The sequence below is a fragment of the Mycobacterium sp. Root265 genome, assembly GCF_001428895.1.
GTDB lineage: Bacteria > Actinomycetota > Actinomycetes > Mycobacteriales > Mycobacteriaceae > Mycobacterium.
Window position 1 is genome coordinate 286,354 of sequence record NZ_LMJA01000030.1, and the last position, 115,343, is coordinate 401,696.

Below are 115,343 nucleotides of genomic sequence, written 5' to 3' on the forward strand. Positions count from 1 at the left end.
TGAGAACGGTTGGCCGACATCGAAGCATTGGCTGCGATCTTGGTGCCATCGATGGCGATCGAGGCGACATCAACCATCCCTGCCCGATCGCAGAGCCGCAGCACCTGCGCGAACACCCCGACGAAAGCATCGTCATGATCAGCACGAAACCGAGCAATTGTGCAATGGTCTGGGGCGTCCTGGGCGCACAAGACCCGGTAGGGGACATGATCGGCGCACAACTGCTCGATGCGTCGCGAAGACCGCACCCCGGTGGCGTAGGCGTAGATCAACAAAGCCAACAACATGTCGGGGTCATACCCAGCCCGCCCGACCCCACCAGTGCGTCGACGCCGGTGAAATGCCGAGGTGTCCAACTGCTCGACCGCGTCCAGAACAAACCAGACCAGATGACCCTCGGCCAGCCAATCAGCCATATTCGGCGCCAACAAGAACTGTTGATCACGATCCACCGGGCGATAACCCCTAGCCATCACCCCATTCTCGAGGACACCAACCGCCAAGTCACCCCGACACACTCACCAATTCGCAACAGCCACTGANACGATCCACCGGGCGATAACCCCTAGCCATCACCCCATTCTCGAGGACACCAACCGCCAAGTCACCCCGACACACTCACCAATTCGCAACAGCCACTGAGTCCGACAAAAACTCCACAAATCACCGGGGTTTGGTGCAGACGCCGGGATGGACCTGCACCCGGTGCAGGTCGTCGCCGAGTTCGATCTGGCGGTCGAACACCTCGGCCGCCAGGGCGCGCCACTCCTCGTACTGACCGCGGGCGGGGCTCGGTACGTAGTGGGTGAGGATCAGGATGCCCACCCCGGCGCGGGCGGCGGTATCGGCGGCCTGTTCGACCGATGAGTGGTAGTCGCAGATATCGCGGATCCGCTGCAGCGGCATCGCGTCGACCAGGTCGTGACGGATCGCGGTGTGCACCAAAGCCCCTGCGCCCGCGGCCAGTTCGTCCAGGCTTTCGCACGGCACGGTGTCGCCGGCCAGCACCACCGACGCACCGTCGTGTTCGATGCGAAAGCCGACGGTCGGTGCGACCGGGCGATGGTCGGTCGGCGCGGCCAGAATCCGGACGCCGTCGACATCCCACACCACGCCCTCGGGGTACTCGTGCACCTCGATGGCCGGTGGTGCGGTGAGATCGGCGTGATGGGCGATGCGGTAGCCGATGTCGTGACCGAACGCCGCCAGCGTCGCATCCACGACCTCGGCGGTGCCCGATGGGCCGATGATCTGCAGCGGTGCGGGATTCGGGGCGAACGTGCTGATCCAGCGGGTGATGATCACGTCGCCGAGATCGGCGATGTGATCGCTGTGCAGATGGGTCAGCAGCAGCGCCGTCAGCGTGTTGGCGGCGGATCCGGCGGCGGCCAGCCGCAGCTGGACCCCGCGTCCGCAGTCCACCAGGAAGGTCTGCCCGCCCGCGCGGATCAGCGTCGACGGGCCGGCCCGATCGGGGTCGGGGATGGGGCTGCCGGTGCCCAGGAGCGTCACCTCGATCATGGGCTCAGATATACGCGGGTATCGGCGCGGGTTCCGCACAATCGGCCAAACGGCCACCGATCCGACGTAGCCTGGAATGTGTTCGGGATCACATTCACCGATGGGGAGGGTGCCATGCGTATCGCCGACGTGCTGAAGGCCAAGGGAGCCGCCGTCGCGACGATCACCCCGGAGACACCGGTGGCCGTCCTGCTCACCGGCCTGGTCGACCGCAATATCGGAGCGATGGTGGTCGTCGGCCCGGACGGGCCGGTCGGCATCGTGTCCGAACGCGATGTGGTGCACAAGCTGCACGATCTCGGCGCAGACCTGCTGGGCAGGCCGGTCAGCGACATCATGACCAAACACCTGGTGTTCTGCTCGCCCGAGGACTCGGTGGACAGTCTCAGCGTCGTGATGACCCACAAACGGGTGCGGCACATCCCGGTGCTGGTGGACGGGAAACTGGCCGGCATCGTCAGCATCGGCGACGTGGTCAAGACCCGGATGCAGGAGCTGGAGTCCAGCAAGGAGCAGTTGCAGGCTTACATCACGCAAGGCTGAATGGAGCGCGTGAGCAACACCGACGACGTTGTGGTCCGCCCAGCGGCGCGCGCCGATATCCCTGCGCTGTCCCACGCCCTGGGCCGCGCGTTCTTCGACGACCCGGTGATGGCGTGGCTGCTGCCCGACGCCCGTGCCCGGCGGCGCAAGTTGCCCAAGTTGTTCGCCGCCCTGACCCGTCATCACCACCTGGCCCGCGGTGGGGTGGAGGTCGCGTCGGTCGGGCCGGCCATCGGCGCGGCGGCACTGTGGGATCCGCCGGGTCAGTGGCAGCACACCACCGTCGAGGAGTTGCGTGCCGCGCCGGGCATGCTGCTGACCTTCGGGACCGCGGTGCGTCGCGGTATCCGCGTCACCGAATTGATGAAACGCGAGCATCCCGAAGAACCGCACTGGTATCTGGGCGTGATCGGCAGCGACCCGCAGGTGCGCGGAGCCGGACTCGGGCACGCCCTGATGCGGTCACGGCTGGATCGTTGCGATGCCGAGTTCGCGCCGGCCTATCTGGAGTCGAGCAACCCCGACAACATCGGCTACTACCAGCGGTTCGGTTTCGAGGTGACCGGCGAGATCGGGCTGCCCGACGGCGGGCCCGTCCTGTACCCCATGTGGCGGCATCCACGCTGACCCGATCGCGGTAGAGTGCGGGTGCTGACCTGCAGGGGAATCCGGTGAGAATCCGGAGCTGACGCGCAACGGTATGAGGCCCGACCTCTGAGTCCGAATGCCTGCGGTCGCCGAACCGTCGACGGCCCCGCGCTTGGGCCCTGCACCGAAGGAAGTCACCGCCGTGCGTGTGTTCATCACGCTTGTATCCCTTTCACTCCTCGTCACCGCGTGCAGCCGCACCGAAACGCCCGCCCCGGCACCCGCGGAAGGCGGCACCACCGGTGCCACCAGTTATCCGCTGACACTGCAGAACTGCGGTGTGGAGGTCACCTTCGCGCAGGCGCCGCAGCGCGCGGTGTCGTTGTATCAGGCCTCTACCGAGATCCTGCTCTCGCTCGGTCTGGCCGACCGCATGGTCGGCACCTCCACCTGGTTCGATCCGGTGCTTCCCGAGTTGGCGGCCGACAACGACCGGGTGCCCCGGCTCGCGGACAACGACCCAGGTCTGGAAGCCGTGCTCGATCTGGAACCCGACATCATCACCTCGGCGAGCGCACACACCTTCACCCCGGCGGTCGTCGGGGAACGCGCCCGCCTGGCCGAACTCGGGATACCCACCTACCAGTCGCCGTCGGTGTGCACCGACGCGGTGGTGGAGGGCGAGACGGTGACCCGCACCGCGCCGCTGGAAATGGACACCCTGTTCCGTGAGATCACGGAACTGGCACAGATTTTCGATGTACAGGACCGCGGTGCGCAGCTGGTGGGCGATTTGCGGAAGCGGCTGGGCGACGCGCCGGCGGTCCCGCAGCAGGATGCCACCGTCGCGTTCTGGTTCTCCGGGCTGCGCACGCCCTATCTGGCCGGATGCTGTTCGGCACCCGGCCTCTACGCCCGCGAGGTCGGCGCCACCAACGTGTTCGCCGACGCCAGGGAGGACTGGCCGGAGATCAGCTGGGAGGCACTGGCCGACCGCGACCCCGACGTGCTGGTGCTGGCGGATCTGAGCCGCAAGCGCATCGACGGCGACGCGCTGGACACCAAAATTGCGTTCCTGGAGTCCAATCCGGTGACCCGCACCATGACGGCGGTGCAGCAGGAACGCTATGTCGTGCTGACCGGTTCGGAGCTCGATCCCGGTATCCGGCAGGTCGCCGCCGTCGAGAAGCTCGCCGCGGGCTTCACGACCGCCGGGCAGCCCGGATGATCGGCCGCCGGATCCTCGTCGCGGCCTCGGTGGCGGTGCTGACCGCCTGCGGCCAGCCCGAGGCCCCCGCCGAACGCAGCAATGCAACAGCCGGTTTCCCGATCACGGTGCAGAACTGCGGCCGTGACGTGGTGATCGACGCGCCACCGCAGCGCGCGGTGTCGCTGAACCAGGGCTCCACCGAGATCCTGCTGTCCCTCGGCCTGGCCGACCGTATGGTCGGCACCGCGACGTGGACGGATCCGGTGCGCGAGAACCTCGCCCAGGACAACGCCGGGGTGCCGCAGTTGGCGGTCAACAAACCCTCGCTGGAGACCGTGCTGGACGCCGAACCGGACTTCGTGTCGGCATCGTTCGCCGGGACCCTGGGACCCGGTGGCGTCGCCGACCGCGACCAGTTCGAATCGCTGGGCGTGCCCAGCTATCTGGCGCCCAGTGACTGCGTGGGCAAGGTGTCGGTCAACGCCGACGGTGCCCGCACCGAGCCGTTCACGATGGACGCGATCTACGGCGAGATCCGGGATCTGGCGCGCATCTTCGACGTCACCGAGCGCGGTGAGGAACTGATCGCCGGTCTGGAGCAGCGGATCCAGGACAGCCGGCTCGGCGCCGATGCCGACCTGGCGTACTGGTTCTCCGATATCCGGGCCCCGTACTTCGGCGGCTGCTGCGGTTCACCCGGGGTGATCACCGACACCGTCGGTGCGCGCAACATCTTCGTCGACACCACCGAGGAGTGGCCGCAGGTGAGCTGGGAGGTGATCGCCGACCGCGACCCGGATGTGCTGGTGCTCGCCGACCTGAGCCGGCGCACCATCGACGGCGACGCACTGGCGGCCAAAATCGCATTCCTGGAATCGAATCCGGTGACCTCGCGGCTGACCGCCGTCCAGCAGAAGCGTTACATCGTCGTCAACGGGGCCGATCTGAATCCCTCGATACGGACCGTGGACGGCACCGAGAAGGTGGCCGACGGCCTGCGTCGACTCGGATTCGCCTCCGGCCGTTGACCGTGCGTACGCGATCGCTGCCAGTGCTGTGGGTGCTGGGACTCGCGCTGCTCGTCGTCTCGGCGGCGGTGGCCATCACGATCGGTCCGGCCGCCCTGTCGGTCCGCGACGTGTACGGGATCGTCGCCGAGCATCTGGGCGCCGGTCCGTCGGGCGCCACCCGGATCCAGGACGGCATCGTCTGGCAACTGCGGCTGCCCCGGGTACTGCTGGCCGCGGTGTGCGGTGCGGGCCTGGCGCTGTGCGGGGCGATCCTGCAGTCGTTGCTGCGCAACCCCCTTGCCGATCCGTTCGTGCTCGGGGTTTCCTCGGGCGCCTCGACGGGGGCCGTGCTGATCGCGGTGCTCGGCGTGGGCGCCGGCACGCTCACCCTGTCGAGTGGTGCGTTCGTCGGGGCGGTGCTGTCCTTCGGGGTGGTGCTGCTGCTGGCGTACGCCGCGGGTGGCGGCACCGACCGGGTGGTGCTCGCCGGCGTGGCGGCCACCCAACTGTTCTCGGCACTGACCTCGTTCATCGTGCTGTCCTCGGCCGACGCCGAGCAGACCCGCGGGGTGCTGTTCTGGCTGCTCGGGTCGCTGGCCGGGGTGTCCTGGAACGACGTCGCGGTGTGCAGCGCGGTCGTCGGCGCCGGACTGGTGTGCTGCCTTGCCTACGCACGGACCCTGGACGCCTTCGCCTTCGGCGACGACGCGGCCGCCACGCTCGGAGTGTCGGTGCGGCAGGCGCGGATCGTGCTGCTGGTGATGACCGCGCTGATCACCGCGGCACTGGTCAGCGCCGCAGGCGCGATCGGCTTCGTCGGCCTGGTGCTGCCGCACGCGGCGCGCTTCGTGGTCGGGCCCGCACACCGGCGTCTGCTGCCGACGGTGGCCATCTTCGGCGCGGTGTTCATGGTGTGGGTGGACACGCTGGCCCGCACCGTGTTCGCGCCGCAGGAGCTGCCCACGGGCGTGGTGACGGCACTGCTGGGCGTCCCGGCGTTCGCGCTGATCCTGCTGCGCCGCCGTGGGATACCGGCATGAGCTTGCTCGCGGCCGAGGTCAGCTGGACGCGGTCCGGCCGACTGGTGCTCGACGGTGTCACGGTGGAACCGGCGCCCGGTGCCACGGTGGGACTGCTGGGACCCAACGGCTCCGGCAAATCGTCACTGCTGAAACTGCTGGCCGGGGTGGACCGGCCGAGTCGCGGCACAGTGCACCTCGACGGTGAGCCGCTGGCCCGGATGCCCCGGCGCGCACTGGCCCGCCGGGTGGCGATGGTCGCCCAGCATGCCGAGACCGAACTGCACGTCACGGTGCGCGATGTGGTGCGGCTGGGCCGCATCCCGTACACCGGGATGATCGGCGCGGACCCCGGGGGCGCGGCCGTGGTCGAGGCCGCGCTGGCCGCCACCGGGCTGCGGGACATGACCGACCGGTACTGGCACATGCTCTCGGGCGGGGAGCGCCAGCGGGTCCAGATCGCCAGGGCCCTGGCCCAGGATCCCGATCACCTGCTGCTGGACGAGCCGACCAACCATCTCGACATCGCCCACCAGCTGGAGATCCTGGCACTGGTGCGGAAATTGAACGTCACCACCGTGGTGGCGCTGCACGACCTAAATCTGGCCGCCATGTTCTGCGACCACATCGTGGTGCTTTCCGGTGGCCGGATCGTGGCCACCGGCACGCCCGTCCAGGTGCTCACCGAACGTCTCATCGGCACGGTCTACGGCGTGCGGTGCCGCGTCAGCATCGAGGACGGCCTGCCGCACGTGCGGTTCGCGCGGGAGTGATCAGGCGCTGGTGCTGAGACCCTGTCGCTGGTGCGGTGCGGGCTCCGGCACCTGATCGGCCAGCGAGTTGTCGGTGAACGCCCCGCGGTACCTGGCCGCCGGATGACTCGCCGGCAGGCGGTCGCCGCGTCCGAGTAGCTTCTGGCGCAACGTGCCCGACTTGTCGGTACCGATCAGCCCACGCTCGCGCAGTGTCGGGAACAACCGGTCGGCCACCTCGCGGAACGACTGGGGCACGGTCGCGTGATAGACGTTGATGCCGTCGACGCCGGCCTCGCGCCACTCCTCCAGCCGATCCGCGATCTCCTCGGGAGTGCCGACGACGCGGTTGGCGCCCTCCATCACCCAGGCCATGTCACGGATGGTGGGCTCCTCGTTGCCGGACACCTCGGCGGCCCAGCGCTTGAAGCTCTGGATACCGGTGAATTCGCCGAGCTCACTGATCGGGGTGTCCAGCGGAAGGCCGCCTGCATCGATACCGGCATCGCCGAGCGCGTGCAGGGCGATGCCCTCCAGGTCGAGATACCGTTTGAGTTCGTCATTGCGGCGGATCGCATCGGCATGGCTGTCACCGATGACGAACGACAGCCCCTGGGCGAAGGTGATGTCCTGCGGGTCGCGGCCGTGTTCGGCTGCCAGCGCGCGGGTTTCGCTGGTCAACTTGTAGGCATCGGCCGGTGTCGGGCTGCCGATGTAGACACCCTCGGCGTTACGGGCGGAGAACAGCTGTCCTGCCGGCGACGACCCGGCCTGGAACAGCACCGGTGTGCGCTGCGGGGACGGGGAGGTGAAATGCGGCCCCTCGACGCTGTAGCGCTGTCCGACGTGGTTGATCTTGTGGATCTTCGCCGGATCGGAGTGCACGCTGCGCTCCTTGTCCTGCACCAGCGCGTCCTCATCCCAGGAGCCCTCCCACAGCTTGTAGGCGACATCCAGGTATTCGTAGGCCCACTCGTAGCGCTGGTCGTGGGCCAGGGTGCCTTCGTATCCGAAGCTGCGAAACATGTTGGCGTTGAAGCTGGTGACGATGTTCCAGCCGAGCCGCCCCTCGGTGTAGTGGTCCAGCGAGGACATTTTCCTGGCGAAGTTGAACGGGTGGTCCTGGATGATCGAGCTGGTGAACACGATGCCCAGGTTCTCCGTCGCGGCCGCCAGCGCCGACGCCAGCACCGAGGGATCGTTGACCGGGATCTGGATCCCGGCCTCGACCGACTTGCGCCAGTTGCCGTTCCACGGTGCCCGCAGGCCGAACACGTCGGCGAAGAACAGCAGGTCGTAGCCGGCCTTGTCGACCTCGGCGGCCAGCGACGTCCAGTGCCGCAGCGAGTTGAACTTGTGGTTCTGCGCCTCCGGGGCCCGCCAAAGACCGTGTAGCACATGGGAGGCGGTGTTCATGACGAACGCCGAGTAGTACAGCGGCTTCTTGGTGGTCACGACGTGGATTCCGCGCTCTCGGTACCGGACGCACCGATCGGGCCCAGGGTGTCGCGGATGAGGGCGTTGTCGGTGGTCTCCAGGAACTCGGCGATCTTCGGATCCTGGAAGGTGGCGATCAACTTCTGCACGTTGGGATCGTCGAGGTGCTTGTTGCTGACCACCAGGCCGCCCTCGCTACCTTCCGGCGCGGGGTGCCGGTCCAGGATCTGATCTTCACGCAGTCCCGCGGCGTACACATCGGAGATGTGCACGACGACGGCATCGACATCGGGCAGGCTGCGGGCCAACTGGCCGATGGGTACCTGGACGAACTCGTAATTTTTGGGGTTCGTGGCGACATCACCGAGCTGGGGCAGGCCCGCGACAGTGTCCTTGCCCGGCTTCAGCGTGATCTGGCCGGCCTCGGCCAGGTCGAGCAGCGCGATGGCCTGCCCGGCCGGATCGTCACGCAGCGCGACCTTGGCCCCGCGGGGCAGCTCGTCCCAGCTGTTGTACTTGTCCGAGTAGGTGGCCTGATCCCAGGTGAATGTCGGTGCGGCCAAGGTGAGTTCGAATCCGTTGGCGGCGATGGCATCGTTGAGGAAGGGCTGATGCTCGAAGAAGTTCCCCGCCACGGTGCCCGCGTCGACGGCCCGGTTGATCTCGATCAGATTGTCGATCTGGACCGGCTTGATGGTGATGCCGTGATCGGGGGCAACGTTCTCGGAGATGTAGGCCAGCAGGTTCTCCGCGGCGATATCGGTGCTCCACGTCGCCACCTCGAGTTCGGTGCCGAACGGCTTGTCGCGGTTGGAGAGTTGGCCGTAGGCCACCCCGCCGGCGATGGCGACCACCGCCACCACCGCACCCGCCGCCCAGGGCCAGCGCTTACGTTTCTTGATCTCGATGTCGAGGCCGGGAGTGCCGCTCTGATCTGCCACAGTCGTTCCTTCTGTATATGGGTGTAAGGGGTTCAGCGGGTGAGGGCTTTGACGGCGCGATCCCCGGTGAACTGCACCAGCTGGATGGTGAGGATCAGCGCGATCACCGTGGCGATCATGATGTTGTCGTCGAAGCGGTTGTAGCCGTAGGTGATTGCCAGATGCCCGACACCGCCTGCGCCGATGGACCCGGCGATTGCCGAATACTCGATCATGGCGATGGTGTTCACGGTCAGCGCTCCGGCAAGGGCGGGCAGCGCCTCGGACAACTGCACCGAGCGGATGACCTGAACGTGGGATCCGCCCGACACCAGACCCATGTCGGTGACATCGGAACGGACCTCGCGCAGCGCGTTCTGGACGAGGCGGGCGAAGAACGGCACACCGGCCACTGTCATCGGGACGATGGCCGCCGCCACACCAATGGTGGTGCCGACGATGAACCGCGTGACCGGGATGATGGCCGCCATCAGGATGAGGAAGGGCAGCGACCGGCCGACGTTGACGATGGTGTTGAGCGCGTTGAACACCCGAGGATCCGGGAACAGCCCGAGTGTCGAGGTGTTGTGCAGGATGATGCCGACCGGGGTGCCGATCAGGACGACCAGTGCCATCGTGATGCCCACCATCAGCCAGGTCTGGCCGTAGGCGGGCAGCAGCAGATCGGGAACCCTCGACCACGGCGTGCTGAAGTCCTCCTGGGCCAGATAGTTCACGCGGCTTCCTCATCGGCGACGGCGCTCACGGGGCGCACGTGCAAGCCGCGGTCACGCAGCTGACGCTCGAAACCGGCTGGGGTGCCCGGGGACAGGGCCAGCACCGCGCGGCCCACGGCCACGCCACGGATGGCCTCCACGCTGGCGCTGAGCACGCTGACCTGGGTGCCGGCCAGGCCCGGGATGGACTGAATGGAGGTCAGCCAGTCCAGCGGGACATCGCGGGAGGCATAGGACACCTCCCAGATGTCTCCGGCCCCGCGCAGCGCCACGCTGGGCCGGTCCGGCAGCAGTTCGTGGGCCAGTGGTGATGCCGGATCAAGGATGATGTCCTCGACCGAGCCACTTTCGATGATGCGGCCGTCCTCGATCCGTGCCACCGAGTCGGCGACCTCTCGGACCACCTCCATCTCGTGGGTGATCAGGATGATCGACAGGCCGAACTCGTCGCGAAGATGGCTCAGCAGCTTGAGGATCGACTTCGTGGTGGCCGGGTCCAGACCCGAGGTCGCCTCGTCGGACAGCAGGTTCGACGGACCCAGCGCGAGCGCGCGGGCGATGCCGACACGCTGCTTCTGCCCACCGGAGAGCTGTGCCGGAAAGTAGTCGCGGCGGTCGCCGAGACCGACCCGGTCCAGCAGCTCGGACACCCGCTTGTCCACCGAGCCGTCGGTGGCGTGCAGATACTGCAACGGCAGCGCGATGTTCTGCGCCACGGTGCGGCGCCGCAGCAGCGGCGCGGTCTGGAAGATCACCCCGACACTGCGGCGTGCGGCTACCAGCGCGTCACCGTCGAGGCGGGAGAAGTCCTTTCCGTCCACCCGCACGGTGCCGCTGGTGGGGCGCTCCAGAAAACTGACACAGCGCGACAAAGTGCTCTTACCGGCGCCACTGGGCCCGACCACGGCCAGGATTTCCCCGCTACCGACGGACAACGAGATGTCGTCCAGGACGGTGCGGTCGCCGAACCTCTTGGTCAGGTTCTCGATCTCGATCACAGGAATGCTCTCTTGCTCGAACGGTTTTCGGCCACGCTGCGCTGCACCGCACTGTGAGGCAACGCACATGGGCCCGACCGCAATGGCCCGGCTTGCGGGAAAGGTGGGGTTCGCAAGCGGGCGACGGTCAGGGAACGGAATCAAGCTACGCATGCCGGGGGGCGGGCGGAAGAGTAGAGATCTGGCTGATCCGAACTAGGTCCGGTTTTCTCAAAGTGCTTGGTGGTGAGTACTTTTGTGGCGTGGCAGTCTCGCGCGAACACGATCGTCCCAGGTTCGGGGTGTGGGCCAATGTGCACGGCACGATGGCCGCCCTCGCGCATCCGCAGGATCCCATCGATGCCTCCTGGGCGCGGGTGCGCGACCAGGTGCTGCTGGCAGAACGGCTGGGATTCGATTCGACCCTGATCGCCCAGCACACGATGAATCCGCTGGGCGAACACCTCGACCAGCTGGATGCCTGGAGTGCCGCGGCCGCGCTGGCGGCGCTCACCGACACGATCGAGATCATCGCCGCGGTGAAGCCGTCGATCATCCACCCGACGATCCTGGCCAAGCAGGCCCAGGGCATCCAGGAGATCAGCGGCGGCCGGTTCGCCGTGAACGTGGTCAATGCCTGGTGGATCCCGGATCTGGAACGCTCCGGGATCGGCATGCTGGAGCACGGCGAACGCTACGTGTACGGCACCGAATGGTTGCACGCCGTGCGCTCGCTGCTGTCCGGAGAACGAACGACATTGCGGGGAAAGTACTTTCAGATCGACGATTTCGTCATCCATCCCGCGGGTGTGCGACCGCGTATCTATCTGGGCGGGGAGTCCGAGCAGGCCCGCACCCTGGCCGCCGCAGAAGCCGATGTGCTGTTCCTGAACGGCCAGTCGCCGCAGGACGCCCGCACACTGCTCGACGATGTGCGGCGCCGACCGCGCACCGGGGCGCCGTTGCGATTCGGGATGGCGGGGTTCGTGGTGACCGCGCCGACGGCACACGAGGCGGCCGAAATCATGGATTACCACTGGGAGTTGCAACGCGCCGATCAGGCTCGCCCGGATGACGTCACCGCCAAGTTCGGGCGCGACACCGATCCGGCGTCACCGATGTGGCAGCGGCTCAGTGCCCTTCCGCATGTCGGCCCCAACGGGGGCACCGCCGCCGGGCTCGTCGGCGACTACGACACCGTGGCACGGCGCATCGTGGACTGGTTCGGCGACGGTATCGAGACATTCATGTTGGCGTTCCAGCCTTTCGAGGCGGAGATGGAACGCTTTGCGGCCGAAGTGATGCCGCGCGTGGACGATCTACTGGAGAACGCGAGGGTCGCTTGATGAAGTTCCACTGGTATCTGCCGACGCACGGGGACACCACCACCATCGCGGACAACCGGGGCAGCTCCTCGCAGCGGGTGCAGTCGCATCTGCAGCCGACGCTGGAGAACCTGACCGCGTTGGTGCGCAGCGCCGAGGACCTCGGCTTCGAGGCGGCACTCACACCGACCGGCTCGCACTGCGAGGACTCCTGGCTGGCCACCGCCGCGCTGGCGCAGCACAGCCGCCGGCTCAAGTTCCTGGTGGCGTTCCGGCCGGGGGTGCTGTCGCCGACGCTGGCCGCCCAGCAGGTCAGCACCTACCAGCGTTTCACCGGAAATCGGTTGGCGCTCAACATCGTCACCGGCGGTGACGACCTGGAGATGCGCCGCTACGGCGACGGCGTCGACAAGGCCGCCCGGTACCGGCGCACCGGTGAGTTCCTCGCGGTGGTGCGCGGGGCCTGGAGCAACCCCGAGTTCACCTTCCACGGCGAGTTCTACGATGTGGAGGCGGCCAGGATAGCCTACCCGGTGGTCACCCTGCCGACCATCTACTTCGGTGGGTCCTCCCCGGAGGCCATCGAGGTCGCCGCCGAGCACGCCGACGTCTACCTCACCTGGGGTGAGCCCCCCGAGCAGGTCGCCGAGAAGATCGAGCGGGTGCGTGCCGCGGCCGCGAAACGCGGCCGGGAGCTGAAGTTCGGTCTGCGCCTGCACACCGTCGCGCGCGCAGACGAGGAGCAGGCGTGGCAGCGCGCCGACGAACTGATCGCCGGACTGTCCGCCGAGGAGGTGCGTCGCGCCCACGAGCGCTACCTGGCCAGCGGATCGGAGGGGCAGCGCCGGATGGCGGCACTGACCACCGGCGAATTGGTGGATGCGCGCAGCCTTGAGGTGCATCCCGGTCTGTGGGCCGGGCCGAGTCTGCTGCGCGACGGCGCGGGGACCGCGGCGATCGGGAGCTATCAGCAGGTGGCCGACGTGTTCGCCGAGTACGCCGGCCTCGGCATCAGCGAGTTCGTGTTGTCGGGATACCCGCAGGCCGACGAGATCCGCCACGTTGGCGAGGGCGTACTGCCGCTGGTGCGCGAACTCAGCTCCAGGAGAACTCGGCCCGCAGCCGCGTCGCGATGATCTCGAAGCGATCCTTGTCGAGGACGGCGCCCTCACGCCGGATACCGTCCTCGGGCACGTCGAGCACCCGGTCCAGGCGCACCCAGGAGGGCCGGCCGTCGTAGTCCCAGTTGCCCGCCCCGATCCCGACCCACTGGTCGTCGTGGGCGTGGTGGTCCTGGCTGGACAGCATGAGCCCCAGCAGGGTGCGCTGGTCACGGCCCACCACCAGCACCGGGCGGTCCTTGCCGCGGGTCGGATCGTCCTCGTAGACCACCCAGGTCCAGACGATCTCGCCCGGATCGGCCCGGCCGTCCAGGTCGGGGGAGTAGGCGATGCGCCGGGCCCGCTGCGCGGTGGGCACGCTGGCGCTGGTCACCGGCCGTCCGCTGGTGAGAGCGACCGGCGACGGGTTGGCCTGGGCCGCGAGTGCCTCCATACCGATCTTGAGGCCCTGCTGGAGGACGCGCTCGGGGTTGGGCAGCTGGCGGATGAGTTTCGGGGCCTCGTTGAACACGAGGTTCTCCGCGAACCTCTGGAAGGCCTTCCACTGGGACGCCATAGCCGCCAAGCATAGCGAGGCCAGGCACGCCCGATTGTGTCCAAGGGGCTCGCTGTCGATACCCTGGGATAACACGATCGCGCCAGGACCAGGAGATTCCCATCAGCAGTTTCGCCGACAAGACGTTCACCGCGCCGGCGCAGATACGGAACTTCTGCATCATCGCCCATATCGACCACGGCAAGTCGACGCTGGCCGACCGCATGCTCGGAATCACCGGGGTCGTCGCCGACCGCGATATGCGGGCCCAGTACCTGGACCGGATGGATATCGAGCGCGAACGCGGCATCACCATCAAGGCGCAGAACGTCCGGCTGCCGTGGCAGGTCAACGGCGAAGACTTCGTTTTGCACCTGATCGACACCCCTGGCCACGTCGACTTCACCTACGAGGTGTCGCGCGCGCTGGAGGCCTGCGAGGGCGCGGTGCTGCTGGTCGACGCCGCTCAGGGCATCGAGGCGCAGACGCTGGCCAACCTGTACCTGGCCCTGGACCGGGATTTGACCATCATCCCGGTGCTCAACAAGATCGACCTGCCCGCCGCCGACCCGGACCGCTACGCCGGCGAGATCGCCCACATCATCGGCTGCGAACCCAGCGATGTGCTGCGGGTGTCCGGTAAGACCGGGGTGGGCGTGCGGGAGCTGCTCGACGAGGTGGTGCGCCTGATCCCGGCCCCGGTCGGCAAGGACGACGCGCCCGCGCGGGCGATGATCTTCGACTCGGTCTATGACATCTACCGCGGTGTGGTGACCTACGTCCGGGTGGTGGACGGCAAGCTCAATCCCCGCGAGAAGATCAAGATGATGTCGACCGGAGCGACACACGAGCTGCTCGAGGTCGGCATCGTCTCGCCGGATCCCAAGGCCTCGGACGGGCTCGGCGTCGGCGAGGTGGGTTACCTCATCACGGGTGTGAAGGACGTCCGGCAGTCCAAGGTCGGCGACACCGTCACCACGGCGCGCCACGGCGCCACCGAAGCGCTGGTCGGCTACCGCGAACCGCGGCCGATGGTCTACTCGGGCCTGTACCCGGTGGACGGCTCGGACTATCCCGTACTGCGCGAGGCCCTGGACAAGCTGCAGCTCAACGACGCGGCGCTGACCTACGAACCGGAGACCTCGGTGGCGCTCGGGTTCGGGTTCCGCTGCGGGTTCCTGGGTCTGCTGCACATGGAGATCACCCGGGAGCGGCTGGAGCGCGAGTTCAATCTCGACCTGATCTCCACGGCACCCAACGTCGTCTACCGCGTGGTCAAAGAGGACAACACGGAGATGATCGTCACCAACCCGTCGGACTGGCCCGAGGGCAAGGTCCGTGCCGTCTACGAGCCGGTGGTGAAGACGACGGTGATCGCGCCCAGCGAGTTCATCGGCACCATCATGGAGCTCTGCCAGGCCCGCCGCGGTGAACTGGGCGGGATGGACTACCTGTCGCCGGAGCGCGTGGAACTGCGCTACACGATGCCGCTCGGCGAGATCATCTTCGATTTCTTCGACTCGCTGAAATCGCGCACCCGCGGCTACGCCAGCCTGGATTACGAGGAGGCCGGCGAGCAGGAGGCCGAACTGGTGAAGGTCGACATCCTGCTGCAGGGTGAGGCCGTCGACGCGTTCAGCGCGATCGTGCACAAGGACGGCGCCGCTGCCTATGGCAACAAGATGACCACCAAGCTCAAGGAGCTCATCCCACGCCAGCAGTTCGAGGTGCCCATCCAGGCGGCCATCGGATCGAGAATCATTGCCCGCGAGAACATCCGGGCCATCCGCAAGGACGTGCTGTCCAAGTGCTACGGCGGTGACATCACCCGTAAGCGCAAGCTGCTGGAGAAGCAGAAAGAGGGCAAGAAGCGGATGAAGACGATCGGCCGGGTCGAGGTGCCCCAGGAGGCCTTCGTCGCGGCGCTGTCGACCGACGCGGCCGGAGACAAAGCGAAGAAGTGACTCCGGGCGCGCCATCGGTCACAATGACGCGGTGAACAGTGCCGCAGGATCGCCGCGCGTGCGGTATGCCCGTCATGCCCTCGTCGCCGTGTCGATCGGATGCGCGCTGCTGACCGGGTGTTCGAGCACCGTCACCGGTCAGGCCGTCCGGGATGAGAACGCGGCGCCCGTGGACGCGCCGCCACTGAAGGAGAGCCAGCTCGACGACGTGCTGCTGTCCATCGGGGACATCAACGACATCATGGGCTCGGACAGCATGGAGATCACCGGCGAGCTCGACCAGATGGTGGATCACTCCGGCGACGTGTCCGAACCGGATTGCCTCGGTTCGATCTTCGGCGCCGAGCAGCCGGTCTACGGGGACAGCGGGTACACCGCGGTCCGCGACCAGGTGTCCCGCGAACCCGATGAGGACAACGCGCACTGGGTGGAACAGACCGCGGTGCTCTACCCGTCGGCGGACAAGGCGCAGCGGTTCTTCGACAACGCCCGGTCCGGCTGGGACGCGTGCGCCGGCACGTCGATCGCCATCGACGACGGAACGGACAGCTACACCTGGCAGATCGAGGATCTGACCGCCACCGACGCTGTGCTCACCCAGATCACCACCCAGGACGACGCCGACGGCTGGGAGTGCCAGCATGCGCTGTCGGCGGTCACCAATGTGATCGTGGAAGCCTGGGCGTGCAGCTACGGCGCGGGCGACGAGGCCGCCGATATCGCGGCGAAGATGGTCGAGAACGCCGTCACCTAGCCGCCTGCAGCCCGTTGATCACCACGCGCAGCAGCCGGGCGCGCTGATCCGCGTCGCGATGGGGCTGTTCGCCGACCCAGGCGATGGCCGCGGCCATGTCGAGCACATCGTCGATGTGGGTATCCCGGTGCACCAGACCGGCTTTGGCGGCACGGGCGATGAGCGCGCCACCGGCGTCGCGGGCCATCCGGCAGGTACTCGATTCGCCGGCCGGCGGGCTGGCCAGGGTGCGGGCCAGCCCTTCGAAGACACCGCCCTGTTCCACATAGGCGGTCAGCCACCGGTGCAGCGCCTCCAGCGGGTCATCGGATTCGAGCAGTTCGGCGCCGAGGTCGCGGATGCCGATCAGGCCGTCGTCGATCACGGCCAACACCAGTTGATCGCGGGTGGGGAAGTGCCGGTAGAGGGTTCCCGGGCCGACCCCGGCGGCGCGGGCCACCTCGTCGAGGGAGGCCGTCACGCCGTGCGCGCCGAAGGCCTCGCGGGCGGCGTCCAGCAGCAGTTGACGGTTGCGGGCGGCGTCGGCGCGTAACGGGCGGGCCGTCATCGGTTCTCGCTTCCTCTGGACAAGCGGAGACTGTCTCCATATATTGATCGGAGGCAGTCTCCGAATCATATCGAGGTGTTCCCGCCATGAAAATCAGTCTCACCGTTCTACCCGATCCCACCGGGTTCCCCGGCGTCCTGGAGGCTGTGCGCCACGCCGCCGGCGCCGGATTTCCGCGGGTGTGGTTCCCGCAGTTGCCGCCGTCCCCGGACATGGCCGGCTGGGACGCGCTGACCACGCTGGGCCTGGCGGGCGCGGCGGTGCCGCAGGTCGAATTGGGCTCCGCGGTGGTGGTGGCCCAGACCCAGCATCCATTGGCACTGGCACGACAGGCGCTGACGGTCTCGGCCGCCACCGGCGGCCGGCTGATCCTGGGGATCGGTGTCAGCCACCGCGTCCTGGTGACCGACGTGTTCGGCTATGACTACGACGCGCCGGCCGCTTATCTGCGCGAGTACCTGCAGGTGCTGGGACCGGCGCTGCGCGGCGAACCGGTGGATCACCACGGTGCGCGGATCACCGCGGTCGGCCAGTTCGGGCTGCCCGGCGCACCCGCGCCGCCGGTCCTCGCCGCGGCGCTGGGACCACGGATGCTGGATCTGGCCGGCGAACTCACCGAGGGCACCGTGACCGCCTGGACTGGGCTGAAAGTCGTTGACAGTCACATCGTTCCGCGAATCGGCGCGGCGGCCGAGCGGTTCGGCAGACCCTCCCCGCAGGTGGTGGTCGGCCTGCCGGTCAGCGTCACGTCGGATGTGGCGGCCGCGCGCGCCGAGATCGCGGGCATGTTCAATCCGGGTGACCTGCCCGCATACCGGGCGATGCTGGACCGCGAAGGCGTCGACGACGTCGCCGACATCTGCGTGTTCGGCGACGAGGAGTCGGTGCTGGCCCAGCTGCGCCGGTTCGCGGCTGCCGGCGCCACCGAGTTCAGCGGGTTCACGATCGGGGATCCGCAGACCCAGGCCCGCACCGTCGAAGTGCTGGCCGCGTACCGGGATTGAGTTCTCGACGCGTTTAACCCGTTTCACCTCGTGGCAACGTCGGTACCGTCGCCGCAGTGACTCGTGAAGTGCATCTGTTGGCCTTCGGCAACACCCGGTCGGCGGGGCCGTGGCGGCACCCCGACGTCGACAACAGCACCGCAGGTGTGCGCCGACGTCTGATCCGCCACGCCCAGACCGCCGAGGCCGGCACCTTCGACGCGCTGTTCTTCGCCGACGGCCTCAACTACGGTCCGCCGGCCACCTGGGCCTACAAGACCACCGAGGATTTCGAACCGCTGACGGCCACGGCGGCGCTGTCCTCGGTCACCGAGCGGATCGGCCTGGTGGTCACCGGGTCGGCGACCCTGCAACACCCATACCACCTTGCCCGTCAGCTTCTTTCGCTGGATCACCTGAGCCTGGGCCGGGCGGGCTGGAACCTGGTCACCAGCTTCGCAGCAGCGGCCGCCGACAACTTCAGCGCCCGCGGTGTCGTCGATCACGATGAGCGGTATCGGGTGGCCGAGGAAGCCATCGAGGTGGTGAAGAAGCTCTGGGCTTCCTGGTCCGAGGACACCATCGTGGAGGACCGGGCCGCCGGAGTCTTCAACGATGTCAGCAAGATCGAAGTACCGGAGCACCACGGCCGGTACTTCGATGTGAAGGGCCCGATCGGGGCCGCGCGCTCGACGCAGGGCCGGCCGGTCATCTTCCAGGCCGGATCATCGAACACCGGAAGGACATTCGCGGCCACCCACGCCGAGGTGATCTTCACCAGCCACGGAAACAAGGCCCGCGGCCAGGAGTTCTACCGGCAGATCCACGCCGAAGCCCGTGCCCTGGGCCGCTCCACGCCGCCGCTGATCACCCCCTCGCTGCGGTATGTCATCGGGTCCACCGAGGACGAGGCGCAGCGCGCCGAACGCGAGGAGTACCAGTACTTCAGCCCCGAGTATCAGGCGGGCTGGCTGCTGGAGGTGGACGTCGATGTCACTGGAGCCGACCTGGACGGCCCGGTGCCCGCCTCGGCATTCCCGGACAGCACCGAAACCCACCAGACCGCGCTCGCCGGCTATCGGGCGCTCGCCGCGGACGGTAACCCGACGGTGCGGGAGTTCCTGTACAAGACCGTGAACGGTTGGGGCGCCTCGGTTGTCGGCACCCCCGAGCGGATCGCCGACCAGATCGAGGACTGGTTCACCGATGGCGCCGCCGACGGTTTCGTGCTGCGCGACAGCGGACTGCCCGGCCAGGAGGAACTGTTCGTCGAACAGGTGGTGCCGGTGCTGCGCAAGCGCGGGCTGTTCCGTCACGAGTACACGGGCACCACCCTGCGCTCGCACCTCGGCCTGGACGTGCCGGCGTGACCGATCCGTTCGTGCTCGCCGCCTTCACCATGTCCACGGTGTCGCACGGCAACTTCGGGCTGTGGCGCCACCCCGAGGACCAGACCTCCCGGTACACCGACATCCGCTACTGGGTGGCGCTGGCCGAACTGCTCGACGCGGGTGGCTTCGACGCGCTGTTCATCGCCGACGCCGTCGGACAGCTCGATGTGTTCGGCGGTGACGCCGATGCCGCCCTGACCCGTGGTGTGCAGACACCGGTCACCGATCCGCTGCTCGCGGTGTCGGCGATGGCGGCCGCGACAACCCATCTGGGCTTCGGCGTGACGGTGTCGACGACCTACGAGAGCCCCTACCTGCTGGCCCGCAAGTTCAGCACGCTGGACCATCTGACCGGCGGCCGGGTCGGCTGGAACATCGTCACCTCGCTGCTGGACAGCGCGGCCCGCAACATCATCGGGCGCGACCGGCAGATCCCGCACGACGAGCGCTACGCGATGGCCCAGGAATTCCTCGAGGTCACCTACAAGCTGTGGGAGGACTCCTGGGAGGCGGACGCGGTGCTCCGCGACCGCGACCGCGGCATCTACACCGACGCCGCCAAAGTCCACGCCATCGGTCACGAGGGCACGTACTTCCAGGTGCCCGGAGCACATCTGGTGGAACCTTCGCCGCAACGCACCCCGGTGCTCTTCCAGGCCGGCACCTCCCCGGCAGGGCGCGAATTCGCGGCGCGCAACGCCGAACTGGTCTTCGCCAGCGACCCGCGCCCACAGGTGTTGCGGGCCAATATCGAGGACATCCGCCGGCGAGCGGTGGCCCACGGGCGCCGGCCCGACTCGATCAAGTTCCTGACCTCCGTCGAGATCGTCACCGACAGCACGGATTCCGCCGCCCGCGCCAAGGCCGCCGACCTGGCGAAGTATCACGACCTGGAAGCGGGCCTGGTGCTGCTGTCGGCGCTCAGCGGCGTGGACTGGTCGGAGTACGGGGTGGACCGCCCGATCGAACAGTTCGACACCGACGCCAGTCGATCCATTCTGGCCGCAGTGGACGGGGCCGGGGACCGGCACCGGATCACCCTGCGCGACTACGTCGGTGAGCTCGGCGGTTTCGGCGGGCAACTGTTCGTCGGATCCGCTGGCACGGTGGCCGACGAACTGGAGGCCTACGCCGAGAGCACCGGTATCGACGGTTTCAACATCACCTATCACGTCACGCCCGGCAGCTTCGCCGATGTCGCCGATCACCTGATCCCCGAACTGCGTCGCCGTGGGCGCGCCCGCGAGGCCGGCGAGGCGACCACGCTGCGGGAGCGGCTGTTCGGAGGGGCGGCGCTGCTGCCCGATGACCACCCTGGCGCGGGTTTCCGGTTGGTAAAAGAATCGCGTCGATCCGATAGCTGATGTCTGAGAGCATTCTCAGGCATCGTCATCGTGACATCAATATCTCTTTAAACAACTGCGCGTCAGAAGATTTCATGATGCACAGGGCAGGAAGGCGGCATCATGGCCACACCGAATCGGGTCGAACTGGGGGGTCGACCGCTGTCCCAGATCGAAGACCACGGCCTCGAACGCGACGCACTCGGCTTCTGGGGTGTCTTCGCCCAGGGCCTGGCCGCTGCGGCGCCCAGCGTGGCCGTGGCCTCCGTGCCGTTCATGCTGTTCCTGGCCGCAGGCAAGGGCGCGGCGTGGGCGGTGATCATCGGCCTGGTCATCGTCATCCTGATCGCGACCACGATCAGCTTTCAGGCCAAACGCACGGTGTCCTCCGGCTCGCTGGGCACCTACACCGGCAATGGTCTCGGCCCGGGATTCGCCTATGCCGCCGGCTTCAGTCTGCTGGTCGGCTACATCGGTTTCGCCGTCACCGGCACCCTCGGCGGCGTCCTCTATCTGGATTCGTTCCTGCAATCCTTCGGACTGGGGTCGGAGGCCACCTGGTTCAAGCTGATTCTCGTGGTGCTCATCGTCGGGGTCGGGGTGTACCTGCCGTACCGCGGGGCCTCGCTGGCCGCGCGGTATGAACTGATCTTCGAGATCATCGCGGTGGCCACCATTCTCGTCATCGTGGTGGCGTCCTATGCCACCTACGGCTGGCGGATCGACTGGGAGCAGTGGGATCTCGGGCACCTCAGCACCAGCGCCACCTTCATCGCCGCAGTGTCGGCCGTCGGCTCCTACGCGGGATTCGAGAGTGTGGCATCCCTGGGCGCGGAAGCCAAGGACGCACACCGCACCATCGCCCGCTCACTGCTGCGGGTGGTGATCCTGCTCGGTGTGCTCTACATCGTCGCCACCTACCCGCAGGTGCTGTTCTTCGAGGGCATCAACGGTGACGAGGCGGTGCTGCCACAACTGGCCGACGCCACCAACGTGTCGTGGATCAATCACGTGATGAGCGGCGCCGTCGCGATCGCCTTCATCGTGTTCGTCACCGCGGTGACCACCGCTGCGGCCCGCTCGCTGTTCACCTTCGCCCACGAGGGCGCGCTGCCCAGCGCGTTCGCGAAAGTGCATCCCGCACACCGCACCCCGTGGGTCGGCATCGTGTTCATCGGGATATTGGCGTTCCTGTTCTCGGCGGTGGCCACCATCAGCTCGGCGGGCCGGCTGGTCTTCGAGGTCTACGGGGGCTACGTCGCCACCTGGGGCTTCTTGATCAGCTACCTGCTCGTGGTGATCGCCACCCCGATCTGGCTGCACAAGATACGGGCCCTGACCCCGCTGCGGCTGCTCGTGTCCGTGGCCGCGACCCTGGCCCTGGGTTACGTGATCTTCAGCAACTTCTACCCGGTGCCCGAGTTCCCGTTCAACATCCTGCCGTTCATCTTCGGCGGCATCCTGCTGGTCGGTCTGCTCTGGTACTGGTACCTGAAGTTCACCAACCCCGAGGTGGCCAAGCGGGTCGGCACCATCCAGACCCTGTCGGATGCCGAGCAGCAGCGTCTGGTCGATGAGGGCATCGTCGACGTGCTGGAGCATCGCGACGATACCCCCGACCCCGACGGTGACCCGGAGGCACGGCAGGACAAGGAACCGGTCGCGCCATGAGCGTGTCGGTCTCGGAGAAGACCTGGACGGTCCGGGCCGCCACCGCGGTCGACCACCCGCACATCGCGGACTTCCTGGCCACCACCGCGGGTATCGCGGGCCGCAAGTTCGCCGCGGACTCCCGCGATATCGCCGAACAACTCGACGGCGTGTTCCCCGGTGCGGTGCCGGTGGTCCGCGACGAGACGGGGCGCGTCCGCGGCTACGCGGTGCTGCACCAGCCGTACGGCCTGGAACCCGAGATCGGGGCCGAGTTCGTCTTCGCCCCGGCCACCCCCACGCCGCTGGTCGACAGGGTCGTCGCCGCCACCGTGGACCGGTTCCTGGCCGAATCCGCCGACATCCCGGGGGCGTACCTGCGGAGCTTCATCGGCACGGACCAGCAGCCGGCGATCGATGCGCTCGTGGCGCGCGGAGCCCGGCAGGAAGGACAGTTCATCCGGACCCGCAAGGATCTCGCCGGGGAGGACACCGATGCGCTGGATCGTGCCGAGATCGACGGGCTCACCCTGTTGAGCTGGCCGGAGGTGATCGAGCGGGACCTGCTCGAACAGGTGCGCCAACTGCAGTACGCCACCTTCCTCGAGCATTTCGGCAACATGTCCAAGACGCCGGAGATCTTCGCTCACCACATCGAAAGCCGGTCTTTCACCGCAGATTTCAGCAACGCCGCGGTGAACGATGACGGCCAGGTGGTGGGTTACGTGCTGGGCTCCACCTACACCCATCTCGACGGTGACCGCGAGGAACGCAGCGCCCACACCGACTACATCGGGGTGCGCAGGGACCAGCGCAAGCGCGGGATCGCGGAGTTCCTGCTGCGCAAGATCTGGCTGGCCGCGCTGCGTCGTGGCCTGAGCCTGGCGTCGCTGGGCACCGACATCCACAACCGCAGCAACGCCCACATCCTCTACGAACGGCTCGGCTACCAGGCCGTCGAGCACCAGTTCGCCTACCGCATCGATGCACCGACAGGAATCAGATGAGCACCGCCACAACCTATCTGAGCGCGCCCACCGCGGACCTCGAAGAACTGCGGGCGCACTTCGCGCCGGTGTTCGCCAAGATCGCCGAGGGCAACCTGGAACGCGAACGTGACCGCGTCTTCCCGCACGAGCAGGTGAAGTTGCTCAACGAGGCCGGCTTCGGCACCCTGCGGATCGCCACCGACCGCGGTGGCTGGGGCGCGTCGCTGCAACAGGTGTTCCTGCTGCTGGCCGATCTCGGCACCGCCGACGCGAACGTCGCCCACATCTGGCGCAACCACCTCGCTTTTGTCGAGGACCGGCTCAACGCCACGGTCTCGGAGGCCAACGACGCCTGGATCGCACGCTTCCTCGGCGGCCAGTTCGTCGGTGGAGGATGGACCGAGGCGAACAATGTCACGCTGGCCAACCTGGTCACCACCGTGCAGACCGACGGTGATCACTTCGCCGTCACCGGCGCCAAGTTCTACGCCACCGGCAGTCTCTACGCCGACTGGCTCGATGTGCTCGGCCGAGGCGATGACGGTGAGCTGCTGACCGCGCTGGTGCGCGCCGATGATCCCGGCGTCACGCTGCTGGACGACTGGGATGGCTTCGGGCAGCGCACGACCGCCAGCGGCACGGCCCGCTATGAGAACGCGCGCGCCGAACGCGGTGACGTGTTCCCGGCCGCCGAACGTTTTGCCTACCAGGGCCACTTCTATCAGACCGCGATGCTGTCGGTGCTGACCGGCATCACCCGGGCCGCGCTGCGCGACGGGTCGACGGCGCTGACCGGACGCAAGCGCAACTACCCGCAGGGGCTGGCCCAGGTGCCATCCGACGACGCCCAACTGCTCGCCGTCATCGGCGAGGTGTCCGCCGACGCGTTCGCCGCCGAGGCTGCACTGGCACAGGCCGGCGCGGCACTGGACCGGATCCACGGGGACGAGCAGAACGCGAAGCGGCGTCTGGTCGAGGCCGAGGTGGCCGTCACCCAGGCGCAGCTGGTCATCATCGCTGCCGCGCTGCGCGCCACCACCGCGGTCTTCGATGCGCTCGGCGCCTCCGGGGTGTCGGTGGAGCGCGGCCTGGACCGGCACTGGCGCAACGCGCGCACCCTGGCCTCGCACAACCCGCGGGTCTACAAGGCGCGCATCCTCGGCGACTACCTCATCAACGGCAAGGACCCGGTGTCCAACCTCGCCGCACTCGGCCGCGGCGGACAGGGCAACTAGTCCTAGGGTGGGTCCTGTGAGCGAGCAGGACCGCACCCGCTGGGACGCGGCGTACACCGACCGCGACGCCGCGCCCACACCGGGTCTGCCTGCGGTGTTCAGGGACCACGCGCATCTGTTCCCGCGCACCGGCACCGCACTGGAGATCGCCTGCGGCTCAGGCGCGGCAGCGGTGTGGCTGGCCCAGCGCGGCCTCGACGTGCAGGGCGTGGACGTCTCCACCGTCGCCATCGACCGGGCGCGTGCTCTGGCAGAACAGGCCGGTGTCACGGCGCGTTTCGAGGCCGTCGACCTCGACGATGGTCTGCCTCCCGGTGACCCGGTGAGTCTGCTGCTGTGCCACAAGTTTCGCGACGCTCGACTCGACGGGCAGATCATCGAGCGGCTCGCGCCCGGCGGGCTGCTGGCCATCTGTGTGCTCAGCGAGGTCGGCGCCGCACCTGGGCGGTTCCGTGCCACCCCCGGGGAACTGCGCACCGCGTTTTCGACGCTCGACGAGACCGCGGCTGGGGAGGGCGACGGCCAGGCCTGGTTGCTCGCCCGGCGTCGCTGACCGCGGGCGCCGGGCGGTCGACACAAAATAATGTGTCGGACCCGCCTGGCATAGTCGAACACATGTTCGAGATCCTGTGTGTCGCCTCCCACCTTGATGCCACCCGCGATCAACTACGGGCCGAACGTCAGGCCGTTGCGCTCAAGGTGATCGAGGCCGGCAAGTTTGCACAGGCCAGGATGGCCGAGCTGGGCCACAGCTTCGAGGATCTCATCGTCGATGACTGGGAGTTGGTCGCCGCCGAGCTGGGTGCCGAACTCGGGATCAGCCGCGGCCGGGCCTGCACGCTGATCACCCAGGGCCGCGACCTGCTCACCCGGCTGCCGGCCTTCGCCGCGGTCTTCGCCACCGGCGCGGTGGATCTGCGGGTGTTGCGGGTCATCCTGCATCGCACGGCGCTGATCACCGATGACGACGTCATGTCGGTCATCGATGCGCAATTGGCCGAGGCGGCGCCCTCGTGGAATGCGTTGTCCGATGAGCGGATCGCTGAGCTGGTCGACTGGATGGTCGTCGACGTGGACCCCGAGGCCGTACGGCGGGCACGGCAGGCGCGGCAGCAGCGTGGGATCACTGTCGAACCGGTCGGCGACGGCATGGTCGAGATTCACGGCCGCGTCGATGCCGCCAAGGGTACGGTCTTCGACCAGGGCTTGGATGCCTTGGCGCGCACGGTGTGCCCGGATGACCCGCGGTCGTTTCAGGAGCGCCGCGCCGATGCCGTCGAGCCGCTGAGCCTCGGCGCGAAGAGCATCCCGTGCCTCTGCGGACGCGAGGATTGCCCGGCCGCAGACAACGAGGTGTCCAAGGGACACATCGTGATCCATGTGCTCGCCGAACAGGCAACGGTGACCGGCGCATCGCCGAAGGCGGCGCTGATCCCCGGGTACGGCGTCGTGCACGCCGAGCAGATCCAGGAGATGGTCCCGCACGCCGAGGTGCGGCCCGTGCCCATCGCGGCCGATCTCGGCATCGAGGGCGGCTACCAACCCTCGCGCAAGCTCGCCGACTTCATCGGGTGCCGTGATCTGACGTGTCGCTGGCCCGGTTGCAACGTCCCCGTCGGACGATGCGATATCGACCACACCGTGCCGTGGCCCTACGGGCCGACGCATCCGTCAAACACGAAGCTGTATTGCCGAATTCACCACCTGATCAAGACTTTCCACTGTGGTCCTGGCGGCTGGACCGATCAGCAGCATCCCGACGGGACCATCACGATCACCGCTCCCAATGGTCGTGTGTACACCACCATGCCCGACGGCGCCCTGTTCTTCCCGCAGTTCGCGGTGCGCACGGCGGAACTGGGGCCGACCACCATGCCGAGGCCGGGCCCGCATCGCGAACTCGCCGCACCGAAACGCTCCCGCACCCGAGCGCAGAACCGCGCCTACCGAATAGCCCACGAGAGGGCGCTCAACCGTGCGTACCAGGAGGCCGACCCCCCGCCTTTCTAGGTGGCGCGGGATCGGCTCGACGGAGCGGAGCTACCCGGTGACCGCGATATTGGTGATATCGCCGCTGTTGCCGAGTGACTGCCAGGTCCAGTTGACCACCCGATCGGAGGTGGGCACCGATTTCACCCGCTCGATCAGCGGGAACCAGGCCAGGTCTTCGGTGGCGATCCGGTTGGCCTGCTGCCAATCCGCCTTCGGGTCTTCGGCGGCGAACGCCCGCGTCACTGCGGCATTGAGTTCGGGGTTGTCGTAGGTCACCCCGTTCCAGGTGCCACCCGGCGCGAACTCCGAATCCAGCCAGCCGCCCAACGTCATCCGGGCGCTATTGCCCTGCCAGTCCGGGGTCCAGTTGGTGATCGCCAGATCCCACTGATCCAGTTTGGACTTGTCGGCAAGGAATGAGCTGAACGCGCCCCAGCCGTCACCCGGGATGGGTGTCAGTTTGACGTCGATACCTGCCCGCTTCGCCGCGGCCTGCACCGACGTGGCGATCTTCTCGAACTCGGGGGTCGTCCGGTAGGCCACGTTCACGGTCAGATTCGGCTTCCCGGCCTCGGCGAGCAAGGCCTTCGCCTTTTCCGGATCACCCTTGTCTTCGGGTGTGGGATAAAGGTTCTCGTCGTTGTAGCCCACGATCGTGGAGGTCAGGATCTCGTTGCTGGGAATCGCGGCGTCGGGGCCACCCAACCCGCGCACCACGTCGGCACGGTTCAGCGCGTAGTTGAAAGCCTGGCGCACCTTGAGATCCTTGAACGCCTCCTGGGCGGGCGTCTTGGGTTCGGCCGGGTTGTTCCAGCTGACGAAGATCGCCGAGCCGCTGGCCGATTTGTGCAGGTGATCGGGATCGGTCTGCTTGTACTGTGCGATCACATTGGCCGGGTAGGCGCGGACGTACAGCGCGATGTCGGCAGTGCCGGTCTGCAGCTGCTGGGAGGCGGCGTCGGGGGAGGCCACCGTGGTGTCGAAGACGATCTTGTCGGCGTACGCCTTTCGAGGATCACCCTCGGCGTTGTAGCCGGGAACCTTGGCCAGCGTCAGTTGCTTGCCCGGGTCGTAGGACTCGATGAAGTAGGGGCCGCTGGAGACGTAGTTCTTGCGGAACTCCAGGCTGTCGGCGTAGTACTTCGACACCACCTCCTCGGGCAGTGGGGTGACGAAGTTCAGCGTCAGGATGTCCAGGATGTCGCTGGCCGGCTGGGTGAGGGTGAGCTGTAACGTCTTGGCGTCCAGTGCCTTCAGCCCACTGATCTCGTGGGTGTCGATGAAGTTCTTGACCGCCCCGAGATCCCCGGTGGGCACCTTGGCGAACTCGTCGGAGTATTCGGTGAAGCCGTCGAACAGCGCGTTGTAATAGGTGATGGCGCTCACCTGTGCGTTGGGGTCCGGGAAACGCTTCACCGCGTAGACGAAGTCCTGTGCGGTGATGGGCCGGGTGCTGGCCCCGGAGAAGTTGATGTCGTCACGCAGGTGGAAGGTGTAGGTCTTGCGGTCCGGGCTGATATCCCAGCTCTCGGCGAGGTCGGGCACCACCTCGGTGTCGGCGCCGATGCTCTCCTTGTTGCCGGCGTAGGTGACCAGCTGGCGGGTGGTGGCCCGGATCACCTGCCAGGATTCCGCGGAGTACGCGATCAGCGGATCGAGTGCGTCGACATCGCCCACCGAGGCGACCTTCAGTGTCCCGCCGGTCAATTGGGCCGGGTCGGTCGGGGTCTGCTGTTCGGCGCCGGTGCCGCAGCCGGCGACCGCCAGCATGGCGGCCGCCGCTACGGCGACGATGGACCGTTTGGACATTCTCACGGTGACGCTCCTCTACTTGCCGCTGCGGGCGTGGGTGATGATGTCGACGACCGAGGTGGCGACGACGAAGATGACCGCGCCCAGCAGGGTGCAGCCGATGACCACGGGGGCGTCGCCGCTGTTGGCGGCACTGACGGCCAGCCGTCCGACACCGTCAAGGCCGAAGATCTGTTCGGTGATGATCGCACCGCCGAGGATCGAGGCGAATTCGATGGCCCCGAGGGTGAGAATCGGATTCAGCGCCGCCGACAGCGCATGATCGAAGTACACCCCTTGTGGGCCGACCCCTTTCGCGCGTGCCGTGCGGATGTAGTCCTTGCCGGCGACCTCCAGGACCGAGGCGCGTACCACGCGCTGGAACAGGCCGACCTGGGCGATCACCAGCGTCAGCCACGGCAGCAGGAGGTGGCGCGCCCATTCCGTCGGCGATGTCGTGAGTGCCACGTAGCCGCCGCTGGGGAAGAACTTCACCCCGGCCAGGGACAGCTGGTAGTAGCAGACGAACAGCAGGATGACGCCGGTGACGAAGGTCGGCACCGACAGGAACAGATAGGAGATCCCGGAGGTGACGGTGTCGAACCAGCCGCCGGGGCGTCGCGCGGCGTACACGCCGAACAGCACCGACAACGCGACCCAGGCCACCAGTGCGCCGACCGCCAGGCTGACCGTGACGGGCAGCTTCTCCAGGATCAGCCCGGTGACCGGACGCTGCTCGCGGTACGAATAGCCCAGGCTCGGCGGCCAATTCAACAGACCGCTCGCGGTGCCTTTGATGTCCGGGCCGCGCACGACGTAGTGCCACAGCTGTATATACCAGGGGTCGTCGAGGTGCAGGCTGCGGGTGATCGCGTCGACGGTCTCCTGGGTGGCGTTCTCGGGCGCCAGCATGCGGCCCGGATTCTGGTAGGCGATCTTGGTGAGCCCGAAGGTGATCAGCACGACCGCGAACACGGTCAGGCTCATCCGGGACAGCCGCCAGGCGATGAAGCGGGTCTGGGTCATGTCAGCCGACCGACCCCGGATCGAAGCGGCTGCGCAGCCGGGTGCTCAGCACGTTGAAGCCGAGGACGGTGATGAACAGCGCGGTGGCGGGGGCAATGAGCATCAGTGGCTGCGGCTGGTACAGCGCGGAATCCTGCGCGTTGGCAATCATCGTGCCCCAGCTGGGTGTCGGCGCCTTGATGCCGACCCCGAGATAGGACAGCGACGCCTCGGCGATGATGTTGATCGGCAGTTGCACGGCCCAGTAGATGATGACCGTCGGCGCGATATTGGGCAGGATCTCCCGGACGATCACCCTGGTGTGCGAGCTGCCGGCCCCGACGGCCGCCAGCACAAAGGGTTTGGACTTGATCTCGATCACCGAATTGCGCACCAGGCGGGCGAAATACGTCCAGGAGAACAGTGCCACGACGCCGATCACCACGAAGACGGGATCGATCAGCGTGCTGCCCGCGGTGCCCCGGTTCAGGGTGACCACGCTCAGCGCGGTCACCAGGAACGGGAACGCCAGGGCGATATTGGTGACCTCCGAGAGCACGGCGTCGATGCGGCCGCCGAAGTAGCCGCCGATCAGACCGACGAGGACGCCGACCAGCATGGCGATGGTGGTCGCCGGGATCCCGATACCCAGTGAGACCCGGGCACCGTAGAGGGTCCGGATGAAGACATCGCGGCCGCTGCCGTCGGCGCCCAGCAGGAAACCGTTCCCCCCGGTGATGGGCAGCCCTGCCGCGTCGAGGGTTTCGTCGGGGAACTGGTCGTTGGGTCCGTGCCCGACCAGGGCGGCGATCACCGGTGCGGCCAGCGCGGCCAGCACCACGAAGGCGACCAGCGCCGAACCGGCGACCAGGCCGGGATCGGCGAAGAAGGATCGCAGCCGGCCACGGGCGGGCGGGGGCGGCCCGGCGGCGGGCCGCATCAACAGCTGACTCATGAGGCGTGCGCCTGCACCCGGGGTACCGCGTCCAGCAGCGTGCGGGTGTATGCCGATTGTGGTGCGGTGAAAACGTCTGCGGTGTCACCGGTTTCCTCGACACCGTCGGGGCCCAGCACGATGACGCGCTCGGCGATCGAGGACACCACCCCCAGGTCGTGGGTGATGAACAGGAACGCGGTCTGGTGCTCGCCGACGAGGCGACCGATGAGTTCGATGATCTCGGCCTGGGTGGTGACATCCAGGGAAGACAGCGCCTCGTCGGCCACGATCAATTGCGGGGACAGCACCAGCGCGCGGGCGATGGCCACCCGTTGGCGTTGTCCGCCGGAGAGTTCGGCGGGATGACGGTCCATCAGGATGCCGGGCAGCCGGGCGGCATCGGCCGCTTCGGCGACCTTCGGGCCGATCTGTGCACGGTCCACCCCCTGGGCGAGCAGCGGCTCGGCCAGCGATCGCGCCACGGTACGGCGGGGGTTGAGGCTGGAGTACGGGTCCTGGAACACCAGTTGCACCGCGCGGCGGGTGGCCCTGTCCAGTGGCGGTACCCCGTCGTGTACCCCGGTGGGGTAGCGGGCACCGGCCAGCGTGATGTCGCCGGCGTCGGCGTACTGCAGGCCGGCCACGATCCGGCCCACCGTCGACTTGCCGGAGCCGGATTCGCCGACCAGACCGACGATCTCGCCGCGGCCGATGGTGAAGTCCAACTGGTCGATGACGGTCCGGCGCTCTGCGCGCGTGCGGTCCCGGTAGGACTTGCGCAGCCCGGTCACCTGTAACAACGGCGCGCGCTCCACGGTCGACCGTCGCGCGACCGTGGTGACGTCATGCAACCGGGACGCCGCCAACAGTTCGCGGGTGTAGTCCTCCCGCGGGGAGTGAAAGATCCGGTCCCGTGGGCCCTGCTCGACGACCCTGCCGTCGCGCACCACGGCGACAGTGTCCGCGATCTGGTGCACGACACCGAGATCGTGGCTGACGAACACGATGGCGGTGCCATGATCGCGCTGCAGACGGCTGAGCAGACGCAGGATGCCGGCCTGCACACTGACATCGAGTGCGGTGGTGGGCTCATCGGCGATGATCAGCGCGGGGTTGAGCGCGATCGCGATGGCGATCATCACCCGCTGGCGCATCCCGCCGGAGAATTCGGCCGGGTAGCTGCCGTGCGCGGCCTCTGGGTCGGCGATGCCGACTTCGTCGAGCAACTCGATGACCCGGCGGCGACGGGCCCGCCGGTCACCGTAGCGGTGGATGCGCAGCACTTCGTCGATCTGTGCGCCGATGGTCTTGAACGGATGCAGATTGCTCTGCGGATCCTGGAAGACGAAACCGATGTCCTTGCCCAGTGTGCGTCGCAGATCCCGCGGGCTCAACGCCAGCAGGTCGCGGTCCCGGAAGCGCACCGCGCCCGAAACATCGGCATCCGGGCCGAGCAACCGGGTGGCCGCGAGCAGCGAGACGCTCTTGCCGGAGCCGGATTCCCCGACGATGGCCAGTGTCTGCCCGTCCTCGACGGTGAAGCTGAAGGACTCGACGGCCCGCACGGCTCGCCGGCCGGTGGCCCGGTTTCCGGTGTGCAGGGTGACGGCGAGTTCAGTGATCTCAAACAGAGCCATCGCGCACCATCATGGGAACCATGATCGGCCAACCAGCCTGCGCGGCCACCGGTTTGGCTCAGCCGGAAGTTATTCTCCGACTCAGAAATAAATGCCGGAATGCGGTGCCTGCGCCACCGCGAACAGCTCATCGGCGGCCGCGAGCGCCGCCGCGTTGCGCACCCGCACCAGGCCGGCCAACGCCAGATCCCTCCAGCGGGTGCCGCCCAGCAGTGCAGCCCCCAGCGCCGCGACATCCGCCTCCAGATCGGCGGGGGCAGTGGTGATCTCGGCCCCCTCCGCAGAGATCAGGTAGGTCGCGGTGTTCCGGGTCAGCACCGGGTCCTCGATGCGCACGGTGACGGTGCCGGTCCCGGCGTAGCTGCGATTGCCCAGGGCGGCGGCCACATCGATCACCCGCAGCCAGGTCTCGTCCCGCAGGCCGGTGACCTGAGCCGCCCGGCGGTCGTGCAGCAGCCACGGCAGCGGGTCGTCGACCGGGGCGAGGCTGAACACCAGGCGGTCCACCAGATCGAGATCGAGCAGGAAACGCAACAGTCCCAGGTAGGCCTCTTCGGAGGGGGCGAAGAGATCATCGACGACGACGGTGCGCTGGTCGCTGACGAACCAGGCGTCCGTGTCGACCGGGTGGTAGCGCACGAATCCGGTCTCGTCCCCGGCAGGTCCGTGCACCGCAACGTATCTGGCGGCCGGGCTCGCCTCGGCCCGCAGCTGCTGGTTCAGCCACCAGGCGGCATTGCGGTCGATCGTGCCGGCGCGATTGCCACGGTTGGCCGCATAGATCCGCGGTAGCACATCCCATTCCCGACCCGGGTCGATGAGCCGCACCGGGCCACCCGGCGCAACACCGGGACGCAGGCCCGCCCGGTCGGTGCGGACCTCGATGGTGGCCGTGCTACTGGCCACCGCGTAGCCGAATCGCTCGTAGATGGTGGCTTCGGACGCCCGAAGTGAGGCCACCACCTCACCGCGGTCGGCGATATCGCGCAGCTGGTGGCGCAGCAGTTCGCGGGCGATCCCGCGGCGGGTGTAGGAGGGCAGCACCCCGACGTGGGTGACCGCGGCATGACTGACCTTCGCCCCGCCGGGCAGGGTGAGGGTGCTGGTGGTGGAATCGGAGGTGGCGGCCAGCCGGCCGTCGACGAAGACGCCGAGGGTGCGGCCGGGCTCCAGGAGCTTGCCGATCAGGCCACGCTGCTGTTCGTTCAGCGGCGGGAAGCCGATCATCGCGGTGCGGAAGATATTGCCCGCCTCGATGAGTTCGTCATCGGTGGTCAGTACCCGGATGTCAGGTGTCTCGCCGCTCACCGGCGCGACCGTACCTCGAGTGCGTCGCGGTACCGGGCGGCCGGGTGGTCGTCGCGCACCCGGGTGTGCCCGTACAGGCGTTCGCGCAGAGTGGCATGCCCGGTCGGTCTGGGTCGCAACCGGCCGCGCCGGTCCAACTCGGGGACAACGAGTTCGGCGAAGTCCCGGTAGCTGTCCGGGTTGACGATGTGGATGAGATTGATGCCGTCGGTACCGGTGTCGGCGAGCCAGGTCTCGAGCTCGTCGGTCACGGCGCCCGGGGTGCCCACCAGCGTGTGGGACCGGCCGAAGCCGGTTTCGGGCGCCAGGGCCTGGCGCAGTGTCCAGTTCCGGTCGGCGCCGGCGAACATGCTCAGCAGCGAGCGGTTCGAGTCGGTGTGATGGTGGCCGATCGGGCTATCCAGGTCCTGGCCGGAGAAATCCACCCCGGTGCTGGCCGAGTAGTGGGCCAGCGCACCCTCGACGCTGAAATAGCGCTGATAGTCGGCGAGTTTGGCCCGCGCGCCGGCCTCGGTGTCGTCCACCACCACCGACAGCGCGCTGACGAATTTCAGTGAACCGGGGTCGCGGCCCTGCTCGGCGGCCAGCGATCTGATGGTGTCCACGTTGCGTCGAATGCCGGGTGCATCGGCCCCGGCGACGAACACCGTCTCGGCGTGCCGGGCGGCGAACAGCTGCCCGCGCGGGGAACCGCCGGCCTGGAAGAGCACCGGGGTGCGCTGCGGACTCGGCTCGGACAGATGGGCGTCGGGGACAGTGAAAAACCGTCCGTGATGCCCTATTCCGTGCACCTTGGCCGGGTCGGTGTAGACGTCGCGGGCGTGGTCCCGCACGACGGCGTCGTCCTCCCAGGAGCCCTCCCACAGCTTGTAGGTGACATCGAGGAACTCGTCGGCGCGCTCGTAGCGTTCGTCGTGCGGGATCTGGCGGTCCAAGCCCAGGTTTCGCGCGGCGCTCTCCAGCTGCGAGGTCACCACGTTCCACGCGACCCGGCCCCGGGTCAGGTGATCCAGCGTGCTGAACTTGCGGGCCAGCAGATAGGGATGCTCGTAGGTGGTGGACACGGTGATCCCGAATCCCAGGTGCGATGTGCTCGCCGCCATGGCCGACACCAGCAGCAGCGGGTCGCTCACCGGCGACTGGGTGCCGGTGCGCAGCGAGGCGTCGGCGTTGCCGCCGTGGGTGTCCAGCAGCACGAGGGCATCGGCGATGAACAGGGTGTCGAACCGGCCGTCGTCGAGGATGCGGGCGAGTTCGGTCCAGTATTCGATGGTGTTGTAGCGATGCGTCTGATCCCGGGGGTGCCGCCACAGTCCGTAGTTCACGTGCGAGACGGCATCCATCGAGAATGCGTTGAGCACGACCGGTTCGGGTGCCGCCATCAGGATGCGGCGGGGACGGACACCGCGCGACGGCGGCCGATCAGGTCTCCCCATGCGGCGAAAGCCTCGTCATGGCCGCCCGAGGACGCGCCGCGGGCCAGCGCCGCCAGTCCGGTGGCGATCCCGCCGATGCCGATTCCGGTGTGGTTGACCACCTCGACGAGTTCCTCGAACGCCGCCTGCTCCGAGCAGCCACGCAACCCGACCAGAATGCCGACGGCGACGTCGATCTCCCGACGCGATGTGTGTTCTCCGGCGCGATAACTCATGCCGCCAATGGTGCGCGCCACCGGTCTGCCCGCCGATACTTTGGCGCGAGCAGACGCAAATGGCCAGCGGTCAGGCAGAGCCCTCCGCGATGCGGCGGACCGCGTCGATGAACACGTCGATCTCGTCGAACGTGTTGTAGAACGCGAACGACGGCCGCACCGTGGCCTCCAAGCCCAGACGGCGCAGGATCGGCTGGGCGCAGTGATGCCCGGCCCGCACCGCGATGCCCTCGGCGTTGAGTGCCTTGCCGACCTCCAGGGGTTCGTGGCCGGCCAGCACGAAGGACAGCACGCTGGCCTTCTCCTCGGCGGTCCCGACGAGCCGGACCCCGGGAATGGCGGCCAACCGCGGCGTGGCGTACTCCAGCAGGGCGTGCTCGTGGGCGGCGATGCGTTCGATCCCGATCTTCTCCACGTACCGAATCGCCTCACCCAGCCCGACGGCGTCGGCGATGTTGCCGGTGCCGGCCTCGAACTTGTTCGGGATGCCTTGGTAGATGGCACGATCCAGCGTGACGTCGGCGATCATGTTGCCGCCGCCCTGCCATGGTGGGGTCTCCTCGAGTGCGTCCTCGGTGCCGTAGAGCACGCCGATCCCGGTGGGCCCGAAGATCTTGTGCCCGGAGAACACGAAGAAGTCCGCCCCGAGCGACTGCACATCGATCGGGATGTGCGGTATCGACTGGGCGCCGTCGATGAGCACCCGGGCGCCGTAGCGGTGCCCGAGTTCGACGATCTTCTCCACCGGTGTGACCGTGCCCAGCGCATTGGAGACCTGCGTGGCGGCGACCAGCTTCGTCCTGGGCCCGAGCAGTTTCTCGAACTCGCCCAGCAGCAGGTTGCCGGCGTCGTCGACCGGGGCCACCTTCAGCACCGCTCCGGTGCGCTGCGAAAGCAGTTGCCAGGGAACGATGTTGGCGTGGTGCTCCAGGTGAGTGATGACGATCTCGTCGCCGGGGCCCAGATGCTTGCCACCCCACGAGTACGCCACCAGGTTGATCGCCTCGGTGGTGCCGCGCACGAAGATGATCTGCTCGGTCTTCGGTGCGCCGATGAACCGGCGCACCGCTTCGCGGGCGTCCTCGTACGCGTCGGTGGCCCGCGCCGCCAGCTCGTGCGCCGCCCGATGGATGTTCGAATTCTCGTGCGCATAGAAGTACGCCAGCCGGTCGATGACGGCCTGCGGTTTCTGGGTGGTCGCCGCGTTGTCGAACCAGATCAGCGGTTTGCCATTGACGGTTTCGCGCAGGATCGGGAAGTCGGCGCGGATGGCGTCGACATCGAAGATCTCGTGGTCATCGCGCAGCTTCGGCACGGGCGGGGAAGCATTCTCCGGGCCGGACAGGAAGTAGTAACTGTCGGCGTCCTGCGACGCGGGCGCGGCACCCGTCCACCCCAGATGCGGCACATCGGGCACGGTTCCCGGCCAGGTGGGTGCCGACCCATGCGGCGACGGGGGAGCGGACGGCGGAGCCGCCAACACACCCGGTGCTGTCGGCACGAGCCCCTTCGGGACCGCGAACGCCTCCAGGCCACCGAACGGCGACACCGGACTCGCGGCGTTCCCGCGCGGCGCGACGGGAGCGACGCCCGGCGGAATGCCCTCGGGCCCAGGCGAAGTCGGTGCCGGAATGTTGACCTCCGGTACCGACACGAATTGGGCCGGGGTGCCCGGATGGGCGGCGCCCGCGGCGGTGGAACCCGCGGAGGTCGCCGTGGTGACGTCCGGGGCCACGCCGCGCGGGGCCACCTGGGTGGTCGCCGGCGGGCTGTCCGGACCGGGCCGGATGCTCGTCGCGAACAGCTGGGAGGCCAGCGCCGACAGTTCGGCTTCGCTTATCGGCAGGTCACTTTCGGCATCCAGCGAGCGGTACTCGTGCTCACTTGTACTCATGGAAGTGGTCCACTCCGACGTCCTCGAGGACCGCCAGCGCATCGTCGGTCAGCACGGCCAGCGACGAATACAGCGTGACCAGGTAGGACGCGATGGCCGACCGGTTGATGCCGGTGAACCGCACCGACAGACCCGGCGCCTGCTCGCCGACCAGGCCGGGCTGGAACAGGCCGACCACGCCCTGGCGCTCCTCGCCGGTACGGACCAGGATGAACTTCGTCTTGCCGTCGACCACCGGCACCTTGTCCGAGGGCACGATCGGGATGCCACGCCAGGTGATGAACTGGGCGCCGAACAGGCTGACCACTGGCGGCGGCACACCGCGCCGGGTCGCTTCCCGGCCGAACGCGGCCACCCCGAGCGGGTTGGTCAGAAAGAAGGCCGGCGTCTTCCACACCTTGGTGATCAGCGAATCGAGATCGTCGGGGGTGGGGGTGCCGCCGAGGGTCTGGATGGTCTGCTCCGGGGTGACCTGCGAGAGCAGGCCGTACTCCGGGTTGTTCACCAGCTCGGATTCCTGGCGTTCCTTGATCGTTTCGATGGTCAGCCGCAGCTGCTGGGCAACCTGGTCGTGCGGGCTGGAGTAGAGGTCCGAGACCCGGGTGTGCACATCGAGCAGGGTGGAGATGGACCGCAGCGTGTACTCGCGCGGGCTCGTCTCGTAGTCGACGTAGGTCTCGGGCAGCGGGTCGTCGGTGCCTGCGCCCTCATCCGCATGGATCGCCACCCGGTCGGGGTTGACGACCCGGTTCACCCGGTAGATACCGGCCTCGACGGGCACCCAGCTGAGCAGGTGCAGGAGGAAGCGCGGGGTGATGGTGGAGAGCTGGGGAACGGTCTTCGTGGCGTTGGCGAGTTGCCGTGCAGCGGCATCGCCAAGCGCCTGAGATTCGTTCTGGGCAGACGTCATGGTGCTACCTCCGACGGGTTTCTGTTGTGTGGTGCGGCGGCCACGATACGGCCTGAAAACGATCGGCACAGCCTTAGCGCGCACCGCGAACCGAAAGCGCTCGGGCTGGTGTTTCGGCGGACTTGACGTATGGTGGCCGCATGGCTCACGACGGATCTCAGCGCGCCGCATTCGCGCGCTGCCTCGTGATGCATTGTTGTTGTTGTTGATTTTCTGACGCCGGCCCTCTGCGTTTCTGCCCGCCCTTCTCTGGCGGTGTGCGGAATACGCGCTGCTCACAGCCTTCAGAAAGCCAATTGCAATGCCTGCTCTTGCTCTGCACACCCCCGCCCGCACCCCGGTCACGGTTCGCCGCTCGGTGCGCCGCACTGCCGACATCCCCCGGATGACGAGGTACCGCGGCGGTACCTACTCGTCGACGGTGGACACCGTGGTGTTCGCCGATGGCAGCACCGCCCGCACCGATCTCATCCGCCTCAACCCGAATATCGACGCATATTCGCTGGACTTCGCGGGCGTGGCGCCGACCCGGCCGTCGCGGTACCGGCCGGCCAACTGGTCCGCGGTGCCCAATGCGTCGGCCCGTGCGTACGAGGCGGAGGTGGACTGGATCATCCGTAATTCGTTCCCGACGCTGGGCACCGCCGAGTTGAGCCGCCGGGTGCGCGCCGCCGGGCATCTGAGCGGGCAGGCGCACCTTGCCGACCATGAGGCGATCGCCGCCACCCAGGCCGCCATCTGGCATTTCACCAACGGTCTGGAGTTGGACAACCGCCCACTCGACGTTCCGGTGTCCACCGTCGCAGCGCCGGGCAGCATCACCTTCGAATTCGACGGTGAGCCCCAAATAGCCAGCTATACAGTGCAATTGGGTGCCGAGACGGCCGTCTCGCTGGTGTTACAGAAGTCGGTGGACGGCGTGCGGTGGCGCGATGTCGCGGCCTCGGGTCTCAATGTGCCCGCCGGTCGGGGTCGCCACCGGCGCAGCCTCGGCTACGGCACCACCACGTCGGAGGCCCGGCCCGGCCGGGCGCAGCGCGGCTACCGTTTCTATCGCCTGCAGTTGGGTTCCGAGGCGTGCCTCGGAACGGGCGTCGACATCGACGAGGTGACGTTCACGCTGCACGGGGCTCGTCGCTACCGCAACGCCGAGCGGGTCGTCGCGTTGTATGACCACCTGGTCGCCGGCGCGCGCGCGGCGCGCCGGCTGACCGTGGTGCCACGGCTGACCGCCGACCGCGCCGTCGTCGACACCGCGGGCATCGCCGGTCCGTTCGGATTCCACGCCACCGATGCCGCCGTGCTGACCGCATCCGCCGGAACGATCGTCGACGCCGACGGTGCGCCGATCACCGGGCCGGTGACTCCCGGCAGCGACATCTATCTGCGCGGGCAGCTGCCGGGCACGCCCATGACGATCACCGCGAGCATTCCCGCCGCCGGTGACGGCTTCGGCGGGCGGGTCATCACCGGCGTGGCCCATGACGATGAGCGGCTGACGCCGGTCGCACTGGCCACGCCCGCACCGACCGTCATCGACTTCGAGATCACGCTCGCGGCGCGCTGATCCGACCTGTCAGGCCGGCGCGTTCGCGGGCTGGAAGACGCCGGTGCTGTCGGCCTCTTCCTCGGCGCGAATGACGTGCACCACCGCGTTGATCAGCGCCAGGTGGGTGAACGCCTGCGGGAAGTTGCCCAGGTGGCGTCCGGTGCGGGGCTCGATCTCCTCGGCGTAGAGGTGCAGCGGGCTGGCGAACGACAGCAGCCGCTCGCACAACCGTTTGGCCCGGCTGACCTCACCGATCTCGACCAGCGCGGACACCAGCCAGAACGAACAGATGGTGAAGGTGCCCTCCTCGCCGGACAGGCCGTCATCGGTCTCGTCGGTCCGGTAGCGCAGCACCAGCCCGTCCTCGGTGAGTTCCTCGGCGATGGCCAGCACGGTGGCCCGGATGCGCGGATCGTCCGACGGCAGGAACCGGGTGAGCACCGCGAGCAGCAGGGACGCATCGAGTGCGTCGTCGCCGTAGCGCTGGGTCAACACGCCGCGGGCGTCCACGCCGTGGGCCAGGATGTCGGCCTGGATCTCCTCGGCGATCTTGCCCCACTGCTGGGCGTAGCTCTTCTCACCCTGCAGCTCGGCCAGTTTGGCCCCGCGGTCCAGCGCCACCCAGCACATGATCTTGCTGGAGGTGAAGTGCTGCGGTTCGCCGCGCACCTCCCAGATGCCGCGGTCGGGTTCGCGCCAGTGCTTGATGGCCTCCTCGACCTGGTTCTTCAGGATCGGCCACAACGCCTCGGGCATCTGCTCACGCGACTTGGCATGCAGGTACACCGAATCCAGCATGGTGCCCCAGATGTCGTGCTGCATCTGGTTGTACGCGCCGTTGCCGATCCGTACCGGCCGGGCGTTGTCATAGCCGGACAGGTGGTGCAGTTCCTCTTCGACCAGGCTGCGTTCCCCACCCACGCCGTACATCACCTGCAGCGGGTGCCGATCGCCGTTGGTGGCCCCGGACACGTCGGCGATGAACGAGAAGAAATCGTCGGCCTCACGGTCCAGCCCGAGCGTGTACAGACCCCACAGCGCGAAGGTGGAATCCCGTATCCACGAATAGCGGTAGTCCCAGTTGCGTTCTCCCTGAGGGGTTTCCGGCAGCGACGTGCTGCTGGCCGCCAGCAGGGCGCCGGTCGGGGAGTACACCAGGCCCTTCAGCGTCAGCGCGCTGCGCTGCAGGTAGGCCCGCCACGGATGGTCGGGGAAGTCGCCGATGTTGATCCACTGCCGCCACGACTCACTGGTTTTCCACATCTTGTCCGCGGCCTCTTCGAAGTTCTGCGGCGCAGGGTGTTTGGACCAGCTGAGAGCGACGAATACCTTGTCGCCCTCGGTGAGCCGGGTGCGGGCGCGGGCCTCGTGGCCCTCCAGGCCGATGCGCAGGTTGGTGGTCAGCCGCAGCGTCGGATTGGCCTCGGGATCCTTCCTGGCGCGCGCGATCGCCTCCCCGTAGGCCGAGGAGGAGTACTCCCAGGTGGCCGGACTGCGGCCGTAGTCGAAGTTCGGCTCGCAGCTCATCACCAACTCGACGGTGCCGCTGACGCAGCGCACGGTGCGCAGCAGGATGTGTTCGGCATCCCAGTCGGTGGGGGTGCGGCGGTGGGTGCGTGAGCGCGTCTCGGTGTCGTGCCAGGGACCCATCACCAGCGCGTCCCGCACGATCATCCAGCCGGTATGGGTCTGCCAGGTGGTCTCCATGATGAGGCTGCCGGGCAGGTAACGCCGCGCCGAGGGCACCGAGACGCCGTACGGGCTCAACTTGAAGTGACCGGCGCCACGGTCCAAGATGGCGCCGAAGACGCTGGGCGAATCGGGGCGCGGCACGCACATCCATTCCACTGCTCCCGCCGACGAGACCAGGCAGGTGTTCTCGCAGTCGGACAGGAACGCGTAATCCGCAATGGGCGGGAACGGGTTTCGCAGGGCTCCGGACGGGGCGTAGGCGATGGGAGCCGATGCCGTGAACGGCGTCGGCGTCGGATCGTGCTTGGTGTGTTCCAGAACCATGTCGCCCATCATGGGTGCAGAATCCGCCGCCGTCTAGTCGCCGGGACCCCGGTGTCAGCGCCGGGCGAACGCCGGTATGTGCTCCGGTAACGGGCCGATCGCCACGCCGTAGCCGATGATCCTGCGCAGCAGCGGAACCCGGCCGACCACACGCACGGCGGCCGGTGCCTGCACCGGGGCGCCCTCGGTGACTGCGACGGCGATCACCCGGTTGTGCACGGTCTTCTGCGCGGCCTGCACCAGCGCGGTGGGCAGCCACCTGCGGATCTGCACGCGCCGCAGCTGGCCCGTCGTCACCGCACCGGAACGCAACGGGGCGGCGAGCAGGCGAGCGGCCGCCACGGCGTCGGCGACCGCCAGATTGATGCCCACCCCACCGACCGGTGACATCGCGTGTGCGGCGTCACCGATGAACAACAACCCGTCGGCGTACCAGCGCCTCAACCGATTCAACTGCACATCAAGCAGTTTCACGTCATCGAAGGAGGTGACCGAGTCGATCCGGTCGGCGATCCAGGGCACCACCGCGGTGACCCGCCGGTGCAGTGACTCGATACCCTCGGAGCGCAGCCGCTGATCGGATCCCTTCGGGATGACGAACGCGCACTGGTAATAGTCGCCGCGGTCGATCATGGCCACCACGTGGCCGGCCCCCATCGCGCCGGCAAGGCCTGCCGGGTCGGCTTCGGTGCGCGGCACCCGGAACCACCACACATCCATCGGTGCGCCAAAACTCCTGGGCACCAATCCCATTGTCGATCTCAGTGTCGAATCCCGGCCGTCGCAGGCCACCGTCAGCGGGGCATGGAGCTCGCGTTCGGTGCCGTGCTCATCGCGGTAGCGCACGCCGCACACCCGGCCGGACTGGCGCAGCGGCCCGAGCACCTCGCTGTGGCGCAGCAGCGTGAAGGTCGGCTCCTGTTGCGCCGCTCGGGCGAGCAACTCCAGGAAATCCCATTGCGGCACCAGCGCTATGTGTTGGTGTGCGCCGGGCAGGTGGCGCAGGTCGACCTCGACCGGGACTCCCTGCACCGAGAGGCGCAGCGATTCGATCAGCCGGTGCGGTAGCGCGGCGAAGCGATCACCGAGCCCGAGTTCGTCGAGCAGGCGCAGAGTGCTGGCGTGCACGGTGTCGCCGCGGAAATCGCGCAGGAAATCGGCATGCTTTTCCATCACGGTGACGTCCACTCCGGCCCTGGCCAGCAGCAGGCCCAGCATCATCCCGGCCGGCCCGCCGCCGACGATCACGCATCCGGTGGACATGACTACATGGTGGCACCGAATACGGCCGCACTACTGTGGTTCTCGTGGGTGGATTCCTGAGCTGGTGGGACGGCGTCGAGCTGTGGCTGTCCGGGCTCGGTTTCGTTGCCCAAACCGCCATCGTGATGCCGGTCGTGCTGGTGTTGGCCTATGGGATCGCCGTGGTCCTGGACGGCGCGCTCGGAAACGGCATCCGGCTGCTACGCCGGGCGCTGCACAAGAACGAGGAGCCTTTGTGAACCAGATGCCGCGGTCGCGGGTGACGCTGGCGCTGGTCGCCCTGCTGGTCCTGGTGGTCATCATGTGGCTGCTGGCGCGCTGAGTTCGTCGACACCGCGACAGCCCGGACCATGTGCCCCCATCAGGCAGTCTTCGTCAATTCTGGTACTCTTCCGGCCATGCACGCAGCGACCGGCAACAAGAGCGGCCATATCTTGGCCCTCATTGCCGTGGGTTTTTCCGCTGTTGCTGATGTCTGTTGTTGTCGCTGACACCACACCCGTCTGCGGTTTGGCGTTGGTAGCGGCACGTGATTGCGTCGCGCACTGATCCATCACCCTTCCGTATGCACGGGCAGCCCCGCCCCGTATCCCGCCCCGGAAAGGTTCTCAATGCGCAACATCCTCACCTCCACCAAACGCTGGAGCGCGCTCACCGCTCTTGCGCTGTCCACCACGCTCGTCGCAGCGTGTGGCGGCGGTGCCAGCGATGTCGCCGGTGAGGGGAACTCTGCCGACGCCGACACCACGCTGACCCTGGTGGCCTACGCGGTGCCGGAACCGGGCTGGTCGAAGGTCGGACCGGTGTTCGCCGGTACCGAAGAGGGCAAGGGCGTCGGTGTCACCGCGTCCTATGGCGCGTCGGGCGATCAGTCCCGCGGCGTGGAGTCCGGTAAGCCCGCCGATGTCGTCAACTTCTCCGTCGAACCCGACATCACCCGCCTGGTGAAGGCCGGACTGGTCGACGAGGACTGGAACTCCGGTGTCCAGAAGGGCGTGCCGTTCGGGTCTGTGGTCAGCCTGGCCGTCCGCGAGGGCAACCCCAAGAACATCCGCGACTGGGATGACCTGCTCAAGCCCGGCGTGGAGGTCATCACGCCCAGCCCGCTGAGCTCGGGCTCGGCGAAGTGGAACCTGCTGGCGCCGTACGCGGCCAAGAGCAACGGCGGCCAGGATCACGCCGCCGGTATCGCGTTCGTGCAGGAACTGGTCAGCCAGCACGTCAAGCTGCGTCCCGGTTCGGGCCGCGAGGCCACCGACGTCTTCCGGCAGGGCACCGGCGATGTGCTGCTCGCCTATGAGAACGAGGCACTGCACTACGACCTGGAGTACGTGACGCCACCGCAGACCTTCAAGATCGAGAACCCGGTCGCCGTCGTCAACACCAGCAAGCACCTGGACAAGGCCACCGAGTTCGTGAACTTCCAGTACACCCCGGAGGCGCAGAAGGTGTGGGCCGAGGCCGGTTTCCGGCCCGTCGATCCCACGGTCGCCGCCGAGTTCGCCGACAAGTTCCCGGCACCGGAGAAGCTGTGGACCATCGCAGATCTCGGTGGCTGGTCCAAGGTCGACGGCCAGCTGTTCGACAAGGAGAACGGCGAGGTCACCAAGATCTACAAGCAGGCCACCGGTTAGACGACGACAGCGAGAAGCGAAGCGGATCGCGCATGACGGTTAGCACCAACCCCGAGGCGAGTCGCCCGGAGCTTTCTCCTGGCGACCCGTCTGCGCGGCGGCGGTTACCGCGGCGGGCCAACGCAGCCACCCTGCAGGTCGGGGTGGCCGTGTTGTGGCTCTCGCTGATCGTGCTGCTGCCCCTGGCTGCCATCGTGCTGACCTCGGCCGAGGGCGGCTGGAGCGCGTTCTGGTCGGCGGTGAGCTCGCCGTCGGCGCTCGCGTCGTTCCGGGTGACGCTGACCATCTCGATCGGCGTCACGGTGGTCAACGTGATCTTCGGACTGCTGATCGCCTGGGTCCTGGTCCGCGACGACTTCCCGCTCAAACGCGTGGTGGACGCCATCATCGATCTGCCGTTCGCGCTGCCCACCATCGTGGCCAGCCTGGTGCTGCTCTCGCTGTACGGACCCGGCAGCCCGGTGGGCATCCACATCCAGCACACCTCGTGGGGTGTGGCGCTGGCACTGGCCTTCGTGACGCTGCCGTTCGTGGTCCGCGCCGTGCAGCCGGTGCTGCTGGAACTCGACCGCGAGGTCGAGGAGGCGGCGGCCTCGCTGGGCGCCAACAGCGCGACGATCTTCCTGAAGGTCATCCTGCCCGCGCTCGCCCCGTCACTGCTGTCGGGTGCGGGGCTGGCGTTCTCCCGGGCGATCGGAGAGTTCGGTTCCATCGTGCTGATCGGCGGGGCCATTCCCGGCGAGACCGAGGTGTCCTCGCAGTGGATCCGGACCCTCATCGAGAACGATGACCGGGTCGGTGCGGCGGCCATCTCGATCGTGCTGCTGCTGATCTCGTTCGTGGTGCTGTTCGTCCTGCGGTACTTCGGTGCGCGGGCGGCCAAACGGGAGGAGTCGGCCCGATGACGCTGTCCCGTTCCACCCGGCTGATCCTGCGGGTCATCGCATCGCTGTACATCTTCGCGCTGCTGGTCGTCCCGTTGGGCGCGATCCTGTGGCGCGCACTCGCGCCCGGGCTGGGGGAGTTCGTTGCCTCCATCTCCACACCCGCTGCGCAGTCCGCCCTGTCGCTGTCGCTGCTGGTGGTGGCCATCGTGGTGCCGCTGAACGTCATCTTCGGTGTGCCGACGGCCATCGTGCTGGCCCGGCGGAAGTTCCGCGGCAAGAACGCGTTACAGGCCGCGATCGATCTGCCCTTCGCGGTGTCGCCGGTGGTCATCGGTGTCGCGCTCATCGTGCTGTGGGGCAGTGCCGGACTGTTCGGCTTCGTGGAGAACAGCTGGGGCTTCAAGATCATCTTCGGCTTCCCGGGCATCGTGCTGGCCAGCCTGTTCGTCACGATCCCGTTCGTCATCCGGGAAGTCGAGCCGGTGCTGCACGAGGTGGGTACCGACCAGGAGGAAGCGGCGGCCACCCTGGGCGCCAACTGGTGGCAGACCTTCTGGCGGATCACCTTGCCGTCGATCCGGTGGGGCCTCACCTACGGGGTGGTGCTCACGGTTGCGCGCACGCTCGGCGAGTTCGGTGCGGTGTTGATGGTGTCGTCCAACCTGCCCGGCCAGTCGCAGACGCTGACCCTGCTGGTGCACGACCGCTACACCCTGGGTAACCCGTACGGGGCCTACACCATCTCGGTGGTGCTGATGGCGGTGGCGCTCATCGTGCTGGTGGCCCAGATTTTGTTTGACGCCCAGCGTTCGCGTGTCAAGACTGAGGACTGAAGGAGATCAGAGATGAGCGAAACCGCCATTTCGGTGACCGGCGCGAACAAGCATTACGGCGAGTTCGCGGCCCTGGACAACATCGACTTCGTGGTGCCCAAGGGCTCGCTGACGGCGCTGCTGGGACCCAGCGGCTCGGGTAAGTCGACACTGCTGCGTGCCATCGCCGGCCTGGATCAGCCCGATACCGGGTCGATCACCATCAACGGACGCGATGTGACGGGTGTGCCGCCGCAGAAGCGCGGTATCGGTTTCGTCTTCCAGCACTACGCCGCGTTCAAGCACCTCACGGTCCGCGACAATGTCGCGTTCGGCCTGGCGATCCGCAAGAAGCCCAAGAGTGAGATCAAGGACAAGGTCGACAACCTGCTCGAGGTGGTCGGTCTGGCCGGATTCCAGAACCGCTACCCGGCCCAGCTGTCCGGCGGGCAGCGTCAGCGCATGGCGCTGGCCCGCGCCCTGGCCGTCGACCCCGAGGTGCTGCTGCTCGACGAGCCGTTCGGTGCGCTGGACGCCAAGGTCCGTGAGGATCTGCGGGCCTGGCTGCGCCGGCTGCACGACGAAGTCCACGTCACCACGGTGCTGGTCACCCACGATCAGGCCGAGGCGCTCGACGTCGCCGACCGGATCGCGGTGCTCAACAAGGGCCGCATCGAACAGGTGGGCTCACCGACCGAGGTCTACGACTCGCCGGCCAATCCGTTCGTGATGTCCTTCCTCGGCACCGTGTCGCTGCTCAACGGAATCCTGGTGCGCCCGCACGACATCCGGGTCGGGCGCAACCCGGACATGGCCATCGCGGCGGGCGACGGCACCGCCGAGTCCACCGGTGTCACCAAGGCCGTCATCGACCGGATCGTGACGCTGGGCTTCGAGGTGCGGGTGGAACTCACCAGCGCGGTCAACGGCACGCCCTTCACCGCCCAGATCACCCGCGGCGACGCCGAGGCGCTCGGGCTGCGGGCCGGCGACACGGTGTACGTGCGGGCCACCCGGGTGCCGCCGATCGCCGGGGAACTGCAGAGCGCCGAGGTGCGCGCCGAGGCACTCACCTAACAGGGTGCCACCCGGTCGGCCCACGGCAGCGCCTCCTCGAGCTGGGCGGCCAGCCGGATCAGCAGGGCCTCACCGGCCAGCGGCGCCACGAACTGGACGCCGAGTGGAAGCCCGTCGGTGGTCCAGTGCAGGGGCAGGCTGATCGCCGGGCGTCCGGTGAGGTTGGCCAGCTGCGTATAGGGCACCCAGCCGAGATTCTTGTCGACCATGTCGTCGACGATCGTGGTGTAGCGCAACAGCTTTGCGGTCCGGGTCCGCAGCAGCAGGTCGGCTCCGCGCGCCAGGGCGGCGGGCAGCTCGAATTCGCCGATCCTGGGCGGCGGGGTCGCCAGGGTGGGCGTGAGCAGCAGGTCATAATTCTCGAAGTAGGCGCTCAGCCTGCGGGTGTGTTCGTGGCGGCGCTGCACCGCGTCGACGTAGGCGACGCTGCTGGTCGCCCGCCCCAACGCGGCCATGATGAGGGTGTCGCGTTCGAAGGCGTCATCGCCCGCACCGGACAGGCGTTTGGCCTCGTCGACCTCCCACGCGACGTAGACGAACCAGGTCAGCAGGAACTCGCGGGCCAGCTGGGCGTCGTCGAACGGTGCGGTGGGGAGTTCCTCGACGTGGTGACCGAGATCGGTCAGCACCCGGATGGCCGTATCGACCGCCGCGTACGCCTCGCGATGCGGTTGCGGCGTGATCGCCGAGGGCACCCGGACACCGATCCGCAGCGTGCCGGGATCCTGCCCGACGACGGAGGCGTACGCCGCCTCGGCCGGCGCCGGGGTGTAGGGCCCGAACGGTTCGCCGCCGGCGATGACGTCGAACATGGCCGCGGTGTCGCGGACGGTGCGGGACACCACGCCCTGGACCGCGGCGCCGTGCATGGACTCCGAGTGGCCGGGCCCCATCGGGGTCACGCCGCGGCCAGGTTTGAGACCGACCAGTCCGCAGCAGGCGGCCGGGATCCGGGTCGAGCCGCCACCGTCGTTGGCGCCCGCGCACGGGACGATGCCGGCGGCGACCGCGGCCGCCGAACCGCCCGAGGAGCCACCGGGTGTCCGGTCGAGGTCCCACGGGTTGCGGGCGGGACCCCAGAGCACCGGTTCGGAGATCGCCTTGGCGCCGAACTCGGGCAGGTTGGTCTTGCCGAAGATCACCAGCCCGGCGTCGATCCAGCGCTGCACCACCGTGGCGTGCTCGGCGGCGGGAGTGCCGGCCAGGGACCGCGAGCCCGCGGAGCTGGGTAGCCCGGCATAGTCCTGGGCGAGGTCCTTGATGAGGAACGGCACACCGGCGAACGGTCCGGTCAGATCGTCCGACGGTGTGGCGGGGACATCGCGGACGATGGCGTTGATCTTCGGGTTGACCTCCGCTGCGCGCTCCCGGGCCAGCGTCAGCAGTTCGGCGGCCGATATCTGCTTGTCGGCGACCAGCTTCGCCAGACCGGTGGCGTCATGACTGCGGTACTCGTCGAACCTCATGGCGTCAGATTAGGCGAGCAGCCCCTCAGTTACTTGTGCTTGCAAGTTTCCTGCGGGGACGCAGCCGGCGTCGTCTCGGTCCACCCGGGCGGCTGCAGCAGATAGCCGACCCGCGCCCGCCAGGTCTTGGCCCGCCACACGTCGCGGACCATCAGGGCGAACTCGTGGAAATTCACCTTGATGGGGTTGTAGGTGTCGATGTTGTGGGTCAACCCGTAGCGCACCTGCTCGGCCTCGTGGGCGTAGCTGTTGAACAGCCGGTCCCAGATGATCAGGATGCCACCGTAGTTCTTGTCCAGGTAGGGGTTGTTGGAGCCGTGGTGCACCCGGTGGTGTGATGGTGTGTTGAAGACGAATTCGATTGCTGGGTGCAGCTTTCCGATGCGTTCGGTGTGCAGCGGATACTGGAACAGCAGCACGATCGCCTGCGAGAGGAAGATCATCCACACCGGCACGCCGATCAGTGCGAGCGGAATGTAGACCACCGATGTCAGGAAGCGTCCCGGAATCAGCCACGGCAACCGCACCGCGGTGGACATGTTGAAGTGCTGACTGGAGTGGTGCACGCTGTGCGCCGCCCAGAACAGCCGCACCCGGTGCTGCATCCGGTGCTGGGCGTAGTAGCCGAGGTCGGCCCCGATGACGGCCAGCACCCACACCCACCAGTCCGATGCGGACAGTGAGATCGGGGCCAGCATCGCGGCGAGCACCACGATGGGCAGCTGGATGAAGTCCTCGACCAGGTTGGCGAATCGGCCCAGCCCGTAGACGCCCAGGCTGGCGAACGTGTCGCGGGCGGAGAAACCCACGCGCCGAGGGCTTTCCGTGGTACCTCCGGCGCGACGCTCGCGGCGGCGCTCCAGGTGGTCGCCGAGGAACTCGATACCCAGCAGCAGCAGGAACGCCGGGATCCCATACAGCCCGATGTTGCCGATCCATTCCATGTCAGCGGGTCTCTTCCGTCTTGCGGGGCATGCCGGCGATCTGCCAGCGCAGGGCCTGGCCGAACATCTCCTCGGTGACGCGTTCCGGTTCGATGCGGCGTTGCCGGATCAGGCCGCCGAACATGGCGAGGGTGGTGGTGGCGAAATCGTCGATGGAGATCGCCTCGACGTCGACTCCGTTACGGTCCAGCATCTCGGTGAGGATGCCGCGCACCGCTTCCAGGGTCTTCGCCGAGGATGCCGCCTCGATCCGCATGAGTTCGGGATTGCGGACCGCGTGCAGCCAGAACTCGGTGCGCAGCACGGCGACGTCGATCTCCTTGTCCGCCATGGCGATCAGCATCGCGCCCAGTGCGCGCATGGGGTCCGCCTCTTCGGCTCGCGCGTCGCGGATGGCCTGGGCCACCTCACTCATCCGGTCGACGGCGCGGTCGGTCATCAGCGTGGCGAAGAGTTGTTCCTTGTTGGTGAAGTTCGAGTAGACCGCGCCGACGGAGTAGCCCGCCGACTCGGCGATCTCCTCGACCGAGGCGGCGGTGTATCCGCGGTGCGCGAACACCTGCGCGGCGGCATCGAGAAGCCGCCGCCGGGTCTGCTCTTTGCTCTCGGCGCGGGTGAGTCGCCGCGGTTTCTCATCGGAGGCCATATTCAGATAGTAGCCATTATTTGAATGGCGCGCACTATCCCGGCGGTGTGACGTCTGGGTGGGGCTGGATCAGGCGGCGGCGGACAGCGCCAGTGCCGCGTCGAAGCGGTCCAGCACCGTCTCGGCCACCAGGCGGTGCGCCCCGAGCGGGGACGCCATCGGAATGCCTTGGGCCGCAGCGAATTCGGCGACCCGGTCGGTGATCTTGCCGTGCGCCAGGAACCACGGCGCGATCACGATGCGTTCGGCGCCGAGCAGCTGCAGGCGCTGCGCGGCGGCGGCCAGCGACGGTTTCGGTCCGGTGGCGAACGCGGTGGTCGTACCGATCCACCGGGTGCCGATCGCGACCGCCTGCGCCACCGTAGAGGTGCGGGCATTGGCCGCCGGGCGCGAGGACCCGACCGCGGTCACGATCACCCCGACATTCGAATCCTGCGCGGACACACCGGCTTCGGCGATCCGTCGGCGCAGCACCGCCAGGAGCTGGTCGTCCTCGCCGAGTACCTGCGCCTGCCGTGCATGCACACCACTGTCGGCGATCATGGCCGGGATGTCGGTGCGTGCGTGAAAGGCGTCGGCCAGCAGCAGGGGAGTGACGACCGCGCGGTCACCGACGGCGCGCAGCACGTCGACCAGGTTGGGCGCGGTCTGCTCGCAGAACGCGGGCACCACCTCGAGGTCCGGCCGCAGCCTGCGGATGGTGTCGGCCACCGCGCGCACGGTCACCGCCGAGCGGGGATCGGCGCTGCCGTGGGCGGTGAGGACCAGGACCGGCGGCAGCACCGCCGGACTCATGACGCGTGCAGTCCGCATTCCGTCTTCGCCTGGCCGGCCCACCGGCCGCTGCGCGGATCGGCGCCCTCGACCGGCTTGCTGGTGCACGGGGCGCACCCGATCGACGGGTAGCCCTCGTAGACCAGCGGATTGACCAGGATGCCGTTGGCGTCGATGTAGGCCTGCATGTCCTCGTCGGTCCAGGCGGCGATCGGATTGATCTTCACCAGTCCGAACGCGGCGTCCCAACTGATCAACGGCGCGTTCGCGCGGGTCGGGGCCTCGACCCGCCGGATGCCGGTCACCCACGCCGAGTAACCGCGAAGCGACTTGCCCAGCGGCTCGACCTTGCGCATCCGGCAGCACGCCGCGGCGTCGCGGGCGAAGAGATCCTTGCCGTGCAGCTCGTCCTGGCGCGCCACGGTGTTCTCCGGGGAGACATTCACCACATGCACCCCGTAGACGGCCTCGACCGCGTCGCGGGTGCCGATGGTCTCGGCGAAGTGATAGCCGGTGTCCAGGAACAGGACGTCCACGCCGGGGCGCACCTTGGCGGCCATCTCGACGAGCACGCCGTCCTGCATGTTGGACGCCACGATGTAGTTACCGGCGAAGTTCTCGTCGGTCCAGCGCAGGAGTTCCTCGGGACCGGCATCGGCCAGCTCGGCGGCACCGCGCTCGGCCAGCTGCTTCAGGTCGCTTTCTGTTCGTGTCACTGCCGTCATGTCCACATCACCTCAAGTCCGCATCATCGGCGCGTACCGCCCACTGAGCGAAACGCTCATCGGGCTCGCGTTGTTTCACGAAGTTGCGAACGACCCGTTCGATGTAGTCGCCGAGCTCGGTCGCGAGCACCTTGTGCTGGCGCAGTTTGCGACCGAAACCGCTGTCCAGGCCCAGGCTGCCGCCCAGATGCACCTGGAAGCCCTCCTCGGGCCCGTTGCCGTCGTCGATCATCTGGCCCTTGAAACCGATATCGGCGACCTGGATACGGGCGCACGAGTTGGGGCAGCCGTTGATGTTGATCGTCACCGGCACGTCGAGCTGGGCGTTGATGTCTTCGAGCCGCTTCTCCAGCTCGGGCACCAGCACCTGGGAGCGGCTGCGCGTCTCGGCGAAGCTCAGCTTGCAGAACTCGATGCCCGTGCAGGCCATCAGGTTGCGGCGCCAGTGCGACGGGGTCGAGGGCAGGTTGAGGGCATCCAGGCCGGCCCGCAGCTCGGCGAGCTTGTCATCGGCGACGTCGAGGATGATCAGCTTCTGGTACGGCGTGAAGCGGATGCGGTCGGATCCGGCGGCCTCGGCCAGGTCGGCGACCTTGGTCAGGATGGTGCCCGAGACGCGGCCCGCGATGGGGGCGACACCGACGGCGTTCAGGCCGTTCTTGAGGCGCTGCACGCCGACATGGTCGATCGGCCGGCTGACCGGCGCGGGCGCGGGTCCGTCGAGCAGCGGGCGCTTGAGGTACTCGGTCTCGAGAACTTCGCGGAATTTCTCGACACCCCAGTCCTTGATCAGGAACTTCAGCCGGGCCTTCGCCCGCAGCCGGCGGTAACCGTAGTCGCGGAAGACGCTGACCACGCCCTCCCACACGTCGGGCACCTCGGCCAGCGGCACCCACACGCCGACCCGCTGGGCCAGCATCGGGTTGGTCGACAGCCCGCCGCCGACCCACAGATCGAAACCGGGGCCGTGTTCCGGGTGTTCGACGCCGATGAAGGCAACGTCGTTGACCTCGTGCACCACGTCCTGCAGACCCGAGATCGCGGTCTTGAACTTGCGCGGCAGGTTGGAGTACTCCGGCTTGCCGATGTAGCGCTTGACGATCTCGTGGACGGCGGGCGTGCCGTCGATGACCTCGTCGAGCGACTCGCCGGCCAGCGGGGAGTTCAGCACGACGCGCGGGCAGTCACCGCAGGCCTCGGTGGTCTGCAGGCCGACCTCATCGAGGCGGCGCCAGATCTCGGGCATGTTCTTGACGTCGATCCAGTGGTACTGGACGTTCTGCCGGTCGGAGATGTCGGCGGTGTCGCGCGCGAATTCGGTGGAGATGCCGCCCAGGGTGCGCAGCGCGGCGACCGTCAGGGCGCCGCCGTCGCTGCGGACCCGCAGCATGAAGTACTCGTCTTCGAGCATGTCGGTGTTCTCGTCACCGGTCCAGGTGCCGTCGTAACCGGGCTTGCGCTGGGTGTAGAGGCCCCACCACCGGAAACGGCCTCGCAGGTCGCCCTTGTCGATGGACTCGAAGCCGCCGGGGGCGTAGATGTTCTCGATCCGCTGACGCACGTTGAGCGGGTTGTCGTCCTTTTTGGCCTGCTCATTGGGGTTGAGCGGCTCGCGGTAACCCAGGGCCCACTGCCCTTCGCCGCGGGGCCGTTTGACCGGCTTGGCGGGCTTCTCAGGGGCGTTGGAGACGGTCTCGGTCATGTTGTCGGGGCTCCTTGTCGGAGGAGCGGGCTCGTGAATCGCGCGTTCGCCGGGGGCTGGCCGGCGGCGCAGATCCGGCGGCCGCTCAGGATGTGGGCGGGCTGATTCCGATATCGACGCGGGTCAGGACGGACAACGACAGGTGCAGATGCGCTTGAGGTCGACATGCCGCCGGACCACCAGCGCAATGCGGGTGGTGCTGTCAACGGCGGCGGTCACGCCCGACATTCTGCCACGACAGCCCCCACCTGCCCTAACCGGGCCAGATTTGCGATCAGGGTGAGCAAAACAGTTTCTGGGATGATTCGGGGCATGAGCAGTGACGGCCCCTTCGGTATCTACATCCACGTGCCGTTCTGCGCGACCCGCTGCGGTTACTGCGACTTCAACACCTACACACCGTCCGAGCTCGGCGGGGCCAACCCCGACGGCTGGCTGGCCGCGGTGCGGGTCGAGCTGGAACTGGCGGCCTCCCAGGTGGGGCCGCGGCCGGTGGACACCGTCTTCGTCGGGGGTGGCACGCCGACGATGCTGGGCGGCCACGGCCTGGCCGCGGTGCTCGCGGCGGTACAGGACCATTTCGAGCTGGCACCCGGCGCGGAGGTGACCACCGAGGCCAACCCCGAGTCCAGCTCGCCGGAGCTGTTCGCGACGCTGCGCGCGGCCGGCTACACGCGCATCTCGCTGGGCATGCAGTCGGCCGCGACGCACGTGCTGAAGGTGCTCGATCGGGTGCATTCGGCCGGGCGTGCCCCGGCCGCCGCACTGGAGGCCCGCGCCGAGGGGTTCGAGCACGTCAACCTCGACCTGATCTACGGCACGCCCGGCGAAACCGACGATGATCTGGTGCGCTCCATCGAGACCGCCCTGGGTGCGGACGTCGACCATGTGTCGGCCTACGCGCTGATCGTCGAGGACGGCACCGCACTGGCCCGCCGGGTGCGCCGCGGCGAACTGCCGGCACCGGACAACGATGTGCTGGCCGACCGCTACGAACTGCTCGACGCGCACCTGTCGGCGGCCGGCCTGCAGTGGTACGAGGTGTCCAACTGGAGCCGCCCCGGCGGCGAGTGCCGGCACAACCTCGGGTACTGGGACGGCGGGCACTGGTGGGGCGCCGGGCCGGGGGCGCACAGCTTCCTCGGCGCGACGAGATGGTGGAACATCAAGCATCCCAACGCATATGCGCAGGCGCTGGCCGAGCGCCGGCTACCGGTGGCCGACTCCGAGGAGATCGACGCCGCCGCCAGGCACATGGAGGACGTGATGCTGCGGATGCGGCTGCGCAGCGGTCTGCCGCGCGGTGCGCTCACCGAACCCGAGCAGCGCCGTGCCGACACCGCGCTCACCGATGGACTGGTGGTCGCCGCCGCGGACCGGCTGGTGCTCACCGACCGGGGCCGGTTGCTGGCCGACGCGGTGGTGCGCGACCTGCTCGACGACTGAGGCTTCAGGCGCAGGACGCGCTGATCTCTTCGGATTCCTCGGCACCCGAATGATCGTGCGGGGTCAGCATTTCCACGATCCTGGTGGTCACCGCCGCGGCGGTCGGATGCTCCCACAGCAGGGTCGGCGGCAACGCCAGCCCGGTCTTGCGCTCCAGCTGCTTGCGCAACGCCACCGTCATGATCGAGTCCACGCCGATCTCCGACAGCGGCAACCGCGGATCGACACCACCGTCGGGCAGGCCCAGTTCGGCGGCCACCGCGGCGACCACCACTTCGGCCACCCACACCGCGGTGTCCACCCCGTCGCGCCCGACCGGCAGCTGCAGGCCGCCCAGGCCGTCGTCGTCCTCGTCGTCCCGAGGTGCGATATCGGCAAGCATCGGCACCGAGGCGGCATCGGCGGTCACCGGGAGCACCACGATATGGGCCTGATCGGCACGCACCGCGAGATCCAGGGCGCGCACGGCGTCGTCGGCCCCGACCGTGCCCATGCCCAGCGCGTTGAGCTGTGCGGCGACAAAGCTTGAGGCAGAACCCATTCCGAGGCCACGCCAGGCGGTCCAGGCCACCGCGGTGGTCCGGTCACCCAGGCTGCGACGGTGCTGGGCGAATGCGTCGAGGAAGGCGTTCGCGCACGCGTAGGCGCCCTGGCCGGGGAAGCCCGCGAGGTACCCGCAGGACGAGAACAGCACCAGCCAGTCCAGCTCACCGGGCGGGAACACCTCGTGCAGGGTCAGGGTGCCGTTCACTTTGGGGTGCATGGCCGTTGCGAAATCCTCGGCCGTGGTGCCGGCCAGCAGCGCGCCGGCCTCCACGCCGGCGGCATGCACCACGCCGCGCACCGGCGGCAGATCGCGCAGCGCTGCGCGCAACTCGTCGGCCGCACCCGCTGCGGCGATGTCCACGGCGGCCACCCGCACCGATACGCCGCGTTCCTCGAGTGACAGGATGGTGCGATAAGGCTCTGCCGCAGCGTCATGCGCCGGGTCGCTGCGCTCCCGGACGGTGTCCCAGGACGCGCGGTCGGCGGCCAAGCCGCTGCGGGACAACAGCACGATGCGGCGTGCCCCCAGATCGGCCAGTCGGGCGGCGACACGCACACCCAGGGCGCCGGTGCCGCCGGTGATCAGATAGGTGCCGGCCGGCGAGCAGGACAGCGTGGCCCGCTTGGTGGGTTCGGCCTGGGCCAGGCGTGCGGTCAGCGCGATATCGTCGCGGACCACGACCACACCCTGACCGCCGAGTGCGGCGAGCACCCCGATCGGCAGGCTGTCATCGGCCACATCCAGGACGCCGCCCCATAATCCGGGATGCTCGGCGGCCGCGACCCGGGAGAAGCCCCACAGCGGCGAACTGCCGATATCGCTGCCCTCGTAGACCCCGCGGGTCAGCGCCCACAGCTGAGCCGGAGCACCGCCCACTCTCCCGTCGCTGCGCTCGCCCAGACGGTCCAGCAGTGTGGTCAACGCTTGGTGCACCACGTTGACGGTGTCGCCGGGCGCATCTTCGGGCCGGGGCAGTACCAGCACGACCGCGCCCGGGGTCAGTGTCGTGGGGATCTCGTCCGGCGACTTGCACAGCCGGTGGTCCACATCGGCCGCAGCGAGATCGCGCATGCACCAGGCCAGCGTCTGCGCGTCACCACCGACCAGGATCACCTGTGACGGGCGTGCCGATTCGGCCCACTGCGCGGGATGCCAGGCCAGCTGCTGAATCATCCGGGCGACATCGTTGCCGCCGGGATTCTCCAGCTGGTCGAAGAACATGCCGTCGATCGCGCCGACCACCGTGCCCTCGGCGTCGGTGATCGTCACATCGGCGATGGTGCTGCCGGTACCGCGACGAATATGCATGAGCGCCAGGGAAACCGGTGCGCCGCGCAGCGCCACCCGGTCGATGCGGGCGGGCATCCGCAGCCGCAGCGGGCTCTCGAACACGATCGACGCCGCCGAGGTCGCGGCATCCAGCAGTCCGGCCCAGGTGGCCGGCGCGGAGCCGTCGGGTTCGGCGCGCACCACGGCCAGCATCTCGCCGTCACCGCGCAGCAGTTCGGTGATCTCCCACGGGAATCCCATGGCCGCGACGCCCAGGTCGGCGAGGGTGTCCACCACGTGCCCGGCGGGCAGCGTCTCGGTGCAGCGCGCCCGCGCGGCCACGATATCGGCTGCGGGAAGCGGGGTTTCGGTGCCGGCCGCGGCCACGGCGGTGCAGTGGGTGAGCCAGCCGCCGCCATCGGAATCGGCGCCGCTGTCGGCGTCCTCGATCCGGGAGGCCAGCGCCAGCGCCCGGTCCTGCAGCACGACCTGCACCGAGCGGGCCCGCCCCGGCGCCACCGGGGTGCGCAGTCGGACATCGGCGAGTGCGCCACCGCCCGCGGTCAGGAATGTGTTGAGCAGCACCGCGGCCGGGATGATCTCGGTGCCCTGCACCGGGTGATCACCCGGGTAGGGCCGGGTGTCCATGTCCAGCTGGGTCTGCCACACCTTGGCGGGTACCGCGGCGGTCACCTCGAGGCGGCCGCCGAGCAGGGTGTTGGCCTGCGGGTCGTGCACCGCGCCGCCACCGGGCGGTGCGGCCGGGGTGCGCCAGAACCGTCGGTGCTGCCACTGCGTGCCGGGCAGATCAGGTGCCCACCGGGCGGGTGACGGGTGCAGTGTCACCGGCGCCCCGTGACAGTGCAGCGCGGCGATCGCGGTGGTGACCGACCGCACCTCGGGCATGTTGCGCCGGTGCAGCGGAAGCACCGCGTAGTCGTCGATACCGACGTGCGACAGGGTGTCCACGATGGAATGCGAGACCACCGGATGCGCGGCGATCTCCAGGAACAGTCGGTGCCCGTCCTCAGCGGCGGCGGTGACGGCCTCGGTGAACCGGACCCGGCCACGCAGATTGGCCACCCAGTAGTCGGGACCGCGCAGTGCGCTCGACCGTGGATCGGTCATGGCGGTGCTGTAGAGCGGGATGGTCGGTGCCTGCGGGCTCAGGGCACCGGTGAGGCGGGCCAGCTCGGCGGTCAGGTCGTCCATGGCGGGGCTGTGGAACGCGACATCGGTGTTCACCTCGCGGGTCACGATGCCTTCGGCCGACCAGTCGGCGGCGATGGCCCGCACCTCGTCGGCGGTGCCGGAGATGACGGTGGATTCGGGGGAGGCGCTGATCGCGGCGACCACCTGGGTCTGGCCGGCCAGGCGCTGCTCGGCCTCGGCGAACGACAACGCGACCAGGGCCATCGCGCCCTTGCCCTGGACGGAGCGGAAACCGCGGGCCCGGTAGCAGGCGACCCTGGCGCCATCGGTCAGGTCGAACACCCCGGCGATGACGCAGGCGGCGACCTCGCCGACGGAGTGCCCGATGACCGCTGCCGGTGCCGCGCCCCGGGAGCGCAGCACCGCGGCCAGCCCGACCTGCATCGCGAAGGTCAGCGCCTGCACCTGGTCGGTGCCGCCGTGCTCGCCTGAGGTGAGCGCCGCGCGGGCCGAGAACCCCAGTTCGGCGCCGAACACCGGGTCGATCGCATCGATGACGGCGGCGAAATCCGGTTCCTCGCGTAGCAGTTCGGCACCCATGCCGACCCAGTGCGAGCCGTGCCCGGAGCACACCCAGACGGCGCCGCCGGCGGCACCGGGTACCACCGAACCGGTGGCCACCGAGGAATTGCGCTCACCGTTGCCCAGTGCGTCCAGGCCGACGATCAGTTCCTTGTGGTCCTCGGCGATGATGGCCGCGCGCACCGGCTCATGGGAGCGCCGCGACCACAGGGTGGCGGCCACATCGTTGAGCGCGTGGTGCGCGGAACGCAGATGGTCGCCGAGTGCCTCGGCGTTCGCCGACAGCCGCGACGGTGACCGCCCGGACACCGGAATGACTTGGTAGGAAGCATCGTTCGGCGTCTCGACGGAGGCCGGTGCGGGTGCCTCTTCGAGCAGGACGTGCGCGATGGTGCCGCCGTAGCCATAGCTGCACACCGCCGCGCGGCGTGGCTGTGCGGCGCGCGGCCAGCTCTCGGTCTCGGTGTTGACCCGCAGGCCGTTGGTGGTCCAGTCCACCGCGGTGGTGGGGGTACGCACGCCGGCGGTCGGGGGGATCGCCTCGTGGTGCAGCGCCAGTGTCGCCTTGACCAGGCCGACCACCCCGGCCCCACCCTCCAGGTGGCCGGTGTTGGGCTTGACCGAGCCGACCACGCACGGCTGATCCGCGCGGCCCGCTCCGTATACGGCGGACAACGCGGTCAGTTCCACCGGGTCACCGGTCGGGGTGCCGGTGCCGTGCGCCTCCACGAAGCCGATGCTGGCCGGGTCGATACCGGCGGTGCGGCAGGTGCGCCGGAACATCTGCTCCTGTGCCTCACCGTTGGGCGACATGATGCCGACGGTCTTGCCGTCCTGGGCGACGGCGCCGCCTCGCACGATCGCGAGCACCCGGTCGTTGTCGCGCTGCGCGTCGGCCAGGCGTTTGAGCACCACCACGGCGGCACCTTCGCCGCGGCCGTAGCCGTCGGCGGAGTCGTCGAAGGATTTGCACCGTCCGTCCGGGGCGGTGGCCCCGGCCACGTCCAACACCCGGGTCAGCCCGGGGCCGATCAGCGCGCTGACACCACCGGCCAGTGCCAGTGAGGTCTCGCCGGCGCGCAACAGTTGGCAGGCCTGGTGCACGGCGACCAGGGAGGCCGCGCAGGCGGCGTCCAGGGCGACGCTGGGTCCGCGCAGGTCTAGCAGATGCGAGACCCGGTTGGCGATACCGCACAGCGCGGTGCCGATCCCGGTCCAGGCTTCGATGCCGGGCAGGTCCTCCATGACGAGCTTGCCGTAGTCGTCGGAGTTGACGCCCATCAGCACCGCGGTGTCACTGCCGGCCAGCGAACGGGGCGGCACGCCGGCGTCCTCCAGCGCCTCCCAGCTGACCTCGAGCGCCAATCGCTGCTGCGGGTCCATCAATTCGGCCTCGCGCGGGGAGACCCCGAAGAACTCGGCGTCGAAACCGGGCAGGTCGGACAGGAAGCTGCCCTTGTGAGTGGTGGCCTTGAGGATGGCGGCGTTGCGGGGATCGCGGCGCAGATACGGCTCCCACCGTTCGGCCGGAACCTCGCCGACCGCGGTACCGCTGTCGAGCAGGAACCGCCAGAAATCGGCCGGGGTGTTGACGTCGCCGGCGAGCCGGCACCCGATACCGACGATGGCGATCGGTTCCAGGGTGGGGTCCTGGTTAAGCGTCACGGCTGCGAATCCTCTTCACATCATTTGCGTTTAAACAGATCGTGGCACGGAACGGCGGTCGGTGGAGGCCTACCTGATGTGCCCCTGGGCACACCGGGCGGCGAGAAGTGAAGTACGTGAACGGATTAGCGGTCACGAAGACCCCAGCAAGGCGACGATCTGTTTCTTGTCGACCTTGCCGACGGGGGTCTTGGGTAGCGACGGCAGCGGCGCGAGCATGTCCGGCTTGGTGTGCGAGGACACGCCGCGGCTGTCCAGGAAGCTGTTCAGCTCGGCCAGCGTGAGTGCCTTCCCGGAGAAAACGACTGCGGCGCAGATCTTTTCGCCGAGGTATTCGTCCGGCATGGCCACCGCCGCGGCAGCATAGATCCCGGGATGGGCGAACAGGTGCTCCTCCAGATCGGAGGCCGACACCGTCTCGCCACCGCGGTGGATGACGTCCTTGATGCGCCCGGTCACCTCGACGTAGCCGGCCAGCGGGCCGTCGGCGAAGATCCGCACCCGGTCACCGGAGCGGTAGTAGCCTTCCGGGCTGAACGAGCGGGCGTTGGCTTCTTCGGCGCGGTAGTAGCCGTTGATGGTGTTCGGCCCGCGCACCAGCAGTTCGCCCTCGTCGCCGGGGGCCACGGCAGCGCCGTGCTCGTCGACGACCAGCATCTCGTCGAGCGGGGACATCGGCCGGCCCTGGGTGTGCAGCAGCACATCGACCGGGTCGCCGGGGCGGGTGAAGTTCAACATGCCCTCCGCCATCCCGAAGATCTGGCTGAGCCCCGGGGTGAGGTTGTCCAGGATGAACTTGGCCTCGTCGGCGGTCATCCGCGAGCCGCCGACCTGCACGACGCGCAGCGACTCGGGCAGCACCGGTTCCCAGTCGCAGGCCTGCGCCCAGACCTTGGCCAGCGCGTTGACCAGGCCCGTCACCGTCACGTGGTGCTTGTCGATGAGCGCGAAGGCGTTCTCCGGGCTGGGGTCGTGGGTGAAGACGGTGGGGGCGCCGACGGTCATGGCGCCCAGCAGTCCGGGGCAGCCCAGTGGGAAGTTGTGCCCGGCCGGCAGCGCGACGAGGTAGGTGTCATCGCTGGTCATCAGGTATTCCTGGGCCGAGGCGACGGCGGTGTAGACGTAGTCGTCGTGGGTGCGGGCGATCAGCTTGGGCAGCCCGGTGGTGCCGCCCGAGACGAGCAGCAGTGCGGGTTCGGCCGCGTCCAAGCCGTCCCGGGTGGGCGTTGCGGTCGGCGCGTCGCCGTCCGAATCGGTCAGCGCGGACCAGGCGAGGTACTCGCCGGGGTCGCCGTCGACGATCACGCGGGTCAGCGCGGGGTGATCTCTCTGCAGTTGGGCCGCCATCGTGCGGAAATCGAAACCGGCTGCGGTATCGGTGATTACGAGCCCGACCGCGCCGCTGATACCGGCGAAGTGGCTCAGTTCGGCCGAACGGTGACCGGACAGGCACATCACCGGGACCACGCCGGCGCGCAGCAGTCCGAAGAAGGCGACGGCGAACTGGGTGGTGTTCGGTAACTGCAGCAGCACGCGGTCACCGGCCCGCCATCCCAGGCCGGCGAGCCGGCCGGCAACACGGTCGGCCACCGCATCCAGTTCGGCGAAGGTGTAGCTGCGCTGCGCATCGACGATCGCAGTGACGTCGGGCCACCGTGCCGCGGCGTTGCTGAGTATCGAGTCCAGCGGTTGCCCGGTCCACAAGCCCGCCTGCCGGTAAGCGGCGGCACGATCCGCCGGGAACGCGACGAAACCGTCGTTCAGATCGCCGTGTCCCTGCGGAAAAACCGTGCTCATGCTGGAGAAACCGTCCCTCTGGGTAGGTGCGTTGCCGATATGAATATAGGGTAGCCTCACTGCAGTTAGGGCAGCCTGTACTAAATCTGCGGAGGAATAGCGTGGCCGTCGCTGCGACGACATCAGAAACCGTTCGATCCGAGGTGGCCGAACTTCTCGGGATCACGGCGGATGCGCTGGACCCGAATGCTGATCTCATCGCGTCCGGTCTGGACTCCATTCGGATGATGTCGCTGTCGGGACGCTGGCGGAAACAGGGCATCCAGGTCGGTTTCGCCGCGCTGGCCGCCAAGCCCACCGTCGCCGCCTGGCAGGACCTGGTAGCCGAACACGCGCCCGCCGACGCGGTACCCGCGGCCGAGGTGATCGCCGGCGATGCCGACGCACCGTTTTCGCTGGCCCCGATCGCCCACGCGATGTGGGTGGGCAGGCACGGCGAACAGGAACTCGGTGGTGTGGCCGCGCACCTGTATGTCGAATTCGACGGCGTCGGTGTCGATCCCGTCCGTTTGCAGAGCGCCGCCACGAAACTCGCTGCGCGCCATCCGATGCTGCGCCAGGAGATCCTGCCCGACGGCACCCAGCGGATCAGCGACCGGGGGTTGCCGGTCACCGTGTACGACCTGCGGGATCTGGCCGACGCGGACGACAGGTTGGAAAGGATCCGGGACGACAAGTCACATCAGTTGCTGGACAACGAGGTTCTGCAGATCTCGCTGTCCCTGCTGGCGGATGGGCGCACCCGGCTGCACGTCGACATGGACATGCAGGCGGCCGACGCGGTGAGCTACCGCAACTTCATGGCCGACCTGGCCGCGTTCTACCGAGGCGCCGAACTGCCCGAACTCGGGTACACCTACCGCGAATACCGGGCCCGGCTGACCGCGTCGACGCCGCCACCCTCGCCGGAGGACCTGCAGTGGTGGGCCGAGCGGGTGCCCGATCTTCCGGAACCGCCTGCGCTGCCGCTGGTTCCGCGCGACGAGCAGCAGGATCCGTTGCGCAGCATCAGGTTGTGGCACATCTTCGACGTGGCCACCCGCGATGCGCTGTTCGCCGCCGCGCACCGGCGCGGACTCACCCCGGCGATGGCCGTCGCCGCCGCCTACTCCAATGCGCTGGCCCGCTGGTCGACCGATTCACGGTTCCTGCTCAACCTGCCGATGTTCGGCCGCGAGCCCTACCACCCCGACGTCGACAAACTGGTGGGCTGCTTCACCTCGTCGCTGATGCTCGACATCGACCTGGCAGATACCTACACCGCGGCATCGCGGGCACGTGCGGTGCAGGAGACCCTGCACGCCACCGCCCAGCACGCGTCGGTGTCCGGCCTGTCCGTGCTGCGCGATATGAGCAGGCACCGCGGCAACCAGACGCTGGCGACCATCGTCTACACGAGTGCGCTCGGCCTGGGTGACCTGTTCGCCGGTGACGTGACCGACCAGTTCGGCGAGCCGGTGTGGACCATCTCGCAGGGCCCACAGGTGCTCATCGACGCCCAGGCCACCCCGCTGGCCAACGGACTGATGATCAACTGGGACGTGCGGGTGGAAGCCTTCCCGCCCGGGGTGCCGGAGGCGATGTTCGCCTACGAGGTCGCCGAGCTCGCGCGCCTCGCCACCGATGACGCGGCCTGGGACGAACCGGACCCACCCGCGCTGGCCGACGCCTCACACGATGTTCGCGACACCGTCAACGCGAGCATCGTGGCGCCCAGCGGCGACAACCTCGTCGACGGTTTCTTCCGCAACGCCGCCGCCGGCCCCGAGGCCACCGCGCTCATCGCCCGTTCGGGCACGCTCAGCTACGGCGAACTCTCCGACCGGGTGCTGGCGGTCGCAGGCACCCTGCAGGCCGCCGGCGTCGGCTCCGGCGATATCGTCGCGGTGCTGGGCCCCAAGGGCGCCCAGCAGATTCCCGCGCTGCTCGGCATCCTCACCGCCGGTGCCGCCTACCTGCCGATCGGCGTCGATCAGCCCGCCGACCGCGCCACGCGCATGCTGACCACCGGCGGGGTGACATTCGCCCTCGTCTGCGGTGACGACGTTCCCGACGTCCTGGCAGCCACCGGGATACCGTCCCGGCGCATCACCGATATCGAGACGGCTGCAACAACATTCGATGCCGTCACCGTCGCACCGAGCGATCTGGCCTATGTGCTGTTCACCTCCGGTTCCACCGGAGAACCCAAGGGGGTGGAGCTCACCCACGATGCGGTGATGAACACCCTGGAATTCCTCTACCGGCACTTCGAGATCGGGCCGCAGGACCGCGAATTGGCGCTTTCACACCTGGAGTCGGACATGTCGGTGCCCGATGTGTTCGGCATCCTGCGCGCCGGCGGCGCCATCGTGATGGTCGACGAAGACCAGCGCCGCGATCCGGACGCCTGGGCCCGGCTCATCGAGCAGCATCAGGTCTCGGTGGTCAATTTCCTGCCCGGATGGCTGCAGATGCTCACCGAGGTGCCCGGCTCTCTGGAGTCGTTGCGGGTGGTGCTCACCGGTGGTGACTGGGTACGTCCGGAGATGGCCAGGGCACTACGCGCCCGGGCGCCGCGGATGCGGTTCGCCGGTCTGGGCGGGGCCACCGAGACCGCCATCCACGGCACCATCTTCGAGATCGGGCCCGACGACGAGATTCCCGTGAAACCGTCGGTGCCCTACGGGGTGCCGTTCCCGAACAACGCCTGCCGGGTGGTCAGCCCGGCCGGTGAGGACTGCCCGGACTGGGTGCCCGGCGAGCTGTGGTTCACCGGCCGCGGCATCGCCCGCGGCTACCGTGGCCGCCCGGATCTGACCGCGGAGAAGTTCGTCGAGTACGACGGGCGCACCTGGTACCGCACCGGTGACCTCGCCCGCTACTGGCCCGACGGCACCCTGGAGTTCATCGGCCGCACCGATCACCGCGTCAAGCTCAGCGGATACCGCATCGAACTCGGCGAGGTCGAAGCCGCGCTGGGCCGGGTGCCCGGAGTAGGCGCGGCGGTGGCCGCCGTGGTCCCCGTCGACCGCGGACGCGACGTGCTGGGCGCGCTGGTGCGGATCGACGATGCCGATCTCGGGGCGGACGCGGTGCTCGACGCGCTGGCCGATCTGGTTCCGGCCCATATGATTCCGCAGGTCATCGTGCCCACGGACCGGATTCCGTTCACCATCGGCGGCAAGATCGACCGCAAGGCGGTGGCGCTGCGTCTGGCCGAGGCCGAACTGCCCGCAGAACGCGGCTACCGGGCGCCGTCCACCTCCCTGGAGACCGCGCTCGCGCGGATCATGTCTGACCTGTTGGGCCGTGACGCCATCGGCATCGACGACGACTTCTTCGGTCTCGGCGGCGACTCGGTGATGGCCACCCAGGTGGTGGCGCACGTGCGTGACTGGCTGGATACCCCGACCATCATGGTGCCCGACGTCTTCGCGACCCGGACGGTGGCCGCCATCGCGCAGCGCCTCATCGAACGGGAAACCGACGCGCAGCGCCTGGAACTGGTGGCCGAGCTGTACCTGGAGGTCGCCGCCATGGATGACGCGGATGTGGTCTCCGAGCTGGATACCGCGGGCCGATCGTGAGCACCTTCAAGCCCTGGATCAAGCAGTATCCCGGCTCGGGCGGCCAGGCCGCCCTGGTGTTCCCGCACGCCGGGGGAGCGGCGCTGGCCTACCGGTCGCTGGGCACCGCGCTGGCCGCGGCGGGCGCCGACACCTACGTCATGCAGTACCCGCAGCGCGGGGACCGGCTCACCCACCCCGCCCAGGACACCGTCGGCGAACTGGCCGCGGACCTGTTCGACGGTGGCGACTGGGCCGACCTCGGGCCGCTGCGATTGTTCGGGCACTGCATGGGCGCGGTGGTGGCCTTCGAGTTCGCCCGCGTCGCCGAGAGCAAGGGCATCGAGATCAGCTCGCTGTGGGTGTCGGCCAGCGAGGCGCCGTCCACGGTCGCCACGGCGCCCTCGCTGCCGATGGCCGAAACCGAGATCATCGCCGAGATGGTCGATCTGGGCGGCACCGATCCGCAGCTACTGGCCGATGACGATTTCGTGGAACTGCTGCTGATGGCCGTGCGTGCGGACTACGCCGCCTTCAACCGCTACTCCTGCGACGACGATGTCCGCATCGCGGCAGATATCCACACCCTGGGCGGCGCGACCGATCACCGGGTCAGCGAGAACATGTTGCGCCGCTGGGAAACCCACACCAGCGGAGCCTTCACGGTATCGATGTTCGACGGTGGTCACTTCTTCATCAACGACCACACCGCGGATGTGGCGGAGCTGGTCAATGCCCTCTGATGTGACCCGACAGGACGATCCGGTGGTGATCGTCGGCATGGCGGTGGAGGCACCCGGTGGTGTCGACTCGGCCGATTCGTTCTGGGACCTGCTGTCCGGGCAACGGGAGGCGCTCGGCCCGTTCCCGACCGATCGCGGCTGGGCGGTACCTGACCTGCTGGAGGGGTCGCGTCGCGACGGTTTCAAGCAGATCCACGATCTGGGCGGATTCCTCTCCGACGCAGCCAATTTCGACCCGGCGTTCTTCGGCATCTCGCCGCGGGAGGCGGTGGCGATGGACCCGCAGCAGCGGGTGGCGCTGCGGCTGGCCTGGCGCGCCCTGGAGAACAGCGGGATCAACCCCGACGATGTCGCCGGCCACGACGTGGGTTGCTATATCGGGGCATCCGCCCTGGAGTACGGACCGGAGCTGTCCGAATACTCGAACCACAGCGGCCATCTCATCACCGGCACCTCGCTGGGCGTGATCTCCGGTCGCATCGCCTACACCCTCGACCTGGCCGGACCCGCGCTCACCGTGGACACCTCGTGCTCCTCGGCGCTGGCCGCGCTGCACACCGCGGCCGGTGCGGTGGCCGGCGGCGACTGCGACATGGCGCTCACCGGCGGGGTGTGCGTGATGGGCACCCCCGGATACTTCGTCGAATTCTCCAAGCAGCACGCACTTTCCGATGACGGCCACTGCCGGCCCTACAGTGCCGCCGCCAGCGGCACCGTCTGGGCCGAGGGCGCCGGAATGTTTGTGCTGCAACTCCGGTCGGCGGCGCTGCGCGACGGCAGGACGATCCTGGCCGAGGTGCGCGCCACCGGCGTCAACCAGGACGGCCGCACCATCGGGCTGACCGCACCCAGCGGCACCGCCCAGCAGCGGCTGTTCGCCCGCGCCATCGCCCGCGCCGGCGTCCGGCCCGAGGATGTCGGCATGATCGAGGGCCACGGCACCGCCACCCGCCTCGGCGACCGCACCGAACTGCGCGCCCTGGCCCAGACCTACGGCGCCACCGCACCCGGGGCGGGCGCGCTGCTCGGCTCGGTGAAATCCAATATCGGACACGCCCAGGCCGCCGCCGGTGCGCTGGGGCTGGCCAAGGTGATCCTCGCCGCCCAACACGGCGCGGTGCCCGCCAGCCTGCACATCGATGCCGCCAGCCGCGAAATCGACTGGGATGCCCAGGGGCTTCGACTGGCCACCGAACTCACCGCATGGCCCGCCGTCAACGGCGAACGGATCGCCGCCCTATCGGCGTTCGGGATGAGCGGCACCAACACCCACGCCGTGGTGGCGATCCCGGACACCGCCGGGCAGGCCGCATGACGACCCTCACCACGTTGCCCGACGGGCGCATCCCGGTACTGCTCAGCGCGCACGCCGAAGAACTGATCGCCCAGGACGCCGGCGCCATCCTGGATCACCTGCACCGCCGACCGGCGCTGAGCACCGGTGCCGACGTGGCCCGGGTGGCCGCGACCCTGACCGCCACCCGGCGGGTACGCAAGGTCCGGGCACTGATCCGGGCCGCCGATGTCGCCGAGCTCTCCGACGCCCTGCGCGCCCTGCAGGCCGGGGCGGACCATCCGCTCGTCACCCGGTCCGCGCAGACCGGGCAACCCCGGGTCGCGTTCGTCTTCCCCGGGCAGGGCAGCCAGTGGCCGTCCATGGGGGTCGAGGCCTACCACCGGCTGACCGTCTACCGCGACGAGGTCGACCGCTGCGCAACGGCATTCACCGATGCCGGGCACGCCTCCCCGCTGGCGTATCTGCTGGCCGATCCCGGCGCGCTGACCAACGATTTCTCCCAGGTGCAGATCCAGGGCGCACAGTTCGTGCACGGCGTCGCGCTGGCCCGGGTGTGGCAGTCCTGCGGGGTGACCCCGGACATCACCGTCGGGCACAGCCTCGGCGAGGTCGGTGCCGCCCACATCGCCGGTGCCATGACGCTGTCCGACGCCGTCGGCGTGGTCGCGGCGCGGGCCACCCTGCTGGACGGCCTCACCGGCCCGTACCGCGTCGCCGTGCTCGGGATCGACCAGGACCAGGCGCGGGACGCGATCGCACAGACGCCGGGCTGGCTGGAACTCTCGGTGGTGAACTCGACATCCTCGGTGGCGGTCTCCGGGGACACCGAGGCCATCACCGCGGTGGTGCGCCGGGTCGTCGAGAGCGGCCGGTTCGCCAAAGAGATCGAGATGTGGTTCCCCGCGCACACCACGAAACTGGACACCAAACGCGCGGAGCTCGAATCGATGCTTCCCGCCGGGACATTCGGTGCGGCCCCGGTGCAGTTCATCGGTTCGGCGACAGCGCAGGTGGTGCCGGCCGGCACCGATTTCGCCGACTACTGGTACACCAACCTGCGCAGCACGGTGCGCTTCGATGATGCCGTGCGGGCCGCGGTGGCGGCAGGCGCGCGGACGTTCGTGGAACTCTCGGCCCATCCGGCGCTGCTCTACGCCATGGCAGATGTGCTCGACGAGGTGGCCGACCCGCCGCTGATCGTCGGATCCGGCCGCCGCGACGAGCCCCTGGTCGACCGCTTGTCCGCCAACCTGACCGCGGTGGCGCTGGCCGATCCCGCATGCCGCTGCAGTGGACGGCCCGCAGAGCTGCTGCGCGACTTCCCGTTCGCGCCGATGCGCGCCCAGCACCACTGGGCCACACCCGAACCGCTGCCGCCGGTGCCCGGCTTCACGGTGCTCACCGAGCGGTGGGAACAGCGGGCACCCGCCGCCGCCGGGCCACGGCGCGCCGCAGTCGTCGACCTCGGTGACGACGGCCGACTCGCCGCCGCCCTGGGCTCCCGGCTCGAGATCGCCGATCCGGCCGAGGCGGACCTGATCATTGTGCTGGCCCCGGTGCTCGATCATCTGGACGCGGTGGCCGCGGGGGTCGAGCTGTCCGCCCGCATCGACGCCGGGCTGCTCGGGTACACCGACGCCGTCGGCCCGCTGTGCCGCGACGTCTGGCTCGTCACTGTCGGCGGCGAGCAGGTGCGCACCGGTGAACCCGGACCGCTGCCGGCCCAGGCCGCGCTGGCGGCGATGCACCGCAGCATCGGGCTGGAACACCCCGATCAGTCCTTCGGCCACCTCGACCTGCCCTCATGGGAACTCGACGACGCAGCCGCCGCGCTGGCGGTCGGCGCCCTCTCCGGCGCGGCCGCCGACGTGGCGTTGCGCCACACCGATTCCGGGCCGGCACTGTTCACGCACGGCACCGTCGAAGACCGGCTCCCGCAGCCGGGTTGGGGCGCACCCGGTGTACTCGACGAGGTGGTGATCACCGGCGGCTCCGGTGCGGTCGGTACCCACTTCGTGAACTACCTTGCCGCGCACGGGGCGCGGCGCATCGTACTGCTCGGCCGCAGGGGCGCCGACCCGCAGCAGGTGGCGGGTGTGGAGGTGCTGGCGCCGCCGTGCGATATCACCGACCCCGCGGCCCTGGCCGCCACCGCCGCCGAATTCGGCGGCGGCGGGGCCTCCCTGGTCATCCACGCGGCAGGCGCGGCCACCATGACCGGGCACCGGGACCTCACCGGTCCGGTGTTCGCCGAAGCCGTGTCGGCCAAGGTCGCCGGGCTGGCCGCGTTCACCGCGAGCTGGCCGTTGCGTGCCGATGCGCGAATCATCCTGTGCTCCTCGGTATCCGGCCTGTGGGGCGGGAGCGGCCACACCGCATACTCGGCGGCCAACCGGCTGCTCGATGTGATGGCCGGCCAGATGCGGGCCGACGGCAGGCACTGCACCTCGGTGCGCTGGGGACTGTGGCCGGGCACCGGCATCATCGACGCGGATGAGGTCGCCCGCGTCGAACGCTCCGGCCTGCACGCCATGATCCCGGAGCGGGCCGTCGAGGCCTGCCTGCGGGACTTCACCGGCGACCCGCTGGTGTTCTCCGCCGACGCGGCGCGGCTGCAGGTGTTCCTGGGGGGAACGCGAGCCGAACCGGTGTCCGCAGGGCAGCCGGAACCGTCGCTGGACGGACTGGACGCGGCCGGCGTACTGCGGGTGGCACTCGGCTCGGTGCTCAACCTGCCCGCCGATACCGGGCTGGAGCCGTCCGCGTCCCTGCTCGATCTGGGTGTCGACTCACTGCTGGCGCTCGACCTACGCAAGAAGCTCAAGAAGGCGGCCGGCGTCAACGTCCCGCTGGCGACCATTCTCGGCGGCGCCACTGTCGCCGAGGTCCTTGAGCACCTGGAACGACCTGAGAAGAAGGCACGCCTGAAGTGACTGACACCGTAGCCGCATCCGTCGATTCATCCCGTCTGGAGTTGATGCGCCGCAAGCTCGCCGAGCGCGGCCTGTCCTCGAGCACGGCCGGCGAGGTCGATGAGAAGGCGCTCTCCGACGGGCAGCGCCGGATGTGGTTCGTCCAGGCCTTCGACCCGACCGGTGTGTTGCTGAACATCAGCTTGTCCTACCGGCTGACCGGCGCCCTGGACGCCGACCGTCTGCACGCCGCGCTGAACGCGGTGGCGCGCAGGCACCCGTTGCTGCGCACCACCTACGTCGCCGACGAGAACGGTGAACCGCAGGCCGTCCTGCACCAGGACCTCAACCCGTCGTGGGCCTTCCACGATCTCTCGGAGATGTCCGAGCGCGCCCGCGGACTGCGCCTGGAGGTGCTGGCCCAGCGCGAATTCGGGCAGAGCTTCGACCTTTCCGCCGATTCGCCACTGCGGATCACGCTGGTGCGCCTGGCCGCCGACGAGCACATGATGCTGTTGGTGGCCCACCACATCGCCTGGGATGACGGCAGCTGGCGGGTGTTCTTCGGCGATCTGACCACTGCGTACGGCGGCGACGATCTGGGCCCGACCCCGCGCCCGCCCGCACCCGCGGCCGACACAGGAGAGGAGGACCTGGCGCACTGGCGGGCGGTGATGAGCGATCCGCCGGAGCCCCTGGAACTTCCGGGCCCCACGGGTTCGGCTATCCCGACCGGGTTCCGTTCCCAGCGCACCGCGCTGGCGCTGGCGCCCGCGACGGTCACCAAGGTGTCCGCCCTGGCCCGGGAGACCGGTGCCACCCCGTACATGGTGCTGCTCGCCGCGTTCGGCGTCCTGATCAACCGTTACACCCACACCGATGACTTCCTGGTCGCCAGCCCGGTGCTCAACCGCGGCACCGACGACGCCATCGGCTACTACGGCAACACCGTGGCCATGCGGCTGCGCCCGCAGGCCTCCCAGGGTTTCCGCGACTTCGTGCTGGCCACCCGCGACACCGCGCTGGGCGCGTTCGCGCACCAGCGCATCAACCTGGATCGCGTGGTGCGCGAACTGAATCCGGACCGCCGCCACGGCGCCGAGCGGATGACCCGGATCAGCTTCGGCTTCCGCGAACCCGACGGTGGCGGTTTCCGCCCCGCGGGTGTGCAGTGCGCCCGCGGTGAACTGCGCGGGCACGTCACCCAGTTGCCGCTGGGCTTCATGGTCGAGTTCGACGGCACCGGTGCGGTGGTGGAGGCCGAGCACCTCACCGAGATCATCGACGCGGACCTCGCGCAGCGCATGCTCACGTCGTTCGCGGTGTTGCTGGACAACGCCCTGGACGACCCGGAGCGCCCGCTGGCCCGCCTCGACATCTTCTCGGCCGAGGACGCCGAGTGGATGCGCGCGATGTCGCACGGTGAGCGGTTCGACACCCCCGCCACCACCCTGACCGCGCTGGTCGAGGAGCAGGCCGCCAAGACCCCCGATGTCACCGCCGTGGTGTACGAAGGCCGCCACCACAGCTACCGCGAGATCAACGAGGCCGCGAACCGGTTGGCGCACAAGCTGATCGCGCAGGGCATCGGCACCGAGGACCGCGTCGCGGTGCTGATGGAGAAATCACCGGAACTGGTCATCACCGCGCTCGGCATCGTCAAGGCCGGCGCGGTGTACCTGCCGGTCGACCCGACCTACCCCGAGGACCGGCTCAGCTACATCCTGTCGGACTCCGACCCGAAGGTCGTGCTCCGCGAACTGGCCACCGACCTGGACGCATACTCCGGCGCGGATCCCACCGACACCGACCGGGTGCGTCCGCTGCTGCCGGAGAACACCGCCTACCTGATCTACACCTCCGGTTCCACCGGCCTGCCCAAGGGCGTGCCGGTGCCGCACCGGCCGATCGCCGAGTACTTCGCCTGGTTCGGGCCGGAATACGAAGTCTCCGATCAGGACCGGCTGCTGCAGGTGGCCTCGCAGGGCTTCGACGTCTCGATCGGCGAGATCTTCGGCATGCTCGCCGCCGGCGCCCGCCTGGTGATCCCGAAGCCCGACGGGCTGACCGATATCGGCTACCTGACCGACCTGCTGCGCAACGAGGGCGTCACCTCGATGCACTTCGTCCCGTCACTGCTGGGCCTGTTCCTGTCGCTGCCCGGGGTCAACGAATGGCGCACCCTGCAACGCGTCCCGATCGGCGGCGAGGCACTGCCCGGTGAGGTGGCCGACAAGTTCCACGCCATGTTCGACTCGCTGCTGCACAACTTCTACGGACCCACCGAAACGGTGCTCAACTGCAGCCGTTTCAAGGTCGAAGGCAAGCAGGGCTCGCGCATCGTGCCGATCGGCACCCCGAAGATCAACACCACCATGCACCTGCTCGACGATTACCTGCAGCCGGTGCCGGTCGGGGTGATCGGCGAGATCTATATCGGCGGAACGCATGTCGCGCACGGATACCACGACCGTCCGGCGCTGACCGCCGAACGCTTCATCGCCGATCCGTTCAACCCGGGCAGGAGGATGTACCGCTCCGGTGACCTTGCCCGCCGCAACGCCGACGGTGACATCGAATTCGTCGGGCGCGCCGATGAGCAGGTCAAGATCCGCGGTTTCCGGATCGAACTCGGTGAGATCGCCGCCGCCATCTCGGTGGACCCGTCGGTGGGGCAGGCCGTGGTGGTGGTCAGCGACGTCCCCGGACTGGGTAAGAGCCTGGTCGCCTATGTCACCCCGGCCGGTGCGGCCGGCATCGTCGAGATCGACCGGATCCGCGCCCGCGTCGCCGCCGCCCTGCCGGAATACATGATCCCGGCCGCCTATGTGGCCATCGACGAGATCCCGATCACCGCGCACGGCAAGATCGACCGGAAAGCGTTGCCGGAACCCGAGATCGTGGTCGCCACCGAATACCGCGAACCGGCCACCGACACCGAGCGCGACGTCGCCGAACTGTTCGCCGAGCTGCTCGGCCGCGACGCGGTGGGCGCCGACGATTCGTTCTTCGAACTCGGCGGGCACTCGCTGCTGGCCACCAAACTGGTGGCGGCGGTGCGCGCACGCTGCCGCGTCGACATCGGGGTGCAGGAGATCTTCGAGCTCGGCACCGTCAGCGGTATCGCCGCGCACATCGATGTGATCGCCGCCGCCGGTGGCCGCTCCGACCGTCCGGCCATGGTGGCCGTCCCGCATGAGGGACCGCTGCAGATGTCGGCCGCCCAGCTGCGGCAGTGGTTCCAGTTCCGCATCGACGGCCCGAACCCGGTCAACAACATCCCGTTCGCGGCCCGCCTGAGCGGACCGAACAACCCGGAGGCGTTCGTCGCCGCCATCACCGATGTGGTGAACCGGCACGAGATCCTGCGCACCACCTACCGCGAGATCGATGGGGCACCGTTCCAGATCATCAACCCGGCCGCCGCGGTGCCGGTGCGCCGCGCGCGTGGCGACGGCGAGGAGTGGTTGCAGGTCGAGCTGACCGCCGAACGGCGTTACTGCTTCGATCTGGAGCACGAATGGCCGATCCGGGCCGCGGTGCTGTCCACCGCGAATGGGCATGTGCTGTCGCTGGTGGTGCACCACATCGCTGCCGACCACTGGTCGGCCGGGGTGCTGTTCACCGACATCCTGACCGCCTACCGGGCCCGCAGTGCCGGGCAGGCACCGGATTTCGAGCCGCTGCCGGTGCAGTACGCCGACTACGCGGCCTGGCAGGCCGGACTGCTGGGCGGCCAGGCCGAGAGCATCACCGCGCAGCGTGACTACTGGGTGGAGCAGCTCTCGGGTCTGCCCGAGGAGAACGGGCTGCGCCCGGACTTCCCGCGCCGGCCCGTTCCCGGCGGGGAAGGTGACGCGCTGCCGTTCACCATCGACACCGCAACCCGCGCGAAACTGACCGAACTGACCCGCGAACTCGGCATCACCGAGTTCATGCTGCTGCAGGCCGCCGTCGCCGTCGCGTTGCACAAGGCGGGTGAGGGGACCGACATCCCGCTGGGCACGCCGGTTGCCGGCCGCACCGAGCCCGAACTCGACGGGCTGATCGGCTTCTTCATCAACATCGTGGTGCTGCGGAACCGTCTGGACGGCAACCCGACCGTGCGCGAGGTGCTGAGCCGGGCCCGGGAAATGGCGCTGGGCGCGTACGCGCACCAGGATCTGCCCTTCGACCGGGTCGTCGATGCCGTCAGCCCGGTGCGCTCGCTGTCGCGTAACCCGCTGTTCGGAGTGGTCGTGCACGTGCGGGAGGAACTGCCCTCGGATCAGGTCATCGACACCTCGGAGGAGGGCGAGACCCGGTTCACCGCGCTGGAGCCGACATTCGATGTGGCACATGCCGATCTGTCGCTGAACTTCTTCGCCGAGACGGCGCCCGACGGTGCACCGGCGGGCTACCAGGGAACCGTCATCTACCGCACCGAGCTCTACCGGCAGGAAACCGCACGACGGTTGATCTCCTGGCTGGAGCGGGTGCTGCAGGCCTTCGCCACCGAGCCCGACCGCACGCTGCGCGATATCACCATCGCCGACGGCGACCAGGACATCGTCGCGGAGTGGAGCCGGTCGGCCGTCCCGCTGACCGGCCTGCCGCAGACCACGGGCGCCGACCGGGTGCACCTGCTCGACGAGTGGCTGTCCCCGGTGGCGGCCGGTGTCACCGGCGATGTGTACTACGCCGGTGGTGCCGTCGACGCCTCCTACGAAACCATCAGCCCCGCAGCGGCTTTCCGGTATCCGGAAAACCCATTCGGCCCCGGCACCCGGCTGTATCGCATCGGCGACCGTGCCCGGTGGAACTCCGACGGCACACTGGAATACCTGGAACGCGGCGAGCATCGGGTGCAGGCCGCCCTCGAGGCGGCCCCGGGTGTCGCCGCGGCGGCCACCCGGTACTGGGAGACCCGCAGCGGCACGGTGCTGGGTGGCTACGTGGTGGCCGCCGAACCGGTGACCGATGCGGATGCGTTCGTCGCGGCGCTGCGTGCGGCGCTGCCCGACGAGCATGCGGCGCTGCCGATCACCGTGCTGAATTCGCTGGAGGGCGGGTCGTTGCCGCGCCCGGTGGCGGTGTCCACCGCGCCCAGCGAACCGGCCCGCACCGAAACCGAACGCGCACTGGCCGCCATGCTGATCGACCTGCTGTCGGTGGAGGAGTTCGGTCGTCACGACGACTTCTTCACCCTCGGCGGTGACAGCATCCTGGCCGTGCAGTTGGCCGCCCGCGCACGGGACGCCGGTATCCCGCTGACCGCCCGGATGGTGTTCGAGCATCCCGAACTCGCCGAGCTCGCCACCGCGATCGACGCCAGGGCCGGTGAGGCCCAGGCCGGAGGCATGAACACCGACACCCGGCACGAGCCGATGGCGGCATCGGGGCTGTCCGACGACGAATTGGCCGCTCTGACCGCGGGGTGGGGCACCGACCAGACATGAGCTCGCCGCCTCCCAATCCCCGGGTCGCTCCGCTCCCGCCCGCCGACAAGCCCTCCATCTCCGATGTGATGGCACTCAGCCCCCTGCAGCAGGGGCTGTACTCGCTTGCCGGTCTGACCGACAGCGAGGCCGGAGCCGACCCCTACTTCATCGCGATGGCCGCCGACATCGAGGGCGACCTGGATGCCGAGCTGCTGAAGTCCTGCGCCGAGGCGATGCTGGAGCGCCACCCCAATGTCCGGGTCAGCTTCTTCCAGGGAAACCTGAGCCGACCGGTCGCGATCGTGCCCGCCACCTTCGAGCTGCCCTGGCAGCACATCGTCGCGGACGCCGGCGAGGCTGCCGCGCTGGAGGCCGAGGTGCGAGGCCGGCCCTTCGATCTCGGCAAGGGCCCGTCGATCCGGTTCCTGCTGGTGCAGATGCCGCAGCGGCAGTGGCGGCTGGTGGTGGTCGCACATCACATCGTGATCGACGGCTGGTCACTGCCGGTGTTCGTCAGCGAGCTCATCGGCCTGTACCGGGCCGGTGGCGATCTCGCCGCGATACCGCCGCCGCCGCGGCCCTACCGCGACTACATCGGCTGGCTGGCCGGCCGGGACCCGGAAACCAGCAAGCAGCGGTGGCGCACCCATCTCGCCGATCTGGACGGCCCGACGCTGCTGACCCCGGCGCTGGGTGGCGAGGCCGTGCCCGGCCTGCCCACCCGTACCGAGATCGAGCTCGACGAAACGGCCACCGCAGAGCTGATCGAAGCGGCCAGGAGCCGGGGCGTCACCGTCAGCACGATGTTCCAGATGGCTTGGGCGACAATACTGTCCGCATTCACCGACCGCTCCGACGTGGTATTCGGGGTGACGGTGTCCGGCCGGCCCGACGAACTGTCCGGCGTGGAAGCCATGGTCGGGCTGTTCATCAACACCGTGCCCCTGCGCATCCGGCTCGACCCGACCGAACGGGTCGGGCAGCAATGCCTGGCGCTGCAACGCGAAGCCGCCGAACTGCGCGACCACGGCTACCTCAGCCACACCGAACTGCGGGCCGCCGGCGGTATCGGCGAGCTGTACGACACCCTGCTGGTGTACGAGAACTTCCCGCCCGGCGGATTGGTCGGCAGCGGCGAGTTCGACCTGGGCTCGGCAGTGATCCGGCCCGCCGCGCTGGAGAGCCTGTCGCATTTCCCGGTCACCATCGCCGCCCACCCGACGCACGGGCGATTGACCGTGCTCGTCGAAACCCTGGACGGCGCACTGGGACTGCTGAATCCCGAGACGCTGGGGCAGCGGGTGCTGGCCGTCGTGCAGCGCCTGCTGGAGTCGTGGGGACGCCCGATGCGGGAGGTGAACGTCACCCTCGACGGCGAAGTCGTGACCTCCGAGATCACCGAGACTGCCGGCGCCACGGGTGGTTTCCACACCGCGGTTGCCGCGGTCGCCGCCGAGCGCCCGGACGAGATCGCGTTGAGCTGGGATCCTGCCACGTCGTCGAGCTTCGGAAACCGCAGCGAGTTGAGCTACCGCGAATTCGACAGCGCGGCCGACCGGTTGGCGGCGGATCTGCAGCGCAGGGGAGTGCGCGCCGAGACCCCGGTGCCGATCCTGTTGCGCCGCGGCCCCGACTACGTGGTGGCCATGCTCGCCGTGCTGAAGGCCGGCGGCCTGATCGTGCCGCTGGATCCGGGGATGCCTGCGGAACGCGTCCGCGAGATCATCGGCCAGACCGGCGCACACCTGATCATCGACGACGCATTGTTGGTGGACGTCGGGGACCCGGAACCGGACTACCGGCCCGCGCAGATACGGTCCGGGCAGGGCGCCTACATCATCTTCACCTCCGGAACGACCGGAAAACCCAAGGGCGTCATCGGAACTCACAGCGCACTGCTCGCCTACGGTGACGATCACGTGCGCAACGTGCTCGGCCCGGCACAGGCCAGGCTGAACCGCACGTTGAGCATCGCCCATGCCTGGTCGTTCACCTTCGACGCGGCGTGGCAGCCGCTGGTGGCACTGCTCGGGGGTCATCGGGTCCACATCGTCGGCGACGACGTGCAGCGCGACGCCGAGGCGCTGGTCGCCACCATCGGGCGCTTCGGTCTGGACATGATCGATACCACGCCGTCGATGTTCGCTCAGCTGCGGGCCGCCGGGCTGCTGTCCGGCGTGCCGCTGGCGGTGCTGGCGCTGGGCGGTGAGAACATCGACACCGAGGCCTGGCAGGGCATCCGCGCCGAATGTGAACGCACCGGTATGCGGGCGCACAACTGCTACGGCCCCACCGAAACCACCGTGGAGGCCGTGGTCGCCGCGATCGCGGAGAACGATCAGCCGTGCATCGGCGTGCCCACCGATCCGATGACCGCGCACGTGCTGGACAGCTGGCTGCGTCCGGTCCCCGCGGGGGTGGCCGGCGAGCTGTACCTGACCGGCGGGCAGCTCACCCGCGGCTACCTGGGGCGCGCGGGGGAGACCTCGGGGCGCTTCGTCGCCGATCCCGTGCACCCGGGTGCCCGGATGTACCGCACCGGCGACGTCGTCCGGCGCCTGAAGGGCAATGCCCTGCAGTTCCTCGGCCGCAGCGACGATCAGGTCAAGATCCGTGGCTTCCGGGTGGAGCCCGCGGAGGTGGCCGCCGCCCTGCACCGTCACCCCGATGTCCGGCACGCGCATGTCGCGGTGCGACGCCACCGCAGCGGACCGCGGCTCACCGCGTACGTGGTGAGCGGCGTGCCGGTGAGCGAACTACGGCGCATGCTGACCACCACCCTGCCCAGATACCTGGTGCCGCACCACATCATCGACGTCGATGCGATACCGCTGACCTCACACGGCAAGGTCGACGACGCCGCACTGGCCGCCCTGGACGCCGACCGTGGCGTCGGGCAGGCCGACGAGTTCGCCGCCCCCGCCACCGATACCGAGGTCGTGCTCGCCGAGGTGCTCGGCGAGGTGCTGGACACAAAGGTCGTCGACGTCAACGCCGATTTCCTGGACCTCGGCCTGGACAGCATCGTCGCGCTGTCCGTGGTGCAGGCGGTGCGCCGGCGCGGGGTGTCGCTGCGGGCCCGGCTGATGCTGGAATGCACCAACATCCGCGAGTTGGCCGCAGCGTTGGACGCGGACACCGAAGCCGTCGCGGCCGAACAGATCGACATCGAGGACACCGGACCGATACCGCTGCTGCCCGCCGGGCACTGGCTGCTGGCCCACGGGGATCCGCGCCGGCTGGCATCCACCGAGGCGATCCGGCTGCCCGGTGGCGCCACCCGCGAACAATTGGATGCTCTGCTGCGCAGCGTGATCGACGGCCACGCGGCGCTGCACAGCCGATTGGACCGCGCCGCAATGACATTGGTCGATCACCCGGTGGGCGACATCCTCACCGAGGTCGACGCATCGGGTGAGCTGACCGCCGCCGTCGCGCTGCACACCGACGCTGCGGTGCAGCGGCTGGACCCGGACCGGGGTGCGATGTTCAACGCGGTGTGGCTGCACCACGACAGCGGCGCCGAGGTGCTGCTCATCACCGCCCATGTGCTCGCCATGGACCCGGCCTCCTGGCACATCGTGCTCGGCGAACTCGAAACCGGTTGGCACGCCGTCACCGCCGGCCGCACGCCCGCCGCCGTGCGTGAGCACACCTCACTGCGGCAGTGGTCACGGATGCTGGCCGAGCGTGCCCTCAAACTCGACACCTGCGATTTCTGGGAGCGCCAGCTCGCCGGTGCGGATCCCGATCTCGGCACCCGCCGGGTCCGGCCGGACACCGACCGCGCCGCCGACGCCGTGGTGTCGATGTCCTTCGTCGGCCGGGCCGTCACCGCGCAGGTGCTGGCCGCACCGGTCCCGGTGCCCGAGGTGCTGGCCGCGGCGACGGCCCGGGCGCTGACCGCCTGGCGTCGCCTGCGCGGACAGGACACGCCCGCACCGCTGCTGGCGCTGGAGACCTATGGGCGCGCCGACGGCGTCGTCTCGGCCGGGCTCGCCGACGATTCCCGTCAGATCGACACCGGGGACACGGTCGGCCTGCTCAGCGCGATCTACCCGGTGCGTCTGGGGGCCGAGGATGTCCGCGGGGTCGCCGACGAACTGGCCGCCATCCCCGGCGACGGCATCGACTACGCGCTGCTGCGTTATCTGCGCACCGATACCGCCGAACGGCTCGGAGCCCACCGCGGTCCGCAGATCCTGCTGAACTACCTGGGCCGCATGCGCCAGGCGCCCGGTGGTTCGGCGCTGACACTGGACCGGGACCTGCTGACCCAGGTGTCCCGGACACCGGAACCCGATCTGGCGGTGCGCCATGAGATCACGCTGAACGTGGCAATGGTCGACAAGGACGGCTCCCCGGTGCTGGGGACGCAGTGGCGCACCCTGCCCGACATTCTTTCTGCCGACGACGTCGCCACCCTGCAGGCGCTGTGGCAGGACGCTCTACGAGAGGTGATCCAATGACATCCACTCCGACCCTCGCCGTCATCGGTGCCGGCGTGAAGGCGATCGCGGTGGCCGCCAAAGCCGCCGAGCTGCGGGCCATGGGCGTCGCCGCCCCCGATGTGGTGGCCATCGAACGCACCGCGGTGGCCGCCAACTGGCAGCCCGCCGGCGGCTGGACCGACGGGCAGCACCGGCTGGGTACCGGCCCGGAGAAGGACATCGGGTTCCCGTACCAGTCGGCGCTGGTGCCGCGGCGCAACGCCGAACTGGACCGGCGGATGATGGGGCACAGCTGGCAGTCCTACCTGATCTCGACCGGGCAGTTCGCCGAGTGGATCGACCGCGGGCGACCGGCCCCGGCGCACAAGCGCTGGAGCCAGTACCTGAAATGGGTGGCCGACAACACCGGGATGACGGTCCGCCACGGTGAGGTCTCCGAGATCGGGCTGCAGTACGGCGACGACGGGGTGCGCTGGGAACTGGGCACCCGGGAAGGCGTCGTGCACGCCGACGCGCTGATGGTCACCGGGCCCGGACAGGCCGAGCGCTCCATCCTGCCGGGCAACCCGCGGGTGCTCTCCATCGCTCAGTTCTGGCACCGGGCGGCGCAGCACGAGCTGATCGCTGCGGACCGGGTGGCGGTCATCGGCGGCGGCGAGACCGCCGGCACCATGCTCGATGAGCTGTTCCGGCACCGGGTTTCGACCATCACGGTGATCTCTCCGCAGGTGACGCTGTTCACCCGCGGCGAAGGATTCTTCGAGAACGCGCTGTACTCCGACCCCATCCACTGGGCCGGTCTGACGCTGGCCGAGAAGCGCGACGCCATGAACCGCACCGACCGTGGCGTGTTCTCGGTGCGGGTGCAGGAGGCGCTGCTCGCCGATGACCGCATCCGGCATCTGCGTGGCCGGGTGGCGCACGCGGTGGCCCGCGACGAACGCATCCGGCTGACCCTGCAGACCGAGCGGGGCGGGGAGCGGCTGGAGACGGTGCACGGTTTCGATCTGGTGATCGACGGATCCGGCGCCAACGCAATGTGGTTCGTGCCGTTGCTGCGCCAGGACGCACTCGACGTCCTGGAGCTGGGGATGGGCAAGGCGCTCAACGCCGACAGCATCCAGGAGTCCATCGGTTACGACCTGTCGGTCAACGATGTCGAGCCCAAGCTGTTCCTGCCGGGTCTGGCCGGTCTGACCCAGGGGCCTGGATTCCCGAACCTGAGCTGCCTGGGCCGGTTGTCCGACCGGGTGCTCGGGTCCGATTTTTTCACCAAATCCACTGCCAGCGCGAGGAGTGCCGATGAGCAACAATCCGTTCGATGACGAGGACGGCGTCTTCTTCGTCCTGGTGAACGACGAGGAGCAACACAGCCTGTGGCCCAAGTTCGCCGAGGTGCCCGCCGGCTGGCGGGTGGTGTTCGGTGAGAGCACCCGCGCGGACTGCCTGGCCTACGTCGAGGAGAACTGGTCCGACCTACGGCCCAAGAGCCTGCGCGACGCCATGGCGAATTGAACTGCGCGAGCAGACACAAATGGCCCCCAAAGTGGGCACTTTCGGGGCCATTTGCGTCTGCTCGCGGGGCAGCGGGGGAGGATGTTTGCCGTGATGGCCAGATTCGCGGCGGTGCTGTGGCTCCTCGCCGCCGCCGGGTATCTGGCCGCCGAGGCGTTCGCCGCGACCGCACTGCCCGGCTACGGCTACGGCGCCGACTACATCAGCACCCTCGGTGATCCCGCCGTCTCGCCGCACGCGCCGTTGATGAACGCGGCCTTCGCCTTTCAAGGTGTGTGCTTCGCCACCGCCGGGGCACTGTTCGCCGCACACGCACCGCGATCGCGGAACCGGTTGTGGTTCATGGTGTTCGCCATCGGCAACGGAATCGGCAACGTGCTCATCGCTGTCGTGCACAGCGGCCAGGGCAACCCCTGGCACGTCATCGGGGCGGTGCTCGCGATCGTCGGCGGAAACGGTGCCGCGCTCGCGGGGTCGGCCCTGCGCACGTCGAAGCCATACCGGGTGGCGTCGATCGCGCTGGGCGCGCTGGGTCTGCTGTGCCTGGTGATGGTGGGTAGCGGGGCGGGCCAGGTCGGTCTCTGGGAACGCGGCAGCGTCTACCCGATCTTTGCCTGGCAGATCCTCACCGCGGTGGTGCTGCTGCGGCGTCAGGCCGGCAGCGCGTCGTCCATCTCATAGACCCGGGCGTGCAGCACGGTGCGGTTGCGCAGCGCGGCCCGCACCGCGTGGTGCACGCCCTCTTCCAGGTAGACATCGCCCTGCCAGCGCACCGCGTGCGGGAACAGATCGCCGTAGAAGGTCGAATCCTCGGACAGCAACCGGTCCAGGGCGAGCACCGTCGTGGTGGTCACCAGTTCGTCGAGCCGGATCTGGCGCGGCGGGATCTGGGCCCACTGCCGGTACGTCAGATTATGTTCGGGATACGGCTTGCCGTCGCGGACACCTTTGAAGATCACCGGCGGGCTCCCATGCAGGTGAGGTTAACCGCAATCGACGGGCAATGTCGGCGAAGTCTTTGCATGCGAAACGATGCCGAGGTGGCCCGTGCGCGACGTGATCGGTGTCGCGGTGAATATGCGCTGCTGATCCCCGTAAAATGGAAACAGACCAGATGACCAAGGGCAGGTGAACAATGGGTAGTGCGGACGATCGTCGTTTCGAGGTGTTGCGTGCCATCGTCGCCGACTTCGTCGCCACCAAGGAGCCCATCGGCTCCAAGTCCCTCGTCGAACGCCACAACCTCGGTGTTTCGAGTGCGACGGTGCGCAACGACATGGCCGTCCTGGAGGCGGAGGGCTACATCGCCCAGCCGCACACCAGCTCCGGGCGGGTACCCACCGAGAAGGGCTACCGCGAGTTCGTCGACCGCCTCGACGATGTGAAGCCGATGTCCTCCAGCGAGCGCCGGGCCATCATGACGTTCCTGGAATCCGGCGTCGACCTCGACGATGTGCTGCGCCGCGCGGTGCGCCTGTTGGCCCAGCTCACCCGCCAGGTCGCCATCATCCAGTACCCCACGCTGTCCACGTCGACGGTGCGGCACCTGGAGGTCGTGGCGCTGACGCCGGCCAAACTGCTGCTGGTGGTCATCACCGACAGCGGCCGCGTCGATCAGCGGGTCGTCGAACTCGGCGACGCCATCGACGATCAACAACTGGCTCAGCTGCGGGAACGCCTGGCATCGGCTCTGGAGGGCAAACCGCTGTCGGCGGCTTCGGTGGCGGTGGCGGACCTGGCCAGCACGCTGGACGGGCACGGCGGTCTCGGCGACGCGGTGGGCCGGGCGGCGACCGTGCTGGTGGAGACCCTCGTCGAGCACACCGAGGAACGGCTGCTGCTCGGCGGCACCGCCAACCTCACCCGCAACACCGCCGACTTCGGTGGGTCGCTGCGCTCGGTGCTCGAAGCGCTGGAGGAACAGGTCGTGGTGCTGCGGCTGCTCGCCGTGCAACAGCAGGCCGGTAAGGTCACGGTGCGTATCGGGCACGAGACCGAGGCCGAGCAGATGCTGGGAACATCGGTGGTGAGCACCACCTACGGCAGCTCGGGCAAGGTGTACGGCGGAATGGGCGTGGTCGGTCCCACCCGGATGGATTATCCGGGAACCATCGCGAACGTCGCCGCCGTTGCCCTCTACATAGGTGAAGTCCTGGGCACCCGATGAGGGAATGCCGCCGACGGCGGCACGAGAGAGGTATTTAGCGTGGCACGCGATTATTACGGTCTGCTCGGCGTGAGCAAGGGCGCCAGTGATTCGGAGCTGAAGCGCGCCTACCGCAAGCTGGCCCGTGAACTGCATCCCGACGTCAACCCCGATGAGGCGGCCCAGGCGCGCTTCACCGAGATCCAGCTCGCCTACGAGGTGCTCTCCGATCCGGAGAAGCGCCGCATCGTCGACCTCGGCGGCGACCCGCTGGAGAGCGCGGGCGCGGGCGGCGGCGGTTTCTCCGGTGCCGGCTTCGGTGGGCTCGGCGACGTGTTCGAGGCGTTCTTCGGTGGCGGCGCGGGTTCGCGCGGCCCCATCGGCCGGGTGCGCCCGGGCTCGGACTCGCTGCTGCGGATGCGGCTGGACCTGACCGAGTGCGCGACCGGCGTGACCAAGCAGGTCGCCGTCGACACCGCGGTGCTGTGCGACCTGTGCCAGGGCAAGGGCACTCACGGCAACTCGGTGCCCAAGACCTGCGACACCTGCAAGGGCCACGGCGAGGTGCAGACCGTGCAGCGCTCGCTGCTCGGCCAGGTGATGACTTCACGCCCGTGCCCGGTCTGCGGCGGCGTCGGCGAGGTCATCCCGGATCCGTGCCACCGCTGCGGCGGCGACGGCCGGGTGCAGGCCCGCCGCGAGATCAGCGTCAAGATCCCGGCCGGGGTCGGCGACGGTATGCGGGTGCGCCTGGCCGCCCAAGGTGAGGTCGGCCCCGGTGGTGGCCCGGCCGGTGACCTGTACGTCGAGGTGCACGAGCAGCCCCACGAGATCTTCGTCCGCGACGGCGATGACCTGCACTGCACGGTGTCGGTACCGATGTTCGACGCCGCACTGGGCACCTCGGTGTCCGTGGACGCCATCATCGACGGCCCCACCGAGCTGGTCATCCCGCCCGGGACCCAGCCGGGCGCGGTGACCACCCTGCGCGGGCACGGCATGCCGCATCTGCGCTCCGGTGTGCGCGGCAACCTGCATGCCCATGTCGAGGTGCTGGTGCCCACCCGCCTCGACGGCACCGACTCGGAGTTGCTGCGCAAGCTCAAGGAGCACCGCCCGCGCGACGTCGCCGAGGTGAAGTCCAGCCGCGGCGGCGCCGGGGCGAACAACGGCGGGCTGTTCAGCCGGCTGCGTGAGACGTTCTCGGGGCGTTGAGAACTCTTTTCTACGTCGATGACCTGCCCGGCGTGGGCGGTACCGCCGTCGTCGACGGTGACGAGGGTTTCCACGCCTCCAACGTGCGCCGCATCCGGCCCGGCGAGGAACTCGACCTCGGCGACGGTGCCGGCTCCGTCGCGCACTGCGTCGTCGAGGAGGCCGTCAAGGGGCGGCTGTCGGCCCGGGTGCTGGACGTGACCGAGGTGCCCCGTCCGTCACCGGCGGTGACCGTCGTGCAGGCGCTACCCAAGTCCGAACGTTCGGAGCTGGCAATCGAATTGGCCACCGAGGCCGGTGCCGACGGCTTCCTGGCCTGGCAGTCCCAGCGTTGTGTGGCCCGGTGGGAATCGGCGGCCAAGGTCGACAAGGGGCTGCGGCGCTGGGGCGCGGTGGCCCGGTCTGCGGCCCGGCAGTCCAGACGTGCCCATGTCCCCGAGGTCGACGGGCTGGTGTCCACCGCGGAACTGGTCCGCCGGGTCCCGGATGCGCTGACGCTGGTGCTGCACGAATCCGCGACGGTCCCGCTGGCCGAGATCGGTCTGGCCGAGGCGCAGGTGGTGCTGCTGGTGGTCGGTCCCGAGGGCGGCATCAGCGACGAGGAGCTGGCCGAACTGACCGGTGCCGGGGCCCGCACCGTCCGGCTCGGGCCGTCGGTGCTGCGTACCTCGACGGCCGCGGCGGTGGCACTCGGCGCGATCGGGGTGCTGACCAGCCGTTGGGACCTGAAGAACTAACCATTGGGACAGGTCGGTGACCAGCGGTAAACTTGAGGGCACCATTTCAAGAGAGCACAGGAAGCAGGCACGAAAGCGCACGTGACGCCCCGCGAGACGACCGCTGGCCCGATTTCCGGACCGGTACGAAGCAGCATCACTGTTCCGCCCGACAGCATTGTGGGCCTGCTGGGTTCGGCCGATGAGAACCTGCGTGCGCTGGAGAAGCTGCTCACCGCCGATATCCACGTGCGCGGTAATGCCATCACCTTCAGCGGCGAGCCCGCCGACGTGGCCCTGGCCGAGCGCGTCGTCACCGAACTCACCGCGGTGATCTCCCGGGGCCAGCCGCTGAACCCCGATGCCGTGCGCCACAGCGTGTCGATGCTGACCGGCGCCGACGACGCCTCGCCGGCCGAGGTGCTCACCCTGGACATCCTGTCCCGGCGCGGTAAGACCATCCGGCCCAAGACGCTGAATCAGAAGCACTACGTCGATGCCATCGACACGCACACCATCGTCTTCGGGATCGGCCCGGCCGGCACCGGCAAGACCTACCTGGCGATGGCCAAGGCCGTGCACGCGCTGCAGACCAAGCAGGTCAACCGGATCATCCTGACCCGCCCCGCGGTGGAAGCCGGTGAGCGCCTTGGCTTTCTGCCCGGCACCCTGACCGAGAAGATCGACCCGTACCTGCGCCCGCTGTACGACGCGCTGCACGACATGATGGATCCCGCCGCCATCCCGAACCTGTTGGCCGCGGGCGTGATCGAGGTGGCGCCGCTGGCGTTCATGCGCGGCCGCTCGCTCAATGACGCGTTCATCATTCTCGACGAGGCGCAGAACACCACCCCCGAGCAGATGAAGATGTTCCTGACCCGGCTCGGGTTCAACTCCAAGATGGTCGTCACCGGCGACGTCACGCAGGTCGACCTGCCCGGCGGCGCCCGCTCGGGCCTGCGCGCGGCCAGCGACATCCTCGACGGCATCGAGGACATCCACTTCTCCGAGCTCACCAGTGCCGATGTGGTGCGCCACCGGCTGGTCTCCGAGATCGTGGACGCCTACTCGCGGCATGAGGCGCAGCCCGAACTGATCAACCGCGCGCAGCGCCGTTCGTCGGGCGGGCGTCCGCGGCGATGAGCATCGAGGTATCGAATGAGTCGGGGATGGACGTCTCCGAACAGGAACTGGTCAGTGTCGCGAAGTTCGTCATCGCGCAGATGGACGTGAATCCGGCGGCCGAACTGTCGATGGTGCTGCTGGACACCGCGGCGATGGCCGACCTGCACGTGCGCTGGATGGACCTGCCCGGTCCCACCGACGTGATGAGCTTCCCGATGGACGAGCTGGAGCCCGGGGGACGCCCGGATGCGGCCGAGCCCGGTCCGTCCATGCTCGGCGACATCGTGCTGTGCCCGGAGTTCGCGGCCGTTCAGGCCGAGAAGGCCGGGCATTCGCTCGGACAGGAACTCGCCCTGCTCACCGTGCACGGTGTGCTGCACCTGCTGGGCTATGACCATGCCGAACCCGATGAGGAGAAGGAGATGTTCGCCCTGCAGCGCCGCCTCCTCGAGGAATGGGTGGCCGACCAAGTGGAGTCCTACCGCCAGGATCTGCAGAACGAGAAGGATCGCCGGCTGCTGGACAAGTCGCGATATTTCGACCAGCAGTGACCGGCCTCGCCCCGCTGCTCGGTGCAGTGCTGCTCATCGGCCTCGGTGGGCTCTTCGCCGCCGTGGACGCCGCGATCAGCACCGCCTCGCTGGCCCGCGTCGAGGAGATGGTCCGCGATGAGCGCCCCGGCGCCATCCGGCTGGCCCGCGTGCTGGTGGACCGTCCCCGCTACATCAATCTCGTGGTGCTGCTGCGCATCACGTGTGAGGTGAGCGCGACCGTTCTGCTGGTGTCCTATCTGGACGGCTACCTGGGTGTGGCGTGGGGCCTGTTCGCCGCGGCGGCGACCATGGTGGTGGTCAGCTTCGTCGTCATCGGCGTCGGTCCACGGACCGTCGGCCGGCAGAACGCGTACACCATCGCCCTGTCGGCAGCCCTTCCGCTGCACGCGATCTCGGTGCTGCTGACCCCGATCAGCCGGTTGCTGGTGCTCATCGGCAACGCGTTGACCCCCGGCCGTGGCTTCCGCAACGGGCCGTTCGCGTCCGAGATCGAACTGCGCGAGGTCGTCGATCTGGCCCAGCAGCGCGGCGTGGTGGCCGACGACGAACGGCGGATGATCCAGTCCGTGTTCGAACTCGGGGACACCCCGGCGCGCGAGGTGATGGTGCCGCGCACCGAGATGGTGTGGATCGAATCCGACAAGACCGCCGCGCAGGCGCTGTCGCTGGCCGTGCGCAGTGGGCATTCCCGGCTGCCGGTGATCGGGGAGAACGTCGACGATGTCGTCGGTGTGGTCTACCTCAAGGATCTTGTGGCGCAGACGCGCACCGAATCTTCCCCCGGCGCTTCGCTCGCCCCGGCGAACGGTCGCACCGACGCCATGGTCGGCGAACTGATGCGCCCAGCGGTGTTCGTCCCGGACTCCAAACCGTTGGATTTGCTGCTGCGCGAGATGCAGCGCGATCGCAAGCACATGGCCCTGCTGGTCGACGAGTACGGCGCGATCGCCGGGCTGGTCACCATCGAGGACGTGCTCGAGGAGATCGTCGGCGAGATCAACGACGAGTACGACGCCGATGAGGTCGCGCCGTGGGAGGTGCTGGGCTCCAATCGGTTCCGGGTGTCCACCCGGCTGCCCATCGAGGACCTGACCGAACTCTACGAGGACCTGGACATCGGTGAGGACCTGGAGGTCGACACCGTCGGCGGGTTGCTCGCGCACGAACTCGGCCGGGTGCCGCTGCCCGGCGCCCAGGTCAGTTGGAACGGATTGCGGTTGCGGGCCGAAGGTGGCCCGGACCATCGCGGACGGGTGCGGATCGGCACAGTGCTGATCGCCCCGGAAGCGCCACCGGAGGAGGAGAAGTGACCCGTCTGGACGCCGAGGACGACAAGCTGGTCGTGCTGGCCCGCGGAGCGATGGGCCGCGCAGAAGCGGCCCAGGGTGCCGCGGTGCGGGACCTGGATGGACGCACCTATGCCGGTGCGCCGGTCACACTGTCGGCGCTGAGCCTGACCGCGCTGCAGGCGGCGGTCGCCGCCGCGGTGTCCAGCGGCGCGGCCGGACTGGAATCGGCGGTGCTGGTCGGCGGATCGGCCGACGATCCCGGGATCGGTGCGGTGACCGAGCTGTCCCCGACGGCGACGGTCATCGTCACCGATCGTGCCGGCAAGCCGGCGGAGTCCTCGTGAGCGACGAATTCCGGTCCGGTTTCGTCTGTTTCGTCGGCCGGCCCAACACCGGCAAGTCGACACTGACCAACGCGCTGGTCGGCGAGAAGGTGGCCATCACCTCGAACCGGCCGCAGACCACCCGGCACACCATCCGCGGCATCGTGCACCGCGAGGACTTTCAGATCATCCTCGTCGACACCCCCGGTCTGCACCGGCCCCGCACCCTGCTCGGGGAGCGGCTCAACGAACTGGTCAAGGGCACCTACTCCGACGTCGACGTCATCGGGCTGTGCCTGCCCGCCGATGAGGCGATCGGACCGGGCGACCGGTGGATCTATGAGCAGATCCGGGCTGTGGCGCCCAGGACCACTCTCATCGTGATCGTGACCAAGATCGACAAGGTACCCAGGGACAAGGTGGCGGCGCAGCTGATGGCCGTGAGCGAATTGGTCGGGGACACAGCCGAAATCGTGCCGGTGTCGGCGACCAAGGGCGAGCAGCTCGATGTGCTGATCGATGTCCTGGTGAGCAAGCTTCCCCCGGGCCCGGCGTTCTACCCCGACGGCGAACTCACCGACGAGCCCGAGCAGGTCCTGATGGCCGAGTTCATCCGCGAGGCCGCCCTCGAAGGTGTGCGCGACGAGCTCCCGCACTCACTGGCGGTCATCATCGACGAGGTGACCCCGCGCGAGGGCCGCGACGATCTGATCGATGTGCACGCCGTCCTGTTCGTCGAACGCGACAGCCAGAAGGGCATCATCATCGGCAAGGGCGGCGCCCGCCTGCGTGAGGTGGGCACCGCTGCGCGCACCCAGATCGAGAAGCTTCTCGGTACCAAGGTCTATCTGACACTGCAGGTCAAGATCGCCAAGAACTGGCAGCGCGACCCGAAGCAGCTCAGGAAGCTGGGTTTTTAGGGCGTCCAGCCCGGCACCTGGCCGAAATCGCGGATGTCCGACGGGACCGGCGGGGCACCGTCACCCTTGCCGTACACCGCGACCACCACGGTGCGGTCGAACAGGCTCTCCGACCAGACACCGATGTGCACATTCGAGCAGTCGGCCATGATCGCGTAGTAGTCCGGCCGGTGGTACCACTGGTTGATCAGTTCGATGCCGCTGATCGCCAGCGCGGGGTTGATCGCGACCGTCTCGGCCACCGGCCCGGCATAGCCGGCGTTGCGGGCACGGTCGGCGACGGTGGTGCCGTCGGACCCGATATCGCCGTTGAGCGCCCGGTTGTTGAGCACATCGTTGGTGTGCCACTGCGCGGCCAGGCGCAGCTTCGGGTTGATCTTGATCTCGGTGTCGCAGCCTGCCTTGTGCTGCACCGTGTACACGTTGGCGACCACGCCGTCGTTGAGTCGCCGGTTGTCGGCGTTGGCCGTGGGTGCGGCCAACACCGCCCCGGCTGCGAAGGCGGCCACTGCGACGGCCGTCGCGCAACGGCGGGTGTTCGTCATAGGGGGTGACATTACGTCAGCGCGGGACCGTCCCACCAAGGTTCCGGTTGCTTGGCCATCCAGCCGTTCACTCCTTCGAGCGCGGCGGCCAGCGAGATCAGCATGGGTTCGCTGTCGGCGGGGCCCATCAGCTGCACGCCGATCGGCAGGCCGTCGGAGGTGAATCCGGCCGGGATGTTGATCGACGGCCAGCCCAGCAGGTTCCACGGCCAGGTCACCGGGCAGGCGCGGATCATGGCCCGGTCGGTGGCCAGCGGGCCGCGGTCGTCGTACTCGTCGACCAGGGACGGGGGCAGTGCCGTGGTGGGGGCGAGCACCACATCGGCGATGTTGAAGATCCAGCCGACCCGGCGCTGGGCCTGCGCCTCGGCGGCCCGCGCCTTGCGCAGGGTGTGCTGCGACAGCAACCAGCCGGTCCGGATATTGCTCACGGTGCGCTTATCCAGCGTGACGCCGGAGCCCAGTCGTTGCTGCCACTCCAGCAGTCCCGAGGTGGACCGGGCCAGGAAGTTCCACGACATCCGCAGCCCGTAGTTCGGGTCGGCCTTGATGACGGTGTGCCCGAGCTGTCCGAGTTGATCGGCCACGCCCTGCAGCGCGGCCGCGATCTCCGGGTGCAGTTCGGAGCGGAAGACATTGAACGGAAAGGCCGTGGACATTGCGACGCGCAGCGGGCCGGGGGCGCGGCCCACATGATCGGACACCTGGACCGGCGCCGGTTTGTGCAGATCGCCCTCGGCATTGCCGGAGGCGGCGTCGAGCACGATGGCGGCATCGGTGACGGTGCGGGCCAGCACGCCGTTGACGGTGATGCCGTTGAACGCCTCGGGCAGCGGCCAGGTGGAGATGCGTCCGCGCTGCGGTTTGATCCCGACCAGATGCGTCCAGGCGGCCGGTATCCGGACACTGCCCGCGCCGTCGGATCCGATCGCGGCGGTCACCAGGCCGGCCGCGACCGCGGCGGCGCTGCCGCCGGAGGACCCGCCCGGACTGTGCTCGCGTGACCACGGATTACGCGTGTGTCCGAATCCGGGACCGCTGGTGAACGGCCACTGACCCAGCTCGCAGGTGTTGGTCTTGCCCACGATCACCGCACCGGCCGCCCGCAACCGCCGCACCACCTCGGCGTCGGCGGTCGCGACGGGGCGTTCCCCGTCGGTGCCGAACCGGGTCGGCACCCCCGCCACGTCCACATCGTCCTTGACCGCGATGGGGATTCCCAGCAGCGGAAGTCGTTGCCCGGCAGCGCGTTTGCGGTCGGCTTCGGCGGCATCGGCCAATGCCTGCTCGGTCAGCACCACCCGGAAGGCGTTCAGGGTGGGTTGGCTGGCCTCGATCGCTTTCAGGGACTTGCGTACCAGTTGGTCCGATGTCGTCGAGCCGATCGCGAGCCGGTACTGCAGCTGGGTGAGGGTGGGAAATCTCGTGGTGGGTGCCATGCGGGTGGGAATTTTCGGGGAGGGAACCATACTGATCTTGAGGATATCCGGCGTTGCGGTGCAGTCGTTGTCACCGTGCGGTGCGAGACTGTTGCGATGCGGTTGTACCGGGATCGAGCAGTGGTGCTGCGCCAGCACAAGCTCGGCGAGGCCGACCGGATCGTGACCCTGCTCACCCGCGAGAACGGCGTGGTCCGCGCGGTGGCCAAAGGAGTGCGCCGCACCCGGAGCAAGTTCGGGGCGCGGCTGGAGCCTTTCGCGCACATCGACGTTCAGCTGCATCCGGGACGCAATCTCGACATCGTCACCCAGGTGCAGTCCATCGACGCGTTCGCCGTCGACATCGTCAGCGACTACGGCCGCTACACCTGCGCCTGCGCGGTGCTGGAGACCGCGGAGCGGCTCGCCGGCGAGGAACGCGCCCCGGTGCCCGAACTGCACGGGCTGACGGTGGCGGCGCTGCGGGCGGTGGCCGGGGGCCTTCGTCCCCGCGAGCTGGTCCTCGACGCGTACCTGCTGCGGGCAATGGGCATCGCGGGCTGGGCCCCGTCACTCACCGAATGCGCCCGGTGCGCCGCGCCCGGTCCGCACCGGGCTTTCCACGTCGCCGCCGGTGGCAGCGTGTGCGTGCACTGCCGGCCGTCGGGGGCGGCGACCCCCGCGCAGGCGGTGATGGATCTCATGATCGCGCTGCACGACGGTGACTGGGAGTTCGCCGAGGCGTCCACCTCATCGCACCGCAGCCAGGCCAGCGGGCTGGTGGCCGCGCATCTGCAGTGGCATCTGGAACGTCAACTACGGACATTGCCACTGGTGGAGCGCGTCTATCGGGTGGATACCACGGCCGTTGAACGCCGAGCAGCGGTGGTCGGGCAGGATATGCCCCATGGCTACCAAACGGGGCAAGACCACGTACCCGCAGCTGCCCCCGGCGCCTGAGGACTACCCGGTTTTCCCGGACGTCTCGACGTGGCCGGTGGTGTTCCCGGAGTTGCCGCCGCGCACCAACGGCAAGTTCTCCCGGCCGCCGCAGCACCCGTCGAAGGCAGTTGCTCCGCAGATTCCCGCCGACCAGGTGCCCAACCACGTCGCCGTCGTCATGGACGGTAACGGCCGGTGGGCCACCCAGCGCGGCTTGGGCCGCACCGAGGGACACAAGATGGGTGAGGCCGTCCTCATCGACATCACCTGCGGTGCCATCGAACTGGGTATCAAGCACCTGAGCGTGTACGCGTTCTCCACCGAGAACTGGAAGCGCAGCACCGAAGAGGTGCGTTTCCTGATGGGCTTCAACCGCGAGGTGGTGCGGCGCCGCCGCGAGAACCTGGACGCCATGGGCGTCAACATGCGCTGGGTGGGTTCGCGGCCACGCATGTGGAGCAGCGTCATCAAGGAGTTCGACATCGCCGAGCAGATGACCGTCGGCAATGACGTCATCACCGTGAACTACTGCGTGAACTACGGCGGCCGTACCGAGATCGTGGAGGCGGCACGGCAACTCGCCGACGAGGCGGTCGCGGGCAAGATCAATCCGAATCGCATCAGCGAGGCGTCGCTGGCCAAGCATCTGCACCGCCCCGACATCCCCGACGTCGACCTGTTCATCCGGACGTCGGGGGAGCAACGGGCCAGCAACTTCCTGATCTGGCAGGCGGCCTACGCCGAGTACGTCTTCCAGGACAAGCTCTGGCCCGACTATGACCGCCGCGACCTGTGGGCCGCATGCGAGGAGTACGTCAACCGCAACCGCCGGTTCGGGCGGGCGTGACAATGTCCCTCCAGGACCGGCTCGCGGCCATTGCCGAGGCGCTGCTGACGGCCACCCGTGAGGACGACGGTGCGCTGACCGTGCACCACGACGGCACTTTTGCCTCGCTGCGCGTGGTGAGCGTGGGCGAGGGGCTGGACATGGTGTCGCTCAACCAGGTGCTGGCCTGGGACCTGCCGCTGGACGACGATCTGCGGGTCAAGGTTGCCGAGCACACCCGGGTCACTCTGCTGGGCACGGTGTCGCTGGCCGAGAAGGATGACGAATCCGCGGATGTCTTGCTGCGCTACAACTTTCCGGGCTCGGGCCTGTCCGATGAGGCGCTGGGCACGTTGATCATGATGGTGCTGTCCACCGGCGCGGACGTGCGGCGCACGCTCATCGCATGAGTCCGGTGATCCGGATTGTGGCGGCCGTTGTGCTCGACGACCGCAACCACGTGCTGGTGGTCCGCAAGCGGGGCACGACGACGTTCATGCAGCCCGGCGGGAAGCTGGAGCCGGGGGAGACGCCGGTGCAGGCGCTGCGCCGCGAGATCCGCGAGGAGCTCGGCACCGACGTGGTGGAGGAATCCATCCGCTCGCTGGGCCATCACGATGCGGCGGCGGCCAACGAGCCCGGCCATCGCGTCGCCGCGGACCTGTTCCTCGTCCGCCTCGACGGGCGACCGCAGCCGGGCGCCGAGATCGTCGAGATGGCGTGGGTGGACCCGCATTCACCCGGCGGCATCGAGCTCGCGCCGCTGACACTCGGTGCCGTGCTGGAGTTCGTCCGCGTCAGCTGACGGCGCACGAACTGCACACCCCGAAGATCTCGATGGTGTGACTGACGTCGGTGAACCCGTGGTCGGCCGCCACCTGGTCGGCCCACACCTCGGCGGCGCCGCCGTCGACCTCGACCGTGGCGCCGCAGATCCGGCACACCAGGTGATGATGGTGGTGCTCCGAGCACAGCCGGTACACCGATTCGCCGGTGTCGGTGCGCAGCGTGTCGACCTGGCCGGCGGTGGCCATCGACTGCAGCGTGCGGTACACGGTGGTCAGCCCGATACCTTCGCCGCGCTTGCGCAGTTCGTCGTGCAGTTCCTGCGCGGACCGGAAGTCCGCGACATCGTCGAGCAGCGCGGAGATGGCCGCGCGCTGCTTCGTCGAGCGGACGACGGGTGTCATGCGCGATCTCGCTTCGCTTCTCGCTGGAAAGTCATGCGCGATCTCGCTTCGCTTCTCGCTGGAAAGTCATGCGCGATCTCGCTTCGCTGCTCGCTGGAATGTCATGCGTGATCCTCGGCGGCGTGCGTGACGGCCGCCACCACGATCTCGGCGAGGTGATGGTCGACGAGGCGGTACATGACCTCGCGGCCGCTGCGCTCCCCGGCCACCACACCGGCTGACTTGAGGATGCGCAGGTGCTGGCTGACCAGCGGCTGGGGCACGTCCAGCGCGTCGACGAGTTCGTGCACGCAGCGCTGGGATTCGCGCAGTTGCAGCACGATGGCGATGCGCAGCGGGGCGGCCAGTGCGCGCAGCAGGTCGCCGGTGACGTCCAGGATCTCGCGCGACGGCAACTCCGGGAACGGCGCACCGATATGCTCGTGCTCATGGCCGGTAGTGGAAACGGTTTTCATTATGGAGTCAGATTACATGCACGTCTGCGCATGTCAATGCTTTGCCGGGGACGCCGCGGCGTGGGTCCTGCGGTCTCATCGCTACGCTGTTGACCCGTGGCATCCATCATCGACACCGTTGCAAACCTGGCGAAACGCCGTGGCCTCGTCTACCAATCGGGCGAGATCTACGGCGGTACGAAGTCCGCCTGGGATTACGGTCCACTCGGGGTGGAGCTCAAGGAGAACATCAAGAAGCAGTGGTGGCGGTCGGTGGTCACCGGCCGCGACGACGTCGTCGGACTGGACAGCGCCATCATCCTGCCCCGCCAGGTGTGGGTGGCCTCCGGGCACGTCGCGGTGTTCAATGACCCCCTCGTGGAATGTCTGAACTGTCACAAGCGGCACCGGCAGGATCACCTGCAGGAGGCTTACGCCCTGAAGAAGGGCGGCGAACCCGATGACGTGCCGATGGGCGAGATCGTCTGCCCGGACTGCGGCACCAAGGGGCAGTGGACCGAACCGCGTGACTTCAACATGATGCTCAAGACCTACCTCGGGCCCATCGAGTCCGAAGAGGGCCTGCACTACCTGCGCCCGGAGACCGCGCAGGGCATCTTCGTGAACTTCGCCAATGTGGTGACCACCTCGCGCAGGAAGCCGCCATTCGGCATCGGCCAGATCGGCAAGAGCTTCCGCAACGAGATCACCCCGGGCAACTTCATCTTCCGCACCCGCGAGTTCGAGCAGATGGAGATGGAGTTCTTTGTCGAGCCGTCCACCGCGCCCGAATGGCACAAGTACTGGATCGAGACCCGGCTGAAGTGGTACACCGACCTCGGTATCAACCCGGAGAATCTGCGCCTCTACGAGCACCCGCTGGAGAAGCTGTCGCACTACAGCGCGGGCACCACCGATATCGAGTACAAGTTCGGTTTCTCCGGCAACCCGTGGGGTGAGCTGGAGGGTATCGCCAACCGTACCGATCACGACTTGTCCAGCCACGCAAAGGCATCCGGTGTGGACCTGTCGTTCTACGACCAGGGTGCCGACACCCGCTACGTGCCCTACGTCATCGAGCCGGCAGCCGGCCTGACCCGGTCACTGATGGCGTTCCTGGTGGACTCCTACACCGAGGACGAGGCCCCGAACGCCAAGGGCGGGGTGGACAAGCGCACCGTGCTCAAGCTCGACCCGCGCCTGTCCCCGGTCAAGGCGGCGGTGCTGCCACTGTCGCGGCATGCCGACTTGTCACCCAAGGCAAAGGATCTCGCCGCCGAGCTGCGGCAGAGCTGGAACGTGGAGTTCGACGACGCCGGCGCGATCGGGCGGCGCTACCGCCGCCAGGACGAGATCGGCACCCCGTTCTGCGTGACGCTGGACTTCGATTCGCTGGAAGATCAGGCGGTCACCATCCGTGAGCGCGACACCATGGCCCAGGAGCGGGTGGCCATCGACCAGGTCAGTGACTACCTGGCGGTCCGCCTCAAGGGTTGCTAGCGCTTTCCCGCGAGCGTGCGTGTCTGTTGGTGGACACGCCGTCGCGGGAGGCGAGTTAACGCACGCTCGCCACAGCCGCTTATCCACAGTCGGCGATCCATGCACAGATTCGGTGATGGGGGTCGTGCAGGCCGGCCCGCCTGACCGACGATCGGCTGCATGCCCGATGACGTTGCCGCACTGCTCGCGCGCCAAAACGGGGTAGCCACCACTGCCCAACTCCTCAACGTCTTGAGTCGCAGCCGGCTCGATACCAGGATCCGGACAGGCGAGCTCATCAAGGTGTGGCCGGGCGTGTATGCCGGCGAAGAGCCGGACAACCTCACCCGTCTTCGCGGACTGGACCTACGCGCGGGTGAGCCCGTTGCCATCTGCCTCGGAACGGCGGCTGCAGCATATGGTTTCGACACCGAAAACGTGATCGACCTGCACGTGCTCAATCCCGACGGTCACCAGCTCCGGGCGTCCGACGGGTTGATCATTCACCGCCGCGACGGTGCGCCGCTCGCGATGGTCGACGGTAGAGAGTCCACCACTGCGGCGTGGACGGCGGTGGAAGTGGCCCGCCTCCTGCGTCGCCCGCGCGCGCTGGCGACCCTGGATGCGGCACTGCGGACCGGCACCTGTGACCGCAGGCAGCTGCTGGATGCGGTGTCAGGCCAGCGTGGCCGACGCGGCATTGTCCATGTGCGGGAACTAGTTCCGCATGCGGCGGCCGCTGCGGAATCACCCATGGAGAGCGAAGCCCGACTGGTGATGCTCGATGGGCACCTGCCGGCCCCCGAGCTGCAGTACGAGATCGTCGATCGCTCTGGACGGATGTGGCGACTCGATTTCGCCTGGCCGCACCGCAAGCTGGCCGTCGAGTACGACGGCTTCGACTGGCACAGCGACCCCGCCAGCTTCACCCGGGACCGGCAGAAGCGCGCTGCCCTGCAGGAAATGGGCTGGACCGTGTTGTCGATCGTGTCCGACGACGTCCGGCGTCGGTCCGCGGACTTCCTGCGACGCGTGGAGTTTGAGCTGTTGCGCTCACGGGTTGCGTGAGCGTGCGCGATGTCGGGCCTGGGGGCGGCGTGTCTGCCAGCAGACACGCACGCTCGCGGGAAAAGTGGACATGACATATTCCTTGACGGGAATACGTCAGTCGGCTTATGGTGACTGGCATGCAAGCGGCGGTGTTCGTGGCGCTGGGGGAGCCGAGTCGCTTGCGGATTGTCGATCTGCTCAGGGCAGGGCCGTTGTCGGTCGGCGCGATCGCCGAGGCGCTCGGGATCCGGCAACCGCAGGTGTCCAAACACCTTCGGGTGCTTGGCGATTCGGGGCTCGTCAGTAGCCAGGCCCAGGCGCGGCAGCGGATCTACCAGCTCGAAGCCGCACCGTTCGAGGACATCGGCCAGTGGGCCGCGTCCTTCGAGCGGCTGTGGGAAGACCGGCTGGATTCCCTTGGTGACTTCCTGAATTCGATGACACACGAGAAGAAGGACGAAGACCGATGATTCTGCAACTGTTCAAGAAGAAGAAAGAGTTCACCCTCCAGTGGTCCTACAGTGCGCCCATCAACACCGTGTGGGAAGCCTGGACCCGGGCCGAGATGCTGCAGCAATGGTGGGGCCCGAAGAACACCTTCGTCCCCGAATGCCGCATCGACCCGAGCGTCGGCGGTGAGGTCTACGTCGTCATGGAGGCCGGCGAGGGGATGGGCAAGTACGCCGGCACCCGTTGGCCGATGGCCGGCAATTTCACCCGGGTCGACCCCGTCACCCGGATGACGTACGACGCGCGGTCCTGGACCGACGGCCAGGAGTCGACGACGACGATCGAGCACACCAACGACATCACGCTCAGCGAGCGGGACGGTCAGACGACCATCACGCTGGACGTCACCATCACCAGCATCGGCGACAAGGCCAAGATGGCCGCGTTCGGGATGAAGTTCGGGTACAAGGCGCAGCTGGACAAGCTCGCCGATCACCTGGGCAGCTAGCGCCGAATTGCTGCGCCGGAGTGGCTCTGGGCTCATTTAGGATTTGAGTCGAGGGACCGAAGGGGGCGGCGATCAGCGTTCTGGGGGCATTTCTTTCGACGTGGGACAACGCCCGCGCGACGCTCGGCGAGGGCACGCCGGTCGGTGGCGCGGAGTTCGACCAGAGCGGCCAACTCGACGAGTTGCGTCGCGTGGTCGCCTCCGCCGCACCCGGGGCGGACTGGACGGGTGCCGCGGCCGAGGCCTACTCGGGCCGCAATGAACGGCTGGGCGGCACCATCGGCGGGCTCGCCGAACTCGATCGGCGCCTCGGCACCGAGGTGGATCGGTCCGCGCAGGTGGTCGCGGCGGGCCGCCGGGACCTGGAGGCGGTCAAACAGTGGGTGATGAGCGCCGCGGCCAGCGTGCCGCCCAACGCGGCCGGTGAGCGTGCCCTGATCCCCGTCGTGTCACGCGGTGTCGGCGAGGTCGCCGACATCCTGCGGCGGTCCAACACCGATATGAACGGCATCGCGGCCCGTATCCGCGATATCGGCGAGGGCTATCAGACCCTGGGCGACCGTGAGGGCCGCGACGGTGACAGCGATGATCCTGATGGTCAGCCGACCGATCAGCCGCCGGGCAAGCCCGGTGAGAACGGTATCCCCGAACCACCGCCGTGGACCAAACACGATGAAGGATCCGGTGAATGGGGCTCGCAGCCCTGGTATTCGCGCGGAGACGATCTGGCGTTCAAGGCCGCGATCGAAGGCGGTCTGCCGCTGATCGAGCAGAAATGGCCGCACGCCGCCGAACTTCTGGACCACTACCTCGACAACTCGGGGGACCCGTACAACCTGGATGTGAATTCGATGATGAACGACATCCCGCAGATGCAGGCCCGCGGGGACGCGATGGTCAACGATGAGGTGAACCGCATCGTGGCCGAGGCCGCCGCGACAGGCCAGTACGGTCAGCCCGTGCCGTTCCGTACACCGTGGCAGGGCTACTACATGGACCCGGACGCCAATCCCGACTGGTATCGCGCGGTCGGCGGGGTGGACATGTCAGCCGGTGGCGTGGTGACCGTCTACCCGCCCGATACGCCGGGCGGCGAGCCCCGGGTGCATGTCGAGTCGCAGGTGAACGTCGCCGACCGGTACAACTGGGACGAAGGCAAAGAAACAAAGATCGGTCCGATCACCATCACCGACGAGCAGATGGCCGGCCTGCAAACCGCCGGGCTGGCACGTGAATTCGACATCACGGGCGCGTCGTCGGTCTCGACCTACGACGGAGCTCCCCGATGAGGCTGGCCGGATTGCTGGCAGTTGTGCTGCTGATGCTGTGTGCTTGCTCGACGCCAGATGCCCCCCGCGACGGAGGAGACCAGACAATGCCGGTATCGGCGCAGACCGCAGCGGACTTCGGCGACGTGACGCTGCCCCCGGGAGTTCAGGTTCTCGGCACCGACACCGATTCGGGCCGAGACACCCGTTACCGGTTGGCTTTACGGATGACCGACGCCCAGCTCGGCGAGTTCCTCGCGCAGTTCTCCGTGGCGCCCAGGCCGTCCGACATCCCGAAGTCGACGCCGGTGATCGCCGGGCCCGAACTGAGTGCGGCGCCTGATCCGCGCTACGCCCAGGACCAGGTCGACACGGCGGCCCACGGCACGGTGACCCGCGAGATCATCGTCGACGAACGCGCACCCGACGAGGTGTATGTGCACCTGTCGCTCTACACCACCTAGAACCGGCCGCCGCCCCCGCTCATCCCGCCGCCGCTGAACCCGCCGCCGCCGGAGCCGCCGAACGTGGTGGAACTCCATCCGCCGCCGCCCCCCATACCGCCGCGCAGCGCCCCGGACAGGATGTTGCCGATGATGATGCCGCCGATCATCGCGCCGGTATTGGAGCCGCCGCCGCCACCGAAACCGCCGTAATTGTTGTACTGCTGTTGGGTTTTGGCGACATCGCTGTTGGCGATCGTCTGGGCCTGCCCGGCGAGCATCGCCGCTCCGTTGGCGTGCGCGATGGCCTCGGCGATATTGATGCCCTGCTTGTCCTGCGCTGCCTGCAGTTGGCGCACGGCCTCGGCGAGCCGGGTGCGCGCCTCGGGTCCGATGCTGCCGCGGCGGGTGTCGATGAAATCCGAGACGCCGCGCACCCGGGACTGCGCGGAGAACAAGGCCTGCTCGAACGCCCGGCGCAGCCGTTCGGCCGCCTCGCGTTCCTCGGCGACGGTGGCCAGCAGCCGGTCCAGATCGGCGTCGGCCTGGGTGAGGGCGGTGAAGGCGCCCAGCGGGTCGGTGTTGCCGTTGGCCTGCGCCTCGGTCACGGCGCGGGTGGCGGCATCGCGGGCGGCGGTCAGCGCTTCGGTCTCGGCGATGCCGCCCTGAGCCAGCTGGGTGCCGGCGGCCTTGATGCCGTTCTGGATATCGGTGATCGCGTCGGGCAGCGTCGCGATCGCGCGGTTGATATCGGTGGCGGCACTGTCGATCGCGTCCAGCATGGTCCTGGCCTGACCGAGCGCGGACTCGGCCGCCCGGATCGAGTCGACCAGCCCGCTCTGGCGTCCCGCCGGCCGCGCCACCAGCGTCCGCGCGTTCGTGATGTTCTGATCGGCGAATGCCAGCCGGTGCTTGGCGGTTTCGGCATTGTCGGCCACCGAGTGCAGCGCGGCGGGGGAGAACTGCTGATGCAGCCCGGCCAGCGTCTGCTCGGCCGGCACGATGCGGGCGGTGAGATCGACCATCTGCTGGGTGAGTGCATCCAGGCGGGTGGGGGCATTGATCACCAGATCGCGCAGCTGGGAAAACGCCTCGCGCTGCTTGTCCAGTTCGCGATCCGCCTTGGCCGCCGCCACGATCACCCGGGTCAGCAGATCGCGGCGCTGCTGCGGGGTCTCGGGCACCGCGTCATCGAGGATGTGGCGCACGTTGAACGCCTGGGCCAGCGTCGTCTTGGCGGCGGTCACCGCGGTGCTGAACGGTGCGGTGTCCTTCTCGCCGAACTCCTCGACGGCCAGCGCCAATTCGTTCTCGCTGGTGCGTACCGCGTTGTCGACCTCGACCACGATGGAGCGGGACAGCTCGTCGAGGGTGTCCAGCGGGACGGCCGCCAGCGCGGTCGGGTCGGCCGGATCGACGCGCTGTGCGGCCGCGAAATCGGCCTCCCGGCGCTTGCGCTTACGCCGCCGTGACCACAGCAGCAGCCCGACCACCGCCAGCGCGATGACCGCCAGCATCGCCAGCACCCCGAACCAGTTCAGCTCGGAATCAGAGGATCCCGACGATGTCGAGGACGAGGCGGCGGGCCCGTCGAGGCCCTGGGCCGCGGCGATCGCCGCCTCGGCCCACTGCTGATCGCGCAGGGCCGGCTCAACCTGATTGCGGCGCAGCGCATCCACATCCACGCCGCCGGCCGCCGCGGTGGGCGCCAGCAGCGCGTACGCGCGGTCGGTCGTGGCCACCGCCAGCAGCGCGTCGTTGCTGCCGAAATCGCTGGTCCGCATAGTGGCCCGGGCCCAGTCCGCGGCGGGCGACCCGGAGAACGAGTCCACGTACACGACCCAGAGCCGGACCTTGCGGTCGGTGTAGAGCTTGTCGATCGCGTCGGTCACCTCGGTCATGTCCGAACCGCTCAGCGCGTTCGCCTCGTCCACCACATAACTGGCCAGCCGGAACGGCGGCTGACCCGCGGCGGCGGGCGCGAGCAGGAGGCCTGCGGTCAGAACCGCGAGGGCCACACTGAGCAAACGGGCGATACGCATGCCGTCAATCTAGTGAACACGGGCGCTGTGCGACGGCGGCATGTCCGAACGGCGGCACCGCTGCTGGCAGACTGTTCGGCGGTGGCAACGCAACACGACACATCCGACCCCTACGACGACTTCGACCGGCAGCGGCTGGTGCCCGAGTCGCCGAAGGGTGCTGCACTGCCCGGAACAGACACCGAGCACCGCACCGCCTTCGCCAGGGACCGCGCCCGCGTGCTGCACTGCGCCGCGCTGCGCAGGCTCGCCGACAAGACCCAGGTGGTCGGCCCGCGCCACGGTGACACCCCACGCACCCGGCTGACGCACTCCCTGGAGGTGGCCCAGATCGGTCGCGGCATGGCCGTCGGGCTGGGCTGCGACCCGGACCTGGTCGATCTGGCGGGCTTGGCCCATGACATCGGCCACCCGCCCTACGGGCACAACGGTGAACGCGCGCTCAACGAGATCGCCGATGCCTTCGGCGGGTTCGAGGGCAACGCGCAGAATCTGCATATCCTGACCCGGCTGGAACCCAAAGTGCTTGATGCCGAAGGCCGTTCCGCGGGCCTGAACCTCACCAGGGCGGCGCTGGATGCGGTCACCAAGTATCCGTGGACACGGGCCGAGAACCCCAAGAAGTTCGGTTTCTACACCGAGGACATCGCCGCGGCCACCTGGCTGCGCGACGGGGCGCCCGCCGGGCGGCCGTGCCTGGAAGCCCAGGTGATGGATTGGGCCGATGATGTCGCCTACTCCGTGCACGACGTCGAGGACGGCGTCATCTCCGGTCGCATCGACCTGCGGGTGCTCGCCGACAGCGACGCCGCCACCGCGCTGGCCGACCTGGGGGCAAAGGCCTTCCCGGCGATCAGCCACGACGAACTGCTCGAAGCGTCGTCGAGACTCTCGCAGATGCCGGTCGTCGAGGCGGTCGGCAAGTACGACGGCACCCTGACGGCGTCGGTGGCCTTGAAGAATCTGACCAGCGAATTCGTCGGCCGCTTCGCCAACGCCGCGATCTCGCAGACCCGTGCCGCTGCCGGCCCCGGACCGTTGCGGCGGTTCGACACCGACCTGCAGGTCCCCGAACTGGTCCGGGCCGAGGTCGCCGTGCTCAAGATGCTGGCCCTGCAGTTCATCATGTCCGACCACCGTCACCTGCAGGTGCAGGCCGACCAGCGCACCCTCATCCGGGAGGTCGCGCTCGCGCTGTGGGCGCAGGCGCCCAGCGGTCTGGACCCGCAGTTCGCCCTCGAATTCTCCGAGGCCGTTGACGACGGAGCCCGTCTGCGCGTGGTGATCGACCAGATCGCGTCCTACACCGAGTCCCGGTTGGAACGAGTGCACGAAGTGCGCTCTCCCAGGCCCTTGTGATGGGCCGATAGACTGCCCGGATGGCCGGTATCGACACGTCACGGGGTGGCCGGGGCCGCATCCCCGATCGCGATATCGCCGCCATCCGCGAACGCGTCCGCATCGAGGACGTGGTGGGCGATTACGTCCAGTTGCGCAAGGCCGGAGTGGACTCCCTCAAGGGCCTCTGCCCGTTCCATGACGAGAAGTCCCCGTCCTTCCATGTGCGGCCCAACCACGGGCACTTCCACTGCTTCGGCTGCGGTGAGGGCGGCGATGTCTATGCCTTCCTGCAGAAGATCGAACACGTCACCTTCGTCGAGGCCGTGGAGCTGCTGGCCGACAAGGTCGGCTACACCGTCACCTACACCGGGGCCTCGGCCACCCACGTGCAGCGCGACCGGGGCAGCCGTAGCCGGTTGATCGCCGCCAACGCCGCCGCCCAGGAGTTCTACGCCGAGGCGCTGCGCTCCGAGGAGGCCGCCCCGGCCCGCCAGTACCTCATCGAGCGCAACTTCGACGGCGAGGCCGCCGCCAAGTACGGCTGCGGTTACGCGCCGTCGGGCTGGGACACCCTGACAAAGCACATGCTGCGCAAGGGTTTCGAGTTCAAGGAGCTGGAAGCGGCCGGGCTGAGCCGTGAAGGCAAGCGCGGTCCGATGGACCGGTTCCACCGTCGGCTGTTGTGGCCCATCCGGGTGTCGTCGGGGGAGACCATCGGGTTCGGCGCCCGCCGGCTCTTCGACGACGATCACATGGAAGCCAAGTACGTCAATACTCCGGAAACGGTGCTGTACAAGAAGTCTCACGTGCTGTTCGGTCTGGATCTGGCCAAGCGCGATATCGCCAAGGGACACCAGGCCGTCGTGGTCGAGGGCTACACCGACGTGATGGCCATGCACCAGGCCGGGGTGACCACCGCGGTGGCCGCCTGCGGTACCGCCTTCGGTGACGAGCACCTCTCGATGCTGCGCCGACTCATGATGGACGACAACTTCTTCCGCGGTGAACTCATCTACGTGTTCGACGGTGACGCCGCCGGCCGGGCCGCCGCGGTGAAGGCACTTGAGGGTGAGCAGAACCTGGCCGGGCAGTCGTTCGTCGCCGTCGCCGCCGACGGGATGGATCCCTGCGATCTGCGGCTGCGTTCCGGTGACGGTGCGCTGCGCGATCTGGTGGCCCGGCGCGCCCCGCTGTTCGAGTTCGCCATCCGCACCGCGCTGACCGATCACGATCTGGAGAGCGCCGAGGGCCGGGTGTCGGCGCTGCGGCGCTGCGTGCCGATGGTGGCGCGGATCAAGGATCCGACCCTGCGCGACGAGTATGCCCGTCAGTTGGCCGGCTGGGTCGGCTGGCAGGACGTCGGCCAGGTGCTGGGCCGGGTCCGTGAGGAAGCCGGCCGCAAGGGCGGTCGCACCAATGGACGGGGTGCCGCCACCTCGAGCCGTCGCTCCGGAGCCGAAGCGCCGTCCCGGCCTCAGGTGTCGGTGTCGCGCCCCGATCCGAGGGACCCGATTCTGCGGCCCCAGCGCGAGGCGCTCAAATCTGCGCTGCAGTACCCGGGGCTGGCCGGGCCGGTGTTCGACAGCCTGTCGGTCGAGAGCTTCACCCACCCCGCTTACGCGGCGGTGCGCACGGCCATCGCCGCCGCCGGCGGCATGACGTCCGGGCTGTCGGGCGGACAGTGGATCGACACCGTCCGCGATATGGCCGGCTCACCCGAGGCGGCCAACCTGATCAATGAGCTGTCCGTGGACGCCATCCGCATCGAGGACGACGAAAAGCTGGCCCGCTACATCTCCGGGGTGCTGGCCCGCCTGCAGGAAGTGTCGGTGGGCAGGCAGATCGCCGAGGTCAAGTCCAAGCTGCAGCGGATGTCCCCGGTGGACAACAGCGACGAGTACCACGCCCTGTTCGGGGACCTGGTGGCCATGGAGACCTATCGCCGTAGCCTGCTGGAGCAGGCCAGCGGTGACGACTTGACTGCATGATCGTGACGCACGCGTTACAGTAAGTGCGCAGTTAATTGACACCGAAAGGCAACACCCGTGGCATCGCTGAGCATTCAGAAGCGCAGGTTCCTGGTGGTCGGCGCTTTTGCCGCGGCGGTTGCGGCCCCCGTGCTGGCCCTGTCGGCGGCTCCGGCGGCATCGGTTCAGGCCGGCCCGGCCTGCCTGGCCTGGTTCGGTAACAAAGAGGACGGCAACTGCCTGTCCACCTCCAACGGCAACGGGATTGCCGTGGGCACTCCCGGCGCCGGCATCTGCAACGGCGGTTTCTGCACCTCGCCGATCCTCCCGGGCAACACCTGGAACACCAACATCCCGTTCGGCTGAGCTAGAAGCTCTTTCCGTTCTGCGGGTTCGGCGTCTCGACGTCGACCTGCTCGGGGTGCAGCACCGAAGTCTCGGCGTCGATCGCCGTCAATCTCACCATCGCCGGATCGGGTGACACCCGGTCGGCCACCTTGCGGCGCCCGGCGTCGAGCACGGCCTTGGTCGCCGGGTTCTCGGTGACCGCCTTATAGGTGGCAGAGATCTGCTCGTATCGGCGCCGGCCCGCTTTCGCGCCCAACACATAGCCGACCCCCAGCACGAACACGAACCGGAACACAGAGCTCCCCTCACGGTGACAGCAGAATGCTTATATCCTGCCTCACGCACCCGGGTTCGTGCCGAACGGGCTTCTGACGTGGCGATTCGGGGGCAGCCGGGTGCATGCGCTAAAGTCTGTTCCGCATCATTCCCCTGTAGCTCAATTGGCAGAGCTTCCGACTGTTAATCGGACGGTTGATGGTTCGAGTCCATCCGGGGGAGCAACACAGGCCGGCGCGGAAGCGCTGGCCTGAGTGCTTTCTGGGGCACTGAAAGGCCCGGGGCTAGGCGATCCTGCCGGCGGCGGCCGCTGCTGCCGCGTCGGTCAGGCCGTTATAGGGATAGGTCGCATGGGCCAGTGACCCCAGCAGCGACGTCGGCGAACCGTCGCAGACGCTGTCGGCGGGTGCGCACAGATCCAGCGACTTGCCCGCGTACGCCGGTGCGATGTTGGCGGCCGGGGCACCGTACTGGGCCAGCAGCCCCGCCGACGGTTTTCCGAACAGCACCAGCCCGGCGACATGGTCCTGCACATCGGCGGGGAGGTCCGCGGTGGCGAAGGTGGCAACCGCCGCGCCCTGGGAGTAGCCGCCGACGATGAGCTTGGTGTTCGGGCATCCCGCGACCGTCGACCGAATTCGCGCTGCGGCGTCGCCGACACCGTCGAACATCGTGGCGGGGAAGACCGCCCGATTGTCGAAATCCCCGGTGGCCGGATAGTTCACCGGGTAGACGCCGATGGACTTACCGGGGGACTGCGCGCGCAGCGCATCGACGAACGCCTGGCCGGTGGTGCCGAGACCGGGCGGCTCATCACTGCCGCGGGCGAACACCACCTCGGCATCGGAGCACGGTTCGGCGGCGGCGACCGGAGGGCCGATTGCCAGCCCCGAAGCGGCCAGCGCGCCGACGACGACCAACCGGCGCATATGACGTAACCCCATGGTTCGGAGGCTACTCGGAGTGTTCGCTGAGCGCATCGGGTCGAATGTGTCGTTATCGGGCACGCTGCCCGCGGGTCAAGGGAGAGCCGATATTTCACTCCGTAAGCTCACAGCCATGCGGCTCACGCGGATTGCCTCAGCCCTCGCGGCCCTCATGTTCGTCCTGGCCTCGTGCGGATGGAGCCCACCGAACTCGGCACCGCAGTCCGCGTCGGACTGTCCGGTTGAGGACACTCCCACCGCCGAGACGGTGAAGACCGCCGTGCAGAAGGTAGGCGAGCGGTGGACGGAAACCGACCGCGGTCACACCGGAGACTGCCGTCTGCACTGGGTGGTCATCGGCACCGGGGACACCGCGCAGGACGCCGCCGTGCAGGTGCTGTTCTTCGACCGCGACAAGCCGCTCGGCCCACCCACCCCGCGGCCCCGCCCGTACACCACCGTGGTGCCGTTGGGCGAGAAGATCGCCACGGTGCAGTACCAGTGGCTGCGGGGCCAGGACAAGCCGTGCTGCCCGACCGGGATCGCTCAGGTGCGCTTCGAGATCGGCGAGGACGGCGCGCTCAAGGCGCTGGATCCGATCCCGACTCCGGCCCCGTAGCGGCGACCTTCAGCTCGTAGAGCTCGATGAGCGCGTCCTCGACGTGCTGCAGCGGCTCTGCCGACTTGGTGGCCTGGCACACGACGATCGCTCCCTCGACCGCGGACACGGTGACGCTGGCCAGTCGCGCGGCGTCCTCGGCGCTGACATCGGCGGCCTCCAGATGGGCGGCGAGCCGGCGTTGCCAGTCGAGGAACACCGCCCCGGCATTGTCGGCGGCCACATCGGCCTCCGACCGGCCCAGCGCGGCGGCCACGATCGGGCATCCGGACAGAAAAGCACTGTCGGTGAGGGTGTCCCGCCACGCAGCGACGAAGGCCCGCACCGCGGGAACCGGGCCGAGCGTGGCGGCCAGGTGGTCGATGGCATCGCCGGTGTAGCGGCCGGCGGCCAGGGTGGCATCGGCGACGAGTTCGGCCTTGCCGCCGGGGAAATTCAGGTACAGCGACCGGCGCGCGGTGCCGCTGAGCTCCAGTAACAGCGACAGTCCGGTGCCGGCGACGCCGTTGCGCCGGATCAGATCGATGGCACTGGTGACGAGTCGATCGCGCGCCTTCATGGGAGCCTCTCTTGCGGTGTACTGATCAGTCTACTAACGTCTGCCCGGTCTTGTAGACCATTTGGTCTACGAAGTGCCGAGGGGGCAGCGATGCAGCACAGTGACAGTCGGCGCTTCGGCGCGTTCAGCCGGTTCTGCGCCCGGTACGCATGGGTCATCATCGGGTTCTGGCTGGTGCTCGTCGGCGCGCTCAACCTCGCCATCCCGCAGCTCGAACGCACCGTGGCCGAGCGATCGGCGCCGTTCATGCCCGCCGACATCCCGGCCGCGCACACGCTTCGGCAGATGTCGCAGGCGTTCGGGGTGCCGGAGTCGTCGGCCATCGGCAGCGTGCTCATCGTCAATGAGCAGGGCATCGGTCCCGCCGAGGAAAAGCTCTACGGCGAGCTCGTCGAGGCGCTGCGCGCCGACACCGGCAATGTCGCCTACGCGCTGGACGTCTTCGGTAACGAGAGATTGCGTGACATCGCGCTGAGCCCGGACGGCAAGGCCATCAACGTGCTGGTGGCCGGCGTCGGTGACGTCGGCTCCACCGAGGCACACAAGAACACCATCGCGATACGCGACACCATTCACTCCCTGGCCGCACCGCCGGGCGTGCAGCTCTACTACACCGGCCCGTCGCCGACACTGGCAGACCTGTTCAGCTCCATGGACTTTTCGCTGCTGATCATCACCGCGGTATCGGTGGTGCTGATCATGCTGGTGTTGCTGATGGTCTACCGGTCGGTGGTCACCGCGCTCATCCCGCTGCTCACCATCGGGATCGCGATGGGGGCCGCCCGCCCGGTCGTCTCGCTGCTCGGCGCGTCCGGCACCCTGACGGTCTCGAATTTCACCATCGCCCTGATGACCGCGATGCTGCTCGGGGCGGCCACCGACTACGCGATCTTCATCCTCGCCGGCTACCACGAGGGACGCCGAAAACAGCTGTCGGTCAACGACTCACTGGCCTACGCCGGCAGCCGGGTGTCGGGCATCCTGATCGCCTCGATGCTCACCATTGCCGCCGCGGCCACCGCGATGGGGTTCACCGAGCTCGGCATGTTCAAGGCGGCCGGCCCGCCCATCGCGATCGCCATTGTGATCGCGCTGGCGGTGTCGATGACGCTGCCGTATGCCCTGCTGTCGGTGCTCGGCCGCCGCGGGCTGGCCGAGCCGCGCAAGCTCAACGAACGACGCTGGCGCCGTATCGGATCGACCGTGCTGCGCCGGTCGGGGGCGCTGGCAGCGGCCTCGCTGGTCCTGCTGATCGCCGCGGCGACGGTGCTGCTCACCTTCCGGGTGAACTTCGACGAGAACGCCATGCAACTCGACGCCACCGAGAGTTCCGCCGGCTACCAGAAGGCCTATCAGCATTGGGGCGTCAACGAAGTCGCGCCCGAGTACCTCATCGTCACCGCCGACCACGACATGCGGAACACCAACGATCTCGCCGCGCTGGACCAGATCGCCGAACGGATCACCAAGCTCCCCGAAGTCGCCTACGTGCGCGCACTCACCCGGCCGGACGGAAACCAGCTCGAGCAGACCACTGTCGGCTACCAGGCCGGGGTGGTCGCCGACCGTCTGGGGACGGCGCGTGACCGCGTCGACGCCGCGCACCCCGATCTGCAGCGGCTGGCCTCGGGCACCTCGGCACTGCGAGACGGCGCCGCCACCGCGGATGCTCAGCTTCCCCAATTGGTCACCGGTATAAAGCAAGTCACCGCACTCGCGCACGAGGTGCTGGGCAGCTACGAGTCCGCGAACGCCGCACTGGCCACCGCGAGCGGAGCGCCCGCCGACCTGGACGCGGTGCTCGCCGACCTCAATTCCTCGGTGAACCTGCTCGACGTGGCGCTGCAGGTGCTCAGCCAGAACACCCAGGTGCTCGACGCGGGACGGACCGTGAGCGCGGCGCTCGGGCCGGCGCTGGCCATCGACGCGCGGCCGGACTGCCTGGCCGACCCGATCTGCGCTCGGGCGCGCGCCGGCATCGCCGACCTGGACGCGATATCCGGCGGGACGGTCAGCCGGGCGCTGCGCCAAGTACAGCTGGCAACCGCCATGCCGCAGGAGACCATCGACAGGCTGCGCGCGGCCGAACCGGCGATCAGGAACACCGTGGCGCGCCTGCAGAAACTGGCTGATACCGCCACCGGAGACTCACCGTCGCAGAGCCGCGCCCGGCTCGACGAACTGGTGCGTGGCGCCGACCGGCTGTCCGACGGCGTCTCGCAACTCTCGGCCGGTCTGGATCAGGTCAAGGGCGGTGTCGATCAGGTGGTCGGCCTCACCGGGCAGCTGAGCGACGGGCTCTCCGAGGCCACCGACTATCTGGCGACCCTGAGCGCGCACACCTCGGACGGGCCGGGTGCGGGTTTCTACCTTCCGCCCCAGGGGCTCGCCGACGCCGGGTTCCGCGCCGCGGAGCAGTTGCTGTTCGCACCCGACGGAAAGACCGCCCGCCTGCTGGTGATCTGGCAGGTGAACCCGTACAGCGCCGAGGCGCTGGATGCGACCAGGCACCTGCCGGTGGCGGCCGGTGAGGCTGCCGCCGGAACCTCGCTGTCCCAGGCGCGATTCGCCAGCACCGGGCTGGCCTCGCTGTCGGCCGACATGCGCGATCAGGTGTGGCGGGACTTCGCCGTCTACGGCGCGGTCGCCATCTTCGGTGTCCTGCTGGTGCTCATGGTGCTGCTGCGCAGCATCGCGGCGCCGGTGTTCATGGTCGCTGTCGTGACGCTGTCCTTCGCCGCGGCGGCAGGGGTCAGCGTGCTGGTCTGGCAGCACCTGATCGGCATCGATGTCGACTGGTCGGTCTTCCCGGTGTCGTTCATGGCGCTGATCGCCGTCGGCGCCGACTACAGCATGCTGTTCGCCGCCCGCATCAGGGACGAATCCGCGGACGGGATGCGGCGCGGCATCCTGCGCAGCTTCGGCAGCACCGGCAGCGTGATCACCACGGCGGGCGTGGTTTTCGCGCTGACGATGTTCGCCCTGATGAGCGGACGGGTGATCAACCTACTGCAGATCGGGTTCACCGTCGGTGTCGGGCTGCTCATCGACATCACGCTGGTGCGCACCATCCTGGTGCCGGCCGCCATGTCGCTGATCGGTGACCGCATCTGGTGGCCGCACAAGATCCGGCGCGGCTGAGGCGCTACTTCGGCTCGATGGTGCCCGAGCTGACGGCGTCCTTCTCCTTGTGCTCGTCGGCGTCCGGGATGTGCTCGGGATGCAGCATCTCGGCGTAGCGCAGCTGCTCGGGAATCCCGAACCCCTCCACCAGGAGTTCGGCGTGCGGGCGCAGCTTGCGGCACCGGTCGTTGATGGCGCGGGTGACGGCCTTGGACCGCTCCACGGACAGGAAGCGGTGCTCGACGAACCACGCCTTGTCCTCTTCGATCACCGACAGGGCGTACAGGTCGCACACCAGGCCGAGGATCTCGCGGGCGTCCTCGTCCTCACACGCGTCGATACCCGCGACGAAAGCCTCAAGGATGATCCGGTCGATATGGGCCTGCGCGGTGTGCAGCACGTGGTCCTGCACCGCGTTGAACGCCTCGAACGGAGACATCTCCTTGGCCTTGCCCTGCAGGCGCCGAGCCACCGAGGCGAGCATGTACTCCTCGCGGTCCTCGAACATCTTGACCTGGGTGCCGCGGTTGAACAGCGAGCCCTCTTCCTCGTTGTCCTCGCGGGTGTCCACGATGGTCTGCATGATCGTCTGTGCGGCAGTGCGCTTGAGCACCCGCTCGCCAGCGAAGTTCGCGGCGAAGCGCACCCATTCCACCGGGCTCATGCCCTTGATGTCGTCGGCGTAGGCCGTCAGCAGTTCCTTGGCCACCAGCTGGGTCAGCACGTGGTTGTCGCCCTCGAAGGTGGTGAACACGTCGGTGTCGGCCTTGAGCGCGATGAGCCTGTTCTCCGCCAGATAGCCTGCGCCGCCGCAGGCTTCGCGTGCCTCCTGGATCGCCCTGGTCGCATGCCAGGTGTTGGCGGCCTTCAGACCCGCAGCGCGCGATTCCAGCTCGCGCTGCTCCTCGGCGTCGGGGTTGTCCGAGGTCTGCAGCTCGTGGGTCTTGGCCACCAGCTCGTTCTGCGCGAACTGCAGCGCGTAGGACTTGGCGATCAGCGGGAACAGCCGGCGCTGGTGCACCAGGTAGTCCATGATCAGCACTTCCTGATCGGCGCCCGGCGCGTCGAACTGCCTGCGCTCCAACGCGTATCGCGTGGCGATGTCCAGGGCGACCCGGGCCGCGGCGCCGGCGCTGCCGCCGACGGTGACCCGCCCGCGGATCAGGGTGCCGAGCATGGTGAAGAAGCGTCGGCCGACATTCTCGATCGGCGAGGAGTAGGTGCCGTCCTCGGCGACGTCGGCGTACTTGTTGAGCAGGTTCTCCCGCGGGACGCGCACCTGGTCGAACTGGATGCGGCCGTTGTCGACGCCGGGCAGCCCACCCTTGTAATGACAGTCCGAGGTCGTGACACCCGGGAGGTCGTTGCCGGCGTCGTCGCGAATGGGCACGACAAAGCAGTGCACGCCATGACCTTCGCCGTCGGCGGTGATGAGCTGGGCGAACACCGCTGCCACCCTTGCCGTCTGGGCCGCACCACCGATGTAGTCCTTACGCGAGGACGGGGTCGGGGAGTCGATGATGAACTCCTGGGCCTCCGGGTCGTAGGTGGCGGTGGTCTCCAGCGACTGGACGTCACTGCCGTGTCCGGTCTCGGTCATCGCGAAGCAACCCAGCAGCTCCAGGTTGATGATCTTCTTGACGTAGGCGTTGTGGTGCCGCTCGGTGCCCAGGTTCTCGATGGCCCCGCCGAACAGACCCCACTGCACGCCGGCCTTGACCATCAGCGACAGATCGCTCATCGCGAGCATCTCGATCTGGGTGACCGCGGCACCGACGTCACCGTTGCCGCCGTGCTCCTTCTTGAAACCGTCCTCGGCCGCGCCGCGGGCCGCCATGATCTTCATCTGTTCGCCGACCTTGGTGCGGGCGATGACGGTGTTGGGCGTGTAGTGCGGCCGGAACACCTCGCCGGACAGTTCGGCACGTACCTGGTTCTTGACATCGCGCCAGCGGCCGTCGAGCGCGTTGCGGAGATGATCTGCGGTAGTGGTCATAGTTGACGGTAACTTGCCCCCGCATCGACGAAGGTAAACCTGAGTACAACGGTGAAAAATCGTCGGCGTTGAATTTGCGACATGACCGAGCGGCCCGAACCCGAGTCACCCACCGGCCTGCCGCATGTGGCCGATCACCAGCACGCCGATGTGACCGGCGGATGGCTGCGCGCGGCCACCTTCGGCGCGATGGACGGCCTGGTGAGCAACACCGCACTGATCGCGGGTGTGGCGGCCGGCGCCAGCGCGCAGGCCGTGGTGCTCGCGGGGATCGCCGGTCTGCTGGCCGGAGCGTTCTCGATGGGGCTGGGGGAGTTCACCTCGGTGACGACGGCCAACGAACAGATCGACTCTGAGGTCAACGTCGAACGCCGGTCCTTCCGCAGGCAGCCCCAGGCCGAACGCGACGAACTGACCGCGATGCTCATCGACATGGGCATGACGCCGGAGACCGCCGCCACCGCGACCACCGAGATCCACCGCGACGAGACGCGGGCGCTGAACTTCCACCTGGTGCAGGAACTCGGGGTGGACCCGCGGGAGAAGCCGTCACCCTGGGTGGCGGCGGGATCGTCGTTCGTGATGTTCACCCTCGGCGCCATCGTGCCGCTCATCCCGTACCTGCTCGGTTTCGAATCGCTGTGGGCCGGATTGGCCTGCGGCGCGCTGGGTCTGCTGATCACCGGCGCGCTGGCGGCGAAGTTCACCCGCAAGGCGCCGTGGTGGTCCTCGCTGCGACTGCTGGCCCTGGGTGGCGCCGCGATCGCCATCACCTACCTGGTGGGATCCGTGGTCGGCGTCATGGTTACCTGAACGGTGTGAAGCTGCCCGCCGCGTTCCTGTCGGTCGCGCTGATGAGCACCGCCTGCGCGTCGGCCCCGGCCGCGCCGCCATCGGAGTTGACGTTTCTGGGGAAGGTGGACTTCGCGCACGGCCTGCTGTTCGACGACACCACCGTCGGCGGGCTGTCCGGCATCAGTTACGACGAGTCCGGTGACCGCTTCTTCGTGATCAGCGATGACCGATCGGCCAAGAATCCGTCCCGTTTCTACACCGTCCGAATCACCCTGTCCGACAGTGCGTTGACACGGGTCGAACTACTGGTCGGCACCCCGCTGCTCGACACCGATGGTCAACCGTTCGCGCCCGCGTCGGGTGCATCGGTGCCGCCGGACCCCGAGGGCATCGCCTACGACCCGCAGCGCCGGCAGCTGTACTGGTCCAGCGAGGGCGAGCGCACCGATGACGCGCAACTACCGCCGTGGGTGCGCACCGCAGGTCTGGACGGCACCTTCCGCGGCGAGTTCGACCTGCCGGCGGAGCTGACGACGACCGCGGCCGATGAGGGACCTCGGCGCAACCATGCGCTGGAGGGGCTCACGCTCAGCCCCGATGCGCGTGCGTTGTGGGCGGCCATGGAAGGTCCACTCATCGGTGACGGTCCGTCACCGACCGAGACGACGGGCGCGTTGACCCGCCTGACCCGGCTGGACCCGGATACCGGCGCGGCGACCGCGCAGTACGGTTATCCGCTGGACCCGGTCAGCTCCGGCGCCGGCGGCGACAACGGCCTCTCGGATCTGGTTGCGCTGGATGACAACTCGTTCCTGGTGATCGAACGCGGGTTCGGCACCCGGGTCTCGGCCAGGCTGTACCGGGCCGAGATCGACGACGCCGATGACATCCTCGGGCAGGCTCGGGCGGGCGATGCCACCCCGGTCCGCAAGACCCTGGTCGCCGACCTGTCCGAGCTGCACCCGGTGGACAACGTCGAGGGAATCACGTTGGGG

The 115,343-nt window shown here is 68.5% G+C and carries 97 protein-coding genes, 1 tRNA gene and 1 riboswitch (2 of these 99 only partly in view); of the genes, 61 read left to right on the forward strand and 37 right to left on the reverse strand.

Going from position 1 to position 115,343, the window contains the following annotated elements; genetic code table 11:
* Together ASE48_RS23910 and ASE48_RS23915 are read right to left on the reverse strand one after the other, a co-directional pair.
* Positions 1 to 416, reverse strand: partial view of a transposase gene (locus tag ASE48_RS23910; RefSeq protein WP_235571442.1) — the 5' portion only. Its footprint begins 1,108 nt before the window's first position; 416 of the gene's 1,524 nt are visible here — the first part of the coding sequence; its start codon is at positions 414 to 416; its stop codon lies beyond the left edge, outside the window.
* Between the two features lie 247 nt (positions 417 to 663).
* Positions 664 to 1,521, reverse strand: a complete 858-nt coding sequence (locus ASE48_RS23915) for a ribonuclease Z (RefSeq protein WP_057169641.1) — start codon at positions 1,519 to 1,521, stop codon at positions 664 to 666.
* A 114-nt stretch (positions 1,522 to 1,635) separates the two neighbouring features.
* Between ASE48_RS23915 and ASE48_RS23920 the strand changes: the two genes are divergently transcribed.
* From ASE48_RS23920 to ASE48_RS23945, 6 genes are all read left to right on the forward strand, one after another.
* Positions 1,636 to 2,064 (forward strand): CBS domain-containing protein, encoded by a 429-nt coding sequence (locus ASE48_RS23920; protein ID WP_057170003.1) that lies wholly within the window; start codon positions 1,636 to 1,638, stop codon positions 2,062 to 2,064.
* Between the two features lie 9 nt (positions 2,065 to 2,073).
* Positions 2,074 to 2,691, forward strand: a complete 618-nt coding sequence (locus tag ASE48_RS23925) for a GNAT family N-acetyltransferase (protein ID WP_235571443.1) — start codon at positions 2,074 to 2,076, stop codon at positions 2,689 to 2,691.
* Positions 2,680 to 2,814: riboswitch (cobalamin riboswitch) on the forward strand. Its footprint overlaps the gene before it by 12 nt.
* 40 nt (positions 2,815 to 2,854) lie before the next feature.
* Positions 2,855 to 3,880: an ABC transporter substrate-binding protein gene (locus tag ASE48_RS23930; RefSeq protein ID WP_057170004.1), complete on the forward strand. Its 1,026-nt coding sequence runs from the start codon at positions 2,855 to 2,857 to the stop codon at positions 3,878 to 3,880.
* Complete coding sequence (locus ASE48_RS23935; RefSeq protein ID WP_057169643.1) at positions 3,877 to 4,890, forward strand: ABC transporter substrate-binding protein; 1,014 nt, start codon at positions 3,877 to 3,879, stop codon at positions 4,888 to 4,890. Before ASE48_RS23930 ends, ASE48_RS23935 begins: the two co-directional genes overlap by 4 nt.
* The gene (locus ASE48_RS23940) at positions 4,887 to 5,912 is read left to right on the forward strand and encodes a FecCD family ABC transporter permease (protein ID WP_057169644.1); all 1,026 of its coding nucleotides are present in this window, start codon (positions 4,887 to 4,889) and stop codon (positions 5,910 to 5,912) included. Before ASE48_RS23935 ends, ASE48_RS23940 begins: the two co-directional genes overlap by 4 nt.
* Positions 5,909 to 6,664, forward strand: a complete 756-nt coding sequence (locus ASE48_RS23945; protein WP_057169645.1) for an ABC transporter ATP-binding protein — start codon at positions 5,909 to 5,911, stop codon at positions 6,662 to 6,664. Before ASE48_RS23940 ends, ASE48_RS23945 begins: the two co-directional genes overlap by 4 nt.
* On the opposite strand, the gene ASE48_RS23950 is transcribed toward ASE48_RS23945, so the two are convergent.
* From ASE48_RS23950 to ASE48_RS23965, 4 genes are read right to left on the reverse strand one after another with little or no spacing between them, the layout of a single operon-like run.
* Positions 6,665 to 8,059: an NtaA/DmoA family FMN-dependent monooxygenase gene (locus tag ASE48_RS23950; protein WP_057170005.1), complete on the reverse strand. Its 1,395-nt coding sequence runs from the start codon at positions 8,057 to 8,059 to the stop codon at positions 6,665 to 6,667.
* A gap of 35 nt (positions 8,060 to 8,094) precedes the next feature.
* A complete protein-coding gene (locus ASE48_RS23955) occupies positions 8,095 to 9,021 on the reverse strand; it encodes a MetQ/NlpA family ABC transporter substrate-binding protein (RefSeq protein ID WP_057169646.1) in 927 nt (308 codons plus the stop codon).
* A gap of 32 nt (positions 9,022 to 9,053) precedes the next feature.
* Positions 9,054 to 9,737 (reverse strand): methionine ABC transporter permease, encoded by a 684-nt coding sequence (locus tag ASE48_RS23960; RefSeq protein ID WP_057169647.1) that lies wholly within the window; start codon positions 9,735 to 9,737, stop codon positions 9,054 to 9,056.
* Positions 9,734 to 10,735: a methionine ABC transporter ATP-binding protein gene (locus tag ASE48_RS23965; protein ID WP_057169648.1), complete on the reverse strand. Its 1,002-nt coding sequence runs from the start codon at positions 10,733 to 10,735 to the stop codon at positions 9,734 to 9,736. Before ASE48_RS23965 ends, ASE48_RS23960 begins: the two co-directional genes overlap by 4 nt.
* A gap of 242 nt (positions 10,736 to 10,977) precedes the next feature.
* Here ASE48_RS23965 and ASE48_RS23970 point away from each other — a divergent pair, with 242 nt between their 5' ends.
* Positions 10,978 to 12,060 (forward strand): LLM class flavin-dependent oxidoreductase, encoded by a 1,083-nt coding sequence (locus ASE48_RS23970; RefSeq protein ID WP_082614382.1) that lies wholly within the window; start codon positions 10,978 to 10,980, stop codon positions 12,058 to 12,060.
* Positions 12,060 to 13,175 carry an LLM class flavin-dependent oxidoreductase gene (locus tag ASE48_RS23975; RefSeq protein WP_057169649.1) on the forward strand — a complete coding sequence of 372 codons (1,116 nt, stop codon included), beginning with the start codon at positions 12,060 to 12,062 and terminating at the stop codon, positions 13,173 to 13,175. The genes ASE48_RS23970 and ASE48_RS23975 overlap by 1 nt, the downstream gene beginning before the upstream one ends.
* Here ASE48_RS23975 and ASE48_RS23980 read toward each other — a convergent pair.
* Entirely contained in the window at positions 13,135 to 13,716 is a 582-nt protein-coding gene (locus ASE48_RS23980; protein ID WP_057169650.1) for a type II toxin-antitoxin system PemK/MazF family toxin, read from the reverse strand. The genes ASE48_RS23975 and ASE48_RS23980 overlap by 41 nt on opposite strands.
* Positions 13,717 to 13,784: 68 nt before the next feature.
* Here ASE48_RS23980 and lepA point away from each other — a divergent pair, with 68 nt between their 5' ends.
* A complete protein-coding gene (gene lepA / locus ASE48_RS23985) occupies positions 13,785 to 15,659 on the forward strand; it encodes a translation elongation factor 4 (RefSeq protein WP_082614383.1) in 1,875 nt (624 codons plus the stop codon).
* 31 nt (positions 15,660 to 15,690) lie between these two features.
* Positions 15,691 to 16,413, forward strand: coding sequence for a sensor domain-containing protein (locus ASE48_RS23990; RefSeq protein ID WP_082614384.1), 723 nt, complete (start codon positions 15,691 to 15,693; stop codon positions 16,411 to 16,413).
* Here the strand turns inward: ASE48_RS23990 and ASE48_RS23995 are convergent.
* Positions 16,406 to 16,960 (reverse strand): TetR/AcrR family transcriptional regulator, encoded by a 555-nt coding sequence (locus ASE48_RS23995; protein WP_057169652.1) that lies wholly within the window; start codon positions 16,958 to 16,960, stop codon positions 16,406 to 16,408. The two genes, ASE48_RS23990 and ASE48_RS23995, sit on opposite strands and share 8 nt — an antisense overlap.
* Before the next feature lie 86 nt (positions 16,961 to 17,046).
* Here ASE48_RS23995 and ASE48_RS24000 point away from each other — a divergent pair, with 86 nt between their 5' ends.
* The 8 genes from ASE48_RS24000 (at position 17,047) to ASE48_RS24035 (ending at position 26,561) form a co-directional block, all read left to right on the forward strand.
* Positions 17,047 to 17,964 carry a TIGR03564 family F420-dependent LLM class oxidoreductase gene (locus ASE48_RS24000; protein WP_057169653.1) on the forward strand — a complete coding sequence of 306 codons (918 nt, stop codon included), beginning with the start codon at positions 17,047 to 17,049 and terminating at the stop codon, positions 17,962 to 17,964.
* Between the two features lie 56 nt (positions 17,965 to 18,020).
* Complete coding sequence (locus ASE48_RS24005; protein ID WP_057169654.1) at positions 18,021 to 19,313, forward strand: NtaA/DmoA family FMN-dependent monooxygenase; 1,293 nt, start codon at positions 18,021 to 18,023, stop codon at positions 19,311 to 19,313.
* Positions 19,310 to 20,698: an LLM class flavin-dependent oxidoreductase gene (locus tag ASE48_RS24010; RefSeq protein WP_057169655.1), complete on the forward strand. Its 1,389-nt coding sequence runs from the start codon at positions 19,310 to 19,312 to the stop codon at positions 20,696 to 20,698. The genes ASE48_RS24005 and ASE48_RS24010 overlap by 4 nt, the downstream gene beginning before the upstream one ends.
* Positions 20,699 to 20,797: 99 nt before the next feature.
* On the forward strand, positions 20,798 to 22,348 hold the full coding sequence (locus ASE48_RS24015; RefSeq protein WP_442928761.1) for an APC family permease: 1,551 nt from the start codon (positions 20,798 to 20,800) through the stop codon (positions 22,346 to 22,348).
* Entirely contained in the window at positions 22,345 to 23,334 is a 990-nt protein-coding gene (locus tag ASE48_RS24020; RefSeq protein WP_057169657.1) for a GNAT family N-acetyltransferase, read from the forward strand. The genes ASE48_RS24015 and ASE48_RS24020 overlap by 4 nt, the downstream gene beginning before the upstream one ends.
* Entirely contained in the window at positions 23,331 to 24,551 is a 1,221-nt protein-coding gene (locus ASE48_RS24025; protein WP_057169658.1) for an acyl-CoA dehydrogenase family protein, read from the forward strand. The genes ASE48_RS24020 and ASE48_RS24025 overlap by 4 nt, the downstream gene beginning before the upstream one ends.
* Positions 24,552 to 24,567: 16 nt before the next feature.
* Positions 24,568 to 25,104, forward strand: a complete 537-nt coding sequence (locus ASE48_RS24030) for a class I SAM-dependent methyltransferase (protein WP_057169659.1) — start codon at positions 24,568 to 24,570, stop codon at positions 25,102 to 25,104.
* Positions 25,105 to 25,166: 62 nt separating this feature from the next.
* Positions 25,167 to 26,561, forward strand: a complete 1,395-nt coding sequence (locus tag ASE48_RS24035; protein WP_057169660.1) for an HNH endonuclease signature motif containing protein — start codon at positions 25,167 to 25,169, stop codon at positions 26,559 to 26,561.
* 30 nt (positions 26,562 to 26,591) lie between these two features.
* On the opposite strand, the gene ASE48_RS24040 is transcribed toward ASE48_RS24035, so the two are convergent.
* The 9 genes from ASE48_RS24040 to ASE48_RS24080 form a co-directional block, all read right to left on the reverse strand.
* A complete protein-coding gene (locus ASE48_RS24040; protein ID WP_235571503.1) occupies positions 26,592 to 28,352 on the reverse strand; it encodes an ABC transporter substrate-binding protein in 1,761 nt (586 codons plus the stop codon).
* Between the two features lie 18 nt (positions 28,353 to 28,370).
* Positions 28,371 to 29,360, reverse strand: coding sequence for an ABC transporter permease (locus ASE48_RS24045; RefSeq protein ID WP_057169662.1), 990 nt, complete (start codon positions 29,358 to 29,360; stop codon positions 28,371 to 28,373).
* Position 29,361: 1 nt separating this feature from the next.
* Positions 29,362 to 30,294 (reverse strand): ABC transporter permease, encoded by a 933-nt coding sequence (locus ASE48_RS24050; protein WP_057169663.1) that lies wholly within the window; start codon positions 30,292 to 30,294, stop codon positions 29,362 to 29,364.
* Positions 30,291 to 31,913, reverse strand: a complete 1,623-nt coding sequence (locus ASE48_RS24055) for a dipeptide ABC transporter ATP-binding protein (protein WP_057169664.1) — start codon at positions 31,911 to 31,913, stop codon at positions 30,291 to 30,293. The genes ASE48_RS24050 and ASE48_RS24055 overlap by 4 nt, the downstream gene beginning before the upstream one ends.
* An 81-nt stretch (positions 31,914 to 31,994) precedes the next feature.
* Positions 31,995 to 33,221: a GNAT family N-acetyltransferase gene (locus ASE48_RS24060; protein WP_057169665.1), complete on the reverse strand. Its 1,227-nt coding sequence runs from the start codon at positions 33,219 to 33,221 to the stop codon at positions 31,995 to 31,997.
* Positions 33,218 to 34,603 carry an LLM class flavin-dependent oxidoreductase gene (locus ASE48_RS24065; protein WP_057169666.1) on the reverse strand — a complete coding sequence of 462 codons (1,386 nt, stop codon included), beginning with the start codon at positions 34,601 to 34,603 and terminating at the stop codon, positions 33,218 to 33,220. Before ASE48_RS24065 ends, ASE48_RS24060 begins: the two co-directional genes overlap by 4 nt.
* The gene (locus ASE48_RS24070; protein WP_057169667.1) at positions 34,603 to 34,872 is read right to left on the reverse strand and encodes an ANTAR domain-containing protein; all 270 of its coding nucleotides are present in this window, start codon (positions 34,870 to 34,872) and stop codon (positions 34,603 to 34,605) included. Before ASE48_RS24070 ends, ASE48_RS24065 begins: the two co-directional genes overlap by 1 nt.
* A gap of 70 nt (positions 34,873 to 34,942) precedes the next feature.
* Positions 34,943 to 36,766, reverse strand: a complete 1,824-nt coding sequence (locus tag ASE48_RS24075; protein WP_057169668.1) for a family 2A encapsulin nanocompartment cargo protein cysteine desulfurase — start codon at positions 36,764 to 36,766, stop codon at positions 34,943 to 34,945.
* The gene (locus ASE48_RS24080) at positions 36,753 to 37,676 is read right to left on the reverse strand and encodes a family 2A encapsulin nanocompartment shell protein (RefSeq protein ID WP_057169669.1); all 924 of its coding nucleotides are present in this window, start codon (positions 37,674 to 37,676) and stop codon (positions 36,753 to 36,755) included. Before ASE48_RS24080 ends, ASE48_RS24075 begins: the two co-directional genes overlap by 14 nt.
* 301 nt (positions 37,677 to 37,977) lie before the next feature.
* Here ASE48_RS24080 and ASE48_RS24085 point away from each other — a divergent pair, with 301 nt between their 5' ends.
* Entirely contained in the window at positions 37,978 to 39,243 is a 1,266-nt protein-coding gene (locus ASE48_RS24085) for a thioester domain-containing protein (RefSeq protein WP_057169670.1), read from the forward strand.
* A 9-nt stretch (positions 39,244 to 39,252) separates the two neighbouring features.
* Here ASE48_RS24085 and ASE48_RS24090 read toward each other — a convergent pair whose 3' ends face one another.
* Both ASE48_RS24090 and ASE48_RS24095 read right to left on the reverse strand, forming a co-directional pair.
* Positions 39,253 to 41,241: a glycoside hydrolase family 15 protein gene (locus ASE48_RS24090; protein ID WP_057170008.1), complete on the reverse strand. Its 1,989-nt coding sequence runs from the start codon at positions 41,239 to 41,241 to the stop codon at positions 39,253 to 39,255.
* A 54-nt stretch (positions 41,242 to 41,295) separates the two neighbouring features.
* Complete coding sequence (locus ASE48_RS24095) at positions 41,296 to 42,504, reverse strand: FAD-dependent oxidoreductase (protein WP_057169671.1); 1,209 nt, start codon at positions 42,502 to 42,504, stop codon at positions 41,296 to 41,298.
* A 44-nt stretch (positions 42,505 to 42,548) separates the two neighbouring features.
* Here ASE48_RS24095 and ASE48_RS24100 point away from each other — a divergent pair, with 44 nt between their 5' ends.
* From ASE48_RS24100 to ASE48_RS24120, 6 genes are all read left to right on the forward strand, one after another.
* Positions 42,549 to 42,743, forward strand: coding sequence for a hypothetical protein (locus ASE48_RS24100; protein ID WP_057169672.1), 195 nt, complete (start codon positions 42,549 to 42,551; stop codon positions 42,741 to 42,743).
* Between the two features lie 159 nt (positions 42,744 to 42,902).
* Positions 42,903 to 42,995, forward strand: a complete 93-nt coding sequence (locus ASE48_RS33885; RefSeq protein ID WP_369320892.1) for an Ms4533A family Cys-rich leader peptide — start codon at positions 42,903 to 42,905, stop codon at positions 42,993 to 42,995.
* A gap of 120 nt (positions 42,996 to 43,115) precedes the next feature.
* On the forward strand, positions 43,116 to 44,138 hold the full coding sequence (locus ASE48_RS24105; protein WP_057169673.1) for a sulfate ABC transporter substrate-binding protein: 1,023 nt from the start codon (positions 43,116 to 43,118) through the stop codon (positions 44,136 to 44,138).
* 32 nt (positions 44,139 to 44,170) lie between these two features.
* The gene (cysT, locus tag ASE48_RS24110) at positions 44,171 to 45,043 is read left to right on the forward strand and encodes a sulfate ABC transporter permease subunit CysT (protein ID WP_057169674.1); all 873 of its coding nucleotides are present in this window, start codon (positions 44,171 to 44,173) and stop codon (positions 45,041 to 45,043) included.
* A complete protein-coding gene (gene cysW, locus ASE48_RS24115; RefSeq protein WP_057169675.1) occupies positions 45,040 to 45,858 on the forward strand; it encodes a sulfate ABC transporter permease subunit CysW in 819 nt (272 codons plus the stop codon). Before cysT ends, cysW begins: the two co-directional genes overlap by 4 nt.
* A 12-nt stretch (positions 45,859 to 45,870) precedes the next feature.
* Positions 45,871 to 46,914, forward strand: a complete 1,044-nt coding sequence (locus tag ASE48_RS24120) for a sulfate/molybdate ABC transporter ATP-binding protein (protein WP_057169676.1) — start codon at positions 45,871 to 45,873, stop codon at positions 46,912 to 46,914.
* Here ASE48_RS24120 and ASE48_RS24125 read toward each other — a convergent pair.
* The 6 genes from ASE48_RS24125 to ASE48_RS24150 form a co-directional block, all read right to left on the reverse strand.
* Positions 46,911 to 48,380, reverse strand: coding sequence for an amidase (locus tag ASE48_RS24125; RefSeq protein WP_057169677.1), 1,470 nt, complete (start codon positions 48,378 to 48,380; stop codon positions 46,911 to 46,913). The genes ASE48_RS24120 and ASE48_RS24125 overlap by 4 nt on opposite strands.
* A 29-nt stretch (positions 48,381 to 48,409) precedes the next feature.
* The gene (locus tag ASE48_RS24130; protein WP_057169678.1) at positions 48,410 to 49,324 is read right to left on the reverse strand and encodes a sterol desaturase family protein; all 915 of its coding nucleotides are present in this window, start codon (positions 49,322 to 49,324) and stop codon (positions 48,410 to 48,412) included.
* A 1-nt stretch (position 49,325) separates the two neighbouring features.
* Positions 49,326 to 49,970: a TetR/AcrR family transcriptional regulator gene (locus ASE48_RS24135; protein WP_057169679.1), complete on the reverse strand. Its 645-nt coding sequence runs from the start codon at positions 49,968 to 49,970 to the stop codon at positions 49,326 to 49,328.
* A 69-nt stretch (positions 49,971 to 50,039) separates the two neighbouring features.
* Positions 50,040 to 50,783 (reverse strand): sirohydrochlorin chelatase, encoded by a 744-nt coding sequence (locus ASE48_RS24140; RefSeq protein ID WP_057169680.1) that lies wholly within the window; start codon positions 50,781 to 50,783, stop codon positions 50,040 to 50,042.
* Positions 50,762 to 51,469, reverse strand: a complete 708-nt coding sequence (locus ASE48_RS24145; protein WP_057170009.1) for a phosphoadenylyl-sulfate reductase — start codon at positions 51,467 to 51,469, stop codon at positions 50,762 to 50,764. Before ASE48_RS24145 ends, ASE48_RS24140 begins: the two co-directional genes overlap by 22 nt.
* 7 nt (positions 51,470 to 51,476) lie before the next feature.
* Positions 51,477 to 53,171 carry a nitrite/sulfite reductase gene (locus tag ASE48_RS24150; protein WP_057169681.1) on the reverse strand — a complete coding sequence of 565 codons (1,695 nt, stop codon included), beginning with the start codon at positions 53,169 to 53,171 and terminating at the stop codon, positions 51,477 to 51,479.
* Positions 53,172 to 53,483: 312 nt separating this feature from the next.
* Between ASE48_RS24150 and hemW the strand changes: the two genes are divergently transcribed.
* On the forward strand, positions 53,484 to 54,617 hold the full coding sequence (hemW, locus tag ASE48_RS24155; RefSeq protein WP_082614386.1) for a radical SAM family heme chaperone HemW: 1,134 nt from the start codon (positions 53,484 to 53,486) through the stop codon (positions 54,615 to 54,617).
* A 4-nt stretch (positions 54,618 to 54,621) separates the two neighbouring features.
* On the opposite strand, the gene ASE48_RS24160 is transcribed toward hemW, so the two are convergent.
* Both ASE48_RS24160 and ASE48_RS24165 read right to left on the reverse strand, forming a co-directional pair.
* Positions 54,622 to 59,832, reverse strand: coding sequence for a type I polyketide synthase (locus ASE48_RS24160; RefSeq protein WP_057169683.1), 5,211 nt, complete (start codon positions 59,830 to 59,832; stop codon positions 54,622 to 54,624).
* A gap of 132 nt (positions 59,833 to 59,964) precedes the next feature.
* Positions 59,965 to 61,629 carry a (2,3-dihydroxybenzoyl)adenylate synthase gene (locus ASE48_RS24165; RefSeq protein ID WP_057169684.1) on the reverse strand — a complete coding sequence of 555 codons (1,665 nt, stop codon included), beginning with the start codon at positions 61,627 to 61,629 and terminating at the stop codon, positions 59,965 to 59,967.
* Between the two features lie 101 nt (positions 61,630 to 61,730).
* Between ASE48_RS24165 and ASE48_RS24170 the strand changes: the two genes are divergently transcribed.
* From ASE48_RS24170 to ASE48_RS24210, 9 genes are all read left to right on the forward strand, one after another.
* Positions 61,731 to 65,198, forward strand: a complete 3,468-nt coding sequence (locus tag ASE48_RS24170; protein ID WP_057169685.1) for a non-ribosomal peptide synthetase — start codon at positions 61,731 to 61,733, stop codon at positions 65,196 to 65,198.
* Positions 65,195 to 65,920 carry a thioesterase II family protein gene (locus ASE48_RS24175; protein ID WP_082614387.1) on the forward strand — a complete coding sequence of 242 codons (726 nt, stop codon included), beginning with the start codon at positions 65,195 to 65,197 and terminating at the stop codon, positions 65,918 to 65,920. Before ASE48_RS24170 ends, ASE48_RS24175 begins: the two co-directional genes overlap by 4 nt.
* Positions 65,910 to 67,235 (forward strand): beta-ketoacyl [acyl carrier protein] synthase domain-containing protein, encoded by a 1,326-nt coding sequence (locus ASE48_RS24180; protein WP_057169687.1) that lies wholly within the window; start codon positions 65,910 to 65,912, stop codon positions 67,233 to 67,235. Before ASE48_RS24175 ends, ASE48_RS24180 begins: the two co-directional genes overlap by 11 nt.
* A complete protein-coding gene (mbtD, locus tag ASE48_RS24185) occupies positions 67,232 to 70,150 on the forward strand; it encodes a mycobactin polyketide synthase MbtD (protein WP_057169688.1) in 2,919 nt (972 codons plus the stop codon). Before ASE48_RS24180 ends, mbtD begins: the two co-directional genes overlap by 4 nt.
* A gap of 44 nt (positions 70,151 to 70,194) precedes the next feature.
* On the forward strand, positions 70,195 to 75,567 hold the full coding sequence (locus tag ASE48_RS24190; protein WP_082614388.1) for a non-ribosomal peptide synthetase: 5,373 nt from the start codon (positions 70,195 to 70,197) through the stop codon (positions 75,565 to 75,567).
* Entirely contained in the window at positions 75,564 to 80,018 is a 4,455-nt protein-coding gene (locus tag ASE48_RS24195) for a non-ribosomal peptide synthetase (protein ID WP_057169690.1), read from the forward strand. Before ASE48_RS24190 ends, ASE48_RS24195 begins: the two co-directional genes overlap by 4 nt.
* On the forward strand, positions 80,015 to 81,325 hold the full coding sequence (gene mbtG / locus ASE48_RS24200; protein WP_057169691.1) for an NADPH-dependent L-lysine N(6)-monooxygenase MbtG: 1,311 nt from the start codon (positions 80,015 to 80,017) through the stop codon (positions 81,323 to 81,325). The genes ASE48_RS24195 and mbtG overlap by 4 nt, the downstream gene beginning before the upstream one ends.
* On the forward strand, positions 81,303 to 81,515 hold the full coding sequence (locus tag ASE48_RS24205; RefSeq protein ID WP_057169692.1) for an MbtH family protein: 213 nt from the start codon (positions 81,303 to 81,305) through the stop codon (positions 81,513 to 81,515). The genes mbtG and ASE48_RS24205 overlap by 23 nt, the downstream gene beginning before the upstream one ends.
* A 93-nt stretch (positions 81,516 to 81,608) precedes the next feature.
* Positions 81,609 to 82,196, forward strand: coding sequence for a DUF998 domain-containing protein (locus ASE48_RS24210; protein WP_057169693.1), 588 nt, complete (start codon positions 81,609 to 81,611; stop codon positions 82,194 to 82,196).
* On the opposite strand, the gene ASE48_RS24215 is transcribed toward ASE48_RS24210, so the two are convergent.
* A complete protein-coding gene (locus tag ASE48_RS24215) occupies positions 82,166 to 82,474 on the reverse strand; it encodes a type II toxin-antitoxin system VapB family antitoxin (RefSeq protein WP_057169694.1) in 309 nt (102 codons plus the stop codon). The two genes, ASE48_RS24210 and ASE48_RS24215, sit on opposite strands and share 31 nt — an antisense overlap.
* A 176-nt stretch (positions 82,475 to 82,650) precedes the next feature.
* Here ASE48_RS24215 and hrcA point away from each other — a divergent pair, with 176 nt between their 5' ends.
* The 8 genes from hrcA (at position 82,651) to era (ending at position 89,803) form a co-directional block, all read left to right on the forward strand.
* Positions 82,651 to 83,682, forward strand: coding sequence for a heat-inducible transcriptional repressor HrcA (gene hrcA, locus ASE48_RS24220; RefSeq protein ID WP_057169695.1), 1,032 nt, complete (start codon positions 82,651 to 82,653; stop codon positions 83,680 to 83,682).
* Positions 83,683 to 83,721: 39 nt separating this feature from the next.
* A complete protein-coding gene (gene dnaJ / locus ASE48_RS24225) occupies positions 83,722 to 84,876 on the forward strand; it encodes a molecular chaperone DnaJ (RefSeq protein WP_057169696.1) in 1,155 nt (384 codons plus the stop codon).
* Positions 84,873 to 85,613, forward strand: a complete 741-nt coding sequence (locus ASE48_RS24230; RefSeq protein ID WP_057169697.1) for a 16S rRNA (uracil(1498)-N(3))-methyltransferase — start codon at positions 84,873 to 84,875, stop codon at positions 85,611 to 85,613. Before dnaJ ends, ASE48_RS24230 begins: the two co-directional genes overlap by 4 nt.
* Positions 85,614 to 85,694: 81 nt before the next feature.
* Positions 85,695 to 86,735, forward strand: coding sequence for a PhoH family protein (locus tag ASE48_RS24235; RefSeq protein ID WP_057169698.1), 1,041 nt, complete (start codon positions 85,695 to 85,697; stop codon positions 86,733 to 86,735).
* Positions 86,732 to 87,268 carry an rRNA maturation RNase YbeY gene (ybeY, locus tag ASE48_RS24240; RefSeq protein WP_057169700.1) on the forward strand — a complete coding sequence of 179 codons (537 nt, stop codon included), beginning with the start codon at positions 86,732 to 86,734 and terminating at the stop codon, positions 87,266 to 87,268. Before ASE48_RS24235 ends, ybeY begins: the two co-directional genes overlap by 4 nt.
* On the forward strand, positions 87,265 to 88,581 hold the full coding sequence (locus ASE48_RS24245) for a hemolysin family protein (protein WP_057169702.1): 1,317 nt from the start codon (positions 87,265 to 87,267) through the stop codon (positions 88,579 to 88,581). The genes ybeY and ASE48_RS24245 overlap by 4 nt, the downstream gene beginning before the upstream one ends.
* A gap of 50 nt (positions 88,582 to 88,631) precedes the next feature.
* On the forward strand, positions 88,632 to 88,904 hold the full coding sequence (locus ASE48_RS24250) for a cytidine deaminase (protein WP_235571507.1): 273 nt from the start codon (positions 88,632 to 88,634) through the stop codon (positions 88,902 to 88,904).
* Positions 88,901 to 89,803 carry a GTPase Era gene (gene era, locus ASE48_RS24255; RefSeq protein ID WP_057169705.1) on the forward strand — a complete coding sequence of 301 codons (903 nt, stop codon included), beginning with the start codon at positions 88,901 to 88,903 and terminating at the stop codon, positions 89,801 to 89,803. Before ASE48_RS24250 ends, era begins: the two co-directional genes overlap by 4 nt.
* Here the strand turns inward: era and ASE48_RS24260 are convergent.
* A complete protein-coding gene (locus ASE48_RS24260) occupies positions 89,800 to 90,348 on the reverse strand; it encodes a CAP domain-containing protein (RefSeq protein WP_057169706.1) in 549 nt (182 codons plus the stop codon). The genes era and ASE48_RS24260 overlap by 4 nt on opposite strands.
* 11 nt (positions 90,349 to 90,359) lie before the next feature.
* The gene (locus tag ASE48_RS24265; RefSeq protein ID WP_162264265.1) at positions 90,360 to 91,817 is read right to left on the reverse strand and encodes an amidase; all 1,458 of its coding nucleotides are present in this window, start codon (positions 91,815 to 91,817) and stop codon (positions 90,360 to 90,362) included.
* Between the two features lie 66 nt (positions 91,818 to 91,883).
* Between ASE48_RS24265 and recO the strand changes: the two genes are divergently transcribed.
* The 4 genes from recO to ASE48_RS24285 are packed head-to-tail and all read left to right on the forward strand — an operon-like array spanning position 91,884 to position 94,339.
* Complete coding sequence (recO, locus tag ASE48_RS24270) at positions 91,884 to 92,726, forward strand: DNA repair protein RecO (RefSeq protein WP_057169708.1); 843 nt, start codon at positions 91,884 to 91,886, stop codon at positions 92,724 to 92,726.
* Positions 92,674 to 93,555 (forward strand): decaprenyl diphosphate synthase, encoded by an 882-nt coding sequence (locus ASE48_RS24275; protein WP_057169710.1) that lies wholly within the window; start codon positions 92,674 to 92,676, stop codon positions 93,553 to 93,555. The genes recO and ASE48_RS24275 overlap by 53 nt, the downstream gene beginning before the upstream one ends.
* Before the next feature lie 2 nt (positions 93,556 to 93,557).
* Positions 93,558 to 93,944 (forward strand): hypothetical protein, encoded by a 387-nt coding sequence (locus ASE48_RS24280; protein ID WP_057169711.1) that lies wholly within the window; start codon positions 93,558 to 93,560, stop codon positions 93,942 to 93,944.
* Positions 93,941 to 94,339 carry an NUDIX hydrolase gene (locus ASE48_RS24285; protein WP_057169712.1) on the forward strand — a complete coding sequence of 133 codons (399 nt, stop codon included), beginning with the start codon at positions 93,941 to 93,943 and terminating at the stop codon, positions 94,337 to 94,339. The genes ASE48_RS24280 and ASE48_RS24285 overlap by 4 nt, the downstream gene beginning before the upstream one ends.
* On the opposite strand, the gene ASE48_RS24290 is transcribed toward ASE48_RS24285, so the two are convergent.
* Both ASE48_RS24290 and ASE48_RS24295 read right to left on the reverse strand, forming a co-directional pair.
* On the reverse strand, positions 94,332 to 94,724 hold the full coding sequence (locus ASE48_RS24290) for a Fur family transcriptional regulator (protein ID WP_057169714.1): 393 nt from the start codon (positions 94,722 to 94,724) through the stop codon (positions 94,332 to 94,334). The genes ASE48_RS24285 and ASE48_RS24290 overlap by 8 nt on opposite strands.
* 101 nt (positions 94,725 to 94,825) lie before the next feature.
* Positions 94,826 to 95,179 (reverse strand): ArsR/SmtB family transcription factor, encoded by a 354-nt coding sequence (locus ASE48_RS24295; RefSeq protein ID WP_057169716.1) that lies wholly within the window; start codon positions 95,177 to 95,179, stop codon positions 94,826 to 94,828.
* A 96-nt stretch (positions 95,180 to 95,275) separates the two neighbouring features.
* On the opposite strand from ASE48_RS24295, the gene ASE48_RS24300 reads away from it, so the two are divergent.
* From ASE48_RS24300 to ASE48_RS24325, 6 genes are all read left to right on the forward strand, one after another.
* The gene (locus ASE48_RS24300) at positions 95,276 to 96,658 is read left to right on the forward strand and encodes a glycine--tRNA ligase (RefSeq protein ID WP_057169718.1); all 1,383 of its coding nucleotides are present in this window, start codon (positions 95,276 to 95,278) and stop codon (positions 96,656 to 96,658) included.
* Positions 96,659 to 96,817: 159 nt separating this feature from the next.
* Entirely contained in the window at positions 96,818 to 97,705 is an 888-nt protein-coding gene (locus ASE48_RS24305) for a type IV toxin-antitoxin system AbiEi family antitoxin domain-containing protein (RefSeq protein ID WP_057169720.1), read from the forward strand.
* 119 nt (positions 97,706 to 97,824) lie between these two features.
* Positions 97,825 to 98,157 (forward strand): ArsR/SmtB family transcription factor, encoded by a 333-nt coding sequence (locus ASE48_RS24310; protein WP_057170010.1) that lies wholly within the window; start codon positions 97,825 to 97,827, stop codon positions 98,155 to 98,157.
* Positions 98,154 to 98,645 carry an SRPBCC family protein gene (locus ASE48_RS24315; RefSeq protein ID WP_057169721.1) on the forward strand — a complete coding sequence of 164 codons (492 nt, stop codon included), beginning with the start codon at positions 98,154 to 98,156 and terminating at the stop codon, positions 98,643 to 98,645. The genes ASE48_RS24310 and ASE48_RS24315 overlap by 4 nt, the downstream gene beginning before the upstream one ends.
* A gap of 80 nt (positions 98,646 to 98,725) precedes the next feature.
* The gene (locus ASE48_RS33215; protein ID WP_442928762.1) at positions 98,726 to 99,934 is read left to right on the forward strand and encodes an EspA/EspE family type VII secretion system effector; all 1,209 of its coding nucleotides are present in this window, start codon (positions 98,726 to 98,728) and stop codon (positions 99,932 to 99,934) included.
* An 86-nt stretch (positions 99,935 to 100,020) separates the two neighbouring features.
* The gene (locus ASE48_RS24325; protein ID WP_235571446.1) at positions 100,021 to 100,377 is read left to right on the forward strand and encodes a hypothetical protein; all 357 of its coding nucleotides are present in this window, start codon (positions 100,021 to 100,023) and stop codon (positions 100,375 to 100,377) included.
* Here the strand turns inward: ASE48_RS24325 and ASE48_RS24330 are convergent.
* Positions 100,374 to 102,398, reverse strand: coding sequence for a TPM domain-containing protein (locus ASE48_RS24330; protein WP_057169723.1), 2,025 nt, complete (start codon positions 102,396 to 102,398; stop codon positions 100,374 to 100,376). The two genes, ASE48_RS24325 and ASE48_RS24330, sit on opposite strands and share 4 nt — an antisense overlap.
* A gap of 81 nt (positions 102,399 to 102,479) precedes the next feature.
* Between ASE48_RS24330 and ASE48_RS24335 the strand changes: the two genes are divergently transcribed.
* From ASE48_RS24335 to ASE48_RS24345, 3 genes are read left to right on the forward strand one after another with little or no spacing between them, the layout of a single operon-like run.
* Positions 102,480 to 103,757 (forward strand): deoxyguanosinetriphosphate triphosphohydrolase, encoded by a 1,278-nt coding sequence (locus ASE48_RS24335; RefSeq protein ID WP_057169724.1) that lies wholly within the window; start codon positions 102,480 to 102,482, stop codon positions 103,755 to 103,757.
* A gap of 20 nt (positions 103,758 to 103,777) precedes the next feature.
* The gene (gene dnaG, locus ASE48_RS24340) at positions 103,778 to 105,727 is read left to right on the forward strand and encodes a DNA primase (protein ID WP_057169725.1); all 1,950 of its coding nucleotides are present in this window, start codon (positions 103,778 to 103,780) and stop codon (positions 105,725 to 105,727) included.
* 57 nt (positions 105,728 to 105,784) lie between these two features.
* On the forward strand, positions 105,785 to 106,072 hold the full coding sequence (locus ASE48_RS24345; RefSeq protein ID WP_082614390.1) for a DUF7155 family protein: 288 nt from the start codon (positions 105,785 to 105,787) through the stop codon (positions 106,070 to 106,072).
* 1 nt (position 106,073) lies between these two features.
* Here the strand turns inward: ASE48_RS24345 and ASE48_RS24350 are convergent, their stop codons facing one another.
* Complete coding sequence (locus ASE48_RS24350) at positions 106,074 to 106,349, reverse strand: hypothetical protein (RefSeq protein WP_057169726.1); 276 nt, start codon at positions 106,347 to 106,349, stop codon at positions 106,074 to 106,076.
* 130 nt (positions 106,350 to 106,479) lie between these two features.
* Here ASE48_RS24350 and ASE48_RS24355 point away from each other — a divergent pair.
* Positions 106,480 to 106,552 (forward strand) — tRNA-Asn (locus tag ASE48_RS24355).
* 62 nt (positions 106,553 to 106,614) lie between these two features.
* On the opposite strand, the gene ASE48_RS24360 is transcribed toward ASE48_RS24355, so the two are convergent.
* On the reverse strand, positions 106,615 to 107,274 hold the full coding sequence (locus ASE48_RS24360) for a cutinase family protein (RefSeq protein WP_057169727.1): 660 nt from the start codon (positions 107,272 to 107,274) through the stop codon (positions 106,615 to 106,617).
* A 115-nt stretch (positions 107,275 to 107,389) separates the two neighbouring features.
* Here ASE48_RS24360 and ASE48_RS24365 point away from each other — a divergent pair, with 115 nt between their 5' ends.
* Positions 107,390 to 107,875, forward strand: coding sequence for an LppP/LprE family lipoprotein (locus tag ASE48_RS24365; protein ID WP_057169728.1), 486 nt, complete (start codon positions 107,390 to 107,392; stop codon positions 107,873 to 107,875).
* Here ASE48_RS24365 and ASE48_RS24370 read toward each other — a convergent pair.
* Complete coding sequence (locus tag ASE48_RS24370; RefSeq protein ID WP_057169729.1) at positions 107,838 to 108,434, reverse strand: TetR/AcrR family transcriptional regulator; 597 nt, start codon at positions 108,432 to 108,434, stop codon at positions 107,838 to 107,840. The two genes, ASE48_RS24365 and ASE48_RS24370, sit on opposite strands and share 38 nt — an antisense overlap.
* A 90-nt stretch (positions 108,435 to 108,524) precedes the next feature.
* Between ASE48_RS24370 and ASE48_RS24375 the strand changes: the two genes are divergently transcribed.
* Positions 108,525 to 111,575 carry an MMPL family transporter gene (locus ASE48_RS24375; RefSeq protein ID WP_057169730.1) on the forward strand — a complete coding sequence of 1,017 codons (3,051 nt, stop codon included), beginning with the start codon at positions 108,525 to 108,527 and terminating at the stop codon, positions 111,573 to 111,575.
* A 4-nt stretch (positions 111,576 to 111,579) separates the two neighbouring features.
* Here the strand turns inward: ASE48_RS24375 and ASE48_RS24380 are convergent, their stop codons facing one another.
* A complete protein-coding gene (locus ASE48_RS24380; protein WP_057169731.1) occupies positions 111,580 to 113,553 on the reverse strand; it encodes an acyl-CoA dehydrogenase family protein in 1,974 nt (657 codons plus the stop codon).
* Positions 113,554 to 113,634: 81 nt separating this feature from the next.
* On the opposite strand from ASE48_RS24380, the gene ASE48_RS24385 reads away from it, so the two are divergent.
* The gene (locus ASE48_RS24385; protein ID WP_057169732.1) at positions 113,635 to 114,366 is read left to right on the forward strand and encodes a VIT1/CCC1 transporter family protein; all 732 of its coding nucleotides are present in this window, start codon (positions 113,635 to 113,637) and stop codon (positions 114,364 to 114,366) included.
* A gap of 5 nt (positions 114,367 to 114,371) precedes the next feature.
* Positions 114,372 to 115,343, forward strand: the 5' portion of a protein-coding gene (locus ASE48_RS24390) for an esterase-like activity of phytase family protein (protein WP_235571448.1). Its footprint extends 96 nt past the window's final position; the window shows 972 of its 1,068 coding nt (coding positions 1-972); its start codon is at positions 114,372 to 114,374; its stop codon lies off the right edge, out of view.

What these genes read in the sequence shown, in the direction of transcription:
- ASE48_RS24365 (WP_057169728.1), top strand. Translation starts at nt 107,390, where the DNA reads ATGCGGCTCACGCGGATTGCCTCAGCCCTCGCGGCCCTCATGTTCGTC.
- ASE48_RS24000 (WP_057169653.1), top strand. Translation starts at nt 17,047, where the DNA reads ATGAAAATCAGTCTCACCGTTCTACCCGATCCCACCGGGTTCCCCGGC.
- ASE48_RS24150 (WP_057169681.1), bottom strand. Translation starts at nt 53,171, where the DNA reads ATGACCGAGACCGTCTCCAACGCCCCTGAGAAGCCCGCCAAGCCGGTC.
- ASE48_RS24140 (WP_057169680.1), bottom strand. Translation starts at nt 50,783, where the DNA reads ATGCGGACTGCACGCGTCATGAGTCCGGCGGTGCTGCCGCCGGTCCTG.
- ASE48_RS24045 (WP_057169662.1), bottom strand. Translation starts at nt 29,360, where the DNA reads ATGACCCAGACCCGCTTCATCGCCTGGCGGCTGTCCCGGATGAGCCTG.
- ASE48_RS24285 (WP_057169712.1), top strand. Translation starts at nt 93,941, where the DNA reads ATGAGTCCGGTGATCCGGATTGTGGCGGCCGTTGTGCTCGACGACCGC.
- ASE48_RS24020 (WP_057169657.1), top strand. Translation starts at nt 22,345, where the DNA reads ATGAGCGTGTCGGTCTCGGAGAAGACCTGGACGGTCCGGGCCGCCACC.
- ASE48_RS23915 (WP_057169641.1), bottom strand. Translation starts at nt 1,521, where the DNA reads ATGATCGAGGTGACGCTCCTGGGCACCGGCAGCCCCATCCCCGACCCC.
- ASE48_RS23950 (WP_057170005.1), bottom strand. Translation starts at nt 8,059, where the DNA reads ATGAACACCGCCTCCCATGTGCTACACGGTCTTTGGCGGGCCCCGGAG.
- ASE48_RS24290 (WP_057169714.1), bottom strand. Translation starts at nt 94,724, where the DNA reads ATGACACCCGTCGTCCGCTCGACGAAGCAGCGCGCGGCCATCTCCGCG.
- ybeY (WP_057169700.1), top strand. Translation starts at nt 86,732, where the DNA reads ATGAGCATCGAGGTATCGAATGAGTCGGGGATGGACGTCTCCGAACAG.
- ASE48_RS24295 (WP_057169716.1), bottom strand. Translation starts at nt 95,179, where the DNA reads ATGAAAACCGTTTCCACTACCGGCCATGAGCACGAGCATATCGGTGCG.
- ASE48_RS24085 (WP_057169670.1), top strand. Translation starts at nt 37,978, where the DNA reads ATGCCTGCTCTTGCTCTGCACACCCCCGCCCGCACCCCGGTCACGGTT.
- ASE48_RS24090 (WP_057170008.1), bottom strand. Translation starts at nt 41,241, where the DNA reads ATGGTTCTGGAACACACCAAGCACGATCCGACGCCGACGCCGTTCACG.
- ASE48_RS23980 (WP_057169650.1), bottom strand. Translation starts at nt 13,716, where the DNA reads ATGGCGTCCCAGTGGAAGGCCTTCCAGAGGTTCGCGGAGAACCTCGTG.
- ASE48_RS23920 (WP_057170003.1), top strand. Translation starts at nt 1,636, where the DNA reads ATGCGTATCGCCGACGTGCTGAAGGCCAAGGGAGCCGCCGTCGCGACG.
- ASE48_RS24330 (WP_057169723.1), bottom strand. Translation starts at nt 102,398, where the DNA reads ATGCGTATCGCCCGTTTGCTCAGTGTGGCCCTCGCGGTTCTGACCGCA.
- hrcA (WP_057169695.1), top strand. Translation starts at nt 82,651, where the DNA reads ATGGGTAGTGCGGACGATCGTCGTTTCGAGGTGTTGCGTGCCATCGTC.
- ASE48_RS24315 (WP_057169721.1), top strand. Translation starts at nt 98,154, where the DNA reads ATGATTCTGCAACTGTTCAAGAAGAAGAAAGAGTTCACCCTCCAGTGG.
- ASE48_RS24375 (WP_057169730.1), top strand. Translation starts at nt 108,525, where the DNA reads ATGCAGCACAGTGACAGTCGGCGCTTCGGCGCGTTCAGCCGGTTCTGC.
- ASE48_RS24105 (WP_057169673.1), top strand. Translation starts at nt 43,116, where the DNA reads ATGCGCAACATCCTCACCTCCACCAAACGCTGGAGCGCGCTCACCGCT.
- ASE48_RS24145 (WP_057170009.1), bottom strand. Translation starts at nt 51,469, where the DNA reads ATGACGGCAGTGACACGAACAGAAAGCGACCTGAAGCAGCTGGCCGAG.
- ASE48_RS24210 (WP_057169693.1), top strand. Translation starts at nt 81,609, where the DNA reads ATGGCCAGATTCGCGGCGGTGCTGTGGCTCCTCGCCGCCGCCGGGTAT.
- ASE48_RS24360 (WP_057169727.1), bottom strand. Translation starts at nt 107,274, where the DNA reads ATGGGGTTACGTCATATGCGCCGGTTGGTCGTCGTCGGCGCGCTGGCC.
- ASE48_RS24280 (WP_057169711.1), top strand. Translation starts at nt 93,558, where the DNA reads ATGTCCCTCCAGGACCGGCTCGCGGCCATTGCCGAGGCGCTGCTGACG.
- ASE48_RS24095 (WP_057169671.1), bottom strand. Translation starts at nt 42,504, where the DNA reads ATGTCCACCGGATGCGTGATCGTCGGCGGCGGGCCGGCCGGGATGATG.
- ASE48_RS23945 (WP_057169645.1), top strand. Translation starts at nt 5,909, where the DNA reads ATGAGCTTGCTCGCGGCCGAGGTCAGCTGGACGCGGTCCGGCCGACTG.
- ASE48_RS24040 (WP_235571503.1), bottom strand. Translation starts at nt 28,352, where the DNA reads ATGTCCAAACGGTCCATCGTCGCCGTAGCGGCGGCCGCCATGCTGGCG.
- ASE48_RS24125 (WP_057169677.1), bottom strand. Translation starts at nt 48,380, where the DNA reads ATGAGGTTCGACGAGTACCGCAGTCATGACGCCACCGGTCTGGCGAAG.
- ASE48_RS24385 (WP_057169732.1), top strand. Translation starts at nt 113,635, where the DNA reads ATGACCGAGCGGCCCGAACCCGAGTCACCCACCGGCCTGCCGCATGTG.
- ASE48_RS24180 (WP_057169687.1), top strand. Translation starts at nt 65,910, where the DNA reads ATGCCCTCTGATGTGACCCGACAGGACGATCCGGTGGTGATCGTCGGC.
- ASE48_RS24310 (WP_057170010.1), top strand. Translation starts at nt 97,825, where the DNA reads ATGCAAGCGGCGGTGTTCGTGGCGCTGGGGGAGCCGAGTCGCTTGCGG.
- ASE48_RS24130 (WP_057169678.1), bottom strand. Translation starts at nt 49,324, where the DNA reads ATGGAATGGATCGGCAACATCGGGCTGTATGGGATCCCGGCGTTCCTG.
- ASE48_RS24055 (WP_057169664.1), bottom strand. Translation starts at nt 31,913, where the DNA reads ATGGCTCTGTTTGAGATCACTGAACTCGCCGTCACCCTGCACACCGGA.
- mbtD (WP_057169688.1), top strand. Translation starts at nt 67,232, where the DNA reads ATGACGACCCTCACCACGTTGCCCGACGGGCGCATCCCGGTACTGCTC.
- ASE48_RS24205 (WP_057169692.1), top strand. Translation starts at nt 81,303, where the DNA reads ATGAGCAACAATCCGTTCGATGACGAGGACGGCGTCTTCTTCGTCCTG.
- ASE48_RS23975 (WP_057169649.1), top strand. Translation starts at nt 12,060, where the DNA reads ATGAAGTTCCACTGGTATCTGCCGACGCACGGGGACACCACCACCATC.
- ASE48_RS24075 (WP_057169668.1), bottom strand. Translation starts at nt 36,766, where the DNA reads ATGAGTACAAGTGAGCACGAGTACCGCTCGCTGGATGCCGAAAGTGAC.
- ASE48_RS24250 (WP_235571507.1), top strand. Translation starts at nt 88,632, where the DNA reads ATGGGCCGCGCAGAAGCGGCCCAGGGTGCCGCGGTGCGGGACCTGGAT.
- hemW (WP_082614386.1), top strand. Translation starts at nt 53,484, where the DNA reads ATGAGCAGTGACGGCCCCTTCGGTATCTACATCCACGTGCCGTTCTGC.
- ASE48_RS24380 (WP_057169731.1), bottom strand. Translation starts at nt 113,553, where the DNA reads ATGACCACTACCGCAGATCATCTCCGCAACGCGCTCGACGGCCGCTGG.
- ASE48_RS24370 (WP_057169729.1), bottom strand. Translation starts at nt 108,434, where the DNA reads ATGAAGGCGCGCGATCGACTCGTCACCAGTGCCATCGATCTGATCCGG.
- dnaG (WP_057169725.1), top strand. Translation starts at nt 103,778, where the DNA reads ATGGCCGGTATCGACACGTCACGGGGTGGCCGGGGCCGCATCCCCGAT.
- ASE48_RS24260 (WP_057169706.1), bottom strand. Translation starts at nt 90,348, where the DNA reads ATGACGAACACCCGCCGTTGCGCGACGGCCGTCGCAGTGGCCGCCTTC.
- cysT (WP_057169674.1), top strand. Translation starts at nt 44,171, where the DNA reads ATGACGGTTAGCACCAACCCCGAGGCGAGTCGCCCGGAGCTTTCTCCT.
- ASE48_RS24275 (WP_057169710.1), top strand. Translation starts at nt 92,674, where the DNA reads ATGGCTACCAAACGGGGCAAGACCACGTACCCGCAGCTGCCCCCGGCG.
- ASE48_RS33885 (WP_369320892.1), top strand. Translation starts at nt 42,903, where the DNA reads ATGCACGCAGCGACCGGCAACAAGAGCGGCCATATCTTGGCCCTCATT.
- ASE48_RS24025 (WP_057169658.1), top strand. Translation starts at nt 23,331, where the DNA reads ATGAGCACCGCCACAACCTATCTGAGCGCGCCCACCGCGGACCTCGAA.
- ASE48_RS24165 (WP_057169684.1), bottom strand. Translation starts at nt 61,629, where the DNA reads ATGAGCACGGTTTTTCCGCAGGGACACGGCGATCTGAACGACGGTTTC.
- ASE48_RS24050 (WP_057169663.1), bottom strand. Translation starts at nt 30,294, where the DNA reads ATGAGTCAGCTGTTGATGCGGCCCGCCGCCGGGCCGCCCCCGCCCGCC.
- recO (WP_057169708.1), top strand. Translation starts at nt 91,884, where the DNA reads ATGCGGTTGTACCGGGATCGAGCAGTGGTGCTGCGCCAGCACAAGCTC.
- ASE48_RS24325 (WP_235571446.1), top strand. Translation starts at nt 100,021, where the DNA reads ATGCCGGTATCGGCGCAGACCGCAGCGGACTTCGGCGACGTGACGCTG.
- ASE48_RS24190 (WP_082614388.1), top strand. Translation starts at nt 70,195, where the DNA reads ATGCGCCGCAAGCTCGCCGAGCGCGGCCTGTCCTCGAGCACGGCCGGC.
- ASE48_RS24120 (WP_057169676.1), top strand. Translation starts at nt 45,871, where the DNA reads ATGAGCGAAACCGCCATTTCGGTGACCGGCGCGAACAAGCATTACGGC.
- mbtG (WP_057169691.1), top strand. Translation starts at nt 80,015, where the DNA reads ATGACATCCACTCCGACCCTCGCCGTCATCGGTGCCGGCGTGAAGGCG.
- ASE48_RS23995 (WP_057169652.1), bottom strand. Translation starts at nt 16,960, where the DNA reads ATGACGGCCCGCCCGTTACGCGCCGACGCCGCCCGCAACCGTCAACTG.
- ASE48_RS24265 (WP_162264265.1), bottom strand. Translation starts at nt 91,817, where the DNA reads ATGGTTCCCTCCCCGAAAATTCCCACCCGCATGGCACCCACCACGAGA.
- ASE48_RS24065 (WP_057169666.1), bottom strand. Translation starts at nt 34,603, where the DNA reads ATGGCGGCACCCGAACCGGTCGTGCTCAACGCATTCTCGATGGATGCC.
- cysW (WP_057169675.1), top strand. Translation starts at nt 45,040, where the DNA reads ATGACGCTGTCCCGTTCCACCCGGCTGATCCTGCGGGTCATCGCATCG.
- ASE48_RS24035 (WP_057169660.1), top strand. Translation starts at nt 25,167, where the DNA reads ATGTTCGAGATCCTGTGTGTCGCCTCCCACCTTGATGCCACCCGCGAT.
- ASE48_RS24195 (WP_057169690.1), top strand. Translation starts at nt 75,564, where the DNA reads ATGAGCTCGCCGCCTCCCAATCCCCGGGTCGCTCCGCTCCCGCCCGCC.
- ASE48_RS24305 (WP_057169720.1), top strand. Translation starts at nt 96,818, where the DNA reads ATGCCCGATGACGTTGCCGCACTGCTCGCGCGCCAAAACGGGGTAGCC.
- ASE48_RS24135 (WP_057169679.1), bottom strand. Translation starts at nt 49,970, where the DNA reads ATGGCCTCCGATGAGAAACCGCGGCGACTCACCCGCGCCGAGAGCAAA.
- ASE48_RS24070 (WP_057169667.1), bottom strand. Translation starts at nt 34,872, where the DNA reads ATGAGTTATCGCGCCGGAGAACACACATCGCGTCGGGAGATCGACGTC.
- ASE48_RS23935 (WP_057169643.1), top strand. Translation starts at nt 3,877, where the DNA reads ATGATCGGCCGCCGGATCCTCGTCGCGGCCTCGGTGGCGGTGCTGACC.
- ASE48_RS24080 (WP_057169669.1), bottom strand. Translation starts at nt 37,676, where the DNA reads ATGACGTCTGCCCAGAACGAATCTCAGGCGCTTGGCGATGCCGCTGCA.